Below are 113,772 nucleotides of genomic sequence, written 5' to 3'. Positions count from 1 at the left end.
GACTCCCGTCGTGGCTCCTGTCGCCGCGACGGCGCGGGCGATGGCCAGGGCCTCAGGCTCGTTCGGCAGGAGCACGTCGGTGACGGGGAGGACGTCCTCCAGGCCCGCCCAGCGGCCCGCCGGGTCGTCGTTGGTGTCGAGCGAGGTGGACGCGCCCGCGGCCCTGGCCAGCCCGAACAGCCCGCCGAGCCCGGCCGCCAGCAGCGGCTGCAGGAAGTACGACGACACGTGGACGTGCGCGGCCCGCTCCAGCAGCCCCGGCGGTACGTCGGCCGCGCCGAGCCGATCCAGGCAGCCGGGAGCGGTGAGGATGGCCCGGTCGTCGCCGTCCACCAGCGCCACCGTCATGGCGGTGGGCACCGCGGGGTCGACGACGCAGGCGGACACGTCCACACCGCCGGCGCGCAGGGCGTCCAGGACGAAGGCCCCCGCGGGATCGTCTCCCACTCGCCCGACGAACGCGGTGCGCAGACCGAGCCTGGCGGCGCCGTACGCGGTGATGGCGCCGGAGCCGCCGAGCACCAGGCCGGCGGCGGGGACGAGCTGCTCACGCTGGCCGAACTCGGGGTGGCGAGGCGAACCCGACACGATCACGTCCGGGTTGGCGTCGCCGACGACAAGAAGGTCGAAGGTCGTTCTGGACACCACGGCACGGTCCCAGGAGTTGTGAAACCTTGTCAAGCCTTGCGCTTTTTCGAAGGTATTGACAAGACTTCGAAAGTAACCATGATTGGCTCCAACATTCCGGGAGGAGCATCCACAGTGCGAAGAAGAACCGCGGTGGCCCTGGTCACGGCGATCATCCTGGCGGCCGCCGGCTGCGGGGGGTCGCCCCAGGAGGGCGCCAAGACGGTGGACCCGCAGGCGAAGGTGAAGCTCACCTGGTGGACGGGCCAGACAGCCGACGCAGAGAAGATCCTGGAGGGTCTGGCGGCGGAGTTCACCAAGAAGCACCCCAACGTGACCATCGACGTCTCCTCGGGGGCGTCCACCACCGACGAGCTGCTGCAGAAGCTGTCCGCCGGTTTCGCCAGCGGCGTCTATCCCGATATTTCGTACTCGTTCGGGAACTGGGCGTCGCAGCTCCAGGAGTCGGGCAAGACCCTGGACCTGACGGAGAAGGTGAAGGACCCGGCGGTCAAGTGGGACGAGTTCGCCGCCTCCGCCCGTGCCACCGCGACGCCGAACGGCCAGGTCATCGGCTTCCCCGCGCTCGTGGACAACCTCTCGCTGCTCTACAACAAGAAGCTCTTCGACGCCAAGAACGTGCCGTACCCGACCGACGAGTGGACGTGGGACGACTTCAGGGCGGCGGCCAAGAAGCTCACCGACCCGGCGGCGAAGATCTACGGGACCGCGTACTCGGTGAGCGGCTCGGAGGACACCACCTGGCACTTCTGGCCACTGCTGTGGCAGCGCGGCGGCGCCATCCTGTCGCAGGACCAGAAGCAGGCCGCGTTCAACGGCCAGGCCGGGGTGGACGCGCTGGAGTTCCTGCGGGCGATGGCGGTGGACGACAAGAGCGTCTACCTCGACCAGACCGACGAGCGCTACGCGCCGCTGTTCGGTGACGGCCGGATCGGGATGATCATCAACGGGCCGTGGACGTTGTTCGACCTGAAGCAGAAGAAGACCGACTACGGCGTGGCCTTCCTGCCCGGCACGAACGGTGACCATCAGACGGTCTCGGGCCCCGACCTGTGGACGCTGTTCGACAACGGTGACGCCAACCGGGCCTACTGGTCGTTCGAGCTGATCAAGTGGCTCACCTCGGCCGAGGGCGACTCCCAGTGGAACCTGGTCCAGGGCAACCTGCCGCTGCGTACCTCCGAGACGTCGCTGCCCGCGTACCAGGACTACGTCAAGGAGTACCCGGGCGTGGAGAAGATGGTCGCGAACATGGCCAACGCGAAGCAGGCCCGGCCCACGGTCAGCGGATACGTGGAAATGTCGCGACATGTCGGGGAGGCCATCGCCAAGGTGCTGCAGGGCGCGTCCGCACCGAAGGCGGCGCTGGACGAGGCCGCGACCAAGTCGGCCCAGGCGCTGGCCGGAGGCTGACCATGTCGCTGCTGTTCGCCGGGCGGCGCCAGAGCGCCGCCCACCGCGCGGCGATCCCGTCCGGCAGGGTGCGGTGGCTGCACCGCACCCTGGTCGGCTGGGGGTTCGCGGGCCCCGCCACCGCGCTGGTGGTGGGCCTGTCGATCTTCCCCGCGGCGTGGGCGTTCCTCATCTCGCTGCAGAAGTGGAACGGCATCGCCCCGGCCAAGCCCATCGGCCTGCTCAACTACCAGTTCATGGCCCAGGACCCCGATCTGCTCGCGGCGGTCCAGCACACGCTGGTGTTCACCGTGCTGTTCGTGCCGTCGTCGATCTTCCTCGGGATGCTCGTCGCCGTCGCGCTCAACCGGCCGATCAAGCTGGTCGGCTTCTACCGTACGTGCATCTTCATCCCCTTCGTCGCCTCGGCGGCGGCGACCGGCATCCTGGCCAGCTTCGTCTTCAACCCCCAGTACGGCGCCGCCAACAGCGTCCTGCGCGTGCTCGGCCTGCCGCAGCAGCAGTTCCTGGAGAGCCAGTCGCAGGCGCTGGCCGTGATCTGCCTGATCGCGCTGTGGGGGCAGGTCGGTTTCACGGTGGTCGTCTACCTGGCCGCGCTGCAGGACATCCCCAAGGACGTGGTCGAGGCGGCCCGCATGGACGGCGCCAACCGCTGGCAGGTCTTCCGGCACGTCACGCTGCCCGCGCTCGGGCCGGTCACGGTGTTCACCTCCATCTGGCAGACGATCACCGCGCTGCAGCTCTTCGACCTGGTCTTCACCACGACCAGGGGCGGTCCGCTGGGGGCGACGCAGACGATCGTGTACTACGTCTACACCCAGGCGTTCAAGCTCACGAAGTTCGGCTACGGCTCGGCCGTCGCCTACGGGCTGTTCGCCGTGACCATGCTGATCACCGTCGGGATGATCCTCTACTCCCGGCGCAGCAAGATCGAGGCCTTCTGATGAGACGCCTGCCGTTCAGCCCCTGGCATCTGCTGCTGATGCCGCTGGCCCTGCTGTTCGCGCTGCCGCTGGTGCAGATGGTGCTGACCGCGTTCATGCCGGACGGCGACATCAACCGCTTCCCGCCCCGCTTCATCCCGAGCCGGCTGCAGCTCGACGGCTTCATCGGCCTGTTCAGCCAGTCGCAGGCGCTGCGCTGGCTGCTCAACACCGTCATCGTGTCCACCATCGCCGTGGTCGCGCATCTCGCGCTCTGCTCGATGGCCGGCTACGGCTTCGCCCGGCTGAAGTTCTTCGGCAAGAACGCCGGGTTCCTGATGATCCTGGCCACCATCATGATCCCGGCCCAGCTGCTGATGATCCCGACGTACGTGATGTTCACCCGGCTCGGCCTGATCGACACCCTGGCGGCGGCGTTCGTGCCGTGGCTGGCGTCGGCCTTCGGGATCTTCCTCATGCGGCAGTTCTTCCTGTCGCTGCCCGCCGAACTGGAGGACGCGGCCCGCATCGACGGCTGCACCACGTTCGGGGTGTTCTGGCGGGTGGTGCTGCCGCTGGCCAAGCCGGCCCTGGCCACGCTCACCGTGTTCACCCTGCTGGGCTCGTGGAACGACCTGATCTGGCCGCTGGTCGCGATCAGCGACGAGAGCATCTACACGATCCAGCTGGGCCTGGCCAACTTCCAGGGCACCCGGCACACGCAGTGGTCGCTGCTCATGGCCGGCAATGTGGTGGCGACGATGCCGCTCATCATCGCCTTCATCGTGGCGCAGCGGCAGTTCGTGGCCACGATGACGTTCAGCGGCCTGAAGGGGTGAGGCGGGCCGGGTTCAGCGGACCAGCCGGAAGAACGCGCGGACGTCGGCGACCAGCAGGTCCGGCGCCTCCATGGCGGCGAAGTGGCCGCCCCGGCCGAACTCCGACCAGTGGATCACGTTGTGCTCGCGCTCGGCGACGCGGCGGATCCCGGCGTCCCCGGGAAAGACCGCCACCCCGGTGGGGACGTCGGACTTGTCCACGGGCTGCCCCCAGTCGGTCGCGCCCTCCTTGTACAGGCGGGCCGACGACCCCGCGGTACCGGTGAACCAGTAGATGGAGACGTCGGTGAGCAGCTGGTCGCGGTCCACGGCGTCTTCGGGCAGGTCGCGGGCGGGGTCGGTCCACTCCTTGAACTTCTCGGCGATCCAGGCCAGCTGACCCGCGGGAGAGTCGTGCAGGCCGAAGGCCAGCGTCTGCGGGCGGGTCGACTGGATCATGGCGTAACCCGAGCGGTCGTGGTCGGTGTAGAGGGCCAGCCGGGCCCGCTCCGCCTCCGTCAGCCCCTCCGTCTCGCCGGGCTCGAACGACGGGAAGCCCAGGGCGCCGTTGACGTGGACGCCGGCGACGTTGCCCGGCGCGACCCGGCCGAGCTCGGGAGAGACCAGCGCGCCGGTGTCGCCGCCCTGGGCGCCGTAACGGTCGTAGCCGAGGCGGTGCATCAGCTCGGCCCAGGCGCGGGCCACCCGGCGCAGGTTCCAGCCGGTCTCGCGGGTGGGGCCGGAGAACCCGAAGCCCGGCAGGGAGGGCGCCACCAGGTGGAAGGCGTCGGCCGGGTCGCCGCCGTGGGCGCGCGGGTCGGTGAGCGGGCCGATGATCTGCATGAATTCGGCGATCGAACCGGGCCAGCCGTGCGTGAGGACCAGCGGGAGCGCGTCCGGCTCGGGTGAGCGCACGTGCATGAAATGCACTGTCTGACGGTCGATCTCGGTGGTGAACTGCGGGTAGGCGTTGAGCGCCGCCTCGTGCGCGCGCCAGTCGTACGTGGTCCGCCAGTACTCGGCCAGTTCCCTCGCGTACGAGGTCGGGACCCCGTAGGACCAGCCGGTGCCGGGCAGCTCGTCCGGCCAGCGGGTGCGGCCCAGCCGGTCGCGGAGGTCGTCCAGGTCGGCCTGGGGAATGTCGATGCGGAACGGGTCGATGGTCGTCATGCCTCAGACGTTAGAAGCCACCTAGGACGAATTCGGTCCTAGCTCGGAGGCAGAATGGGACCATGTTGGAGACCTCGGCCCGGCTGCTCAGACTGCTGTCCCTGCTGCAGACCCATCGTGACTGGTCCGGCGCGGAGCTGGCGGAGCGGCTGGGCGTCACCACGCGCACCGTGCGCCGCGATGTGGACCGGCTGCGCGAGCTGGGCTATCCCGTGCACGCCACGCCCGGCGCGCCGGGCTACCGGCTGGGCGCCGGGTCCGACCTGCCCCCGCTGCTGCTCGACGACGACGAGGCGGTCGCGATCGCGGTGGGGCTGCGCACGGCCGCCGGTGGCACGGTCGCCGGGATCGAGGAGACGTCCGTGCGGGCGCTGGCCAAGCTCGAACGCGTGCTGCCCGCGCGGCTGCGGCGGCGCGTGCACGCGCTCCAGTCGATGACGGTGCCCATGACGGGAGCCGCGGCGCCGGTCGACGCCGACGTGCTGACCGCCATCGCCACGGCCTGCCGGGATCACGAGGGACTGCGGTTCGACTACCGCTCGCACGACGGCAGGGACAGCGTTCGTTCGGCCGAGCCCCACCGGCTCGTGCACTCGGGGCGGCGGTGGTATCTCGTCGGCTGGGACGTCGACCGTCGCGGCTGGCGCACGTACCGGGTCGACCGGCTGCGGCTGCGGACGCCGAACGGGCCGCGTTTCGTCCCCCGCGACCCGCCCGACGACGACCTCGCCGCCTACCTGTCCCGCGCGATCTCCAGCGCTCCGTACCGGTACCGGGCGCGCGTCACCATGCACGCGCCGGCCGAGGTCGTGGCCGAGCACATGCCGCCGACGATGGGGACGGTGGAGGCCCTCGACGACCGCACCTGCCTCCTGCTGTGCGGCGCGAACACCCTCGACGAGATCGTCGTGTGGATCGCCCTGATGGACATCGGGTTCGAGGTGCGCGATCCGCCCGAGCTGGTCGAGCGGGTCGGCGCGCTGGCCGACCGCCTCCGGGCGGCGTCCCGGTGAGGCCGGCTCCGTTCGGCGGTGGCCTTGTTGAGCTCGCTGCGGAGTTCGCGTTGCAGGAGCTTCGGCATCTCCAGGAGATCGCCGCTCTTGAACACGTTGTTTAAAACAATGAGTTGACAACATCATGTGTCGTACCGCATGGTTGGACGCATGTCGTCTTCCTCTGACCCCTTCGCCGCGCCGCAGCCCGAGCAGGCGCGGGCCCATCGGGTCTACGCGTCCCTGCACCGCATCTCCGAGCGGCATGCCGCCACCGACGAGCAGCGCGGCAGGCAGGTGCACCCCTCGGCCCTGGGCGCCCACGAGGCCGTCAGGCTCGTGTCGTTCCTGCTCAGCGGGGCCGCCCAGGTGCAGGACGGCGAGCCGGAGGTGGATCACGCCGACATCACCGCGGCGCTGAGCCTCGTTCCGCTGATGCGCGCGGAGATGGACGCGCTGGAGGCCGGGCTGCTGGAGATGGCCAGGGGGCGGGGCATGACCTGGCAGGACATCGCGTTCGGCCTGGGCCTGCGGACCGCGCAGGCGGCCAGGCAGCGTCACGAAAGACTGGCCGGCCGTACGACGGCCGACGAGGACATGGTGGGGTCGGAGTAGAGACCGCCCAGGCCCCGATGTCCCGACCGGCCCCGCCCCGGCACCGGCTCCCCGGCTCACGTCAGGTGGCGCGGTGCCGGCCGGGCGGCACCGCGCCGGAGTCGTCAGCCGGCCGTGGCCGAGTTGCCCAGCGCCACCGGGGCGGGGCGTTCGCAGGTGCTCTCGACGTCCACCGATCGCCCGGACTCGGCCGAGGCGAGCAGCGATTCCATGATGTCGAGCACGTGGATGCCGAGCGTGCCGCCCGCCCTGGGCTCGCGGCCGAAGGCGAAGTCGATCAGGCCCACGCCGCGCCCGGCCTCCTCGTACCCGGCCGACACCGGAAGGGGACTGGCCTCCTGCTCCCCCAGCCGCGTCAGCAGCACGGTGCCGTCGAAGCGGTTGGGGTCGGGGACCACCAGCGAGCCTAGGTCCCCGTGCACCTCGATGTTGGGCGCCTTGGTCGCCACCGCGTCGAAGCTCATGACCAGCGTGGACAGCGCACCGGACTCGTGCACGAGCACGCCGGTGACGTGGGTGTCCACCAGGACCGGGATCTCCTCGCCCTGGCGCGGGCCCTTGCCGATCGTGCGCTTGGACCGCGTACGGCTGGCCGCCCCGATGACCGTGGCCACCGGGCCGAGCATGGTCACCAGGCTGGAGATGTAGTACGGGCCCATGTCGAGGAGCGGCCCGCCGCCCGGCACGTAGTAGAAGTCGGGATGGGGATGCCAGCGCTCGTGGCCGGGCGTCAGCATCGTCGCCGTCGCCGCCACCGGCCGGCCGATCAGCCCGTCGTCGATCGCCACGCGGGCCGTCTGCGTGCCCGTGCCGAGCACCGTGTCGGGCGCGCACCCGACCCGTACCCCGGCCTCGGCTGCGGCCTCCAGCACGCGCCGCGCGTCCGCGCCGGTCGCGGCGAGGGGCTTCTCGCAGTAGACGTGCTTGCCCGCCGCGATGGCCTGGAGCGCGATCTCGGCGTGGGCGGCCGGGATGGTGAGGTTGAGCACGGTGTCGATGCGCGCGTCCGCCATCAGGTCCGGCACGCTCAAGACCTCGACGCCCGCGTACGGCCGCACCGCCTCCCGCGCCCGGTCGAGGTCCAGGTCGGCCACCGCCACCAGGTTCACCTGCGGCAGCCGATCGATGGTCTGGAGGTACTGGGCCGAGATGGCCCCGACGCCCACGATGCCGAGGTTCACCGGCTGGCCCACAACATGCCCCTTTCGATGATCGTGCGCACGCTGTCGTTCTCCAGGACGTCGAGGCTGTGCCCGGGGGTGGCGACGAAGATCTTCCCGTTGCCCCATCGCCGGGTCCAGATCGCCGGCGAGGTCACCTCCCGGTGCCATGGGTCCCACGGGCGCACCTTCTGGGTCGTGGTGGCCAGCACGTCGATGTAGGCGTCGCTCAGCACCCAGTACTGCTCGGTGACGAGGTCGAAGTCGGCGATCCCCTGGGTGATGGGGTGGTCGGCCGCCTCGGGGAGCATGTTGACGGTGTAGGGGACGAAGTTGTGCCGTTCCGTGCCCGCGTCCTCGCCGTCGGGGTGCTTGCCGGGGTGGCAGGCGAACTGGCCGCCGATGAGGTGCAGGTAGTCGGAGGAGTTACGGTAGGAGTCGGCGATCCCGCCGTGCCAGCCCGCCATCCCCGTGCCCGCCTCGATCACGGCCCGCAGGCCCTTGAGCTCGGCCGGCTCGATCTTGCCCATGGTGTAGCACTGGACGATGAGGTCTACTCCGGACATGTACGCGGGGTCCGCGTAGGGCGCCGGGCTGTCGGACAGCCGTACCTCGAAACCGTTCTTCTCAAGGAAGGGTACGAAGAGGTCGGTGGCCGCCACCGGGGCGTGCCCTTCCCAGCCGCCCCGCACCACGAGGACCGTGCGCGTGTTCTCGCCCGCCATGCATTCGCCAATCGCTCGATGAACCATAAATCGGCCGTGGGCCGCCAAAGACATAGAAGCGGCACACTTCGCCAATTGTGTCTGAGTCTGGCGGAAAACTCCCGTTGATATTGCCGCCGATGACGCCGGGATTGTCGGGATTGCGGCACGACGCACAACGAGCTGGTCAGCGAGGTGATCGGCGGGGCGGGTGGTCGGGTGCAGTGGATGTGCGGGGCGGGCTCGGCGCAGGGTGGCCGGCTCTGGACAGGGTGGTGGCTGTTACGCCGGGCGGGCGGCGAGATCGGGCACCGCCTCGGTGGCGGCGGGCAGGCGGGGTACGGCGGCGACCAGGTCGCGGGTGTAGGGGTGGCGGGGGCGGGAGAACACCTCGTCCACGTCTCCCTCCTCCACCACCCTGCCGTCCTTCATGACCAGCACACGGTGGGCGAGGTGGTGGACGACGCCCAGGTCGTGCGAGATGAACAGCAGCGCCGTACCGTCCTCGGCCTGAAGGTCGGCGAGCAGGTCGAGCACCTGCGCCTGGATCGAGACGTCGAGCGCGGAGACGGGTTCGTCGCACACGAGCACGTCGGGGCGCGGGGCAAGGGCGCGGGCGATGGCGACGCGCTGGCGCTGCCCGCCGGACAGCTCCCTGGGGTGGCGGGCGGCCGTCTCGGGCGGCAGGCCAACGCGGGTCAGCAGCTCCAGTACGCGGGCACGCCGCTCGGCCCGCCCGCCCGTTCGCAGCGGCTCGGCGATCAGGCGTCCGGTGGTGTGGCGGGGGTCGAAGGAGTCGAGGGGGTTCTGCGAGATGAGCTGGATCCTGGGCCGGAACGGGCGCCGCCGGCGTTCCGGCAGGGCACTCCACGGCTGCTGGTGCAGGGTGACATCGCCTTCATCGGGAGTCAGCAGGCCGAGAGCCAGGCGGGCGAGCGTGGTCTTGCCCGAGCCCGACTCACCGACGATTCCCAGGGTCTCGGCGCGATGCAGGGTGAAGGAGACGTCGTCGACGACGCGGCGAGGACCGTACGAACGGGACAACCCGGTCGCCGCCAGCACCGGCGCGGGACCCGGACCTGGCGCCTGGACGGCGGACTCCGGCGTGGGAACGACGCGGCCCCTTTCGGTGGCGCGGGTGCGCTCGGTGCGGCCGGTGACGCCGGCCCTCTCAGCTACGCCGGACCCCTCGGCGACGTGACCTCCGGTCGCGCGGCGGGTGCCGGTGGTGAGGCGGGTGCCTCGGGAGGAGGCGGACGGGACGGCTGCCAGCAACGAGCGGGTGTAGGCGTGTGCCGGTGCCGCCAGCACGTCGCGGGCCGGGCCCTGTTCGACGACCTGGCCGTCCCGCATGACCAGGATGCGATCGGCGATCGACGCCACCACGGCCAGGTCGTGGCTGATCAGCAGCAACGCCGTGCCCGCCGCCTTCCGCCCGGCCAGCAGGCGCAGGATCCCGGCCTGTACGGTGACGTCGAGCGCGGTGGTGGGCTCGTCGGCGATGATCAGCGCGGGAGCGGCCGCGATGGCGGAGGCGATGAGCACCCGCTGCCGCAGCCCGCCCGACAGCTCGTGGGGACGCTGTCCCGCCCGCAGCGCCGGCTCCGGTACGCGTACCGACTCCAGCAGTTCCAGCACCCGCTCCGCCCGGTGCGCCCGGGGCACCACGTCGTGGGTGGTCAGCACTTCGGCGATCTCCGCGCCCACCGTCCTGAGGGGGTCGAGAGAGACCAGCGCGTCCTGGAGGACCAGCCCGGCGAAGCCGCCGCGCAGCCGCCGCCAGTCCCCCGGCCGGAAGCGGAGCGCGTCCCTGCCCGAGATCGTGAACGCGGACGCCCGCACGCGGGATCCCGGACCCGCCAGGCCCAGCAGGCTGCGGGCGGTGACGCTCTTTCCTGAGCCCGACTCCCCCACGATCGCCACGCACTCGCCTGGGGCGATCGAGAGTGACACGCCCCGCACCACCTCGGTCGCCCCGAAGCTCACCCGAAGGTCCTCGACGGCCACGAGCGGGGACGACGAGACGAGCGCGCTCGTGGAGGCGGGCGTCTCCCCCGCCGTCGGCGCGGCGGGGGACTCCACCTCCGGTGGGAGCGCGCGAGTGGGATGCGCTCCGGTGCCGGCGGCCCGGGCGTTCGCGTTGTGGGTGGTGGTCATGCGGGCGGGGTCCTTCCTTCGAAGCGGCGCTGGAGACGGCGGCCGGCGACCGTGAGGCAGGCGACGGTCAGCGTGATCGCCAGGCCAGGGAACAGCGCCTCCCACCAGGCCACCCGCAGGTAGTTGCGGGCCTCCGAGAGCATCGCGCCCCACTCGGCGGCCGGGGGCTGCGGGCCCATCCCGAGGAAGCTCAGCCCCGAGCTGGCGATGACGGCCCCGCCGAGCCCGATCGTGGCCAGTACGGGGATCGGCCCGAGCACGTTGGGCAGCACGTGCCCGGCGGTGATCGCCAGGCGGGAGCGGCCGAAGGTGAGGGCCTGTTCGACGTAGCCGGAGCGGCGGACGACGAAGGTCTGCGCGCGGATCACGCGGGCGTAGTTCGGGATCTGGGCGACGGCGATGGCGAAGATGACGTTCCCGGTACCGGGGCCGATGATCGCCACGATGAGCAGGGCCAGCAGCAGCTCGGGCAGGGTGGACAGGACGTCGAACGAGCGGGCCAGGGCCTCGTCCAGCCACTTGGGGGACAGCCCGGCGGCCAGGCCGAGCAGCACACCGGCGGTGACGGCCAGGACCGTGGCCGCCACGCCGATGCTGATGGAGTGCCGGGCTCCGTACACGACCCTGGACAGCACGTCGCGGCCGAGGTGGTCGCTGCCGAACCAGTGCTCACCGCCCGGAGGCGCGAGAGCGCGCAGCGGGTCGGCGGCCAGGGGGTCCGCGGAGGCGAGCAGGCCCGGCGCCGCCACGGCGACGGCGAGCAGCACGAGGACGGCGACCGGGAGCAGCACGCCCAGCGACGGGACCACCCCGCCCGGCCACCGCCCCTCCCCCAGCGGCAGCCGCCGGGCCGCTTCTGGTCCGTGGGTCGAGGTGGGTGCGGTCATGGGGTCAGCCTCGGATTCGGGGGTCGATGGCGCGGTAGGCCAGGTCCAGAAGGGTGCTGATGGCCACGTACACGACCGCCGACAGCAACACCACCGCCATCACCACCGGCATGTCCCGCCCGGTGACCGCGTCCATCGCCACCCGCCCGAGCCCCGGCCGCCCGAACAGCACCTCGGTGATCACCGCGCCCCCGAGCAGGGTGCCGGTGAACCAGCCGGCCAGCGTGACGGCGGGGATCAGCGCGTGCCGGAGCGCGTGCCGGGCCACGAGCGCGCGTTCGGTGAGCCCGCGCGCCCTGGCGGTGACCGCGAACGGCTGCTCCAGCGCCCGTTCGAGACCACCCCGCAGCACCTGGCCGAGCACCCCGGCGATGGGCAGCCCGAGTGCGAGCGCCGGCAGCACGAGCGCCCGCGGCCCCGCGGCTCCTGAGACGGGGAACCAGCCGAGCGTGAACGAGAACACCGACAGCAGCACGATCCCGATGAGGAACGGCGGCACCGACACCGCCACCAGCTCGGTCGCCGAGGCCGCGCCACGCGCCGCCCGCCCCTTACCGGCGGTGAGGAGGGCGATGAGGCCGGCCAGCGTCACGCCGGTTCCGGCGGCGGCGAGGGTGAGTTGCGCGGTGGGCCCGACCTGGGTGGCCAGGATCTCGCCGACGCCCCGCTGCAGTTGGTACGACCGCCCGAGGTCCCCCTGGACGAGCCGCCACAGGTAGGACAGGTACTGGACGATCTCGGGCCGGTCGAGCCCCCATTCGCGGACGATGGCGGCCCTGATCTCGGGCGTGTCGGCCCCGTCGCCGACCAGGATGTCCACGGTGTCGCCCGGCGCGAGCAGCAGGGCCACGTACGAGGCGGTGGCGGCGGCCCACAGGACGGCCAGCCCGGTGCCGAGCCGTTTGATCACGTCTCGATCCGCACGTCGTACGCGGACGCGGGGGTGCCGGAGGCGGGGTCGAACCCGAGCCCGCGCACGCTCTTCCTGGCCGCGATCTGGTCGGCGGGCACGTAGATCGGGAAGACGATCGCCTTGTCCCGCACCACGACCCGCTGCACCTCGGCGTAGAGCTTCGCCCGCCGCGCCTGGTCGGAGCTGGAGCCGGCCTCGGCGATGGCCTTCTCCACCCCCGCGTCCGAGTAGTGGGTGCGGTTGAGCGCGCCCTTGCCCGGCAGGAGGAGGTTGAGCGCGGCGCCGGCGTCGGAGTCGCCGCGGGAGTTCTCGAAGATCTCGTACGCGTCGTCCTCGACCGCCTTCTGCGCCGTCCCGGTATCGACGATCTTGACCTGGAAGTCGATGCCGGCGTTCTGCTTGACCTGGGCCTGGATGGCCTGGGCAAGGACGTCGCGCCGGTCGCGTACGTAGGCGGAGGCGGCGACCGTGCGCACGCTCAGCCGCCGGCCGTCCTTGACCCGGTAGCCCTCGGCGTCGCGCTGCCGCCAGCCGGCCTGGTCGAGCAGCGTGTTGGCCTTGGCCACGTCGCCGCCGAACGAGCCTTCGAGCCCGGCGTCGTAGAAGGGGCCGGCCTTGCCGATGACGCTCCAGGCCCTGGTGGCGGTGTCCTGGTAGACCGATTTCAGTACCGCGTCCACGTCCACGGCCTCGCGGAACGCCTCTCGTACGCGCTGGTCGTCGAACGGGGGATGCGAGGTGTTGAAGTAGTAGGTGAAGGCGGTGCCGGAGTTGAGCGCGGTCTGCAGGGTGAGGTCGGGGTCGCTCTTGATCAGCCCGGCCTCGGTGGCGGGGACGCCCTCGATGACCTGCACCTGGCCGGAGGTGAGCGCGCCGACCCGCACGGCCGCCTCGGGCAGGAACCGGTAGGTGACTTCCGCCAGGTGGGCGGGGCCCTGGTGGGCGGCGCCGGCGGGCGGCCACTTGTAGGCGGGGTTGCGGCGGTAGTGGATCTCCTGGCCGGGCACGTAGCGGTCCAGGATGAACGGCCCGGTGCCGACCAGGTCGGGCCCGCCGAACTTCAGGTCCTTGGCGCCTTTCAGCGACTTCGGGGAGATCTGCCCGGCGTAGGGCGAGGCGAGGAAGTCGAGGAAGAGGCCGTCCGGCTCCTTGAGGGTGATCCGCAGCGTGGTCGGCGAGACCACCTCGGCCTCCTCGAACGCCCGTAGCTGGATGGTGGCCACGGCGGCGTTGTAGCCCTCGACCTTGAACTGGTCGAGGTTGGCCTTCACCGCGGCGGCGTCGAACCTGGTGCCGTCGTGGAAGGTCACGTCGTCCCGTAATTCGAGGGTGTAGGTCAGCTCGTCGTCCGACACCTGCCACGACTTGGCCAGCCATGGCTGGAAGGAGCCGTCCTTGGCCCGTGACAGCAACGCGTCGAACTGGTTGAAGACGAGCAGCCTGACCTTGTTCTGCGACCACTGCTGGGGGTTGAGCGTGATCGGCTGGGTCTCGACGGCCCAGGTCAGGCCGGTGGGCGCGGCTTCCTCGGCGGCCGGCGCCGAGCCGCAGGCGGCCAGCGTCACGGACGCGAGGAGCAGGGCGGTGGTCAGGCGCTTCACGGGCGGTCCCAGGCTTCGGCGAGCAGCTCGTACGAGCGCACCCGATCGTCGTGGTCGTGGGTGATGGTGGTGACGAGCAGTTCGTCGGCCCCGGTCACGCGGCGCAGCGTGCGCAGTCGCTGCACGACCTGGCTGGGGGTGCCGGTGAACTGGGTGTCGACGCGGTCCTTGACCAGCTCGACGTCCTCCCGGCTCCACTCGTGGGCGGCGGCCTCGGCCGGGGAGGGGAAGGGCATGGCGCCGGCGCCGGTCCTGATGCTGCGCACCCACAGGGCGTAGGGAGAGGCCAGTTCGCGGGCCTTGGCCTCGGTCTCGGCGACGACGGCGTCGGCGGAGACGATGACGTACGGCTCCGCCAGGTCGTCCGACGGCTTGAACGCCTCCCGGTACGCCTCGACGGCCTCCAGCACACTGGACGGGCTGACGTGGTAGTTGGCCGCGAACGGCAGTCCGTGCTCCCCCGCCACCTGCGCGCTCTGGCCGCCGCTGCTGCCGAGGATCCACACCTCGACGTCGGCGCCCTCGCCGGGGACGGCGTGCGCCTCGTGCGTGCCGGCCAGGAAGGCGAGCACGTCGTCGATCTGCCCGGCGAAGTCGGGCGTCTGCGCGCCCGGCTGCTGGAGCAGGGTGGCGTAGTGGGCGAGGTGCGGGTGCTTGGCCAGCCGGGAGAAGTCGAACGGGGGCGGGATGAGCAGCCCGTCCACCGTCCGCGCCTGGGGTGGCTCCGCAGGAGGGGTCGCGGCGGCGAGTTCGGCGCGGCGCTGGCCCGAGCGGCCGATCCCCAGGTCGATCCGCCCCGGGTGCAGCGCGTCGATGAGGCCGAACTGCTCGACCACCGACAGCGGCGTCTGGTGCCCGAGCTGCACGGCCCCCGACCCGACCCGGATCGTCGAGGTGGCGGCCGCGATGAGCGCGATGAGCACGGCGGGCGCCGAGCTGGCGACGCCGGGCGCGAAGTGGTGCTCGGCCAGCCAGTAGCGGCGGTAACCTGCCGCCTCGGCGCGCCGGGCCAGATCGATGGAGTTGCGCAGCGCGTCGGCGGCGCTCTTCCCCGAGGAGATGGGGGCGAGGTCGAGGATGGACAGCGTCATGAGGCTCCTCGGGCTTCGGGGAACGGCCGGCTCGGGATCTCGGCGCGCAGCACGGGCGCGATCTCGGCCTGGAACAGCTCCAGCGTGGCTCGGTGCTGGGCGGGGGTGAGCCCGTCGGCGTCGGCGTGCAGGTGCATGACCTCGTGCCCGAACCGCTTGTGGTAGCGCAGGACCTTGTCGATGATCTGCTGCGGGCTGCCGACGAGGATCGAGCTGCGCTCGATCGCGTCCTCCAGGGTGGGGAAGACGATCGGCAGGCCCAGCCTGCGCTGCAGCGCCACGCGGGCGTCGAAGATCGGCCGGTACGTGGCCACGGCCTCCTGCGAGGTCGGGGCCGCGTAGAAGCCGGCGGATCCGGCGCCGACCAGCGCATCGGCCGGGTCGTGGCCGTAGTAGGCCCAGCGTTCGCGGTAGTGCTCGATCAGCTCGGCGTACGGTTCGATCGGGTTGGTGACGTTGGCGGAGAACAGCGGGTCGCCGTAGCGGGCGGCCAGGTCGACGGACTCCTTGCTGGTGGCGCTGCCGTGCCAGACGCGGATGGGGCGTTGCAGGGGGCGCGGCCAGGTCTCGGCGTCGGTGAGCGAGGGCCGGAACCGGCCGCTCCAGGTGACCTTGTCCTCCCGCCACAGGCGGCGGAACAGCTCGTACGACTCCCGGTTGCGCTCCCACTGGTCCTCGGCGGTGACGTGGAACAACTGGGCCTGGGCCGCGCCGTTGCCCTTGCCGATGATGAGGTCGAGCCGCCCATCCGACAGGTGGTCGAGGGTGGCGTAGTCCTCGTAGGCGCGGACCGGGTCGAGCAGGCTCAGCGTGGTCACGGCGGTGAACAGGCGGATCGTGGACGTCTTGGCCGCGATGTGGCTGAGCACGACGGGCGGCGAGGAGGAGATGAAGGGGCGCTCGTGCCGCTCCCCCACGCCGTAGCCGTCGAAGCCCAGCTCCTCGGCCAGCACCGCGTTCTGGACGACCTCGCGGAAGCGTTCGGTGGCAGAGCGTTCGCCGGTGTGCGTGATCAGGGTGATGAGCAGGAACTTCATCGTGCCTCCGCGTAACGGCCGGCCGGGCGGGGCAGGCCGAGCAGCCCGCGCAGCGTGCCGGCCTCGTACCGGCTCCTGAACGCCCCCCGCTCGCGCAGTTCGGCGGTCAGGCCGGAGGCGATCTGCCACAGGTCGTACGGCACCGCCCCCGGCCGCAGCCGGAAGCCCTCGATGCCGGCCCGCCGCCACTCCAGCAGTTGATCGGCCAGTTTCCGCACGGTGCCGGTGAAGATCGCGGCGTCGGAGACGAACTCGGCCCCGTCCAGCTCGTCGAGGCGGGCCTTGCGGGCGGCCGCGTCGTCGCCGAGGAAGACGACGAGGTCGGCGAAGATCTTCAGCTCGCCGGACAGCCCCCTGACCTCGTCCACGATGGCGCGGGCGTGCTCGGCCGAGTGCGGGGTGACGAAGACGACGTCCGCGCTGGAGGCGGCGAACTCGTACGGCAGCCGCGCGTGCGCGAGCGCGGTCACCACTGGCTGTCCCTGCGGCGACCTGGGCGTGATGGAGGGCCCTCGGACCGAGAAGAACGGCCCGTCGAAGTCGATGTGGTGGAGTTTGTCCCGGTCGATGAAGCGGCCGGTGGGCACGTCCCTGATCTCGGCGTCGTCCTCCCAGCTGTCCCAGAGCCGCCGGGCCACCTCGACCGCGTCGGCGGCCTCGGCGAACAGGGCGCGCACGTGCGGGTCGGCGGACAGGTCCGCACCGCCGGGCCGGTTCAGCACCTGGTCGAGCGGCGGGAACTCCCTGCGGCCGAAGTGGCGGGCGTCGGAGGCGCGCACGGAGACCTGCGGGCGCCATCCGGCCCGCCCGCCGCTGACGTGGTCGAGGGTGGCGATGCCGATGGCGACGTGGAACGGCTCGGTGTGCGTGGTGGTGGCGGTCGGCACCAGGCCGATCCCCCGGGTGAGCGGGGCCAGGCGGGCGGCGAGCAGCACGGCGTCGAAGCGCCCGCGTACCTGGTCGGTGCGGTCGTCGTCGCCGTCGGGCAGGCTCGACTGGAGGCCGAGCGCGTCCTCGATCGTGACGAAGTCGAGCAGCCCGCGCTCGGCCTCGGCGACGAGTCCGGCCCAGTAGCGGGCCGAGAACAGCGCGCGCGGCGCGGCGCTCGCCTCGCGCCAGGCGGCCGGGTGCCAGCCCGCGCCGTCCAGGGCGGCGGCCAGGTGCAACGTCATGCCAGCTCCAGGTGTTCGCGCAGGGTGGTGCCGGTGTAGTCGGAACGGAACGAGCCGCGCTCCTGCAGCAGCGGCACGACGCGGTCGACGAAGTCGTCGAGGCCGCCCGGCGTCAGGTGGGGGACGAGGATGAACCCGTCGGCGGCGTCCCCCTGCACGTGCTCGTCGATCTGCCGGGCCACGGACTCGGGGGTGCCGATGAACGTCTGGCGGCCGGTCACCTCGATGACCAGCTCGCGGATGCTCAGCCCCTTCTCCTCGGCCAGCGCCCGCCACTTGGCGGCCACGGCCGCGCGGTCCTTGATCGGCACCCGTCCCTGGGAGACGCCCTCGTCCAGGTCGGGCTCGATGTCCGGCAGCGGGCCTTCCGGGTCGAAGGCGGACATGTCGCGGCCCCACACCTGCTCCAGGAAGGCGATCGCGGTCTGCGGCCCGACCTGCTGCCGCCGGATCGTGGCGGCGTTCTCGGCGGCCTCCGCCTCGGTGTCGCCGAGCGCGTACGTGACGCCGGGCATGATCTTGAGCTGGTGCGGCTCGCGGCCGTGCCCGGCCAGGCGGCCCTTGACGTCGGCGTAGAAACGTTTGCCCTCCTCCAGCGTGCCGTGCCTGGAGAAGATCACGTCGGCGGTGGCGGCGGCGAACTCCCTGCCCTCGTCGGAGTCGCCGGCCTGGATGATGACCGGGTGGCCCTGCGGGGCGCGGGGCAGGGTGAAGCGGCCCTCGATCGAGAAGTGCTCGCCCTCGTGCTGGACCGTGCCGACGGCGCCCTCCCGGACGAACCGCCCCGCGGCCTGGTCGGCGAGCACGGCGTCCGGCCGCCAGGAGTCCCACAGCTCGCGCGACAGGCGCACGAACTCCGCGGCCCGGGTGTAGCGGTCGGCGCGGTCGAGGTAGCCGCCGCGGCGGAAGTTCTCGCCGGTGAAGGCGTCGGAGGTGGTCACCACGTTCCAGGCGGCCCGGCCGCCGCTCAGGTGGTCGAGCGTGGCCAGGCGCCGGGCCAGCTCGTACGGCTCGTTGAAGGTGGCGTTGACCGTGCCGGCCAGGCCGAGCCGGCCGGTGACGGCGGCCAGGGCGCTGAGCAGGGTGAGCGACTCGGGCCGCCCGACCACGTCCAGGTCGTGGATGCGGCCCTTGAGCTCGCGCAGCCGCAGCCCCTCGGCCAGGAAGAAGAAGTCGAACTTGCCCCGCTCGGCCGTCCTGGCCAGGTGGGCGAAGGAGGCGAAGTCGATCTGGCTGCCGGAGCGAGGGTCGGCCCAGACGGTGGTGTTGTTCACGCCGGGGAAGTGGGCGGCCAGATGGATCTGCTTGCGGCTCATCGCGGCCGCTCCATGGGTCGGGTCACGCTTGGCTCCGGGGTGCTCAGTCTTCTGGATGCGGGAGGAACCGGCCGAAGCGGCCCTGGTGGTAGAGCAGCGGACGGCCTGGGTTGTGCGTGGTCACCTCGGCGACCAGCCCGACCACGAGGATGTGGTCGCCGACCTCGGCCGTCTCGTACGGCAGGCAGACCAGGTGCGCGGAGACGTCCTGGAGCAGGGGCGCGCCGAGCGGCCCCGGCCGCCAGCGGGTGGGCGGCGCGAACCTGTCGATGTTCTTGCGCGCGAACCGGGAGGCCACCTCGGCCTGGTCGCTGGCCAGGATGTTGACCGCGAAGTGGTCGGCGGTGCGCAGCCAGGGCCAGGTGGAGGAGGACTGGTCGACGTAGAAGGAGACCAGCGGGGGTTCGAGGCTGACCGAGGAGAAGGAGGTGGCGGTCAGCCCGACGGGGACGCCGTCGTTCTGGGCGGTGATGACCACGACGCCGCTGGCGTGCACGGCCAGCGCCCTCCTGAAGTGCTCGGCTTCGACGGCGCGGTCGGGCAGGGTGTCCGTCATGCCCGGCCCCTCCTCTCGGATGCGTGGCGGGCGGCCATGAACCTGGTTGAGATCACGGAGTCTGTTCCTCACGAAGAAGTGCGCGCTCAAGCGGCGCTGCGCGAGCGCGGGCGAGCGCGGGCGGAAGGGTTCGTCAGCGGAGCGTGGACGGCGTCGGCCACGCCGGAGCACGAGGGTGAAGGGCGGGCGGGGGCCGCGCCGCCGGCTACTGGTCCGTGATCAACGACACTGGGCGCTGGCGACGTGGCAGCAGTCCACGTGCGGGCGTCCGGTCAGGAGGAATCCCTGGCTCATGTCAACGACGCTAAGCCGCGATCCTCGATAAGTCAATATTTCCTACTGGTTTTGAGGGAAATCACAGAGGGAGTCCGGCGTACACCCTCGTCGCGTTGCCCGCGAGCACGGCGGCGGCCACCTCATCCGGCAGCAGCCCGGCCACCGCGCGGGCGTTGGCGGCGGTGCCGGGGACGCCCGGCCAGTCGGTGCCGAAGACGCACTTCCTGGCCAGCCGGGCCAGGTCGAAGCGGGCGTAGTACTCGGGCAGCCGCTTGGGCGGCAGGCCGGACAGCTCCAGCCAGACCGTTTCGTTGGACAGGGCCAGGAAGGCGGCCGCGTCGTACCACCAGCCGCGCCCGCCGTGGGCGAGCACCACGTTGAGCCCGGGGAAGTCGCGCACGACCGGGATGAGGAAGGCCGGATCGGCGTTCTCGTTGGCCGAGCCGGGGAAGGTGCTGGTGCCGCAGTGCACGACCAGCGGCACGCCCTGCTCCTCCAGCACGCGGTAGGCCGGGTAGAGCGCCGCGTCGTCGCAGCGGAAGCCGCCGTGGACGGGATGCAGTTTCAGCGCGGCGGCGCCGAGGGCGAGCTGCTTGCCTGCGCACCTCGGCGGCGAGCGGGAAGTGCAGGTGCGGGTTGACGTTCGCGACCGGGCGGAACCGGGACGGGTTGTGCTCGACGATCGGCAGCAGATCCTCGAACGCCTGCGTGCCGGTGGCCTTCGGGCTGTATTCGCACAGCAGCAGCGCCACGTCCACGCCCTCGGCGGCGAACAGCTCGTCCAGGCGGGCCGGACGGGGGCGGCCCTCGGCGTCCCAGACGTCCTCGATCAAGCCCTCGGGGCCGAAGTCGCGGGCCCAGCGCAGCCAGGCGGGCTTGAGGGTGCCGAGCACCGGCACGTGGACGTGGGCGTCGATGAGCGGCGTGCCGTCGAGCATGCCCCGTACATTACGCTCTACACAGCCGCCATGGACCGGCGGTGGTTTGTAGCACGTGAACGGAGCCCACATGACCCAGGGCGAGACGCGGGACAGAGCGTCGGCGGGAGCGCGTTCGCTGCTGCTGACCGTGCTCGGCGAGTTCGTCCTGCCGCGCGGCGGCGAGGTCTGGACGGGCACCCTGGTCACCGCGCTGGGCGCGCTCGGCGTCGAGGAGAAGTCCGCCCGCCAGGCCCTGTCGCGCACGGCCGCCGAAGGGCTGCTCGGCTCCGCCCGCCACGGCCGCAGGGTGCGCTGGAGCCTGACCCCGGCCGGCGACCGGCTGCTGCGCGAGGGCACCGAGCGCATCTACGGCTTCATGCGCGGGCCGCACGACTGGGACGGCCGCTGGCTCGTGCTCACCGCCGGCGTGCCGGAGTCGCAGCGGCGGCTGCGTCACCGCCTGCGCACCCGGCTCACCTGGCTCGGGCTCGGCTCCCCCTCCCCCGGCCTGTGGGTGATCCCCGACGCCTCCAAGGAGGCCGCCGTCCGCGAGGTCGTGCGCGAACTCGACCTAGGCGACCGCGTCTTCGCCTGGACGGGCCCGTCGGCCGGGATCGGCGACCCGGCCAGGCTGATCACGGCCGCGTGGGACCTCGGCGACGTGGAGAAACGCTACCTGGCCTTCATCGAGCGCTTCGCGGGCGTCACGGCGGCCACCGGCCGGGAGGCGTTCGTCAACCAGGTGCGCATCGTCCAGGAGTGGCGCCGCTTCCCGTTCCTCGACCCCGACCTGCCCGCCGAGCTGCTGGAGCACGACTGGCCGGGGCCGAGGGCCGCGGCCGTCTTCCACGACCTGCGCAACCGCTGGCACCGCAGGGCGCAGGCGGAGTGGGACACCATGGACGGCGAGGCGGGCGCGCGCCCGTAGGACACTCTACGGCTACTCGACGCCGCGCCGGCCGTCTGTCGCCGGTCCTCAGGACCGCTTCTCAGTTCTTGATGCCGGTGAGCGTGACCCCCTCGATGAAGTAGCGCTGCAGGAAGAAGAACAGGGCGATGATGGGCGCGATCACGGCGGCGGAGGCGGCCATCAGGTATCCCCACTGGGTGAGGTACGTGCTCTGGAAGGAGGCCAGGCCGAGGGAGAGCGTGTACTTCTCCTCGTCGTTGAGATAGAGCAGCGGCCCGAGGAAGTCGTTCCACGTGCCGATGAAGGTGAAGATCGTCACCACCACGATCGCGGGCTTCGACAGCGGCATGACGATCGTCCAGAAGACCCGCCACGGCGAGGCCCCGTCGATGTAGGCGGCCTCGTCCAGCTCGAACGGGATCGTCAGGAAGAACTGCCGCAGCAGGAACACGTTGAACACCCCGCCGCCCGCGCCGGCGAACCAGCTCGGCACCGTGAGCGGGACGAACGTGTCGAGCGCGCCCAGCTCCTGCCACATCACGAACGTCGGGATGAGCGTCACCGCGTACGGCAGCATGACCCCGCTCAGCAGCACCGCGAACGCCACGTTCCGGCCCCGCCAGCGCAGCCGGGAGAAGCTGAAGGCGGCCACCGAGCAGGTCAGCACCGTGCCCAGCACGCTGATCACCGCGATGATCACCGTGTTGACGAAGTACAGCCAGAACGGCTGCGCCGTGAGCGCCTCGGTGAAGTTGTCCCACTGGAACGGCGACGGGATCCACTCGGGCGGCGCGATGAACATCTGCGCGTCCTGCATGAGCGCGCTGCGCACCAGCCACACGAACGGCAGCAGTGTGGGCACGGCCCCGGCCACGAGCGCCACGTACAGCAGCGGCTTGCCGAACCTGCGCGGCCGGCGCGGGCCGGCGACCGGGGCGACCCGCGCGGTGCGCGGCGGCGTTTCCAGCGCGGTCATCGGGCTCCCGCCATCTCGTAGTAGACCCAGCGGCGGGCGTTTCTGAACAGCAGGAACGTGATCACCACGATGATCATGAACAGGACCCAGGCGAGCGCACTGGCGTAACCCATCTCGCTCTCCTTGAACGCCATCCTGAACAGGTAGTAGACGTAGAACAGCGTGGCGTTGTTGGGGCCACCCTCGGTCATCACGTACGCCTGGTTGAACACCTGGAAGGTGCCGACCACGCCCACCACGAGGTTGTAGAAGATGGTGGGCGTCATCATCGGCAGCGTCACGTGCCAGAAGCGCCGCCAGGGGCCGCCGCCGTCGATCGAGACCGCCTCGTACAGGTGCCGCGGCACCCCTTGCAGGCCGGCCAGGAAGATGACCATCGTGTTGCCGAAGCCCCAGGTGCTCATCACGATCAGCGACGGGATCGCCATCGCCTCGTCGTAGATCCACTGCCCGGCCGGCAGCCCGGCCTGGCGCAGCAGCGAGTTGAGCAGCCCGAAGTCCGGGTTGAAGATCCAGATCCAGAGGACCACGTTGGCGATGGCGGGCACGAGCGTGGGCAGGTAGAAGATGGTCCGCCAGATCGGCAGCCCGCGTACCTTCTGGTTGAGCAGCATGGCGACGGCGAAGGAGACGATCAGGACGAGCGGGACCGCGCCGAGCGTGTAGTACGTGGTCGCGCTCAGCGACGTCCAGAACAGCTCGTCGTCCACCAGCTCGGTGTAGTTGCCGAGCCCGATGAACGACGGCGAGCCGCCCACCTGCCAGTCCGTGAGGCTGAACACGAGCGAGGCCACCATCGGGCCCGCCGTGAAGATCACGAACCCGAGGATCGCCGGGAGCGCCATGAGCAGCCCCCAGCGCCGCTCCATGCGGCGCTGACCTGACAGGCGCTTGTTCGGCGGGCGTTCGTTCGGCGGGCGCGGGCCCGAGGGGCTCCGCTGGGTGTCCGGCATGTCACGGCTCCTGGACGTGCTGCCAGCCCTGCAGCATGCCGGTGATCTTCGGGCTGACCGCCTTGAGCACCTCCGCCGCGGGCCGCTTGCCCGACTCGATCTCCTGCAGCGCGGGGGTGAGCACGTCGCTGGAGATGGCGGACAGGTTCTTGACCCGGTTGCGCAGGTCGGGCACGCCGTGGTCGCGGGCGTAGTCGACGACCGCCGTGCGGAACTCCGGCGGGTGGCCGTCGTTCTTGGTCCAGGAGTCGATGGCGGCCTGGTCCTCGTAGTACTTCTTCTCCTGGGGCATCCACAGGCCCTGCTCGTACAGGTCCACATACTGCGGGTCGATGTGGAAGGCGAACAGCTCGACCGCCTCCTCCACGTGCTTGGTCGTGCTGAACACCGAGGAGGCGCCGGCGACCTGGGAGGTGGTGAACGGCTCGGCGTACTTGGGCAGCACGCCGATGCCGTAGTCGACCTTGCTCTCGTTCATGTCGAGCAGGCTCCAGTGGCCGTCCACCACCATCGCCACCCGCTTGGTCTTGAGCAGGATGTTCGTGCCCGGCACGTCGTCGCCGGTGGCCGCGAGCTGGCCGGGGCCGGGGGCGACGCGGTGCTTGTAGACGAGGTCCTGGAGGTTCTGGAAGACCTGGATCGCCTCGGGGGTGTCCAGCAGGCACTTCTTGCCGGCCTCGTCGGCGAAGTCGGCGCCGTTACTGCGCAGGAAGCCGTACCAGGCGGCGGCGTAGGTGAGGCTGATGGAGATGCCGAACTGCCTGACCTGCTTGGGGTCGAAGCCGGACTCGTCCGGGTGCTTGCCGTTCTGGTCCACGGTGAGCTTGTAGGCGTTCTCCACCAGCTGGTCCCACGTCCAGGCCGAGGAGGCCACGGCGGGCGGGGTGGCGGCGCCGGCCGCCGCGATGGCCGACTTGCTGTACCAGAGCAGCTCGATCTCGTTGGCGGTGGCCACGCCGTGCAGCTTGTCCTGGCCGTACCAGAGGTAGGCGTCCGGCAGGTAGCCGGCCAGCTGCGGATATTTCTGCAGGTACGGGAACAGGTTGACCAGGTTGCCCTGCTCGGCCAGGCGGAACGACATCGACATGGGCACGTACCCGAGGTCCGGGGTGTTGCCGCCGGCGACCAGGCTGTTGAGCTTGACGTCGTACTCGTCGGGGGTGAAGACCGGCTTGACCTTGATGTCCTGGTTCTTCTGCTCGAAGGACTTGAGCATCTTCTCGACGGCGGCCTTCTCGAACGTCGAGCCCCAGTACATGAACTGCAGCTGCGTCGATCCGGCCGCGCCCGTCCCTCCGCCCGAGCCGCAGGCGCTCACGCCGGCCGCTCCCAGGGCGGCCAGGGAGCCCATTCTGAACAGGTCTCTTCTCTTCATGCGTGCGTGTCCTTACGCGAGGGGTGTCCAGACCCGCATGACGCCGCCGTCGCGGTTGTCCCACTGGTAGTAGGGGACGGCCACGGCGGTGGTGGGGGCCGGGAGGCTTTCCGGGGGTGCGGTGCCGTACGGCAGGCCGTCCGGCGGGGCGGGAGGCAGGCGGACGGCGTCCGCCTCGATGAGCACGGTCCTGCCGACGCCGGGCAGCTCGCGCTCGACGGCGCGCAGCCGGGAGTCCGGGGTGAGCGCCAGGTCGTCGAGCTCGCCGTCCTGGTCGATCTGCTCGAAGCAGTAGACGAGCGGGCCGCGCTCGATCGCGGCGCAGCCGCGCAGCGCGTCGATCTTGCGGTGCGGCAGCACGAGCCTGGGCGTCATGTCCAGGTCGAGGGTGAAGGTGTCGCCGGTACGCCAGTCGCGCCGGATCTCGGCGTAACCGTCGGCGTTGGGGGTGAGCTCGCCCGGGGCGCTCCAGGCGGGGACGCGCAGCTTGAGCGTCCACTCCCCGCCCGGCGTGTCGCGGACGGTGAAGCGGACCCGGCCGTCCCAGGGGTAGTCGGTCTCGACGGCGAGGGTGATGCCGCCGGCCCGGATGGTGCCGGGCACGTACTGGTGCACCGACAGGCCGTCGTCGTCGGTGGTGGCGACGTAGTGGCCGAGTGAGGCGACCAGGCGCATGATGTTCGGCGGGCAGCAGGCGCAGGCGAACCACTCCCTGCGCCGGCCCAGGTAGGCGTCCTCGAACAGGTCGGCGCGGCGCTGCAGCGGGTTGACGTAGAAGAAGCGCACGCCGTCGGCGGAGGTGGAGGCGGCGAAGGCGTTGTAGAGGGTGCGCTCGATGAGGTCGGCGTAGCGGCCGTGGCCGGTGGCCAGCAGCAGCCGCCAGTTCCAGTGGATGCTGGCGATGGCGGCGCAGCTCTCGTTGTAGGCGCGGTCGGGCGGCAGCTCGTAGCGCTCGCCGAACGCCTCTCCGTCGTGGCGCGAGCCGTGGCCGCCGGTGATGGCGGTCTTGGTGGCGACCAGGTCCTCCCAGCGCCGCACCGAGCAGGCCAGCAGCGTCTCGTCGCCGGTCTCGACGGCCACGTCCACCACGCCGGCCTCCAGGTAGAGCTGGCGTACGGCGTGCCCGACGGCGGTGTCCGCCTCGCGTACGGGCAGGTGGTCCTGGGCGTAGAGCGGCCCGAGGCCGGTCTCGGCGATCAGGCCCCGGCCGCGGTTGTCGATCAGCTTGCGCGCCAGCTCCAGGTAGGAGCGCTCCCCGGTGTGCCGGTACAGCTCGACCAGGGCCGTCTCCACCTCGGCGTGCCCGTCGATGGCGTCGTCGCCGTCCACCAGGAAGCGCTGGACGAGCAGGTCGGCGAAGCGGCGGGCGACCGCCATGAGCTCCTCGCCGAGGCCGGCCCGCGCCGCGGCGACCGCGGCCTGGATGAGGTGGCCGGCGCAGTACATCTCGTGGCTGTACTCCAGCTCGGTCCAGATCTTGTCCGGTTTGACCATCTGGTAGTGCGAGTTGAGGTAGCCGTCGGGGCGCTGGGCGCGGGCGAGCAGCGCGGCCGTCTCCGAGACGAAGGCGCGGTAGCCGTCGCCGGGCAGCCGGCCGTGCTCCCAGGCGACCGCTTCGAGCTGCTTGTACAGGTCGGAGTCCTGGAAGCGGAAGCCCTGGAAGGAGCCGGCGCTCTCGCCCGCGGCCAGCCGCAGGTTGGGCACGGCCCCCGACTTCTCCATCTGCTCCAGGCCGAGCGGGATGCCGGCCTCCCTGTTGATCCGCTGCCAGCGCCCGAACGGGCCTCCTTCGATCTCGACGTCGTCGATGCCCAGCGGTCGCTGTACGCCGGTGGAAGGTGCCAGCGGGCCGCGGACGCGGTCCGTGCGGTCAGACATCGCGCTCCCTGTGACTGGGAAGAGGTTTTCTCGCCGAAATGTAGGATGTGATACAGCACTAGTCAATAGTCCCAGCGTGTGCGGCGTATCTCGGTCGGCAAACGATTGCCTTTCCTTGCCCCCGTCGTCCGCCCGCCGGCGAGCGTCCCGATGCCCGAAAACCTTTTCCCAATAGTGCTAATTGCCGTTTGCTGCAACATCGCAGGACGGCCTTGACAGACGCCTCCTCCTGGGTTTTGCTTCCGAAAACCTTTCAGTTTTTTCGCCCAGAGGACCCGGAGAAAGGCTCCCCATGAGACGACTGGCCACCGTGGCCGCGTTACTCGCGTCCTTCCTCGTCGCCGGCACCCCGCCGCCCGCCCACGCCGCTCCCACCGCGCAGGTCGTCGACCTGTTCGGCCGGACGGTCAACTCCTACGGCGTCAAGCTGGTGGACTGGCAGGGCTACCTGGCCAACCCGTACGTCGAGCTCACCGTCAGGCCGCCCGCCGACGTGCGCTTCCCCGTCACGATCGACCTCAAGGCCGAGGGCACCTCCCGGCTGATGATGGACCTGCCCAGCCGGCTCACCGCCACCGGCGCGACCAAGACGCTGACGTTCGCGAACGCCGCGGAGTCCAGGATCTTCCGCCTGGCCATCCACTCCAAGCGCGGCCCAGGCGCCGACGAGCAGCACACGCTGCGGCTGGCGACCAGGGACGCGGGCGGGGCGACGTACGAGCAGTCGATGCCCATCCACGTGCAGCAGGACGAGAAGACGGCGCTGCAGCCGTCACTGCCTCTCGCCTTCGACTATCGCCACGACACCATCACCGGCTACTTCGGCGACGCCGCCGTGCGCACGGCCGCCGAGGAGGCGGTCAAGGACTGGTTCCGCTTCTTCGACATGGAGCCCTTCGACACCGTCGCGGCCGGCGCCGAGCCGAACCACCTGCCGGGCAACGACTGGCAGAACACCGTCAACGTCACCAACGCCTCCGCCTACAACGGCATGTACGTGCACTTCCGGGGGATCCAGACGCCGTACTCGACCGGTTACCCGGCCGCCAACGGCCGCTACAGCACGCGCGGCGGCAGGCAGGTCGCGGGCCCGCTGCACCGCTCGACGGCGATGATCCTGGAGTACGACGAGGCGAACAAGCAGCTGTTCACCTCCCTGGCCGACGAGGACTGGTACAAGACCGACATCCAGGGCTCGGTTCTCGATGTGCACGGGCTCGTCATGCACGAGTACGGCCACGCGGTCGCCTTCCACAGCGACTGGGCCGGGATGCGCTCGTACGTGGCCGGCGGCGGCAACGATCCCGACGTGGTGGCGTACCAGGGCCGGGCCGTGCCGCTCGACGGCAGCTACCACATCCCCGGCGACCAGCCCTACTGGGACCGGCTGAGCGGGCAGAGCGGCGGCTGGAACCACCTGTTCCCCACCCGCAGGTGGATGCTGACCAAGCTGGCCTTGCTGGTGGCGGAGAACGCGGGCTGGACGCTCAACCGCGACCTCACCCCGTTCCTCGAACCGTCGATCACCACCACCTCACTCCCCCAGGCCACGCCCGGCTCCGCCTACCGGCAGACGCTGGCCGCCAGGGGCGGCGTCCCGTTCTACGACTGGCAGGTCACCGGCGGCTCGCTGCCCGCCGGGCTCTCCCTCGACCGGTTCACCGGCGCGATCACCGGCACCCCCACGGCGGCGGGCGCCTTCACCTTCACCGTCCAGCTCAGGGACTACGACCGGCTGAGCACCCCGGTGAGCAGGACCTTCACGCTCACGGTCGGAGCCGGCGGCGCGACGAACCTGGCCGCGTCCGCCACTCCGTCGGCCTCCCACACCTCCGCCTGGGAGAGCGTGGCGGCGCTGAACGACGGCATCGACCCGCCCTCGTCGAACGACACGGTCAACCGCCGCTGGGGCACCTGGCCGCAGACCGGCACGCAGTGGGCCGAGCTGACCTGGCCGTCGGCGCGCACGCTGCGCTCGGCCGAGGTGTACTTCTTCGACGACGGCCAGGGGGTGCGGCTGCCCGCGTCGTGGAAGCTGCAGTACTGGAACGGCAGCACGTACGCCGACGTGCCCGGCACGTATCCGATCGCGCTCGACCGCTACAACCGGGTGACGTTCGAGGCCGTGAGCACCACCAGGCTCAGGGTGGTGCTGCAGAGCGGCGCGGCGTCGGTCGGGCTGCTGGAGGTGAAGGCGTACGCTTGACGACCGCCCGCGTCGGCGAGTGCGTGCGCCTGACGGTCGCCGGCGTCGGCGAATGCGTGCGCCTCAGAGCGCCTGACGCCGGGACGGCCGCCCGCCGGAGTGTCTGAGCGCGGCCGGGTCAGGCCCCTGAGGAGATCAGACCTGAGGAGATCAGACCCGAGGGGATCAAGCTGATGAGGGGGCCAGGCCCGCGCCGCCGAGCAGGTCGAGCTCGATCATCTCGGCCGACTTGACCAGCCGGAACGCCTCGGCGGCCTCCGAGCTGCCCCTGACCTGCGTGAGCGCGGCGTCGAGGTCGGCCTGGCTGCGCCACACCTCGGTCACCCAGACGGTGTCGGGCGCGTCGGTCTGCCGGTTGACCAGGTACAGCTCACAACCGGCCTCGCCTTCCAGGCGGGTGGCGGCGGTCAGGAGGAGGTCGGCGAGCTCCTGGCCCCGGCCGTCCTGGGCGATGAACTTTCCGTAACGGGCTTGTCGGGTCACGGCGCCGAGCCTATCGGGCGCCGGTCAGTCGCCCGCGAACAGGGAGGACGGGAGCGGGATGGCGGGGAACGGGTTGTCGGGCAGCAGGACGACCCGGCGCGGGTGCTCCGCCTGGCCGGCCGCGTCGAGGTGCAGCAGGGCCGTGCCGATGCCGGCCGCGCCGACCATGTAGCCGGTGTCGGCCGTCACCTCACCGGGCCGGAGCCGCCGGTACGCCTGGTACCAGCGGTAGCCCTGCCCGTTGTGGTCGGTGGCCCGGCCGATCAGGTCGGCGGCGAGCGTGCGGGCGTATTCGAGGTGGCGCTCCTCGCCGGTCGCGGCCCACAGCCCGGCGAACAGCTCGATCACGCCGGCCGTGCCGCAACACTGGCAGGCGACGTTCCAGTAGCCCTCGGTACGGCGTCGCGGCACCCCGCTGCTCACGATGCCGTGCGCCAGCCGTCCCGCCCACTCCAGGTCGCCGGGGTCGCCCGCCACCCGGTAGAGCTCGTAGAACATCCTGGCCACGCCCGCCGAGCCGGAGCAGAACCCGAGGTAGTGCAGGTCGCGGGCCTGCGGCACGTGGTGCGGGACGACCGCGCAGGCGCCGGTCACGTGGCTGACCTCGCGCACGAAGGCGGCGCCGCTGCGCGCGGCGTGCAGGAAGCGGTCCTCGCCTGTTACGCCGTACAGGCGGGCGAGCAGGAACGCGGTGCCGGACGTGCCGGCCAGGAAGCCCGGCGTGACGGCGTCGACGGGCAGGTCGGCGCAGTCGCCGAAGCGGTGGCCGGGGACGGGCAGCCGGGCGATGCGCCGCCCGGCCTCGACCGCCGCCTCCTCGTACGCGGGCACGCCGAGGTGGGTGGCGGCGCGGAGGAGCCCGAGGATGATGCCGCCCTCGCCGCGCTGCGCCGGGTCCCGCGACCACTGCACCCCGTCGCCCGAGCTCTGCTCCACGCCCCGGCGGACGATGAGGTCGGCGATGGCCGCCGCCTCCGCCTCGAACTCGGCCTCGCCGAGCGTCCAGCCGGCCTCCATGAGGGCGATCATGACGCCGGTCAGGCCGTGGTAGAGGGTGAGGTCGTCCTGCTCGCGCCAGGTGGCGGCGAGCCGGCGGGCGCCGGCCCTGGCATCCTCCAGGTAGGCCTCGTGTCCGGTGGCGGTGGCGAGTTCGAGGAAGAACAGCACGATGCCGGCCGCGCCCGAGTAGAGAGACCAGGGCTCGGAGGTGACCGCCGAGGCGCCGCGCGCGTCGGGGTTGGCCAGCCAGCGCCGGCCGTGCTCGTCGTCGATCGCGGCCGACCTGATCCACCTGCCGGCCATGATGGCGGCGGTCAGCGGGGAATCGGCGCGGGCGCTCGACGCGCGCATCTCCTCGAGACTCATGCCCTTATTTTCCCATAGGTTGAGTAGGAATACTGGGAATTCTGGGATTTCGTGCAGTCACCCGGCGGCTTCGGCGGACCGTACCAGTATGGCGGCATCCCACCGCTCCGCCGATCCCGCCGCCGCCATCGTCTCGTCACCGTGACCCGTCACGATCATCCTCCATCGCGATCCGCCTCCTTCCGTCCGTACGGCCAGCCACTACGGGTTGCCATCTCACGACATCTACCGCCACAACGTCCGTTCTCACACACTGACCCGCCGTCATGGGCGGCCGTCTTCACGAACGGCCGCATCGCGGGCGGGTGCGTCGCGGTCGTCGCCTGTCACGCCCAAGGCTCGCAGCAGGACGGCTCTGAGCTCGGCGTGGCTCGCGCCGCCGTCGAGTCGCTGTTCGGTCGCGATCCTGCCGTCGTCCAGGACGAGCACGCGGTCGGCCAGGGCGATGGCCTCGTCCACGTCGTGGGTGACCAGGAGCACGGACGGGCGGTGCTGCTCGTACAGGCGGCGCAGCAGGGCGTGCATCTTGAGCCTGGTCAGCGCGTCGAGCGCACCGAAGGGCTCGTCGGCCAGGAGCAGGCGGGGCTCGCGTACCAGGGAGCGGGCCAGCGCGACGCGCTGCTGCTCGCCGCCGGACAGCTCGTTCGGCCAGGCGCGCTCACGGCCGGCCAGCCCTACCTCGGCCAGGCTCTCCCGTCCGCGCCGCTCGGCGCCCGGGGGCAGGCCGAGGACGACGTTCGGGAGCACCCGCTGCCAGGGCAGCAGCCTGGCGTCCTGGAACACCACCGACACCTGATCGGGCACCTCGACCGTGCCTCCGCTCACCCGGCTACCCGGCCGGACGCCTGTTCTGTCGTGTGCCCGGTCATCGGACCGCCCGCCCGAGCCGCTTCCCGAGCCGCTGTCCGACCGGCCGCCCGATCGGACACGTGTCCAGCCGCGTGCCCCACCGGTCCGGCCGCCTGTCCGGCTGCCCTGACGACGGCTCGAATGGCCGTCCGTCAGGTCGCCGTCCAGGCCGGCCAGGGCGCGCAGCAGGGTGCTCTTGCCGGAGCCGCTGCGGCCGAGCAGGGCGACGAACTCGCCGGGCGCCAGCTCCAGGTCCAGCCCGTCGAGCACCGCCCGCTCCCCGTAGACGCGGGTCAGGCCCTTGACGCGGGTCAGCTCGCCAGCGTGCGCCGCCATGACAACGCCCTCCTCTCCACGATCCGCACCGCGGCGTCGGAGAACAGGCCGAGCAGCCCGTACAGGACGAGGCCGACGAGGATGACGTCGGTCTGCCCGTACGTGCGCGCCAGATCCATCATGTAACCGATGCCGCTGGTGGAGTTGATGAGCTCGGCCACCACCAGGAACAGCCAGGCCGTCGTGACCGCGAAGCGCAGCCCGAGCAGGAAACCCGGCAGCGCCCCCGGCAGGACCACCTTCCCGATGAACGCGCCGCGCCCGAGATCGACGGTCTCGGCCAGCTCGACGTAACGGCTGTCGATGCCGCGCAGGCCGTTGTGCGTGTGGATGTAGATCGGCACGAGCACGCCGACGGCGATGACGGTGATCTTCATGCCCTCGCCGATGCCGAGCCACAGGATGAGCAGCGGCATCAGCGCCAGCGACGGGATCGCCCGCTTGATCTGCACGGGCCCGTCGATGACGGCCTCGCCCCAGCGGCTGAGCCCGGAGACGAGCGCGAGCACCAGCCCGAGCGGCACGCCGATGGCCAGGCCGAGCGCCACTCGGCCGACCGAGGCCAGCAGGTTGTCCTGGAGGCGGCCGGTCCCGGTCAGCTCGGCGGCGGTGCCGATCACGTCCCAAGGCGGGGACAGGAAGCGCGGGTCGAGCCAGCCGGTGGCCGAGGCGGCCGTCCAGAGGGCGAGCAGCAGGAACGGCCCCAGCAGGAACCCGAACCTGATCCGCCGCCCCGGCCGCAACCGGCGACGAGTTCGCGAGCGGGCGGGGGCCGCGGAACGGTCGTCGCGCCGGGAGTCGCCCCCAGGCTCGGCGGCACTCCCAGCGTCGGGGCCGGAGTCGCGGGGTGAGTCGAGGAGGGTCATCGGGCACCGCCGCCGATCGCCTCGGCGCCGACGGCCTGGTAGCGCAGGTCGTACAGGTCCTGGGCCTTCAGCGGCGGGTTGCCCGTCTCGGCGGCCAGGATGTCGATGGTCTCCTGGTGCCTGGCGATGGCCTGGGACCAGTCGGCCGGGATGTCGGGCTCGCCGGCCAGCTCGATGAGATACTGCCCGTCGGCGGCCGTGAGGCCCTGGTCCTTGACGTAGTAGCCCTCGATCCACTCCTTCGGGTGCTCGTAGACCCAGCGGGCGGCGCGGGCCCAGGCGGCGACGTATTCACGGATGGCGGCGGCCTTGGCCGGGTCCTGGAGGGTGGCCGTGCGGACGTAGAGGTGGCCGGGGTCGTCGCGCAGCCCGTGGGCGACGGTCGTGGCGCCGTCCCTGCCGAACTTGGCGGTGTAGCGCTTGATGTTGACGCCGCCGATCGGCGCCACGTCGACCTGCCTGGAGGCCAGCGCGTTGGGGTAGACGTCGCCGGTGCTCGGCAGCTCGACGAGGGTGACGTCGTTCTTGGTCAGTCCCGCGTGCTTGAGCACCTTGAGCACGAGCGCGCCCTGGGCCTGACCGGGGCTGTAGGCGATCTTCTTGCCGCGCAGGTCGGCCAGGGTCCGCACGTTCACGCCGGGGGCGATGCCGAGCTCGTACGTGGGGTGGGTGAGGGGGTCCTTGCGGAACCTAGAGGCGACGATCTTGACGGGCAGGCCGGTCCAGTTCGCGTGGATGGGCGGGATCTCCGCGACCGCGCCGACGTCGAGGGCGTCGGCCCTGAACGCCTCGCTGGTCTGGGGGCCGCCGCTGAGGTTGGCCCATTCGACGTCGAACGAGAACTTGTCGATCTCGCCGGACAACTGGAGCGCCACCTTGGTCGGAGGGTCGCCGATGATCAGCTTGGTGCCGGCGGGGACGGTGGCCGGCAGCGGCGCGTCGGCGGCGAGGGCCGCTTTCCCGCTCTCTGGGGCGGCGCAGGCGGTCACGAGGGCGATCAGGACGGTCGCGGCGAGCGCCGCCGGTCCTCTCGCGGCAGGTCTCTGGGAGGGGGCAGACATGTGGCTGGTCCTCTGGGGGTCGTCGCGGACAGGGGTGTTCGGCCCGTACGGGAGGGTGCGGGCGGATCGTTCCACTCTGTGATCAGCGACACTGCGCGCTGGTGACGTGACCGAAGTCCACGTGCGGGCGCCGGGTCAGGCGAAGGCCCTGGCTCATGACCATGAAGCTACGAGCCCCGAGCCACTAAGTCAACATTTCCTACCAGATATACATGATTTGATCGCGCAAGAACCGGCGCAGGCTTACCGACCGGCACGGACGTTCCCAGAGAGGATCGGGGTCGGTCCGCATGCGGGCCGGTCGGAGAAGCCGCTGGTCAGTCGGCGTGCAGGCGGTGGAGGTCGGCGAGGTTCTGGCGGTAGAAGGCGAGGTCGCTCTCCAGCTTGGCCCGGGTGAAGCGGCCGGGCGCTGCGTCGCGGGCCGAGCGGCCCATCTCCGTCCAGAAGGACTCGGGATCCGGCCCGTCAGCGCCCGCGTCGCCCTCGGGGACGAACTTGAGCGCCTCCGCGATGGCGTCGGCGGCGAAGGACCAGTCGGCGGCGACGGTGTCGAGCCCCTCCGGGTCGGACGGGTCCTCGGCGAGCAGAAGACCGCCTTCCAGAGCCCTGCTCGCGTACGTGGACGCGACCAGCACCCACTGGCCGGGGTCGAGCAGCGCGCTCAGCCCCGTGCCGAACGTCGCCTCCGCCTGCCTGGCCGTCTCCTCCGCCTCGTAGGGGACGAGAACCTCGACGCCGCCGGCGCGCACCAGCCAGCCCTCGCTCCCGTCGGCGACCGCCGCCTGCTCGGAGCCGCCCGGCGCCACCAGGTCGAGATAGACGTACGCCTCCACGAGGCTCCGCGCCGGCCCCGGCCCGTCAGCACCGTGTTCCAGATCGTCGATAAGGCGGGGGTCCGGGCCGTCTCCCAGGCGGGGGTCCGGCCCCTGGTCCGGGTCGCGGCCGGGGACTTGGCGCCGAGGGTCGGGCCCGGGGTGCTCGGGGTCGTGATCAGGCATGCCGGGCCGCCAGATCGCGATAGGAGTCGCGGACGATCAGCAGCCGGTCGAGCCGGAACCTGCCGGGCTCGGCCGCGCGCACCTCCCGCCCTCGCGGCGACCAGAACCCGTCGTCGGGCACCGCCTCCGCTCCCGGCGGGATGAACTTGACGACCTCCTCCACCGCCGCGGCGGCCACCGCCAGCGTGCGTCTGGCCTCGGCCTCGTCGTCCACCGGCACGTTGCCCGCGGTCAGATCGGCCACCCACATCCACTCCCCCGCGTCGAGCAGCTGCGACCGCTCCTGGCCCCCGAAGGTCGGGTAGCCCGCCGGCATCACGGGGCGCTCGGGCAGGCCGAAGACGAACTCCCTGTCCCTGCCGCACTCCCCGCAGACGCCGCTGTAGCGGTTGGCCGGCCCGTCGGCGGCGCCGACGATCCCGCTCTCCCAGGTCGTGTCCACCGAACCGCAGGTGCATGGGTGCAGGTCGAGGTAGAGGTGGGCCTCATCCCTCGTCCGCGCTACCGCGAAGGTCATCTCCGTCTTCTCTCCTCGGGGTGTGGTCGGGGTTCCCATCATGCCCGTACCCGGCCGGTCCACGCCCGCAGGCCGCACCCGCAGGGGCCGTCCGCGGGGCAGCGGCACTCCTCCTCCGGTGGCAGGAGGCCGGTGCCGTCGTTGAGGCGGCGCATCCGCTCCCAGTACGCGTGCCGCGCCGCGGGGCGGCGGCTCGTCTCCAGCAGCGTGGTCAGGTGCGCGGCCATGGGAGCGGGCACGAGGTGGAACGGGACGGTGGCGGCCAGGTCGCGCAGGACGCCCAGCCGTCCGGGGCGCTGGGCGGCGGTGGCGGTGCGGACCTGGCGCGCGGCCTCGTACACCTCGGCCAGCTTGGCGTGATCCGCGGCATTCAGGCCCATGGCCCGTGCCACGGCGGCGGCCGCCGTGGCGGCGGCGGCGCGCTCGTTCGCGCCGATCGTGCGGTGATCGTCCACCTGGAACGTCAGCACGCCCACGTCCTGAGCGGGCCCGTTCTGCGCGGCTCCATGCTGAGCAGGGCCCCCTTGGGCAGGAACTCCTTGGGCAGGCACCCCCTGGGCAGGCCCGCCCTGAGCGGCGGCGTCGGGGGGCGTTGCGCGGCCGGCGGGCTGGATCTCGACGGCGATGGGCGGGTGGCCTGGCACCTGGATGTCCAGCAGGCCGGGGCCGTGCGTGCGGACGCGGGCGCCCAGGAGGGCGGCGCCGCGTTCGAACGCCTTGGCGGTGGCTATCTCGGGCAGCGCCACGGGACCGCGGATCGCCGCGATCTGCTCCGGGGTCAGCTCGCCCGCCCGCGCCAGGAAGATCGTCCTGGCCGCCGCGCCCGGCTGGTCCTCCGCCAGGCCCGCCCTGCGTACCTCGGAGCGGAGTTCGGCCGCGGTCGTCCTGGCGTCTGTCTCCGTGCCGCCCAGCAGGGACGCCAGGGAGCGGCCACGGCCGGGCGCGGGCTCCTGCCGCGTGACGGCGTCGATCAGGCCGCGGAGCCGGGCCAGCGGGCCTTCCTGTCCGTCGCGCGCCGGCCGGTGCGGGCCCGTGCCCCAGGGCGGGGGCGGCGGGGTGTGGCCGCGGCGCTCGATGTCGGCGGCGAGGGCGCCGATCGCCTCCGCCAGCCGCGACCGCGCGGCCGGGTCCTCCTCCGCCCGCCACTTGCGTGACAGGTGGGCGTGCTCGTCCAGGCGCGGCACCAGGCAGTGGTCCGTGCCCTCCGCCACGTCGTGCGACAGCGACGGCCGGACGACTCCCTGCCGGGCTCCGGCCGCCGTCGCGGCGCTCGCCTGGGCGGCGTGCGAGATCTCGTGCACCAGCACCGAGGACACGACCTGCGGGTCCACCCTCGGCCCGATCCGCATGACGTGCGGGTCGGCGGCGGTGCCGGCCCGCAGGTCCGTACGGCCGAGCAGTCCGGCGCCCGGGTCCTCGACCAGCACCTGGACGTGCTGGTCTGGCGAGCCGGTGAACTGCAGGACGACCCGGTCGCCGCCGGCCCAGCGCGCGTTCGCCACCGCCCCGCCGAAGTCGGCGGCCGAGAGGGGCTGGGCGCGCACCTCGGTGAGGGTCAGGTCCGGGGTTCCTTCCGGCCTGGCCGCGGCGTCGAAGGGGGTTCCGGCGATCGCCTGGTCCGTGGCCGCGTGCGCGGGCCCCGAGCTCGCCGACCCGCCGGTGAGCCCCTGGGCGACGCTGCCTCCGGCCGACGCGTGCGACGGCCCTGTGGCGGCGGGCCAGGCGGGCGCGGCGGGCGCGGGCGGGAGGGCGCCGCGGTCGCGGAGCGCGGCGGTCAGCTGGTCGGCGAACGTGCCCTCCACTTCCGAGGTCAGGAAGACCTGCCGCAGGTCCAGCCGGGGGTTGCGGAGCTGGTCCGCGGCCTCCAGCAGGCCGGGCGGAAGGGTGGAGAACGCCTCGGCGAAGCCTCCGTCGGGGGTGCGGCTGGTGATCCTGCCGTCGGGGTAGGCGACGTAGCGGTGCAGGCCGTCCGGCTCACGTACCGCGACGACCGCCGCCGCCCCGCGTTCCCTGGCGGCCAGGCGGGCGTCGCCGAGCACCTGGATGAGCCCTTGGCGTCCGGAGGCGGGCACGAACGGGAAAGTGTGCGACACGTCGGACTCGGGCCCGATGCGCACGCCCGACTCCATCCGATCGAGCAGCTCCTCGAGTTCCTCGGCGAAGAGGGTCACGTCCACCTCGCCGCCGCTCGCGCCCGGCATGCGGACCGCGTCGCCGACGGGCCGTACGTCGCCGTTGCGCAGCCGGGCCACGTGCTGGAAGACGAGGTCGTAGTCGACCCGCATCCGCACGGTGTAGACCTTGCCACGCACGAACCTGCTGCGTTCGCGCCGCGCCCCGTGGTGGTCGTTCACGGTCTCCGACGACTGCTCGCCGGCCCTGGTGCCGTAGTCGATGCCCAGTCCGGTCTTCATGGAGACGTTCCCGGCCACGGGCAGGACGCGGCTGCGCGACACGCTGATGTTCTGGGCGTCGGCCTTCCTGTCCACGTCGCCCTTCTCGGCGTCGAACGGCCCGGCCACGACGGTGAGGTCGGACAGGCGAGCGCTGATCGTGACATCGGCGCCCTGGTCCTTGAACTTCTGCCTGGCCATCCGGACGACGGTGTCGCCGCCCGGCCCGGCCATCCGCTCGAAGCCGCTGATCAGCGCGGACGGGTCGAGCCTGGCGACGAGCTCGGCCCGGCGTTCTGCGACCGTGTTGCGGCCCAGCATCTTGCCCAGCTGGGCGGTGACGACCTCGAGGAGGGTGGGCCTGGCGGGGTCCTGCCGCAGCGTCTCGACGAAGTGGCCGGAGTGCAGCTCGACCCGCCGGGGGTCGGTCACGGTGACGAGCGGACCGGGGTCCTCGTTCGCGGGCCTGACCATGCCGGTGGGCAGGCGGCGGACGAGCTTGGCGTCGTACCGGACGGGGAGCACCTTGGGACGGCGGCGGACCCGCTCGGCCGCGGCCTTGATCGCGGCGGCGGCGCGGGCCCTGCGGGTCGCGCCCGGCGCGGTCCTGACCCGGGCCGGCTTGCGCTCGACCTCGATGACCAGGACCATGTCCTGCTCCACGCGGTCGAGGCCGTTGAACAGGCCGATGCGCTGCAGCCGCGTTCCCTGCTCGTTGCTGGTGCTGGAGAAGGAGCGGCCGCGATCGGTGGACAGGCCGAAGCCGCCCCCGTCCCCGTCGTCGGTGCTGGAGGTGTCGGCGCCGGCGGAGTAGGAGCCGTTGTACCCCGCTACGTGCGACAGGTCGGTGTAGCGGTAACGCTGGATGATGATGCCGGAGTCGGAGGTGTGGCCGAGGAATCTGCCCTTGCGGGGGTCGGCTCCTTCCGCGGGCTCCAGCCGCACCCGTACGGTGACCGCCTCGGCTCCGTCCGCCGGCCGCCCGCTCTGTACGTGGTACGTCTTCTCGAAGCCGTTGTCCGACCACATGGACGGGATGCGGATCTGCGCCCGGTCGCCGGCGAAGTCGACGCTCGCCTCCCTGCGCAGGGTCGGCGTGTTCTCCTCGGCCCCGGGCATCGCCTCGTTCACGGCGTGCAGGACCGCGTCCAGCAGGTTGACGTCCTCGTCCTGGTCGTTGGTCAGGTCGAACGACTCCACGACGCTCAGGCCCATGCCGTTCTCGTACTGGGGCCCGAACACGACCTCCTCGCTGCGCCGGATCAGCTCCTGGGCCTCGTTCAGCACCTCGTCGAGCCGGGTCTCCTCCTCACCCTTCTTGACCCGCGTGGTCTCGGGGGCGAGTCCTGTGACCTTTCTGAGCGGCTTCAGCAGCTGCTTGGCGCTGTGCCTCTCGGCGAGCGGCGGGACCTCGCCGCGGGTGCGCGCCTCGGCCAGGGCCTTGACGTAGGTGTGGATGAGCGGCACGGCGAGGGTGCGGTCCAGGGTGAGGCTGCCGTTGCGGAAGCGTTCGACGGCGTCGGCGACCAGGTGCAGCGGGAGTGCGAGGTCTCCGTCGGCGTACATGCGCAGCGCGTCGTACTCGGGGATGGAGAACAGGACGGCGCCCTTGGTGGCGGTGGTCCCCGGCTTGCCTGCGGGGATGCGTCCCTCCTCCGTGGGCAGCGCGTTCGGGCGGCTCTCCTGGCCACTGAGGGTGACGTCCATGTCGGCGCGGAGCATGTACTGGCGGCCGAACTCGATCGTCAGCTCCTCGGTGCCCCAGATGTCCAGGATGGAGGTGGAGTTCGAGGTGCCTCCCGAGCGCGAGGGCAGCGTGAGCGAGCCGCCGTCGCTCTGCGTGCCGCCGCCGTCCAGGTCGCTGAGGCCGGTCGAAGCGCCGACCGACAGGCCGGTCGAGGCGCCCCACGACACTCCGGCGCTGCCCAGCCCGAACAGGATCTTGCCGACCACGTGGTCGACGACGCCGATCACCTCGGCCTCGCCGAGCTCGCCCTGCACGGACACTGACGACTGGGTGGGCGCGACTCCCTGCGGCCGGGTCGCCGTGTCGCTGTTGACCGGCCTCTCCAGCAGCTCGGGGTGCGAGACGAGGTTGCGCGTGTTGAGGAAGGCCGCGATGTGGTGGTAGGCGGGCGAGTCCTCCCGCATCCCGGCGGGCAGCACCCGCCGCGCCGCGGCCATCGCGTCGCGCACGTCCATGGCCAGGAGCGTGGCATGGCTCATCAGCGCGCGGGTCGGCTTGCCCACCGAGGCGTTCTGGGCGGGGCCGTCCACCGGGAGGAGGTCGACGGGTATCGCGATCCTCGCCTTGCCGTCGCGGGAGAGCAGCAGTTCCGCCTCGCCGTCGTGCACGAGTTCCACGACCAGCTTGTGCTTGACGTCCATGAACGCCACGGCGCCCTTGGTCTCCCCGAGCGTCACCACGTTGACGGTGCCGCCGGTGCTGGAGCCGGCCGTGTGGGTGACGTTGCCGCCGCCGTTCACCCCGACCTCGTGCTTCAGCCCGTCGTGGCCCTCCGCCGGGCCGTCGCCCATGCTCGCGGACGGACCGCCGCTGTAGGTCCTGGACCGGCTGATGGCCCGCGCGGAGGTGTCGGTGCCGATGTCGAGGTCGACGTTCGTGTCCTCCTCGCTCAGGCCGACGTACGTGCCGCGGTCGCTGAAGTCCTGTTTCAGCGACACGCGCACGGTGTAGTGGTCGGGTGCGCTGTTGAGCCCGTGCGCGACCAGGTCGATGAGGAGGCCGTCCTGTGCCGCCTGGCTGTAGCCGGTGCGCAGGCGCCGCTCGGACAGCTGCTGGAGGACCTCCTGGAGGTTGAGCGCCTGGCTGGCGCGGACGAGCTCGTTGGAGTCGTACTGCGGGATGCCATCCACGATCCTGGGCACCAGACCGGTGTCGGCGAGCTGGCCGAGCACGTCCTCGGCGACGTCGTCCATCTCGAAGATCTCGTGCACGATACCGGGGCCCGCGCCGCGGACCTGCCCGGGCCCGTCGCCCATGATCTCCGGCAGCTCGGTCTTGCGGCCCTTGATCGGCACCGGCATGGGGTCGCCGCGCAGCACGTCGTTGCCGTCGGCATCGGTGAGTACCTTGCCGTTCACGTGGATCCGCGCCGCGGCGTCCACGGGCAGGCCGAACCGGTAGGCGAGGCGCTCCTGCATGCGCACGAGCGCGTCGCCGCGCATCGGCGGCAGCGTGACCGGCGGCTCGCCGATCTTCTCCACGGTGAACGTGTGCCGCAGCTCCAGCCGGTAGCCCTGGGTGGGCCGGGTGAACCTGAGCACGGTCGGATGGATGGCCTGGCCGTTGGCCGTCGCCGAGTACGTCTGCGACGCCGACCGCGCTCCCTTCAGCCGGGGCCCGATCGCCGGGTCGTACCCCGCCATGATGTCGACCTGCTGCAGCCCGGGGATGTTCAGCCCGGCGGAGGAGTTGGCCTCCAGCGACCCGCCGGAGGAGGCCCCGCCGGGCGAGGCCGCGAAGTCGACGAGCACCTCCTCCTCCCACTCCTGGTTGCTCGGCCCGCCGACCGGGCGGCTCGCGACCAGGACGACCTCGGTCTTGACCTTGATGCGGACCTGGGGCTTGCCGTCCACGTCGATGACCCGGTCGATGCCCTTGTCCGTCGCCTCCCGCAGCCGGCTCGGCAGCTCCTCGGTGATGAACTTGCGCAGGTTGGAGCGGGAGTTCGTGCCGATCTGGGCGAAATCGCCGCCGAGCCGGCCGGCGAGCGCGTCGAGGGCCTCCTCCAGGCCGGTCATGCCGGTGACGACGTGGTTGGGCAGCGAGCGGGTGCGGCGCGCGTCGTCGACCCAGACCAGCTTGCGCGGCGGCTGGTCGGTGTAGGAGTGCGACACCCACAGGCGCTGGGCGGGGCTGTCGCCGGGCAGGCCCGAAGTGACCGTGGTGGTGTCGCGCCAGGCCTCGTCGCGTCCGGTGCGGATCTCGACCGTCCACGTGGCGGCCGCGTCGAGCAGCAGGGACTCGCTGCGGTTGTCGGAGACCGAGCCGCCCTGGGCGTACATGCCCGCCCCGCCCGACGCCGACCAGCTCCGCCCGGCGCTCGCGCCCAGGCCGAGGCCGACCAGCTCGCCCACCATGCGCGTCCACTGGCCCTCGGGCAGCATCTGGGCGAGCCCGCTGGTGTTGAGGTTGCCGAACACGCCGGCGCTGCCCGACTCGGTCGCGGTGACCGTCCGGCCGGCCTGGAAGAAGATGCCGACCATCATCTCGGACGCCTTCACGGCCGGGTCGATCACCTCGACCAGGTCGGAGAGCGTGAGCCGGATGCGCAGCTCGGAGGCCGACTTTCCGTGGCCGGTGCGCAGCACGACTCCTTCCTGTGTGACGACCTTGTGGAAGTCCGCCCTGATGGCCCGCCCGAGCTCTTCGGGGGTGTACTGCTTGGCGATCCCCTCGCGTTCGAGCATGGTGTTGACCGTGCTGGTGAGCGCGCCGAGGTGCGCCAGCCGGCCCGCGGGCAGCGAGGCCGACAGGGCGACCTCCTGCGGCAGCGCGGCGGCCAGCGCGTCGAGGTAGCGCTGGTGCTGCTCCGCGGCCTGCCTGGCCAGGCGCGCGGCGATGTCGGCCATGCTGACCTCGCCCGGTGCCGGGGGCGTCGAGGCGAAGCGCAGCGCGCCTGCCAGTTGCTCGTACACCTGCCTGGCGCGGGTGGCCTCCGCCAGCGCGGCCTCGTAGGCGTCGGCGATCCTGGTGTGCCTGGCCTGCGTGTTGCGGTGACCGCGGGCCTCCCGCTTGGACTGGCGGGCACGTTCGTAGCGGCCGGAGTCGTGGTGGTTCAGCGTCCTGCGCGCCGAACGCCTGGCCTTCTTCGCCTCCTGGCGGGCGTTCTCCGCGCTCGCCCGCTTCGAGGCGATCTGCTGCTGGAGTGCCCGTTCCGCGCCTTCCAGCGCCGTGACGACCGCCGCCACGTCGGCGGTGAGCGGATCGCCGGGTACGGACGGCGCGTGGGCCGGGCGGCCGTCGTTGCTCGGGGCCCAGGGCGGGGCGGGCGGGGTGTCCCCGTGCTCCTGCAGCTCGCGCATGACGCCGTCGATGTCCACGGCCAGGCGGCGCTTCTCGGGCAGCGTGCGGGCCCGCCGCCACTGCTCGGTCAGGTAGGCCAGCTCGTTGCGCCGGGCGGGCACGCACTCGTCGCGGGAGGGCCGGTTGCCGGGCAGCACCCGTCGCAGGACCCCCTGGCTCGAGCTCTGCCGGGTGGCCTGCAGCCGCTGGAGGGTGTCGGTGATCTCGTGCAGCCATAGCCTGGGCAGCTGGTCGGAGGCGACGCGGGGGTTGAAGTGGACGACGTGCGGGTCGTCGATGCCCTGCTTCAGCTCCGTCTGGCCCATCAGACGGGAGTCGAGGCCGCCCACGACCGGGTGGAAGCGGTGCGTCTGGCCGTCGCCGGTGGTGACCATCAGGGTCGTGCCGTCCGGGGACCAGGCCAGCGCCTGGACGTCCTCGTCGCCGAAGTGGTCGGGTCGCAGGTCCGCGATGGCGTCGCGGGCCTCGTCGGTGGTCAGGTCGGGGCCGGTGCGGGTGCCGGGGACGTAGCCGGTGCCGGGCACCGGCTGGGAGGTCACGGTCCCGGGGGCGCTCGCCAGCATGGGAGCCGCCGCGCTGCCCTGAGGTTGTGCGGTGTCCGGGGACTGGGCGGCGTCCGGGGCGCCGCGCGGGGCCGTGTCGGGGCCGGTGCGGGGCGCCGTGTCGTGGACGCCTTGCTGGGACGTGTCAGGGCCGGTGCGCGGGGACGTGTTCTGGCCCCCGTTCAGGCCGCTGTCCGGGCCCGTGTCCGGGCCGCCTTCCGGGGCCGCTGAGGAGAATCGGTCGTCGGCCTGGGCGACCAGGAGCAGCGAGGCCGCCTCCACCTCCAGGTCCGCCTGATTCTGCACCTCGGTGGCGCGGGCGTGGAGCAGGGCGCCGATGCGGCTCAGTGTGGCGGCCGGGAGGACCCGGGTCCCGCCGGGGACCGGGACGATGAGGTCGCCCGCGGGGCCCATCACCGCGTTCGGGAAGTTCGTGCCGATCGCGTCCACGAGCGCCGTCCGCGCCCGGCCCGCCGGCGTCAGCTGGGCCGCGGCGGGCACCGCGGCGCCCTGGGTCCGGTCGCGGCCGTCGCCGGGCTCCCCCACCGGCGTGGCGTCCGCTTGACGCGGCTCGCCTCGGGACGCCGGTCCGTTCTGTGCGGACCCATCATGAGCCGGGCCATTCTGAGCGGCACCATCATGATTCGGACCGCTCTGAGCGGACCCATCCTGGTTCTGGCCGTTTTGAGCGGGCCCGTTCTGTGCGGCGCTGTCCGGCTGGGAGGCCGTGTCACCGACGGCGGGCGCGCCGCCGTCCTGTGCCGTCGCGCCTCGGACGGGCGCCTCGGGGTCGGCCTGGGCGGGGGTGTCGGCGGTGGCCAGGGGCGACGGCTCGTGGTCGGCCGTGCCGGGCCGGCGGCCGGCGCCCTGGCCCGCTCCCTGGTCTGCGGCTGGGTCCCCAGTCGAGTTCGCGGTCGGGTTCGCGGCCGGGTCCGCGTTCATGACCGGCTCCGGACTCGGCTCCGGTTCTGGGGTCGCCTCCGGGTCCGGGGCCGGTCGGGGGGCCGGGTCCGGTGTCGTGTCGGGGGTGGACGGGGCGCGGCGGGGCGCGGACGGGTCGGCGTCGGGCATCGACGGCCGGCCGCCCTGCGGTGCGGAAGACGAGGCGGTGCGCTGGGCGGGCACGCCGGCCTGGTCGGGGATCCGGGTGGCCGCCTGGTTGCCGGCCCGGCCGCCCGAGGCGGGACCCCCGGCCCCGGGACCGGTCGGCGCCTGGGGGCCGTCCGGGGAGTTCGGGCCACCGGGGCCGGTGCCCGGGCCGGGACCGGTCCCGGGACCTGCGCCCGGGCCGGCGTCCGCGCGGGCCGCGTCGGTCCTGGCGGCGGCGGAGTGCGCGGCGGCGAGCGTGCTCAGCGGGTGGGCCAGGGCGGAGGCGACGTCCGGGTTGAACGGGCTGATGCTGCCGGTCCGCCCCGCGCCGCCGAGGAAGCCGCCCGCCAGCGAGTCGGCGGTGAACGGGTTCTGCAACTGCCCGTACACGACGCCGTTGGCGATGAAGCTGCCCACCGGGGAGGCGATCGTGTTCGTCAGGCCGGTGGTGAGGGCGCGGCCGGTGAAGCCTGGGACGCTGCTGGTGAGGCGGGAGACGGGCCCGGACAGGCGGGTGCCGATGACGGCGCCGGTGCCCGCTCCGACGATCGAGGCGGCGGACTTCTGCCAGTCCCACTCCTGGCGGGTGCCCATCTTGATCTGCTGGTACTGGGCCGCCGCGTCGATGAAGAACTCCTCGCCGATCTCCTCGATGAGTTCCCTGCCGATCGGCGAGGCCAGCAGCCGGACGATGGCGCCGCGCCCGGTGGCGCCGCTGAGCACGGCCACCCGGGCCAGCCTGGTGGCGCCGACCTCGCGGCCGGCCACGGTCGCGAGCCGGACGAGGATGCGGCTCAGCGCGGCGCGGGCGCCGGCCGCGTACGGGCCGATGAGCGCGGTGGAGGCCCCGGCGCTGAAGAAGGAGACGATGATGGCGATGCCGATGGCGATGACCGTGATCCAGAACGCCACGTTGATGGAGAGCTTGGAGTACTGCGTCTCCACGGCGAAGTCGTTGGCCTGCTGCGCGTAGGCCCGCGCGTTGCGGTCGACGCCGGAGATGCCGTCGTCGCCGTACAGGGTCTTGATCCTCGTGACGAAGTTGGCGGTGGCGGGCGAGGCCCAGCCGGTGACGACGGTGCGCGCGGCGGAGCCCGCGGGCCCGGCCGAGCCGGAGGCCCCGTCGGCCAGCGCCTCGTACGCCCGCGCCAGCTGCGACAGCCCGCTCTCGGTCGCCTCGGGCCATTTCTGGCCGGCGGACAGCATGGGGATCAGCCAGTAGACCACCCAGCCGGGTAACGCCTCGGTCTCCCAGACGGGGCGGATGTCGCTGTCGATGGTGACGGCGCGCCCCCGGCTCGGCCGGTCCCCCGTGTCCTGGACGTCGATTCCGCCCGTGTGCGTCATGCCCGGGTGCCTCAGACCTCTCGCTGCCGCGCGAGGGCCGTGAGGTCATGCTTGATGTCGGCGTCCGTCTGGAGGGTGTTGTCGATGGCCGTCCTGAGCCGGTCGCCCGCGTCCGTGATCTCCTTGGCGAGCCGGCCGCACTGGTTGAGCAGCTCGCCGGGCCCGCCGTCGCGGAAGTGCGTACGGATGAAGGCCTCGCCCTCCATCCCGCCGCCCCAGGGCGCGCCGGCGATGCGCGCCTCGACGTCGGAGACGAGCTTGGGCAGGCTCCGTTCGACCTCCTCGGCCATCACGGACCACGCGGAGATGCCCCGGTCGACGATCGGCTTGGCGATGGCCGCGCCTTCCCAATCCTTCACTCGGCACCTCCGGCAAGCTGGGACAGGACCGCCTCGACGTCTCCGTCGAGGTGCGCCTGGAACTGCTCGGGCGGGATCACGGGCGCGAAGATCTCCACGATGCGCTCGCGGGCGGTGGCGGCGGCCCGTTGCGCGGTGGTCACGATCGTGTCGGCCAGTCCGCGCGCGTCGGGGCGCCGGTAGATGCGCGGGTCCAGGTCGATCCGGATGAGCTCGCCGCGCGATCCGACGGTCACCGACACGAGGCCGTCGGGCGAGGTCTCCGTCACCTGGACCGCTCTGGCCCTGGTGTGCAGTTCGAGGCCCTGGTCCTGTAGCCGGGTGAACATCTCACGCAGTTCGTCGGCGTAGGCCCGCACTCCCGCCACGTCTGGCCGCTCCAGTGATCCCATGACCCTCTCATGACGCTCTCGCCTGTTACGACGCATGTTCCTGAGGAGTAAGTTTCCGTCACATGAACACCAACAAACAAGAGTCTGTCGCAAAAGTGAGGATTCCGGAGAGCTTTCCCAGTGAGTTCAGGGTGTGATGAGTACGGCCTCCTCGCGTATTTCGTCCACTTCGTCATGATTTGCCCAGCATCGGTAGACGCCGCGCTCGATCCGGTCGAGCCCCAGGCGGCGCGCCGTGAGCACCGATCCGCCGAGGTATTCGAGCAGCAGCCGCCCGTCCCGCTCCTCGTGCACCTGGAACGGCTCGCCGCGCCAGCGGCACACCACGGTCACGAAGTGCAGCGACTCGCACTCCCCGACGGGGACCGTGCGCACGTGGCAGCCCGGCTCGACCTCCTCGAACCCGTCGGCCGGGTCGGTCCTGCGCAGGCGTACCCACAGCTCCAGGGCGTGCGGCTCGGGGCTGGCGGCGTAGTCGGCGCCCCGCCAGCGGGCCCGGTAGGAGTGCCAGGCGGTCACGCCGCCCTCCCGATCAGCAGCCAGCGGCGCAGGTCACCGTGGTAGACGGCCCTGCGGTGCTCGGTCCCCGCGATGGTCAGCTCCCAGATCTCGGCGCCGTGGGGCAGGCCCACGCCGTACACCTTGTACTCGCGGATGATGTTGTCGGGGCTGGGCACCAGCCCCATGCCGGCGAACGGCGGCTCCTCGACCACCCAGCCCGCCACCGCCTCCCGGCCCTCCTCGTCGGTCCCCCCGTACGGCGTGCGGTAGAGGCCGAGCCCGACCGGACGCCAGCGCAGGATGTTCAGCGAGCCGCTCGCGCTGAGCAGGTCAGGCCGGCCCAGCGCCGCCGCGAGGACCGCGGGCGTGGCGATGTGAGAGACGTCGAGCGCGTGGTGGCAGTAGCCCGACACCCTCGGCTCGCTCGTGGCCAGCAGGTCGGGCAGGTCGGCCGTGGCGATCAGCTTCTGCACCACGGGCACGCCCGACTCCGGGTCGAGCAGGAGGTCCTGGGTCATCGTGGGCACCGCGAGCCGCGCCACCGTCCCCGGTTCCAGCGGGAACGAGACCGCCAGCCCCGGGTTGACCGCCAGCCCCCATCGCGGGTCGGGCCAGCCGGCCGCCAGCTCCGTCATGGAGGTGACCCGGCAGTGCGTGGCGGTCCCGCCGGTGGCCAGCAGCATCGCCTCGACCGAGGTGTAGGCGAGCAGCCACGTCCGCCCGGGGCCCGAGGCGGTCGCCCAGGCGGGCGCCTCCTCGCCCGCCGCCGCGGCGGCGGTGATCGGCAGCGCCAGGTCCGCACTGCGCAGCAGGCTGAGGCACAGCGCCATGTGCCCGTCCCGGTGCGCGGCCCACAGCTGCTCCTCGAACGGGCTCACCGGCAGATGATCATCTTCGGCCATCCGCCCATTGTGCCGGGTACGCGTGCCGCGCACCGACACCGGCGGCCGGCTGCTCCGCGCCCCCGGTGCGGTGCCCGGTATCGCCGGACCGCCCAGGGCGGTCGGCTCCCGTCGTGCGACAGCGCCCCCTGCGCGCGTCAGGAGGCCGGACTGTGCGTGGCCGCTACCTTCGCCGCGCCGCGCCCGCCCACGCGCGCGTCAGGAGGCCGGCGCCGACGCGCCGATCGGTTCCGGCGCGGGGACGATGCGTTCTGTGCCTTCGTCCCAGCGCCACGGCACGTCGTGCCCGTGCAGGTGCACCCCGCCGATCCAGCGGTCGAGGCCGTTGAGCGCCACGTGGTCCGCCGCCCCGGCCAGCACCCGTTCCCCCGCCTTGGTGAGCCGCAGCTCGGTGCCGCGATCGACCGGGCGGCCCGCCGGCTCGGCGTCCAGGAGCGGGACGGGCGCGCGCGCCAGCCGTTCCATCATCGCGTAGCACCAGGAGTCGCCGAGGTACGGGCGCGTCTCGCGCGCGGCGGCGCGGACGAACGCCGTCCCGGCCTCGGTGGCGCCGCCGGCGACGGCGGCCAGCACGCGCCGCTCGGTCAGCGACAGCCCGTCGCGGGTCGAGGGGTATTCGCGGCTGAGCCGGTCGAACGCCTCCCCCAGGAAGCGCAGCTCGGCCGAGCGGTGGGCGGCGACGGCGCCCAGGCCGTCGGGGGCCGGGGCGCGGAAGGCCGCCCATGCCCGGGTGGCCAGGTCGAGTGCGGCGGGGGTGAGCCGGATGCGGGCGTTCGTGCCGGGCAGCGCGCGCAGTTGTGCGGCCGTGAGCTCGCCGAGGCCGCCGAACCGGGCGATGCCGGGGTGCTCGCCGATGCAGATCAGTGTGATCCGCTCCGCCGGCACTCCGAGGCCGGCCAGGCGGGACAGGATCTCGATGATCTGGAGCTGGTCGTACAGGTCCGCCTCGAACCACAGGACGTACTCGCCGTCGCGGTTGCCGGCCAGCGTCCGGTCCCGTTCGGCGAACATGCGCGCGCCCTCCGCGCGGTCGTCCGCGTCCGCCCCGGTCAGGAACGCCGCCCTGATCCGGCGCAGCTCCTCCGGCTCCACGTCGGGCACGGGGCCCTCGTGCAGGACGTCGCGCCAGTAGATGAGGCGGGGCGCGAGCCCGGTGCCGGGCAGGTCGGTGGCATCGCCGTTGCTCACGTGCAGCGCCGCCGTCAGGGACGCGCCCCTGCGGGCGCGCTTGAAGCCGGACAGTCTGGTCATCGTCGTCTCCCGCGCCCCGCAGCGGATGGGGCCGCAGATGGGGCCGCGGACCGCATTTTACCTGGTACGACTGGCGTTCACGAGGTGATCAGCTGGATCGGCAGCAGCAACGCGTTCGCCAGGCCGCCGCCCAGGATCAGGCCGGAGCCGACGGTGGCGGCGAAGGCGCCCTCGTCCCGCCTGCGGCGTTGCGAGACCAGCTTGGCCAGGCTGCCGAGCAGGATGGCGGCGGAGGTGGCGGCGGGCAGCAGCACGCCCAGGCCCAGCAGGGTAGGCAGGACCGGCGTCCAGGCCAGGGCCAGCCCGGCCAGCGCCGCCGGGACGAGGAAGAGCACGGCCGAGTGCGCGTACTCCGGCGACCCCCGGAGCAGGGCGTTCAGGAAGTCCAGGGCGCTCGACGTGGGCGCGGGGAAGGCGGCGCTGCCGACGGCGCCCAGCTCGCCGATCAGGAAGAGCACCGTGATGCCCGTTCCGACGCCGGCGACGCTGCCGATCGCCTGGCAGGCGAGCAGTTGGCGGGTGCGCGGCGCGTCCCGTGCTGTGGAGGCCACCTTGGCCGCCTCGATGTAGTACGCCGACGCCAGTGCCGAGCCGCAGACGAGGCCGACGAGCAGGTACGCCGTCCCCTGCGGCACGTGTGCCAGCGCGAGGACGACCAGGGCGAGGAACTGGAGCACGCCCGTGGGCGCCATCCCGGTGGCGGCGTTGACCCGGTTCAGGATGACGGCGAACAGCGGGGCGAGGACGACGAGGGCGACGGCGATCGTCAGGTACGGCGGCGGCAGCGCGACAAAAGCCGCCACCACGGCGGAAATGCCCGCCACCGCGAGCCACCGGTGGCCGCCTCTCCCCCGCATCGCCCCGGCGACGGCCCGGCCCGGCCCGGCCGCCAGCCTGACCACGAAACCGCAGGCGTAGCCGAGCAGCAGGCCCACGCCCACGGCGAGGATCCAGGGCGAGCCGAGGTGCTCGGCGTAGGCGGGCGCGGGCCGCGGTGATGTGCGCAGCGCGGTGGCGTACCAGACGACGAGGGAGTACGCCGCTCCGAGGCCGATCCAGACCGTGGAGGCGCCCGGCAGGCGCAGGCCGAGTCCGAAGAGCATCGGCGACAACGACAGGGCGAGGTATGGCGGCAGGCCGGGGGCGGGCGGCAGGGAGTCCCGGCCGGCGAGCGCGGCCGCGAACGACAGCACGGCCGCGACGACGGCGGCCACGACGATGAGCCGCTGCCTCTCCGCACCCGCCTCGCGGTCGCCGGAGCCGGTCAGGGTGTGCATGAGGTCGATGACCGGCCACAAGGCCGGATATTTCAGGCCGGGGTCGCCGATGATTGTAGGGGCCAGGACCACCCCCAGGACGAGGCCGAGGAGGTTCGCCAGGAGCGCGAGGCCGGCGAGTGAGATCCAGGACGGCATGGGGTCGCCGCTCAGCAGGCCGGCGCCGATGCTGGTGTCGATCGCGGAGACCGCCAGGGTGCCTCCTGAGGCGGTCGCATAGGTGACGAACAGGGTCCGCCAGTTCAGCTTCCGCAGCAGTCGCAGGGCGGCGCCGCCGAGCAGCACGGTGATGATCGCGCCGCCGGATCCGGTGCCCGCCTTGAAGGCCAGGATGACGTTGAGCACGCTGAGGCAGCCGCCGAGGAGCACGCCGAGCGCGATGGGCGCGAGTGTGAGGTGGCGGGGTGGCGGTGGGTGTTCCTCGCTCGGGCCCGACGGCATGAGCCGGCCTACGCCCGCTCGTGGAGCAGGCGTAAACCGGCGGCTCTCCGGAGACGGTGACTACCCCTGGTCTCCACCGAAGATCCTCCTCACGACCGCGCGCGTCGAGAAGACCACGCACAGCACGCGCTCATCGCGCCCGGCCGCTGCGCGCACGCCCAGCGAGCACGCGCACGCCGTCCCGACCGCTCACCGGTCGAGACGACGTCCCGGCCCCGCTGATCCCGAACCCTCAGGATCCGACACGGGCTCACCCGATGTCGAGCACGGAACGGACGCCAAGCAGGGCCCGGCACAAACGGGCCTACGCCGAGCGCGGCCGATGCCAAACGGACCTGCGCCGAGCGGGGCGGGCAACCCTGGGGTGGGTCAGGCCGGTTGGGTGGCCAGTTGCCGTAGGCGGGGTTCGCCGATCATGGTGAGCATGTCGGTGTGCGTCGGGGTCCAGCCGAGCTCGCTCCGCGTGCGGGGTGCGCGGCAGCGGCTTCGTCGGTGCGGGCCAGGCCGGTGACCGTGTGGCCCTGGGCCGCGAGGTGGCGGGCGACGGCTCCGCCGACGAAGCCGGTGGCGCCGATGACCAGGACGTTCACTGCGGCAGGGTGCTGCGCTCGCCGCCGTTGGCGACGATGACGGTGCCGTTGATGTAGCTGCTGTCGGCGTGGATGAGGAACTGGACGATCGAGGCGATCTCCTCGGGCTCGCCGATCCGCTCGCGGATGTTGACCTTGCCCATCAGCTCGATGTTCTCGCCGAGCATGGCGGTGGTGCCCGCGGTGCGGACCGGGCCGGGCGAGACGCCGTTGATCCGGACGCCGCTGGAGCCGAACTCCGTGGCCCAGGAGCGGGTCAGCAGTTCGATGGCGGCCTTCGATGCCCCGTACGCGCCGCCGATCGGCGCGGGCGACGTCGCCGCGGTCGAGGTGATGTTGACGATGAAGCCGTGCCCGCGCTCGGCCATCCCCGGCGCGAGCGCGCCGACGAGGAGGAACGGGGCCCGGGTGTTGATGGCGAGCTGCTCGTCGAAGCTCTCGGCGCTGGTGCCGGGCGTGCTGGTGAAGGTGTAAATGCCGGCGTTGTTGACCAGGATGTCCACCTCGCCGGCCGCGGCGGCCAGGGCCTTGACCTCGTCGGCGTTCGCCAGGTCGGCCGTGACGAAGCGGGCGGTGCCGCCTTCGGCGGTGATCTCCTTGACGAGCTGGGCGCCGCGTTCCGGGTCGCGGCCGTGGGCGATGACGTGGATGCCGTCGGCGGCCAGCCGCAGCGCGACGGCGCGGCCGATGCCGGCGGTCGCGCCGGTCACAAGGGCGGTGAGGGTGCGTGCGGGAGCGATGGTCATGGTGGTGGACTCACTTTCTGGGTTGATCTGTCCAAAAACGTAGGGGCATTTTCTGGATTGCGCAACCCAATCCGGTAGGCTCTGCGACGTGGCCGAAGCAACCAAGCCCCGCCGCCTGACCCCGAAGGGCCAGGCCACCAAAAACCGCATCATCGAGGCGGCGACCGCGCTCATCGCCCAGCGCGGCGTGGCCGGCACCGGCATCGAGGACGTCCGCGCCGCCGCGGGTGTCAGCGGCTCGCAGCTCTACCACTACTTCGACAGCAAGCAGGCCCTGATCAGGGCGGTCATCACCCGCCAGGCCGACTCCGCGCTCGATCCAGGGCTACCGCGAATAACGGCTCTCGACAGCTTCGAGGCCCTGCGCGCCTGGGCCGACGCGGCGATCGAGCGCCAGCGAGAGAACGGCTGCCGCGGCGGCTGCGACCTCGGCACCCTGGCCGGCGAGCTGAGCGGCACAGACGAGGAGTCCAGGACCGACCTGGCCAACGGCTTCCTGCGCTGGAAGGACCTGATCCTCAACGGGCTGCGGGCCATGCGCGAGCGCGACGAGCTGCGCGCCGACGCCGACCTCGACGAGCTCGCCTTCGCGCTGCTCTCCGCCCACCAGGGCGGCACCCTGCTGTCCCAGACGGTGCTCGACGTGCAGCCGCTGGAGGCGTCGATGAACGCGACGCTGGCCTACATCCGCTCGTTCGCCACGGATCAGCAGCCCGTACGGTAAGGGCGGTTTTCTCCCTTATGCCCCCGTCCACCTATAGTGAGGTTTACCTACCCGATATACATAAAAGCGGCCGTCCCCGTCCCGCGTGCCGGCCGCTGTGCTCAGGAGTCACCTTGATCAGGAAGTTCGCCGGCGTCGGGGTCGCTTTGGCCCTCGCTCTCGCCGCATGCGGATCGGACCCGGCGGCCGCACCTCAGGAGGGCGCCGGCAGCGGCGCCGCCACGATCGAGATCGGCTCCCTGTACGAGCCGCAGAACCTCGACAACACGGCCGGCGGCGGCCAGGGCGTGACGGAGACGTTCAACGGCAACGTCTACGAGGGCCTGTACCGGCTCACCGACGCGGGCAAGGTGGAGAACCTGCTGGCCGAGAGCCAGGAGGTGTCGGACGACGGCCTCACCTACACCTTCAAGCTGCGCCAGGGCGTGACGTTCCACTCGGGCAAGGCGCTGACGTCCGCGGACGTGAAGCAGAGCATCGAGCGGGTGAGCGCGGCGGACTCGCAGTCGGCGCGCAAGAGCCAGCTCGAGGTGATCAAGTCCGTGACCGCGCCCGACGAGGGCACCGTGGTCATCAAGCTGTCCAGCAGGTCGATCTCCCTGCTCTACAACCTGAGCTACGTGTGGATCGTCAACGCCGAGGCCAAGGACCTGACGACCGGTGAGGACGGTACGGGGCCGTACAAGCTGGGGTCCTGGAAGCGCGGCTCGACGCTCAGCCTCGAACCCTTCCCCGGCTACTGGGGCCCGAAGCCGGCCAACGGCGGCGTCGTGTTCCACTACTTCACCGAGGCCACCGCGCTCAACAACGCGCTGCTCACCGGTGCCGTGGACGTCGTCACCAGCGAGCAGAGCCCCGACGCGCTGGCCCAGTTCACCGGCAACCCCGACTACAAGGTGGCCGAGGGTCACTCCACGACCAAGCTGCTGCTCGCCTTCAACGACAGGAAGGCGCCGTTCGACAAGCCGCTGGTGCGCAAGGCCGTCTCCTCCGCGATCGACGACGCCAAACTGCTGGAGTCGATCTGGGCCGGGCACGGCAGCCTGATCGGCTCGATGGTGCCGCCCACCGACCCGTGGTACGAGGACCTGACGAAGGTCAACCCGTACGACATCGAGCTGGCCAAGAAGCAGCTCGCCGAGGCCGGCTACGCGGGCGGTTTCCGCTTCACCCTGGACACGCCCAACTACGACCCGCATCCGACGGTGGCCACGTTCGTCAAGAGCGAGCTGGCCAAGGTCGGCATCACCGTCGACATCAACGTGATCACCGCCGACGAGTGGTACAGCAAGGTGTTCAAGAAGCGCGACTTCGCCGCCACCCTTCAGGAGCACGTCAACGACCGCGACGTGGTCTGGTACGGCAACCCCGACTTCTACTGGGGCTACGACAACAAGCAGGTCACCGGCTGGGTCGAGGAGGCCGAGCGGGCCAAGACCGCCGAGGAGCAGACCGAGCTGCTGAAGAAGGCCAACCGGCAGATCGCCGAGGACGCCGCCAGCGACTGGCTCTACCTCTACCCGCAGATCGTCGTGGCCTCCTCCAAGCTGTCGGGCTATCCGGTCAACGGCCTGAACTCGCAGTTCTACGCGTACGGGATCAAGAAGGGCTGATGGCGCGTTACCTGCTGCGCCGCACGGCCTTCCTGCTGGGCTCGCTGCTGCTGGCGGCCTCGCTGCTGTTCGTGCTGCTGCGGCTGCTGCCCGGCGATCCGGCCAACGCCCTGCTGTCCATCGGCGCGACCCCCGAGCAGATCGCGGCGGCACGCCGCCAGACCGGCTCGGACCTGCCGCTGCTGGAGCAGTTCGCCGCCTGGCTGGGCGGCCTGGCCCGGCTCGACCTCGGCACGTCCTACGTCAGCAAGCTGCCGGTCGGCGGCGAGATCGCGGCCCGGCTGGTGGTCACCGTGCCGCTGACGCTGCTGGCGTTCGCGCTGGCGGTGGTGGTGGCGGTGCCGGTCGGCTTCCTGGCCGCCCACCGGGCTCAGCGCTGGTACGGGCCGCTGCTCAGCGGTTTCGCGCAGCTCGGGATCGCGGTGCCGGTGTTCTGGATCGGCATGCTGCTGGTGACGGTGTTCGCGCTGCGCCTGCGGCTGCTGCCGGCCGGCGGGTTCCCGCGCGAGGACTGGGCCGAGCCGGGACGGGCGCTGACGGCGCTGGTCCTGCCGGTCGTCACCATCGCGCTGGTCATGTCGGCCTCGCTGATCCGCTACGTCCGCGCGGCCACGCTGGACGTGCTGGGCAGCGACCACCTGCGCACCGCGCGGGCGCTGGGCGAGTCGTTCGCCGGCGCCATGTGGCGGCACGGCCTGCGCAACGCGGCCGGGCCGGTCATCGCGGTGCTCGGGATCGAGCTGGCCACGACGTTCCTCGGCGCGGTGGTGGTGGAGAGCGTGTTCGCGCTGCCCGGCCTGGGGACCCTGCTGATCGAGGGCATCTCCGAGCACGACTATCCGGTCATTCAGGGCGTGCTCGCGGTCAGCACGTTCGCGGTGCTGGTGATCGGGTTCGCCGCCGACGTGGCGCAGCGCCTGGTCGATCCGCGGCTGCGGACCCGCCTGGGGCGCTCGTGAAGGGGCCCCAGAGCAAGAGGACTGGGCGCAAGAGGCCAGGGAGCAAGGGGCTCGCCGCCGGGTGCGTGCTGGTCGGTGTGGTGCTCGCGGTGGCCGTCGTGTCGCTGGTGTGGCTTCCGTACGATCCGGCCGACACCTCGGGCGGCCGGCTGGTCCCGCCGGGCGGCGAGCATCTGCTGGGCACCGACAAGCTGGGCCGCGACCTGCTCACCCAGCTCATGATCGGCGCCCGCATCGCGCTGGTGGCCGGCGGCGGGTCGGTGCTGCTCGGCGGCGCGCTCGGGGTGCTGGCCGGGCTGGCCGCCGGGTTCGCGACGCGGTGGCTCGACGACGCGCTGGCCGCCGCCCTGGACGCTTTGATCGCCTTCCCGACGTTGCTGCTGGCCATGCTGGTGGTCGCGGTGCGGCAGGCCTCGCTCGGCTCGGCGGTGCTGGCGATCGGGCTGGCCATGTCGGCGGTGGTCGCGCGGCTGACCAGGATCCTGGTCAAGCGGGTGCTCGCGCAGGACTACATCACGGCGGCGCGTACGTCGGGCAGCTCGTGGCCGCGGATCATCGCCGAGCACGTGCTGCCGAACATCTGGCCGACGCTGCTGGTCAACCTGGCCCTCCAGCTCGGCCTGGCCGTGCTGGCGGAGGCGTCGCTGTCGTACCTCGGCCTCGGCCCGCCACCGCCGAACGCGTCCTGGGGACGGCTGCTGCACGAGGCGCAGGCCACCGTGCTCACCGCGCCGGTGGGCGCGATCGCGCCTGGCGTGCTGCTGGTCGTGCTCGTCGTCGGCGTGAACCTGGTCGCCGACGGGCTGCGCGACCTCGCCCCGGGGAGGAGCCGATGACCGGCGAGGAGCCGATGGTCCCGGAGCCGCCGACCCCGGCCGAGCAGGTGAGCCGGGACGTGTCGCCGCTGCTGGACGTGAACGGGCTGTCGGTGCGCCAAGCGGGCGGCGGTGAGCTGCTGCACGGCGTGTCGTTCACGCTGGCGCCTGGTGAGCGGCTGGGACTGATCGGCGAGTCCGGGTCGGGGAAGTCGCTGACCGCGCTGGCCGTCCTCGGCCTGCTGCCCGCCGGGCTGAGCGCGCACGGCAGCGTGCTGCTGGCCGGCACGCAGATCGTCGGCGCGCGGGACCGGCGGCTGGACCGCGTCCGCGGGCGGACGGTGAGCGCGGTGTTCCAGGAGCCGCTCACGGCGCTGGACCCGCTGATGCGCATCGGCAGGCAGCTCGCCGGGCCGATCCGGCGCCGGCGCGGGCTGCGTGGCGGGGCGCTGCGGGCCGCCGTCTCGACCGCGCTGGACGAGGTCCGCCTGCCGGAACGGGTCGCGGGCGCGTACCCGCACGAGATCTCCGGCGGCCAGCGGCAGCGCGCGGCCCTCGCCATGGCGCTGGCCTGCGAGCCCGACCTGCTGATCGCCGACGAGCCGACCACGGCGCTCGACGTGACCGTGCAGGCCGAGGTGCTCGCGCTGCTCAACGGGCTGGTCTCGGGCCGGTCAATGGCGCTGCTGCTCATCGGCCACGACCTGGCCGTGGTCGCGGGCGTGACGGACCGGCTGGCCGTGCTCGAACGCGGCTCGCTGGTGGAGTCGGGAAGGGCGGAGGACATCGTGCGCGCACCGCGGCACCCCTACACGCGTGCGCTGGTGGAGAGCGCGGAGGCGTTCGAGGCCGAGTTCGATCGGCTGGCGCCATGACGTTGCTGGAGGCCAGGGAGGTCGGGTTCGCGTACCGGGGCGGGGCGCCCGTGCTCTCCGGCGTGTCCGTCGCGGTGACGGCGGGGCGCAACCTCGCGCTGGTCGGCGAGTCGGGGGCGGGCAAGAGCACGCTGCTGCGGCTGCTGCTCGGCCTGGCCCGGCCCAGCACGGGTGAGGTGCTGTTCGACGGCCGGCCGCTGCGGCCAGGGCGCGACCAGGAGTTCCGGCGCAGTGTCCAGCCGGTGTTTCAGGACCCGTACTCGTCGCTCGATCCCCGCCAGCGGGTGGACCGCATCGTGTCGGAGCCGCTGCGGGCGATGCGGATGGGCGCCCGCGACGAGATCGGCGACCGGGTGGCGGAGACGCTGCGCGCCGTCGGCCTGCCGGCGGACGCCGCGCGCCGCTATCCGCACGAGTTCTCCGGCGGGCAGCGGCAGCGCATCGCGATCGCCAGGGCCATCGTGTGCGAGCCGCGGATCCTGCTGGCCGACGAGCCGGTCAGCGCGCTCGACGTGACCACGCGCGTGCGGCTGGTCGAGTTGCTGCGGGAGCTGAAGGCGACCAGGGAGCTGACGCTGGTGATGGTCTCGCACGACCTGGCCGTGGTGAGCGCCCTGTGCGACGAGATCGCCGTGCTGGACGGGGGCCGGATCGTGGAGCAGGGGGCGAGCGCGGCCGTGCTCGGCTCGCCCACCCATCCGCACACGCGCCGCCTCGTCGCCAGCGTCCCCCGCCTGCGCCGCGACACCGGCCCGACAGCGTCCTGACCGGCCCGCGCCCTGACGGCCTCTCCCCTTATCCGCCCTTCGGCGCGTCCTGATCAGGGCGAGGGGCCGGGGTCGCCGTCCTTGGGCGCGGTTCGCGCCTGTTCCGGGCGTGGCTCGGCCTCGGGTTCCGCCGCCGCCGGGCTCTCGCCGTTCTCCTCCAGGTACGCCTCCGGCACGTCCGGCATGACCGGCATCAGCTCCTTGCGGGACACGAACGTGTCCAGCAACGACAGCAGCATGGCCAGCACCGGCACCGCCAGCAGCGCCCCCACCGCCCCGAAGAGCTGCGCCCCCAGCAGCACGCCCGCGAACGCGACCCCCGGATGCATGTTCACCGCCCGCCCGCTGATCCGCGGCTCCAGCGTCAGGTTCTCCACCTGCTGGTAGAGGATCCCCCAGGCCAGGGCCGCCAGCCCGATCCAGGGCCGGGGCGACACCAGGCCCACCACGGTGGGCAGCGCGATCGCGATGTACGTGCCGATCGTGGGCACGAGCTGGGCCACCATCCCGGTCCACACCCCCAGCGCCAGCCATGAGGGCATGCCGAGCAGCAGGAACACGACGGCCGAGCTGGTGCCGTTGATCGCGGCCAGGATGAGCCGGGCGGAGACGTACCCGCCGGTCTTGACCAGCGACACGTCCCACACCGTGAGGAAGACCTGCTGGACGCGGCCCGGCAGCAGCTGGGCGAGCCAGCGCCGCAGCCGGGGGCCGTCGGCCGAGAAGTAGAAGGTGAACAGCAGCAGGGCGAAGGTGTTGAACACCGCCAAGGTGATCGTGCCGAGCAGGCCGAGCACGCCGCCGAGCAGGTCCTGGGCGTAGGTGGCGGCCTGCTGCGGGGTCAGGTTGATGGAGCTGAGGATGGTGGAAATATCGTACTTCGTACCGAATCGGGTGTTGATCCACTCGATGGCGCCGGTGACGACCTCGGGCAGCGCGCGTACGAGTAAAGCGGCCTGTTCGACGAACAGGTTGCCGAACAGGAGGAGGAAGACCGCGGTGAGCAGCGCGATCCCGATCATCACGAGGACGGCCGCGGCGCCCCTGCGCATGTGCCGGGCCAGCCGGCCGACCGCGGGCTCCATCGCCAGCGACAGGAACCAGGCCATCACCACGACGACGATCAGCGAACCGGCGTCGGTGAGGACGAAGCGGATGAGGTACACCACGACGACGACCGCGACGACGGCGAACCCCACCCGCCACACGTTGGCCGGCGAGAGCAGCACCTGGATCCGCTGTGTGGGCGCGGGACGGGGCTCCCGGGGGTCGAACGGCTTCATGGCACCCTCCTGACCGGGGCACGCGGCGATATGCCTCACCGGCATCTCTTCCCCGTCCGGAGTGGATCGTGCACGGCGGCCCCCGGCACCTGAGCGGACGCCGAGGGCGCCGGACGATCACGGGCACGCGGCCACGGCACCGGGACCGGTCGCGGGCGCGTGGTCACGGTGCCGCGGTCGACGCCGGGCGGTCACGGGCGGGTGGCCGCGGCCACGAAGAGCGGCAGGGCGAGGAAGAGCCGGTCGCGGCGCCCCCGTTCGCGCTGCTCGGCGAGCCACGACTCGGCCTGCGCGTCGCTGATCGCCCCGGCCGAGCGGGCCCGCTCCGCGAGGTCGGCCAGCACGGGCAGCGCCCTCTCGTCCGCGAGGACCCAGGTGTGGACCTCGACGGTGACGTCGGTGAAGCCGGCGTCGAGGAGGAGGTTGCGGTGCCGGCGGGCGACGCGCGGGCCGGTGACCAGGTCGGCGCGGGCGTGCACGATCGTACGCGTGAGCGCGGCGTCGTCGGAGTCGACGACGTAGGTGTCCCAGTCCTGGCCGATCAGCACGATGCGCCCGCCGGGAGCGAGCACGCGCCGCGCCTCCAAGAGCGCGCGGCCGGGGTCGTCCAGGATGTGGTAGAGCTTCTCGGCTCGGTAGCCGCGCAGCTCGCCGTCGGCGAACGGCAGTGCGTAGGCGCCCGCCACGCAGAAGTCCCCCGCGGGCCAGCGCCCGCCCGCCACCTCGATCATCCGCTCGTCGAGGTCCACGCCGATCGCCCGCGCACCCCGTCCGGCCAGCTCCCCGACCGCGCGCCCGGCCCCGCACCCGACGTCGGCGACCGCCGCGCCCGGCGCGAGGCTGAGGAGTTCGTAGGAGCGGGCGCGCAGCTCGGCCGCCCCGGGGAGGCCGTCGGCGAGGTCGAGCAGGGTGATGAACGCGTCGGTCTGTTCGCTGGTGCGGCCCGTGCCCGACGTTCTATCCGGGTTCGTGTTCGTCTTCATGGGGGCGATCCTGCGACTTCAAGTCGGCTTGAAGTCAAGCGGACGTCCGCCCGCCGGGTGGCCGCCCCATGACGGTCACCCGGCGAGCGGCCGTCGTCAGGCTCTCGCGGTGCAGGCGCCCGGCCTGGGGGCCCTGGCCGTGATCAGGTAACGGTCGATCTGCCGCTCCAGGCAGGTGGACCCGCCGGCGTAGGCGGTGTGGCCGTCGCCGTTCTTCGTCAGCAGCACGCCCTTCGACAGCTGCGCCGCCAGCGCCTTGGCCAGCGCGTACGGCGTCGCCGGGTCGCGGGTCGTGCCCACCACCACGATCGGCGGCGAGCCGTGGGCCCGCACCTTCTTGGTGAACGCCTTGCCCTTGACCGGCCAGTACGGGCAGCGCAGCTCGGGCCGGTCGAGGCAGTGGATGGCCCGGAACGCCTCCAGCGTGTTGGCGTACGTGCCGTCGGCCCGGCGCCCGTTGTAGAGGTCGGCGAGCCGCAGCAGCAGCGAGCCGTCGCCCCTGAACCCCTGGGCCAGCGCCAGGCGCAGCGTCGGCCAGTACGCCACCCCGTACAGCGCCTGCTGGACACCGGTGCGCACGACCGCCTCGCTCACCTGGCGGCCGTCGTAGGTGTTGCGCAGCGGCGCGCGATCGGCCCGCTTGTAGAGCGCGTCGATCCGCTTCACCGCCGCGCGTACCGAGTGCTTCTTGAACGGGCAGCCCTTGGCCTTGAAGCAGTCGCGCACGAACGACTCCAGCGCCGTCTGGAAGCCCGTGACCTGGCTCTGGGCGAACTCGCCGCCCGACTGGCCGGGGTCTTCCGCGCCGTCCAGCACCATGGCGCGGATCCGCCTCGGGAACAGGTCGGCGTACCGGGCGCCCAGGTAGGTGCCGTACGACCAGCCGAGGTAGGTCAGGCGGGAGTCGCCCAGCGCCGAGCGCATCACGTCCATGTCGCGGGCGGCCTCGCCCGTGCTGACGTGGGCGAGCAGGTCCTTGCCCGCGTTGGCCGCGCAGGCCTTCGCGAACGTCTTCGACCACATCCTGGCCTGCTTGATCTCGGCCTTGGTGTCGGGCGTCGGGTCGGTGGAGTAGAAGGCGTCCAGGCCCAGCGTGCCCAGGCAGCGTACGGGGGCCGATCCGCCGACGCCGCGCGGGTCGAAGCTCACGACGTCGAACCGCCTGCGGAGCGATGCCGACACGGCCGCCTTGCTCGCCTTCAAGCTCTCCACTCCCGAGACTCCGGGGCCGCCGAAGTTGAGCACCAGGGAGCCGATCTTCTTTCCGGTCGCAGGAAGCCGGATCAGGCTGATCTTAATCCGTTTCCCGCCCGGCTTCGAATAGTCGAGTGGAACCTTTAATTTGGCGCACTGGAAGCCGCTGCCACACGATGACCAGGCAAGACGCTGGCCGTAATAGTCGGAGACCCGGCCGGGCGCCGTGGCGTTCGCCGTACCGGCCAGGCCGGTCATGGCGATCACGGCGACGATCACGGGTGTAATGATGGTGATGAGACGTCGCATAAGGAAAAAGTGACCGCTTAACCTTGCGGACCCCTTTAAAGGCGCTGGAATAGATCCCTTGCAAGAATGCCCGCGCCCGGGCCCGCGCCGCGCGCGCCGCCGCCATTGCGCGGCCCCCTCTGCGCCGCGCGCCGCCGTCACACGTATGGACCGGCCGCCGTCAGGGCGCGGACCGCTCCGGGGCGCGCAGCCCGGCGATGATGCGGTCGAGGGCGGCCAGGTCCGCGGGGTCCAGGGCGAGCAGGGAGCGCGGCGGGCGGGCCAGGATGCGCTCGGCCTCCTCGGCGACCGCCGTCCCGGCCGGCGTCAGCGTGACGATCCGGCTCCGGCGGTCGCTCGGGGCGACGCTGCGGGTCACGTAGCCGCGCCGCTCCAGGTCGTCCACCATCAGCGTGGTGTACGGCTTGTCGGTGGACAGCTCGGCGGTCAGCTCCCGCATCGTCATCGGCCCGGCCAGCAGGCGGCGCAGCGCCTTGACGCGGAAGAAGCTGATGCCGAGTGTCTCGGCCACCTCCTTGCGGCGATCCTCCTGGCGCAGGACGAGGTCGTACATGCCGGACCAGACGCGGGCCACCGCCTCCTGGTCGGGGGTCTGGCTCATGAGGTCTACGCCGTTCCTTCCGCGACAGGGTCGAGCCGTTCGGCGGTGCGGGCGGCGCTGTCACGGGCCCAGCCGGTGGTGGTCAGGATACCGAGGAGGGCGATCACCAGGCCGCTGCCGGCGATGATCCACCAGCCGATGTGGGTGGCGGCGGGAAAGCCGGTGGCGAACGGGCCGGCGACCGCCGAGGTGACCAGCGAGCCGATGACCGCGACGCCGAGCACCTGCCCGATCTGGCGGCTGGTGGAGGCCACCGCCGCGGCCATCCCGGCCCGGGCGCGCGGCATGCCGGACACGGCGGTGTTGGTGATCGGCGCGTTCACCATGCCGAAGCCCAGCCCGAACAGCACGTACGCGGTCATGAGCCGCCAAATCGGCATGTCCGCCGTCAGCCCCGTCAGGATCAGGCCGCTGAGCGCCATGGTGACCCCGGCCACGACCAGCGGCACGCGCGGCCCGGCGCTCGCCACGATCCGGCCGGACAGGGGCGCGCAGACCGCGGTCAGCCCGGCGATGGGCAGCGTGTAGAGGCCGGCGTGCAGGGCGGACAGGCCCAGCACGTCCTGGAGGTAGAGGGTGTTGAGGAACAGGAACCCGCCCAGCGCGGCCAGGGCGCACACGGCGGTGACGGTGGCTCCCGCGAACGGGGCGCTGCGGAAGAAGCGCAGGTCGATCAGGGGTTCGGCGTGGCGCAGCTCGTACGGGACCAGGCAGGCCAGCGCCAGCGCGGCGACCGCGAAGCAGGCCAGCGTCCCCGGCGAACCCCAGCCGGCCGCCGGCGCCTCGATGAACCCGTACGTCACGGTGGCCAGCACCACGATGATCAGCACCTGGCCGACGGGGTCGATCCGGCGGGCGCGCGGCGCGCGCGACTCCGGCACGAACAGCGCGCACAGCACGAACGCGGCCACGCCCACCGGGATGTTGATCCAGAAGATCGCCTGCCAGCCGGCCGTCCCCACCAGCGTGCCGCCGACCAGCGGGCCGAGCGCCATGCTGAGGCCGATCATGCCGCCCCACACGCCGATGGCCCTGGCCCGCTCGCGCGGCTCGGTGAAGGTGTTCGTGATGATCGACATGGCGACCGGGTTGAGCATGGAGCCGCCGACGGCCTGCAGCGCCCGCGCGGCGACGAGCCAGCCGAGGCTGGGCGCGAGCGAGCACATGAGCGAGCCGAGCGTGAACAGCGTCAGCCCCGTCTGGAACGTGCGGCGGCGGCCGACCCGGTCCCCGGTCGAGCCGGACAGCATGAGCAGGCTGGCCAGCACCAGCGTGTACGCGTCGATGATCCACTGCAGGCCGGAGACGGAGGCGTTCAGGTCGCGGCGGATGGCGGGCAGCGCGATGTTCACGATCGTGTTGTCCAGCCCGACGATGAACAGGCTCATGCAGCAGATGCCGAGGACGAGCATGCGCCGGCGGGGGCTGAGCACGGGGGTCGCGTCGGGCGGGGCGGAGACCCGCTTGGTTATAGACATAGAACGATTATATTCGCATAACTAAGTACCTCCACTGGCGGGTACCCCGGCAGGTGGCGGGACGCCAGGACCGGCCCTACACGGGCGGACCGAACCCGATGCCGTCGCCGTTGTCCTCCTCACGCTCCAGCAGCCCCTCGATGCCGCCTTCGAGGAACCGGGCCGCGTCCGCGGCCCGGGACAGCATGGTCTTCTCGTACGTACGCACGGCGTCGCCGACCGTGGCGGAGCCGGCCAGCGCGAGCGCGAGTTCGCAGGCGTCCAGCACGGCCAGGTTGGCGCCGACGCCCAGCGGGGGCATGAGGTGGGCGGCGTCGCCGAGCAGGGTCACGGCCGGGTTGTGCTCCCAGGCGTGCGGGGCGGCCAGGGCGAACAGCGGGCGGTCGACGTACGGGCCGTCGTTGTCGGTGATCATCCGGAGCATGGACGGCGACCAGCCGGAGAAGCCGTCCAGCAGCCGGGCGCGGATGCCCGCGGTGTCGCCGGCGTCCAGGCCGCTCGCGGCGATCCAGTCCTGGGGCAGGCGCTGGACGATGTAGACCCGGATGTGGTCGCCGCCGTTGCGCTGGGCGAACAGGGCGCGGTCGCCGTCGGCGGCGAGGGCGCCACCCTGCCCGACGAGCGCGGCCAGGTCGGGGTGCGCGTTCTCGACGTCGTGGAACCAGGCCTCCAGGAAGCCGGCGCCGATGTATCGCGGCACGGCCGCCGACACCGCCGGGCGGACCCGGGAGAACGCACCGTCGGCCCCGATGACCAGATCGGCCTCGACGACCGTACCGCCGCGAAACCGCAGCAGCCTCGGACCGCCTTCCGCGCCGCCTCCCGAGCCGCCAACCGACCCACGGCCTGAGCCACCGTCCGGGCCGCCGACCAGACTCTCGGCGGGACCGCTGACCACTTCAAGAGCATGACCCCACCGCACGGTCCCCGGCTCCAGCGAGTCGAGCAGCAGCTTCCGCAGCACGCCCCGATCGATCTCCGGCCTGGACAATTCGCCCTCGTCCGGAAGATGACGGCGCACGATCCGGCCCGCCGGATCGAGCCGGCGCATCTCCTGCCCCTCCGGTCGGGCCAGCCGGAAGAAGTCCTCGATCAGCCCGGCCTCGCGCAGCGCGATCTGCCCGTCGTCGGCGTGCAGGTCGAGCGTGCCGCCCTGGTCGCGCGCCCGAGGGTGCGGGTCGCGGTCGTAGACCGTCACGGGGATGCCGTGTTTCTGCAGGATGCGGGCACAGGTGAGCCCGCCGGGACCCGCTCCGACGATGGCGATCCTGGCGGTGGCAGGTGCAGGTGAACGCATGACGTGTCCTCTCGTTCGAGACCTCCGCGGAGCCGCGGCGGCTCCGTGGAACGAGCTCCAGAAAAGCAGACCCGATTAAAAAGTGCAACAAGTCAACTTTTTAACCGTGACCACTTTTGCTAGGCTGGACGCATGGACAAGCCACCCGTCGTCGGCCGCCGCGAGCGCAAGAAGGCCGCCACCCGTCAGGCGATCGCCGACGCCGCCCTGCGGCTGTTCCTGGAGCGCGGCTACGACGGGGTGAGCATCAGAGACATCGCCGACGCCGCCGACGTGTCGACCACGACGCTGTTCAAGCACTTCCCCGGCAAGGAGGCCCTGGTCTTCGACCAGGATGAAAACCTGGAGGCGGAGCTGACCGCCGCCGTACGTCAGCGCCCCGCCGGTCAGAGCGTCGTCGACGCGCTGCGCGAGCACGCGCTCAAGTCCTGGCTCCCCGTCGCGACCCACCCGCGCTGGCCCGAGTTCAGCCGGCTCCTCGACTCCACACCGGTGCTGCGCGAATACGCCAAGCGCATGTGGACCCGCCACGCCGACGCCCTCAGCGCCGCCATCGCCGACGACGCGGGAGTGAGCCACGACAACCTCGCCTGTCAGGCCCTGGCCCGGTTCGTCCTGGAGATCCCGGCACTCACCCGAGGCCGCCCGGACCATCGGGCCGCCGTCGAAGAGCTCTTCGACCTGCTCACCCACGGCTGGCGCCCGCCCACGCCCTCGGAGCCTCAGGCCCGGCTTCCCGCTCCCCAGTAGAACGGGCCGGAGGTGGGGTGGACCTCGATGCGCCACCCGACCCGGGCCAGCCGCCGTTCGAGCTCCCGCGGGGGGTGCGGGACCTTGACGATCCGGTACGCGGTCCCGTCCAGGAGCCGCCGCCGGATGGTCGAGGACCCCTCGCCTTCGATGAGCTCGTCGGCGGTCCGGTAGGCGTCGTCGACGAAGAGGACCCGTCCCTCCGGTTCGAGGCAGTCGGCCGCCAGCGACCAGAAGGCCGGGAAACGTTCGGCCGGGACGTGCGACAGCCAGAACCCGAAGAAGACGACGTCGTACCGGCGCTCCGGCCGCCAGCCGAACAGATGTGCTTGCAGGTTCGTGCCGTCAGCCGATGTCATGAGACGACTATCACAAACGTTCGCCGGACTGCGACACCTCTCGGGCCGGCCCCGGGGTGAGGCGGGCGTTCTCGTGGGGAGGACACGACCATGGGCGACACGGTCTCCGCACGGCGCGATGGAGGCGAGGAGCGCGGCACCGCGATCCTCGACGTGAGCGGGCTGCGGTGGGCCTCGGAGCAGAACGTGATCGTGGCCGTGCTCGGCCGGCGTCCAGGGGTGCTGCACGTCGAGGCCAACGCGGTGGCGCAGACGGCGACGGTGCGCTTCGACCCGCGCCGTACGTCCGTCGCCGAGTTGCGTACGTGGGTCATCGAGTGCGGCTACCACTGCGCCGGGCAGTCCGTGCCCACCCACATGTGTGACCCGATGGCCGAGCCCCGCCGGTCAGTCGATCACGCGGCGGGTGCCGAGGCCGCACACCACGAGACAACGGATCACGGCGGCGAGACGATCGCGCCCCATGAGATGGCGGGTCACGGCGGCGAGACGACGACCACGCCACACGAGATGGCGGGCCATGGCGGGATGTCGATGGCGGCGATGGTCGCCGACATGCGCAACCGCTTCCTGGTGGCCGCGCTCTTCTCCATCCCGATCGTGCTCTGGTCCCCGATCGGCACGGACGTGTTCGGGCTGGAGCTGCCCGTGCCGTTCGGGTTGCGGCAGGACGTCTGGGCGTTGCTGCTCAGCCTCCCGGTGATCTTCTACTCGTGCTGGATCTTCTTCGCCGGAGCCGTACGCGCGCTCAGAGCCCGTACGCTCGACATGATGGTGCTCGTCGCGGTCGCGGTGGGCGCCGGCTGGCTCTACTCCCTGATCGTCACCCTCACCGGCGGCGGCGGTGAGGTGTTCTACGAGGCCGCCACCGTCCTGGCCGCGTTCGTGCTGCTCGGCCACTGGTTCGAGATGCGGGCCAGAGGCGGCGCGAACGACGCCGTCCGCGCCCTGCTCGACCTGGCCCCGCCCATGGCGACGGTCCTGCGCGACGGCCGCCCGGTGGAGGTCCCGACCGCCGAGGTGGTGGCCGGTGACCTGCTGCTGGTACGCCCAGGCGCGAAGATCCCGGTCGACGGCGTGGTCGAGGACGGCCAGAGCGAGGTGGACGAGGCGATGGTCACCGGCGAGAGCCTGCCGGTGCACAAGGAGCCGGGCTCGGCCGTCATCGGCGCCACCATCAACCGCGACGGCACGCTGCGCGTACGCGCGACCAAGGTCGGCGCCGACACCGCTTTGGCGCAGATCGTCCGGCTGGTCCAGGAGGCGCAGAACTCCAAGGCGCCGGGGCAGCGGCTGGCCGACCGGGCGGCGTTCTGGCTCGTCCTGGTGGCGCTGGTCGGCGGCGCGCTCACCTTCCTGGTCTGGCTGCTGGCGGCGGGGCAGCCGCTCGGCGTCGCGACGCTGTTCGCGATCACGGTCGTGGTCATCACCTGCCCGGACGCGCTCGGCCTGGCCACCCCGACCGCCATCATGGTCGGCACGGGGCTGGGCGCCGAGCGTGGCGTGCTGTTCAAGAACGCGATGGCGCTGGAGACCTCGGCTCGCGTCGACGTCGTCGTGATGGACAAGACCGGCACCCTGACCAAGGGCGAGCCGGAGGTCACCGATGTGGTGACCGTCGGCGCGCTGCCGGAGGAGGAGTTCCTGCGCCTGGTCGCGGCGCCGGGTCGTGGTGGGCAACCGGCGGCTGCTGGAGCGCGAAGCGGTGGAGCCGGAGACGCTGGCGAGCAGGCGGCAGGAGCTGGCCGAGGGCGGCAGGACCGCGGTCATGATGGCCGTGGACGGCATCGCGGCCGGGGTGATCGGCATCGCGGACGCGGTCAGGGACACCTCGTCCGCGGCCGTGGCCGAGCTGCACGAGCTCGGTGTCGAGGTGGTGATGCTCACGGGCGACAACGCGGCCACCGCGGAGCGGATCGCGCGGCGGCTCGGCATCGACACCGTGGTCGCCGAAGTGCTGCCGGAGGAGAAGGCGGCCAAGATCGCCGAGCTGCGGGCCGCCGGCCGCAGGGTGGCCATGGTCGGCGACGGCGTCAACGACGCCCCGGCGCTGGCCCAGGCCGACCTGGGCATCGCCATCGGGGCCGGCACGGACGTGGCCATCGAGACCGCCGACGTCGTGCTCATGCGCTCCGACCCGCTCGACGTTCCGACCGCCCTGCGGATCGGCCGGGGCACGTTGCGCAAGATGCGGCAGAACCTGGGCTGGGCGATCGGCTACAACACCCTCGCACTGCCGATCGCCGCCGGGGTGTTCGAGCCGGCGTTCGGGCTCGTGCTCCGGCCCGAGATCGCCGCGCTGTCCATGTCGGGTTCGAGCCTGATCGTGGCGGTCAACGCCCTCGCGCTCAAACGGCTGCGCCTGCCCTCCCCCGGCGCTTCGTGACGCTGGATCTCCGGCCCTCTGCCGCTGTTCATCCGGCGTCGTTCATCGGGCGTCGTTCATCGGGCGTCATTCATCGGGCGTCGCACAGAGCCCGGCTGACCAGCCGGTCGACGGCGGCCTCAAGCTGGAGAACGCGCCTGGCCGAATCGAAGCGCTCGGTGGAGACGGAGACCACGATGCTGCGCTTGCCGTCGTCGGTGACTCCCGTCCGGGTGGAGAAGCCGAGAATGTCCCCGCCGTGCCCCGCGTAGGTGCCGCCGCACGGCAGCGGACGCCGCATCAGGCCGAGTCCGTAGCGGGCGCCGGGCCAGATCTGCCGCAGTTCCTTGGCGACGGGAACGGTCTTGCGCATCTCGGCGAGCTGGGCGGGCCGCAGGAGTTCGCCGCCGAGCAGGGCGGTGAAGAAGCGGTCGAGGTCCGCGGTGGTGGAGATGAGCCCGCCCGAGGCGTCCGCGTCGCGGTGCCGGGTGGTGTCGACGAATCCCTCGCCGGTCTTGAACACGCTGTATCCGCGCGCGTGGGGGCGCGGCAGCTCGGCCGATCGTCCGGGCCAACGGGTGTGCTTGAGGCCCAGTGGCTTGATGACGCGTCGTTCCACCTCGGCGTACCAGGGGCGGCCGGTCACCTTCTCGATGATCAGGCCGAGTACGGCGTACCCGGTGTTGGCGTACGACCAGCCCTTGCCTGGGGCGAAGGCCGGCTTGTGGCGCATCGCCCTGGAGATGACCTGGCGCGCGGTGTAGGTGTCGAAGCGGTGGCGGCGGTATTCGCGGGAGGAGGCGATGGCCGTCGGGAACGGGTAGTCGTCGACGATCCCGCTGGCGTGCTGGAGGAGGTGGCGAACGGTGATCTTCCGGCCGTCGTTGCCGTGCCCCTTGATCAGCCCGGGAAGCCACTTGTCCGCGGTGTCGTCGAGTGACAGCTTCCCCTCGCCGGCCAGTTGCAGCACCATGGTGGCGACGAAGGCCTTGTTGCTGGAGCCGATCCGGAAATATCCGTTCGGCGGCACCGGGCTCTTCGTCCGGACGTCGGCGACGCCGGCGGTCACGACCGTGCTCCCGCCCTCGCCGGTGACGCGCACCTGCACCCCCGTGGCTCCGCCGGCGACGATCCGCTCGGCGTCGCGCCGCAGGTCCGACCGGCTGTACCCGGGCGCGGCGGTGATGGTGGTGGCCAGCAGGGCGGCGGCCACCCCTAAGTGTGTGACGAACATGATTTTTCCGCTTTCATCGGCATACGTGATCGAGCGCGTTCCACTCTCGTGGCAGGCACTCAGGCCGGCATCGGTCGTTCGGCTGATCTTGATCGACCGAACGACCAATCAAGATCAGAGACGCCGAACGGCTCCACACCCGCAGGTGTGGAGCCGTCGGTCTTGTTCGGGATCGTCGGCGGCGTCAGCGGAAGCGGCGCAGCCGGAGGCTGTTGCTGACCACGAAGACGCTGGAGAACGCCATCGCCGCGCCCGCGATCATCGGGTTGAGCAGCCCCATCGCCGCCAGCGGCAGCGCGGCCACGTTGTAGGCGAAGGCCCAGAACAAGTTGCCCTTGATCGTGGACAGCGTCCGGCGTGACAGCCGGATGGCGTCGGCCGCCACCCGCAGGTCACCGCGTACCAAGGTCAGGTCCGATGCCTCGATGGCGGCGTCGGTGCCCGTGCCCATGGCCAGGCCCAGGTCCGCCTGGGCCAGCGCGGCGGCGTCGTTGACGCCGTCGCCCACCATGGCCACGACCTTGCCCTCGGACTGCAGCTTCTTGACCACGTCCACCTTGTCGGCGGGCAGCACCTCGGCGATCACCTCGTCGATGCCCACCTCGGCGGCGACCGCCTTGGCCACGGCCTCGTTGTCGCCGGTCAGCAGGACCGGCGTGAGGCCGAAGGCGCGGAGCCTGGCGATGGCCTCCTCGCTGGTCGGCTTGACCACGTCGGCCACGACGAGCACGGCGCGGGCCCGGCCGTCCCAGCCGACCGCGACTGCGGTGCGGCCGGCGGCCTGGGCCTCGTGCAGCTCCCGTTCGAGGTCGGCGGGCAGGTGCTGCGACCACTCGGCCAGCAGCCGGGGGCGGCCGACCAGGACGGCGTGCCCGTCCACGATGCCCTGCACGCCGAGGCCCTCGACGTTCGCGAAGTCCTCAGGCGCGGGCAGCGCGCCGACGCGGGCGGCGGCGCCCTTGGCGACGGCCTGGGCGATCGGGTGCTCGGAAGCGTGCTCCAGCGCGCCGGCCAGGCGCAGCACCTCCTCCTCGCTCTCCCCCTCGGCCACGTGCACGGCCGTGAGCGTCATCCTGCCCTCGGTGACCGTGCCGGTCTTGTCCAGCACGACCGTGTCGATGCCGCGGGTGGACTCCAGCGCCTCGGGGCCCTTGATCAGGATGCCGAGCTGAGCGCCACGCCCGGTGCCGACCAGCAGGGCGGTCGGGGTGGCCAGGCCGAGGGCGCACGGGCAGGCGATGATCAGCACCGCGACCGCGGCGGTGAAGGCCGCTCCCGCGCCGGCGCCCGTACCGAGCCAGAAGCCGAGCGTGCCGAGGGCGAGCGCGATCACGATGGGCACGAAGATGCCGGAGATGCGGTCGGCGAGCCGCTGCACCTGCGCCTTGCCGGTCTGGGCCTCCTCGACCAGCTTGGCCATCTGGGCGAGCTGGGTGTCGGCGCCGACCCGGGTGGCGCGCACGACCAGCCGGCCGCCCGCGTTCACCGTGGCGCCGGTGACGGCGTCGCCCGTCCCGACCTCGACCGGCACGGACTCGCCCGTCAGCATCGAGGTGTCCACGGCCGAGGAGCCCTCCTCGACCACGCCGTCCGTGGCGATCTTGTCGCCGGGCCGGACCACGAAGCGGTCGCCGGCCTTGAGCTGCTCGACCGGCACGCGCCGGCCGTCGGCCAGCTCCACCTCCTTGGCGCCCAGCTCCAGCAGCGCCCGCAGCGCGGCGCCCGCCCGGCGCTTGGAGCGGGCCTCGAAGTAGCGCCCGGCCAGGATGAACGCGGTGACGCCCGCCGCCGCCTCCAGGTAGATGTTGCCGGAGCCGTCGGTGCGCTCGATGGTGAACACGAACGGGTGCGTCATGCCGGGCACGCCCGCCGTGCCGAAGAACAGCGCCCACAGCGACCAGCCCAGCGCCGCGATCGTGCCGATCGAGATCAGCGTGTCCATCGTCGCGGCGCCGTGGCGCAGGTTGGTCCAGGCCGCCTTGTGGAACGGCCATCCGGCGTAGACCACCACGGGGGCGGCCAGCACCAGCGACAGCCACTGCCAGTTGGTGAACTGCAGCAGCGGGATCATCGCCATCGCGACCACCGGCACCGCCAGCACCACGGAGGTGATGAGGCGCTGGCGCAGGGGCCGGAGCTCGTCCTGCGGCTCCTCCTCCCCCGTCTCGGCCTTGGGAGGCGCGGGCAGGGCCGCCGTGTAGCCGGCCTTCTCCACCTCCTCGACGAGCAGCCGCGGATCGACGCCCTCGGGGAAGGTGACCTTCGCCTTCTCGGTGGCGTAGTTGACGGTCGCGGTCACGCCGTCCATCTTGTTCAGCTTGCGCTCGATGCGGTTGGCGCACGAGGCGCAGGTCATGCCGCCGATCGAGAGTTCGACCGCGTTGTGCCGGTCATCGGTGAGTTGTGACATCACCGTTCTCCTTCCTCTCGCTCAGTGGCCGTGGCCGTCGTCATCGTGCCCGGTCGCGCTCGGCGTCGGCTCGGCCGTGGCCGGCCGCTCCCCCGCCGCTGCCGTGAAGGCGGCGGTACGGACCTCGTCCCCGTGCTGGAAGTCGAGGAAGAGGCGGTAGTCGCCGGTGCTGGGCACCTCGGCGTAGAAGACGATCTCGGGACCGGCCGCCGTCCTGCCGTCACCGGGCTCGCCGTCGGGGTGGACGTGCAGGTAGGCCAGGTCCCTGGCGCGCAGGGCCACCAGGTGGCCGTAGGCGCCGAGGTAGGGCTGCAGGTCGGTGACGGGCTCGCCGTCCCTGCTCACCTTGAGAGTGAGCTTACTGGACCGTCCGGGCGTCAGCTCGCCGTCGAGGGTGACCTCGTATCCGTCGACCTTGGCCGTACGGGACTGCTCGGGCAGCTTGCCCGGCTTGTAGTCACCGGCCACGGTCAGGTCGGCCCCCAGCGTCAGGCCGCTGCCGCCGGCCGGCACGAAGTCGGCGAAGGCGCGGTACGGCCCGGCTTCCGGCAGCGTCAGCCTGACCGACCAGACGCCGTCGGATCCCAGCTCGGGGTGGACGTGCTGGAAGTTCCTCAGGTCGCGGGAGGCGACGATGAGGTGCAGCTTCTTGTCGTGCTCGACCTCGTAGCCGGTGACCGGCCTGCCGTCGGGCCCGGTCACCGCGAACCGGAAGTCCGCCGGCTCGCCCGGCTCGAACGTCGCCGTCAGTGGTTCGAACGTGTAGCCCTTCTCGGACACCTGGAGCCCCCCGGGGGTATCTTGCTTCGCCTGTCCAGTGTCGTGCCCGTCGTCATGCCCGGCGCTCGTGGCGGGCGCGGGGGTGGCGGCGGGCGCCGTCATGCCGGCGTGATCCGCCGCCTGAGGCGCCCCTGAGCTGGTCGTTCCCGACCCGATCGGGCCGACCACCTTGCCCGCGCCCAAGGCGCCGCCGAAGACGACGGCCAGCCCCAGCACGTACGCGCCGAGCTTCGTCGCGGCGTTCACTGGTTCACCACTTCATAGCCGGCCTCGTCGACCGCGGCCGCGATCCGCGCCGCGTCGACGGGGCCGTCACTGTCGACGGTCAGCAGGCCGGTCGCCAGGTCCACCTCGACGTTGGTGACACCGGCCACTCCGCCGACCTCTTCCTTGACCGAGCTGACGCAGTGGCCGCAGGTCATGCCCTTGACGGTGTAGGTGGCGGTGCTCATATCGATCTCTCCTTCAATCCGGGTCAGGAACGTACGAGTCGTGCGATGGCGTCGGAGGCCTCCTTGACCTTGGCCTCCGCCTCGGGCCCGCCCTTCCGCGTGGCCTCGGCCACACAGTGGGCCAGGTGCTCTTCGAGCAGCGACAGGGAGAACGACTTCAGCGCGCTGCTCGCGGCCGACACCTGCGTCAGGATGTCGATGCAGTACTTGTCCTCTTCGACCATCCGCTGCAGGCCGCGGACCTGCCCTTCGATCCGGCGCAGGCGCGTCGCATGATCCTGCTTGCTGCCGCTGTATCCGGCCATGTCCACTCCTTCCCTCGGTCAGCTGCTCCATCAACACCATACCCCCCTATGGTATTTCCGGCAACGAGCCGCCGGAGCACATCCGTTCTTTTCGGCTTTTTTCGTCTTTCTTTGGCTTTCTTTGGACGGAGATGTCGAATCGCGTCGAGCCCGTTCGTAGCAGGGGTGAGAGGCCGGCAACGGACCGGTCACCACTCACCGGAGGTTCATCATGTCCGTCATCACCACCGCCGCTCCCGCCAGGTCCCTGATCCTCAGCGGCCTGACCGCCACGGCCGTCGCCGGTGCGGCGACCGCCGCCGTCGCCGCGGCGGGTGAGCTCGCCGGAATCAGCCTGGTCGTCAACGGCGCGCCGATCCCGGTGTCCGGTTTCGCCACGCTGACCGTCATCTTCTCCCTCGTGGGCCTGGTGCTGGCCGCCGTACTGGCTCGCCGGGCCCGGCACGCGCGCACGACGTTCGTCCGCACCACGCTTGTGCTCACGGCGCTGTCTCTGGTACCGGATGTGCTCGTCGGCGCGTCGGTGGCGACGAAGGCGCTGCTGATGGTGACGCACGTCGTCGCCGCCGCGATCGTCATCCCGGCCATCGCCCGCCGTCTGTCCGCCTGATCCCCTGGTCGAAGGAGTTCGCCCGTGAAGAAGTACCTGCTCGCCGTCCAGTACGACGAGAGCACGCCGTGGCCGTCCGAGGCCGACCTGAACGAGCAGCAGGCCAGGACCACCAAGGTCACCACCGACATGCAGGCGGCCGGTTGCTGGGTGTTCGTCGGCGGCCTGGTGGGCTCGCACGCCACCACCGTCGTACGTCCCGGCGACGGCACGACCACGATGACCGACGGGCCGTTCGCCGAGACCAAGGAACAGCTCGGCGGGTTCTGGGTGATCCAGTGCGACGACCTGGACCAGGCGCTGGCCTGGGGCGAAAGGTGCGCACTGGCCTGCGGGTCCCCGATCGAGGTGCGCCCGTTCGAAGACGCGCAGTGGACGTGAGCGGGCGGTGAGCCCGGTGGATCTGGACGGCGATCCACCGGGCCGAATACGGCAGGTGCGTGATCACCCTGACGCGCTTGCTCGGGGACATCGGCCTGGCCGAGGTCTTCGTGCAGAACGCGTGCGCGGTGGCCGTCCAGAAGCAGACGCAGGGCCTGGCCGAGGACCTCGGGCAGAACACATTGACCGTGGCGTCCAGAAGCAGACACAGAGGCCCGACCGAGGACCTCGGGCAGAACACGTTCACCGTGACCGCCCAGAAGCAGACACAGGAGCCGCCGCCCAATCCGGGCGTGTGGATCGTCACCACCGCCCGCAACCGGGCGATCGACCGCCTGCGCCGCGAATCCACCCGACGTACACCCGCCAGGCCCGCCACACCCAGGCGCTGCTGCTGCACCAACCCGACGAACCCGAGCAGGTGGGACCGGTGCGCGACGACCAGCTCCGCATGATCTTCACCTACTGCCACCCGGCGCTTTCCCCGCCCGCCCGCACCGCGCTCACCCTGCGCCTGCTCGGCGGGCTGGAGGTGGCCGAGATCGCCCGGGCCTACCTGGTGCCGGAGTCGACCGTCTTCCAGCGAATCGTCCGCGCGAAGAAGAAGATCCGCGACGCCGACATTTCGTACCGCGTGCCCGGCGCCGCCGAACTGCCCGACCGGCTCACCTCCGTGCTGACCGTCCTCTACCTGATCTTCAACGAGGGGTACGCGTCCACGTCAGGAGAGCTGCTGCGGACGGATCTGTGCCTGGAGGCGGTCCGCCTGGCCAGGGAACTCGCCGAGCTGATGCCCGACGAGCCCGAGGCCCTCGGGCCGCTGGCACTGCTCCTGCTCACCGAGGCCCGCCGGCCCGCCCGGGTGGGACCGGCGGGCGAACTGGTGGTACTCGCCGACCAGGACCGATCCCTGTGGAATCACCGGCTGATCGCCGAGGGGCACGAGCTGGTACGCCGCTGCCTGCGCCGTGACCGGCCGGGTCCGTACCAACTGCAGGCCGCGATCAACGCCGTACAACCGACGGCCCGGCCACCGACTGGGCCCAGGTGCTCGCCCTGTACGACCAACTGCTGCGGCACGCCCCCACCCCGATCGTCGCGCTGAACCGCGCGGTCGCCGTCGCCGAGGTCCACGGCCCCGGGCCGGCCCTGACCGCCACCGAGGACCTGAACGTGCCCGGCTACCACCTGCTCTCAGCCACCCGCGCCAACCTACTGACCCGCCTCGGCCGCACCAGCGAAGCCGCCACCGCCTACGTCCAGGCCATCACCCTGGCCACCAACGACACCGACCGCACCTTCTTGCGGGATCGGCGGGCCCGCCTGACCCCGGACGTGTGACCGCGCCGCACCTGGCCGATGTGCTCGGTCGCGTGCAACCAGACCGACCACTTGGACCCACGATCATGAAACTAACGACCACCACGCAGGTCTCCGTCGGACGGGATAATTCAGGACAACGACCCCTCAAACCAGAAACGCCTGAGCGGATTCGAGCGCGACGGGGTAGGCCGATCGACCAGCGCGCGCGTGCCAGCCGCAGCACGCGGAACACGCGATCCTGGCAGGAACCCGGCGCTTAGCGACCGTAAAGGAACAGGTAGATTGACCAGCTCCTGCCACTTACGGCGCTCGGAACGTGCGATCACGGTAGAGAACCCGGCCCTCAGCGGCCGCATCGGGGCGGCAAAACAACCAGCGCCCACCACCCGCAGCGCTCAGAACCTGCACTCACCACGGCAGGGGACCCGGCGCCCAGCAACCGTACCGAGGCAGGTAAAACGGTCAGCGTCCGCCACCCACAGCACTCGGATCCTACATACACCACGGCTGGAGACCGGCGCTCAGCGACGATCGTCCGTGACGGTGATGAGCCCGCCCTCGTATGCGGCGACGACAAGCTGAGCCCGATCGCGGGCATGCAGCTTGGCCAGCAACCGGCTGATATGGGTCTTGACCGTCCCGACGGTGAGATGCAGGTGCTCGGCCAGCTCGGCATTGGACATCCCTCTGCCGATGAGGGTGAGCACCTCGCGCTCGCGCTGGGTGATGTCACTGAGATCCCGGACGGCAGGGGCGGGTTGAGCGCCGCGCAGGAAGTCGGCGATGAGCCGGCGGGTCACGGTGGGCGCGAGCAGCGCCTCGCCGGAGGCGACGACCCGGATGGCGGCCAGGAGCTCGGTCGCCGTGGCGCTCTTGATGAGAAATCCGCTGGCACCGGCCCTGAGCGAGGCGTACACGTAATCGTCCTGGTCGAACGTGGTGAGGATCAGCACGCGGGTCCCGGCGTTGCCGGGGTCGGCGCAGATCCGCCTGGTCGCCTCGATCCCGTCCATGTCAGGCATCCGTACATCCATGAGGACGACATCCGGCCGCTGAAGGCGAGCCAGCCGCACAGCCTCGGCACCCGTACCGGCCTCCCCCACCGCGGTCATCCCCGGCGTGGCGTTGATCAGCACTTTGAGGCTGTCACGCACCAGAACCTGATCCTCGGCCAGCACCACCCGAATCCGCGCCGACGACGGCACGTCGTCCGGGACGGCATCCCCACTCACCTCGCCACTGCTCACACCCACACCGCCCTCGTCACCCTTCGCGGTGCCAGCCTCCCAACGCCAGCGCCCCCAACCTGAGCACCGTCAACGTCAGCACCCTCAGTCTGAGCGCCGCCGACGTGAGCGCCCTCGACGCGAGCGCTGCCAATGTCTGCCCCGCCCATGAGCTCACCGATCACACCGACGCCGCCCAAGTCACCATCTCCCCAGATCGGCACCGCCGACGTCTGCGCGACCATATCAACGCCGCCTCCTCAACCGAGCACCCGTCATCAGCGCCGCCCAGGTCAGCACCACTCCCACCGGCACCGCCCGCGCCAGACCACCCACGTCAGGACCACCTTCGCCAGCGCCACCCGTGCCGGGACCACAACGCCAGCACCACCCACCTCAGCACCACTCACTCCAGCACCCCAGCACCACCCACCTCAGCACTTCCCATGGCAACACCTCCCCCACCGGCAGCGGTCACGGCAGGGCGTCGGTCTGATCGTCGTAGGGTAAGCGGGCCGTGACGCGGAAGCCGCCTTCGGGGCGGAAATCGGCGTCGAACGTGCCGCCGTACATCTTGACCCGTTCGCGCATGCCGATCAGGCCGTGTCCTCCGCCTCGGCCAGCTCGCGGGGGCCGCCCGCGGCGGGGGCCGTCGTCGGTGACCTCGATGGCGGCGGCCCGCCCGTCGATGGCGACGGTGACCGAGCAGCGGGTGGGACCGGCGTGGGTGATGACGTTGGTCAGCGCCTGCTGCACGATCCGGTAGACCGACACCGCGACCGCGGGCGGGAGCGCGGCCTCCTCATGGACGGTCAGCTCCACCTCCACCCCGGCCGAGCGGGCGTGGTCGGCCAGCTCGGGCAGGTCGGCCACGCCGGGGACGGGTACGTGGGTCTCCGCGAGGTCGCCGTCGGAGCGCAGGAGACCGAGCACCCGCTGGATCTCGGTGAGCGCGCCGCGGCTGGTCCGTTCGATGACGGCCAGGGCGGCGCGCACCTCCTGCGGGCGTTCGTCGGCGACGTGGTTGGCCACGGTGGCCTTGACGGCGATCAGGCTCATGCTGTGGCCGATCACGTCGTGCAGCTCCCGGGCGATGCGCCGCCGTTCATCGGCCACCGCGGCCTCGGAGAGGTGGCGGACGAGGCGGGCGGTCGTCTCCCGTTTCCACTTGACGACGCTTCCCACGCCCCAGCCGGCGACCAGGAACACGCAGACAGCGCCGATCTCCACCGGCCAGTATGGTGGCAGCTCGCTGGGGGTCGCCGGGGGCGGCAGGCCGGGGAGCACCTGATCGTAGAAGAGCAGGATCGCGCCCGTCGCGGCGAGCGCGCAGGCCACGAGGCCGCTCACCGACCAGGTGGCGGAGGCGGTGGCCGCCACCAGGTAGAGCGCCAGGACGGTCGGCACGAACGTCAGCCAGATCATGCCCGCCGCGACCGCGCCGGACAGGGTCGCCGCGGTGGCCGTGGCGCACGCGAGGACGAGCATGGCCCGGGGCCGGCGCCGCCGGAAGGCGATCGGGAGGCTCACGATCGCCGCCACCGGCCAGGCCGACCAGGCGGGCCACGGCGACGAAGGGCCGGGCGGATCGACGATGGCGTAGCCGATGGTCAGCGCCACGACGACCGCCGCCGCCGCGTCGGCGACGCCGTTCGTTCCGATCCGCCGGGCCCAGGTCATCAACAGCCTCTCCGAGGAAGCCCCCGCTGTCAGGCGGGGGAGGTTGTCACGACGAGAACGTACCGTCACGGCGGATCATCTGGCATCTGACCAGGGTCGTACTTTCGGCGTCTGTCTGAGGTTGTACGGCGGCTCGTGCCGGCCGTTCAAGATGCGACCTGAGCCAGACGCGCGGACCGGGCGTCGTCCAGCACGCTGCTGGTGCGCCCCGGCGTTCCGGCCGGGGCGTTCGGACACGGACGGACGGGCGGCAGAGCATGGACATCGACCTTCGCGGGCGCATCACCCGGTGGCGGCAGGCCGACGCGGCGCGGCGGGCCGCCAACGCCGAGGCCAACCTGGGCCGCCGGCCTCCCTTTCCCGGCCGCTGGGTGAGCGCCGTCTCGCTCATCGGCGGCCCCACGCTGATCATGGTGGGGACTCTCCTGCGCTCCCCGTTCTACTTCTTCGTCCCTTACCAGCTCGTCGCCTACACCCGCCATCCCGCCCTCATCACCGCCGCGTATGTCTGTTTCGCGGCCGGGTTCGTGCTGCTCTGGCCGGCGATCATGGCGCTGGCGCACCGGATCGCCGTCACCCATCCGCTGTGGGGCATATGGGGCGGTTGCCTGGTGATCGTCGGCCTGTTCACCCGGACCTTCCAGTACGGCACCGACCACCTGGCCTTCCACCTGACCGACACCCTCGGCCTGCCGACCATGCTCACGGGCATCGACGGCTACTACCTGGCCTGGCGCGACTCCGTCTGGCACCCGTTCAGGTCCATGTCGGGGCCGGCCTTCTTCGGCTGGGTGGTGCTGGCCATCGGCGCCTACCGGTCTGGCGCCCTGGGGTTAGGCCGGTCGATCGCGCTCGGGCTGATGTCGGCACTCGCCCTCGGCACCCTCAAGGGCACCGAACCCCAGTCCTTCGTCGCCGTCGGCGGTCTGTGCCTCGCCCTCATCCCCATGGGCATCTCGCTGCTACGCGAAGGCCCTCCGCCGACCAGGCGCGCCATGCTCTGGATCGTCGCCCTCTCCGCGGTGCATGTAATCATGACGGCTTTCGGACCGAGAGGGTGATGAGCGGATGTGCGGCGGCCTGGACGCCACCTCCCCCGGTCCGGGCCGGGCCGCGCCGGGCTGGGTCGGACCGGGTCGGACCGGGGCCGGGCTGGGTCGGGGCCGGGTCGCTAACCGTTCCCGCCGTCCGCGGCCAGGACGATTCGGGGTGGGAGCCACTTACCGCCCACGAGCCGCACATTTCGGGGTGCGAACCACCCACCGCACGCTGGGTGAACGTTGCCGGGGACGAGCCGCCTGCCACCCGTGGCCTGGACGTTTCAGTGTGCAAGCTGCCCGCCGCCTGGATGTTTCCGGGTGGCGAGCCGCCTGCGGCCCGGACGGTGCCGGGTGTGAGCCAACCACCGCCGGTGGCTCGGCACCCCGCTGAGCAGCCGCCCGCCGACTTACGCCTGCCGCAGGTCGGGTCAATCGACGGCCTGGACGGTCACCTGTCCGAGCCGGGGCGGGAAGGCGGGGGGCCGGGCAGGCCGCGAACGGTTCCCACCGTCTGCGACCTGGACGTTTCGCGGGACGCGAGCCACCTGCCGCCCGCGCCCGGATGGTGCAGGACGCGAGCCGCCCGCCGCCCGCGAAGCGAACCTTTCCGGAGACGAGCCACCCGCCGCCCGCAGCCTGGACGTTCAAACTGCGGGCGGCCCGCCGACCCGCCGAGTGTCCGCCCGCCTCCTTACGCCTGCCGCAGGTCGCGTCGGTCGACGGCCTGGATGGTCACCTGGCTGGGCCAAGGCGGGCGGGTCGCGAACGGTTTCCCACCGTCTGCGGCCTGGACGTTTCGGGGCGCGAGCCACCCTCGGCGCGCTAGGCGAACGTTCCGGGGGCGAGCCGTCCGCCGGCGCGGGCTGGACGTTCGTGCTGCGGGCGACCTGCCGACCTCTTTCGCCGTCTGTCTTCTGGCGTCTGCTGCCGGTGTGTCAGTCGATGGCGCCCGAGCGGGTGAGGAGGTTTTCGTACCAGGTTTCGTACGGGTGGTTGGTCGCGGGGTATGTGGCCAGGGGGTCGGTGGCTTGGGCGGCCGAGTCGATGTCCCAGCCGCGGACGAGGCGTCCCGCCTGGCGTGCCGCCGTGATGAAGGAGGACTCTCCGGCGGGCGCCGCGTAGAACAGCGCGTCCTGCTGCAGCTCCGCGCTGTCGCCCTTCTGGAACTCGACGAACGCGCGCTGCGGGTAGCGGATGCGGTCGCCGGTGTGCCGGTCGGTGTCCACGCGCAGGGTCTGCGCCGGGGTCGGGCCGTCGGCTCCGTTCCAGACGCGCACGCGCGACGTGCCGCTGACCGAGGTGGTCTTGTCGTAGCGGGCGTCGGAGGTCTTGGCGTTGCCGCTCCATGTGACGGTGGCGGCGCCGGCGTCGAGCGCGCCGTCCCAGGTCCAGTTCTGGCTGTTGCTCTGGCTACGGTGGATCTCGCGGATCCGGGTGCCTGCCGGGTCGGTGAATTTGACCGTGGGCAGGACGCCGTCGTCGTAGCGGCTGCTGGACGACCAGGTGATCTCGCCCTGGGTGTCGAGGCGGCCGACGCGGTACCAGAGCGTGGTGGCATTCTGGGATTGGTGCACCTCGACCACGTCCCCCGCGTCGTTCAGGGCGACGGCCGGCGTGACGCCACTGTCGTAGCGGCCGTGGCGGTGCCAGGTCACGCGGCCGTCGGCGCCGTACGAGCCGGTCCAGTACCACAGCTCGCCCGAGCCGGAGTCGTGCACCTCCACGACCTGCCCGCGTCCATTGATCGCGATGGCCGGGCTGTTGCCCGCGTCGCGTTTGTAGGCGGCGCGGGTCTTGCCGTTGCCGGAGATCACCGTCAGGACCCGGCCGCGCAGCGCGTCCACCGACGGCGGGCTCGCCGGATAGTTCCGGGCCTCGAACAGCCGTGCGCCGAAGACGGAGGTGAGCTCCTGGTTGAGCGCGGCCAGGTTGCCGGCGGCGTACGAGGTGTTGTCCGTCAGGTCGTCCTTGACGTCGAGCGCGACGACGACGGGTGCGGCGGCAGAGTGCTGCGCGGACCAAGTGTTGATCACGGTGAGCCAGTCGCGCAGGAGGTTCGACGCCGGGTTGCCCGAGTGGTCGACCTGGTTTCCCGGGGAGTCGTGGCCGATGGAGTAGTCCTTCGAGGTGGCGTACCCGTTGTCGTGGATGTCCAGCTCGATGAAGCGGACGCCGCTGTCGAGCTGGCGGACGATCGAGTCTCTGCCACCGTTGATGTCGCCCGAGTAGCTGTTGTGCGTGGCACGGAAGATCGCAGCGGATAACGGTGTGTCCACCGCCGCCTCGGCGGGCGGGGCGACCAGCAGCGCGGACGCGGTGACGGCGAGGACGGACAGAACGGTTCCATTTCGGGGCATGAATTGATCTTGATGCCTGGGAGGGTCCCGGACAAGGCGATCACACTTTTTCGCTCGTGTTGTCGCACAAATGCGAATACGAATGGGAGTACGAATACGCAGGGCTGGTCATGCGTATACGACGGGCTGGTCGTGCGAGGGGCCAGTCGTGCGAGGGGCTGGTTGCGCGAGGGGCTGGTTGCGCGAGGGGCTGGTTGCGCGAGGCGCACGTGCGCCGGGCTCGTGGCGGTGCAGGCGCGAAAGGCTCGTGGCGGTGCATACGTGGAGGGTGGCGGGGGTGGCACCGGGTGTCGGTGGTGTGTCGGAGGGTGGGCGGATGGGGGTTAGGGCCCAGGTCGGGTGGGTGCTGCGGCGGTTCTCCGGGCGGTGATCACGCTCCTAGCGTTGCTGTCACAACGCTTTCCGACGCAGGCAGCACACAGAAGCAGGAGGTGGTCGATCGTGGGCCAGGTCACGCGCCGAGGATTCGTGGGTGGGGCGGCGGTGCTCGGTGGGACGGTGGCGGTGGGTCTGGGCGGGCCGTCCGGGGCACAGGCTCGGGAGCTGGGGCCCGTCCGGGTGACGTCAGGTGATCCGCGCTACGAGGATCTCGCCGTACGCCGGACGAACCAGCGCTTCTCGCCCAGGCCGGAGTACTTCCACGTGGTCGGCTCGACCGAGCAGGTGGTCAAGGCCGTGGAGGACGCGGTCAGGGCCGGCAAGCGGATCACGGTACGCAGCGGCGGGCACTGCTACGAGAACTTCGTCGGCGAAGGCGCGCAGGTCGTGATCGACATGTGCGAGATGTCGCGGGTGTACTTCGACGACCGGCGCGGCGCGTTCGCGATCGAGGCGGGGGCGACGCTGATGCAGGTGTATCGGAGCCTGTACCTGGGCTGGGGGGTGACCATTCCCGGAGGCCAGTGCGGTGGGGTGGCGGCCGGCGGTCACATCGCCGGGGGCGGTTACGGCCAGCACTCCCGCCGTCTGGGCTCGGTGGTCGACTACCTGCACGCGGTGGAGGTCGTGGTGGTGGACCGTTCGGGACGGGCACGCGCAGTGATCGCCACGAGAAACCCGTCCGACCCCCACCATGACCTGTGGTGGGCGCACACGGGAGGCGGGGGCGGGAACTTCGGCGTCGTGACGCGCTACTGGATGCGCGACCCGAAGGCCACGGGGAAGGACCCGGCCCGGCTGCTGCCCAAGCCGCCGCCGGCCCTGCTGGTCTGCCGTCCGGCCTGGTCGTGGGCCGACATGACCAGGGAGTCGTTCAGCACCCTGCTGCGCAACCACGGCGAGTGGCACGAGCGCAACAGCGAGGCCGGCACGCCGTACGCGGGGCTCTGGAGCGCGCTGATGGTCCAGAGCCGGGTCCAGGGCGCGGACCCCGGCGGCATGATCCTGCCCACCCTGATGGAGTCCTCGGTGCCGGACGCGGAGCGCCTGCTCTCCGCCTACTTCGCGGCGGTGACGCGGGGTGTGGGCGCGCGGGCGCACATCCCGCCGGTCGTGCGGATGCCGTGGTACCAGGCGGTCAGCACGCAGGCGCTGGGCGGTGACGAGGGGACGGGGAGGTTCAAGGCCAAGTCGGCCCATCTGCGCCGGCGCTTCACCGATCGGCAGATCGGTGTCGCCTATGACCATCTCGGCGTGCCCGGTCCCGGCTCCGCGGGTGGCACGCTGGTGCTGGCGTCGTACGGCGGGCGGATCAACGCCGTGTCCCCGGGCGCGACCGCCGTGGCCGAGCGCGCCTCGGTCCTTAAGGCGCTGTTCGTGAACACGTGGGAGGAGGGGAACGGCGCCGAGCACATCGCGTGGGTGCGGCGCTTCTACCGGACGATGTACGCCGACACGGGCGGCGTGCCGGTGCCGGGCGGTGCCAACGGGGGCGCCTACATCAACTATCCCGACATCGACCTGGCTGATCCGGCCTGGAACACCTCCGGCGTGCCGTGGTCCACGCTCTACTACGGGGACAACTACGGCCGACTGCAGCGGGTGAAGGCCCGGTGGGACCCGCGCGGGGTGTTCCGGCACGCCCTGTCCATCCGCCCCGCCCGTTGACGACCCGCCCGGTCCCTTGACGGCCAAGGGAGGCAAGGTCGGCGTGCGTGCTCGGGGCCTCATCGCGGCCGAGTGGCGCCGGCGCGGGCGATTGGGGGTGGCGCGGGCGGTTGGGGGCGGCCGAGTGACGTCGGCGCGGCACGATCGGGCCTGTCGAGTGACGTCGGCGTGCGCGAGTGCGGCCACATTGCGGGTGAGCCGGGGGCGCGGGCGATTCGGACGTGGTCAGGTGCGGTTGAGGAAGGCCAGGACGGCGAGAACCCTGCGGTTGGTGTCGTCGGCGGCGTCCAGGCCGAGCTTGGCGAAGATGGCGGCGATGTGCTTCCCGACCGTCCCCTCGCTGATGTAAAGCCGCCCCGCGATGGCCACGTTCGACCGCCCCTGCGCCATGAGCTGCAGCACCTCGCGTTCACGTGGGGTCAGCGAGGCGACGGGATGCAGGGGCGAGGTGCCCCCGAGCAGTTTCGCGATCACCTCCGGATCCATGGCGGTGCCGCCGGAGGCGACCCGGCGCAGCGCGTCCACGAAGTGGCCCGTGTCGAACACGCGGTCCTTGAGCAGGTACCCGACGCCGCCGGCACCATCGGCCAGCAGTTCGCGGGCATAGATCTGCTCGACGTACTGCGACAGGACCAGCACGGGGAAGCCGGGCCGGCGGGTGCGGGCCTCGATGGCGGCCCGGACCCCCTCGTCGGTGAAGCCGGGCGGCAACCGTACGTCCACGATCGCGGCGTCCGGCCGGTGCCGGGCCACGGCGTCGAGCAGGTCCTCGCCGGTGTCGACGGCGGCCACGACCTCGATGTCGTGGGCTCTCAGGAGGTGGGTGAGCCCTTCCCTGAGGAGGTAGACGTCTTCGGCGAGGACAACACGCATGGGATCTCCAGGGTGGCGGCGGTCGGTCCGCCGGGCGGGCTGGACAGGGTGAGGACTCCGTCGAACCCGTCGAGGCGGCGCCGGATGCCGTGCAGCCCGCCGCCGTGGCCGGCCACGGCGCCGCCCCGCCCGTCGTCGGTGACGGTGGCTCTGAGCAGGCCGTTCTCGTACGTCAGCGCCACCGACACCCGCGACGCGGCGGCGTGCTTGGCGACGTTGGCCAGCAGTTCGGACACGGCGAAGTAGACCGCCGCCTCGATCGGTGCGGCCGCCCGGCCGGGCAGGTCGGCGCGGACCTCGGCGTCCAGCGGGGCGTCCATCGCCAGGGTGCGTACGGCGTCGGCGAGCCCGCGGTCGGCGAGCACCGGCGGATGGATGCCGCGGATGAGCTCGCGCAGCTCGCCGAGCGCGGCCACGGACATCTCCTTGGCGCCGGCGATCACGGCCTTGGCGGCCTCGGGATCGCGGTCGATGAGCTCCTCGGCCGCCCCCAGCGTCATGCCCACGGCGACCCACCTGGCCTGGGCGCCGTCGTGCAGGTCGCGTTCGATGCGGCGCAGCTCGGCGGCCTGGGCGTCGCTGATCCGAGCGCGGCTGCTGGTCAGCGTGTCGACCCGGTTCGCCAGTACGGCGGCTCTGGTCGGGGCGAGCAGGGCCCGGCTGAGCAGGGCGTGGCAGCGCAGCAGCGCAGGGGCGGCCGCGATGCCGAGGGCGGCGGCGGCCAGGCCGGCGACGGGGGCGGGCAGGCCGGCCGACGCCGGTACGGCGGCGTGCAGCACGTCGCCGGGTGACCAGGTCAGCCCGCTGATCAAGCTGAGGGCCTCGGTCCACGCCCACAGCCAGCACAGCAGGATCAGCCCGCCGGCGATCAGCAGGGCCGGTACGGCGAACAGCACGGCGGCGACGGGCACCTCGAGGAGCAGCCAAGCCAGGTCCCGCCAGGATGCCGGATCGCGTACCGTCCACTCGAACCGCCGGGCGCGCACGGCGGCCGCCCGCGTCCGGTAGACCGTGCCGACGGGGCCCCAGCCGAGCCGGTAGGTGCCGTCCGGCTCGGGCTGCGGCAGCGGCGGCTCGGGCCGATAGGGCTCGGCGATCCGTACGCCCGTCCACGCACCGATCTTCGCCCGGCGCCAGGAGACGAAGCGGCGCGAGCCCAGGACGGTCTCCGGCCACAGCCGTACCGGCATCAGCGCGATCGCCAGCAGCTGGGCCAGCGCGAACACCGCCGCCACCCCCGGCAGCACGGCGCTCGCGCAGACGCGGGCCCCTGCGGCGGCGCTGCGCCCGATCGCGCTCATGACGCGGCCCGGCGCACGTCGGGCCCGCGGGGCGAGCAGCACCCGGGTCCAGCGGGTGTGCACGCGCAGCAGCGCGGGCCCGAGCGCGATGCCGAGCAGCGCCGCCGCGCCGCCGAGGGCGAGCCCGCCGGGGCGGAGCCAGGCGGTCGCGAGCCCGCCGGCGATCAGCGTCGGCGCGAGTGCGGCGAGCGGGCCGCCGATCAGCGGGTTGAGCGCCATCCAGGCCAGGTCGCGCACGGTCGCGGGGTCGCGGGCGATCCAGCGCAGCCGCGCCAGGTAGGCGGGCGGGAACGCCGAGCGGAACAGGGCGCCGCCGTCGCGGTACCAGCCGTCGGGATCGCGCGCGGGCGGCGGCGGAGCCGGCCGGTACGGCGAGGGGAGGTCCGCGCCGCCCCACCGGGCGGCCAGCCGGCGGGCCAGCGCGGGCAGCCGGCGGCTCTGCTCGACGAAGAACGCCGGGGACGGCAGGCCCGCGTGCGAGCCCACGAAGATCACGATCAGCAGCGGCGGTCCCAGCAGCGCGAGCCCCGCCAGTGCCAGACCGCGCACGGGCGCGCGCGCGTACGCGACGACCCTCTCGCCTCGCCCCACGGTACGCCTCCACGTGCGTCACGACCCGGGGCCTGGGCCGTGCGTCGATCACGACCCGGCTCCCCGTTCCGGCTCCTTGATTCTGCGTCGCCGTGCCGGCGACTCGCGCACGATGAAAGCACGTGAACGGGGGTGGCGGCATGGGTGCCAGCCCCCATGCGGACCGGCGAACGCGGGCCGAATCCCCTCACATCCCTTATATCGCAAAAGTTACTAGTTGTCACTTATATGATCATTAATGTAGATATTCGCCATGACACAACGCGAGCGACGTACCGGCGATCCCGAACTCGACCGGATCATGACCGAGTTCCGGGCGAACTCCCAGAACTACGCCGGCGTCATGACCGGCATCGGCGACGTCGTCGGGCAGGCGGCGAGCCGGGACGACAAGATCAGGGTCCGGGTGTCGGCCTCGGGCCAGCTGCTGGGGCTGCACCTCGACCCCCGCGTGATGCGGCTGGCCTCGCATGAGCTGACAGAGACGATCATGGAGCTGTCGCGGCAGGCGACCGAGGACGCGGCTCGCCGGGTCATGGAGCTGACCCGGCCCTACCTGGAGACGGACAGCCGGTAGGGGCGCCCGTCAGAGCCGGGGGATGAGGCTGCGGGTGCCGTGGACGATGAACTTCTGGTACATGTCCTGCTCGGTCAGCCCGTGCTCGGTGCCGGGCAGCGGGTTGTCGCCGTGCTGCACGTCCAGGGTCATCGAGTACGCGGTCGAGGCCGTCAGGCGGGGCAGGGCGTTCCCGGTGTTGAGGACCGTGCCGTTCGGCAGCGTGACGTTGGTGGCGACCGTGCGCAGGCCCGGCACCTTGGCCATGAGCGCCGCGCTGCCGTCGATGACGCCGTCGAAGACCATGTTGGCGACGAAGTTCTCCCGGAACACCTTCAGGTTGTGCCCAACCGAGCGCACGTCGTTGCCTTGAAGATCGGTCTTGATGCCGCCCGCGACGTTCAGCCCGAGGGGCAGCAGCACCTCGCCGGTGGCGTACGCGGCGCTGTCGGCGACGTAGTACGTGAACATGGGCAGCAACATCCTGACGAAGCGGTTCGCGGTGAACCTGAGCAGCAGCGCCTGCCGCTTCATGATCGCCTGTAGCAGCTTCCAGGTGAACACCTGGTACCCGATGGTGTACATCATGTCCACCGTCATGATCCAGCACAGTATCCGCAGCGCGTGGTTGATCTTCTCGATGACGTCGGCATAGGCGCGGCAGGCGTTCGCCGCCCTGCGGTGCTTGAGCGAGACGGCGAGGACGGCCGGGCCGTACCTCTGCGTCCAGAACTTCTTGAACTCCTCGACGGCCGGGCCGGAGCTCTTGGTCCAGACGATCTCGGCGGCCGTGTTCGCCTCGCGGAAGTGTTTGTCGACGGCGTCGGCGATCTCGTCCAGAACGTCGGCCGCCTCGCGGATCTTGTCCGGGTCGCCTTCCAGGTACGAGATGCCGAACAGGAACTCGGGCGCCAGCAGCCCGGCCGCGCCGGCGCCCGCCATACCGCCCAGGGCGACCTTGCCCGCAAGCCCGATGGGCACGTCCTTCTCCTCAGGCTCGCTCGACCGGCGTGGTCGGCACGGCGATCTCGTCGTTCTTGCGTTCGGCGAACTCGAAGAGGTCCTGTACGAACGCGTTCTTGTCGATCATGCTGGCCAGGTCGGCCGCCTTGACGTTCTTGCTCATCGACACCACCGCGGAGCCGATGACCTTGTACGCCTCGCCCAGGTTGGTCAGGGCCTTGCTCAGGTCCTCGTACGCCTGGTCGAAGCCGGCCTGGCCCTCCTCGCCCTGGCGGAAGAGGCGCGCCGCCTCGTCGCTGGACGGGTTGCCGAAGTAGGGGATGAACTGCTCGACCTGGGTGCTGAGCCGCTTCACGGTCCGCAGGAACTCCCCTCCTTCGAGGTGGACTGCCCGGCCGGCCGTCTCCATGCTCGTGTGGTCGATGTCCATGGTGATCACCTTCATGATGTCCGCTGAGTGGCCAGTCTCCGTCCTGCCGATTACCGGAAGATGATCAGGATGTTGCCATCATGCGTGCCGCCCAAGTCATCGGTGTGCCGGCGCGCCCAGACCCGCGCGCTCTGGTCTGCATGCTCAGATCGCCTTGCTCAGGTCGGCGTGCTCAGATCGTCTTGCCCAGATCGGCGCCGGCGATCCAGTCGCTGATCGAGTGGTGGCGAGGGCGCCAGCCGAGCTGTTCGCGGGCGCGTACGGCGCGGACCCGGCTGTTGGAGCCGAGGGCGTGCCTGGCGAACTCCGGGTGCCAGACATCATCGGCGGAGCCGGGCTCCCAGGGACGGGGGCCGGGCAGGCCGAGGCGGCGGGCGATGGCCCCGGTGATCGCGGCGAACGACGCCTCGCCGTTCTCGACGAAGCAGAACAGGCCGGGCGACGCCTTGTCCAGGGCGAGGAGGTACAGGTCGGCGACGTCGTCGAGGTGCACGGTGGACCAGACGTTGGCCCCGGTGCCGACGTGCCTGACCACCCCGCCGGCCTGCGCCTGACGTACGAGTGCGGCGATCAGGACGCTGTCGCGGGGCAGGCCGCGCGCGTCTCCGTAGATGAGGCTGTGGCACAGGACCGTGGAACGTACCCCCTGGTCCGCGGCGGCCAGGACGAGGCGGTCGAGGGCGACGCGCGCCCGGCGTACGGGATGCTCGGGCTCCCAGGCGGAGCCCGGGTCGAGCAGGTCCTCGCCAAAGGTCGTTTCGTCGGCTTCGCCGCTGGTGCCGATGCCGACGATGCTGGTGCCGCTGGTGTGGACGAGCGGCTTGCCCGATCCGGCCAGCGCGGCGACGAGCGCCTCCGCGGCTCCGCGGTGGTCGCTGTCGGCCGCGTTGACGACCGCGTCGGCGCGTCGGGCCTGCTCGGCCAGCGTGCCGGCGTCGTCCAGGTCGCCCACCACCGGCTGGACGCCCAGCCGGGCGAGGGCGTCCGCGGTGGCCGCGTCCCTGGTCAGGCCGGTGACGGTGTGTTTTGCCTGGAGCAGGCGGACGGCGACGGCGCCGCCGATGTAGCCACTCGCGCCGGTGACGAAGACGTGCATGGGGGTCCTGCTTTCTCGCGTGGTACGCCGGTCGTCCGGCCCGGGCCATCGTCGTCACCCACGTGCCGATGGCTCAACTCTCGTTGCTGGAACAGCAAAACGCGCGGGTCCGGCCCTGACCAAGCGAGGTCCCGGGCGGAAAGGCGTCGGGCAGACCGGCGCTGGTCTGGCGGGCCGGCGTCGGGGCGGTGCTAACAGTCGCAGCTGCAGCCGTCACAGCCACAGCCGTCGCCGCAGCACCCGTCCTCCCCGCAGCAAGAGCAACAGTCGCAGCAGTTGCTGCAGGCGTCGCATCCGGAGCAGTCCAGGCGCCCGCAGCAGGAGCTTTCGTGCTCCTCGTCCCAGGCGGGCCGGTACAGGCCGCACGTGCAGCAGCTCAGCGTGGTGCACGCCAGCGACAGCAGCCCTCCGGGATCCCGCTTCCCCGGTGGCCGCTGATCCGGCGGCGCATCGGGGTCACCGGCCGGGCGGCCGTCGCCGTACATCCCGGCAACGATCATGCGGCCATCGGCGAGCGCCCCGCCGGCGTGGGGGTGGCCGGCGGCGAGCGTTCCAGCGGCGTGAGGGTGGCCTGCGGGGTGCGCGCCGGCGGCGCTGGGACGGCTCTCGCCGGGCGCGCCGGCGGCGGCAAAAGCACGCGAAACGGCATTGCCGGTCTCCCGTACCAGCAGGGCGCGCGTCAGGGCGGGGCGGGCCAGGTCCAGTGCGTCCACGGCGGCGCGCAGCTCGGCATGCGCGGCGTCGCAGCGGCGGCGTGCCTCGCCCAGGCCGGTGCCGGTGGCGAGCAGGGGGTTGTACGCCCCGGACGCCCGGTCGTCGGCCAGGTCCTCGACCGCGTCGATCAGGTGCGCCAGCCGCCCGAAGCCGCGCCCGGCCGCCTCCAGGGCCTCCCGGTTGTGCGGCCTGCCCGCGAGCACCGCCGTGTGCGCGAACGCGGCGGCCACGGCGTCCTCGGCGGGCCCCGTCAGCTCAGGTAACCCGGGCGCCCGGCCGCCCTGAGCAGGCGCCTGGACGGAGGCACGTTCCAGGACCGCCTGACGCCCGGCCGCCGCCGTCAGCGGGGCGGGGTCGAACCCCAGCGTGCCCGCCATGGCCGTGCCGGCCGAGGACCAGCGGCCCGCCAGCCGGGTGGCGCCGGCGGCCACCGGGCGGCGGGCGTACACGCCGTCTCCGTCGGCCACGTGGTCGCTCATCTTGCCGGCCGCCAGGAGCAGCGACACCGAGGCCGCCAGCCGTACCCCTTCCGACTCCGCGACGTCGGCGCCCTTGAAGCCGCGCAGCGCGCACGGGCCGACCTTGCGGCGGGACGTGGACGCGGGCGACTGGGCCTCGGCGAGGACGGACACGAGCAGCCCGTCGTAGTTGGTCACCAGCCGCGACAGGTGTCCGTGCTCGTCACGAAGTGCCAGGCAGAGCCCGCACAGGTGGCCCATCCAGTCCGCGTAGAGCCCTTTGCACAGGACGTGCCGACACGGGCGGACAATGCCGAACATACGTCCCCTTATGCGTACGGTGGGAGCCCACCGTAGCACCGGCCCGCCCCCGTACGCCGTCGAAGCCCGTCCACCGAAAGGGCGCCGCGCGGACTCACCGGGCTCCGGGCACGGTGGCGCCCAGAACGGGACGGCGAAGGTGCCGCAGCTCCACCGTCACGCCGGTGATGCGGCCGGCCAGCGCCAGGGCCGCGGGGACGGGGTTGTCGACGCTGTCCGCGGCGGCCGGATCGATGCCCAGCTCCCGCAGGTGCCGATTGAGCCGGTCGGGATCCTCTCCGTCCCTGGTCAAGGGGAACCCCAGGTTGACGGTGGTGATGAGCCGGCCGTCGGCGGCGTACCTCACCTCGTGCTGGGCGTAGTCGTGCCGGAGCACCGCCACGGCTTCTCCGCCGTCGCGCGACAGGGCGCCCAGCACCTGCGGCTCATGGCCGCGCCAGCCGCGGTCCTCGACCGCGACCGTCCAGGCCCCGATCCGCCTCACGGTGATGATCTGAGGTCCTTCCGGGCCGGTGAAGTCCCCGTCGTCGATCATCCGGATGTCCTCGTCCGCGGCGCCGAGTCGGCGCAGCACCTCGCGCTCGTCGAGCCCGCGGACGAAGAGCATCGTGTAGATGTCGCCAGGCGGGCCGTTCTTCTGCCACTGGTAGTCCTCCGGCGACGGGCCGGGGGTTCGCGCGGTGGCGCGGACCATCTCGAACGTCCTCGCCCGCTCAAGGATCTCGGGATGGGTGGCGAAGAACGCTTCGGTGATCTCCCGAGCCAGCCGGCCGCGCTCGCTGACCAGGTAGCCGTTCGCTCTCGCCCAGTCGTGGATCTGCGTGCGGCCGAGCTCGGGCGACCGGTAGGTGATGCGGAGGGGGTGAGGTCGGCGTCGGACATGATCGGAGACTATTCGGCGGCACCGACAGGATCGGGGTTGCCGCCTCGGGGCATCAGGCAGACGGTGAGCAGGGCGGACAGGAGGGTGAGCGCGCAGGCGGCGTTGAGCGCCGGCGCGAGGCCGGTCCAGGCGCTCATCACGGGTGCGGCGAGGGCTCCGGCCATGTTCGCCGCCGCTTCGACAGTGAGGAAGGCCGCGCTGACGCGGCCGAGGAGCGGCTTCGGGGTGGCTCGTTGCAGCCAGGTGTGGGTGGCGACCATCACGGTGACAGCGGGCATGCCGAGGAGGACCGCGGCCGTCAGCGCGACCGGGAGTGACGTGGCGTTGAACATGAGGAAGAACGCGCCCGCGACGAGCGCCTGGCCGACGGCGAGGGTCGTTCTGGCGGGGAACCGGTCGATGAGCGGCCTGCTGACCGGCGCTCCCAGGAGGAAGCCGAGGCCCAGCGCCGACAGCAGGTAGCCGACCTGGACGCTGCCCCCGAAGCGGGTCACGGCGAAGGGGACGAGCAGCGCGGTGAGCCCGGCGTTCGCGAGCAGGAAGGCGCTGTTCGTGACCAGCAGCGCCCGGGTCGTCGGGGCGCGCCGGAGGTGGCGCAGGCCGTGGACGAGGTCGGCGAGCACGTTCCGGTCCAGGTCAGGGGCGCGTGACCGGGTCGTGGTCCTGGCGATGGCGGCCGCGGAGAGGAGGCTCGCGCTGACGGCGGCGCAGATGACGACGTCGATGCCGTCGGTGGCGAACAGCAGGCCGCCGATCGGTGGTGCGCTCAGGCCCGCCACTCCGGTGGAGACGGCGCCGAGCGCGTTCGCGCCGCTGAGCAGGGGGCCGGTGCCCACGACGGCGGGGGTGTGCGCCTGGGCGGCCGGGCGGAAGATCACCGCGGCGGCGCCCTGACCGAGCATCGCCGCGTAGACGAGCCAGATCGTGTCGGGCGTTCGGGCCAGGAGGACCGCGGAGATCGCCGTCGCGTGCACGAGATCGGTGGTGATCATGATGCGGGGACGGTCCCACCGGTCGGCCATGACCCCGGCGAACGGCCCGATGAGCAGCGCGGGCAGAAATCTGCAGGCCAGGCTGACGCCGGTGGCCAGCGCCGAGCCGGTGACGGCGTAGAGGTGGGCGGGGACCGCGACGTCGAGCAGGCCCGTGCCGAGGGCGGCGATCGAGCGGGCGATCCAGAGCAGCCGGAAGTCCCGCACGCGCAGGGCTTTAAGCATTCTGCCTCCCGAAGTATTCCCTCAAGAGACAAGCGTGCTCCTAATTATTCTGTCAAGATAGTTCCATGGATCACGTCGAACTGGGCCGGCGGTTGCGCGCCCGCCGTGCCGCCCTCGGCAGGACGGTCGCCTCGGTGGCCACGGAGGCGGGGGTGTCGGTGCCTTATGTGGCGAATCTGGAGAACGGTCGGGGCAATCCGACGGTCGCGGTCCTCGACCGGCTCGCCGGCGCGCTGGGGACCCGCCTGGTGATCGAACTCGCCGATCCGGCCGCGGATCCGGCGGTCACGGCCCTGCCGCCGTCGCTGGTGGACTTCTCCCAGAGCCAGCGCTTCCGGCGGGAGGTGGGCCGGCTCGCCTCCATGCTCGGGGAGGAGCCGCGGACGATCCGCGCCACGCTCGTCGACGCCCTGGCGGCGGCCGGCGCTGCCCTCCGGCGCGACCTGCGCGAACCCGACTGGCAGCGACTGCTCGACGCGATGGTCCTGATCCTGGGCCACCCCCCGGAGTGACGGACGACCGGCACGGCGGGCCTGGTCAAGCCGGCACCCCGAACAGCGTCGGGGCCTCAGAGCCGAAAGCCGACGCGGTCGGCCACGAGCTCGGCGCGAACCAGTTCGAGCAGCCGGCCCATCCAGTTGCGACCGGCGGAGCCGCGAGTGTCCCAGAACGGCGAGTTCGCGGAGCCGTAGTGAATGCGTCCGTCGCCTGTGGCCAGCAGCACTTCAGCCAGGTCGGGGTGCTGGCGGAACTTCGCGCGCAGCAGTTCGGTCATGACCGCGAGGCGCACATCCTGCCAATGCGGCCGCCGTTCGGCTCCGGCCGCGATGTCGCGCGCCACCTCGGGGCCCGATGCCGTACGGATGTGCTCACGCGTTGCCGGATGCATGGGACGGCCGTAGTTGAGGTGCACGGTCGGCGACTGGGCCTCGGCGGGCCCGTCGGCTTCCCGCCGCGCGACTGAGGCCGGATGCGGCCGCCGCCAGTGCGCGAAGTAGCGGAACGCCCCTTGGCGGCCTTCTTCGGTGACGACGCCGTCCTCGGTCAACGCCTCGCCGCCGTCGTCGAACTCGAAGAGTATGTACGCGTCCCACGTCTCACCCGCTTCCGAGCTGAGCAAGCGCAGCGGGATGTCGCGGGCGTCCATGTCGCCGAGTGCGTAGATCCGGTGATGCGCCGGGATCGCCTCGTAGGCGGCGCGGAGCGCGATCCGGTCGGTTTCCGTACGTGAGTCGACGTAGCGCAGTGCCGCCGTTTCCCCGTCATCTGAGTCATCGTAGGCCTGGAATCACCCGCCGGCTTCCGCTCGCCTTGGGGCTGCGTTCATGGAGCGGCTGGCGCCGGCACGACACTCGACCAGCACCTTGCACTCGTGGTAGATCGCGACGATCCACCTTCGGGATGAATCTCAGGCGGCGGACGCCTGGCCGTCCACGATCTGGTCGCGCAGCGGGGCGAGGGCGCCGGCGATCATGGTGATGGTCTCCTGCGGCACCCCGCAGTGCGTCAGCGCGCCGGCCAGGTGCCCGACCACCGCGTCGAACGCCTCGCCGGTGATGGCCAGGCCGGTGTGGGCCTCCCCCATCGTCCGGCCTCGGTACTCCTGCGGCCCGCCGAGGGCGGCCGCCACGAAGCTGCGCTGGTGGGCCTTGAGTTTGTCCAGGTCGGTGCCGGTGAAGTAGCCGGCGAGCCCGGGGTCGGCCACGACCCGCCGGTAGAACTCGTCGACCACCGCGGAGACCGCGCTCGCGCCGCCGATCTGGTCGAAGATGGACGCCATGGTGACCTTCCCTTCCAGTCGCTTGGAAGGAGCGTCACAGCGGGCCGTTCCATCGCGGTGACACGGCGGCAATGTGCCCGCACCAAGGTGCTCACCACCGTGACACCGGCGTAACGCGCCCGGCGCTCGGCACCGCACGGGCTTGCGCTCATCCCTTCGGCGGCCCGGCCCCCCGCCGCTCACGGCCGCGGTGACGGTGCGGACGGTTCAGCCGGTCCCCGGTCGCTCACGGCCGCGGCGGCGGGCGGTGGTGAGGCGGTCGAGGATCTCAGTGAGGTTGGGGGTGCTGGTCGCGAAGTTGAGCCGGGCGAACGCGCTGGTGTCGACCGTCGTGTGCTGGGAGAACTCGGCCCCCTCGCTGAGCTTGACCCGCGCCAGGCGTTCCAGCCGCGCCGCGGGCTCGTCGCCCCCGACGGGGCTCGCGGTGAAGTCGAGCCAGCTCAGGTACGTGCCCTGCGGCGAGTGGTAACCCGGGTCCCACGGCAGGGAAGCCGCCCACTCCTCGATCAGCCGCCGGTTGCGTTCCAGGGTGCGCATGAGCTCCACCAGCCAATCCTCCGACCGCTGCCAGGCGGCCAGGGTGGCGACCCGGCTGAGGATGCTCGGCGTGCCGAAGAAGTCGAGCGGCGCTCTGGCCAGCGCGTCGTGCAGCCGGTCAGGGCCGACGTGCGCGACGGCGCAGCGCAGGCCCGCGATGTTGAACGCCTTGGTCGCCGACGTGGTCGTGACCGTGCGCGCGGCGGCCGTGCCGACCAAGGCGAACGGCACGTGCCGGTGCGGAGCGAACACCAGGTCGGCGTGGATCTCGTCGGCCAGCACCACCAGGTCCAGCTCCTCGGCGGCTGCCGCGTACGCGCTCAGCTCGCCGGGCGTCAGGACGCGGCCGGTCGGGTTCTGCGGGTTGACCAGCACCAGCAGGCGGCAGCCCTGTTCGCGCAGGTGCCCGGCCAGGTCGCCGGTCGGGGGATGCCAGCCGTTCTCGTCCCGGCTCATGGGCAGCGGCACGATCCGCCGTCCCGCCCGTTCGATGCTGGCCAGGAACGGCGGGTAAGCGGGCACGTGGATCGCGACGCCGTCGCCCGGCGCGGTGGCGTACTCGATGACGACCTGGAGCACCTGCAGCAGGTCGGTGAAGACGCGGGTCCGGCCGGGGCTCGGGCGCCAGCCGTGGCGGACGGCCATGCGTTCCTCGAACGCCGCCACCACCGGGTCCTCGCCCTGCCAGTACGGGTAGCCGAAGTCGGCGCGCCCGGTGACGTGCAGGATGCTCTCGCTCACGGCGGGCGGGACGCCGAAGTCCATGTCGGCCACCCACGCCCCGATGGTGCCCCGTGGCAGTGAGCCCCACTTGACGCCGTGGCCCGAGCGCAGCCGTTCGACGTCGATGGCCTCGAAGGGGCCGGTCGGCAGGCCGGTCACGGCGTCGCCTCGGCGAGGATGGCGTCGCGCAGGATCTCCATCTGGCCGTGGTGCTGGGCGAGCTCCTCGTACACGTGCAGCAGCGCCGCGCCCTGGGTCAGCCGGCGGTCGGGGCCGAGGAAGCTCGCGGGCGGCGTGCCACGCAGCCCGGCGGCGGGGACGGCGGCGCGCACGTCCTCGGCGAGCCTGGCCCGCACCGCCGTCACGTCCTCCAGCAGCGGTCCGACGGGGCCGGCGCTGGCGAACTCGCCGTCGCGGTCGCGGGCGACCTCGCGTCCCGCCACGAGCGCTCCGGCCCAGTACGAGGTCACCCCGAGGCAGTGGGTGAGCAGCGCGTACGGCGAGTTGGCGCCCGGCAGCGGCGGCCTGGTGTTGGCCAGCCGATCGCCGAGACCGGCGACGATGGCGGCCATGCCGTCCAGGGCGCGATCGACGTAATAGAGGTAGTCGTCTTCGGTGATCAACCTGAGTCTCCCGCATGTAACCGGCTTAGATGGTGTACGGCAACCTTGCGGCATCCGGCTGTAACCCGTCAAGATGGTGTCGTGACTTTCGTCTTCGTCAGCGGCAACCTGGCCCTCGACTTCGCCGGCACCCTCAAGTGGCGCCGCAGTGAGCCGGAAGAGCTGCTCGCCACCCCTGCCGACCTGGGCCGATGGGCCGTCGAGGCCGGGGTGACGAGCCAGGCGCCGGCGGTCGGCGACGCCGACCTGCGGCGGTTGCGCACGTTGCGCGAGTCCGTCTATCGGCTCGTCATCCACGGCATGAACGGTCTCCCCTGGCCGGACGGCGACCTGCGCGCCGTCAACTGGGAGGCGGCCGAGGCGCCTCCGGGGGTGCGGCTGACCGCCGCGGGGATCGTCCGAACGGGAGACGCCGGCGCGCTGGCCGCCGCCGTGGCCCGCTCGGCGGCCGAACTGCTCGGCGAGCTGAGTGAGCTGCGTGTGCGGGAGTGTGCCCTGGTGGAGTGCACCCGCCTGTTCATCGACCGCTCCCGGGGCGGCAACCGGCAGTGGTGCGGGATGGAGGAGTGCGGCAACCGCGTCAAGGTGGCCAACTACCGCTCACGCAAGAATGCGACCGCCGGGACGCCGACCCCATGACGAGGCCCGGCCGGCGCGCGAGCCGCACGGGACCGGGGCCCGGCCGCACAGGAGCTCGCGTGGGGCACTCAGCCGAAGATCACGTGCCGTGGGCGCGGGAGGCATCCCGCTCGTCGCCGCGAGCGGCGGCGAAGAGAAGTTCGGGCTCGGTGATCGCGCCGTGCCACCGGCTGAGCGCGGCGGCGGCCTCGGTGATGTCGTCGGCGTTCATCCTCCAGCACAGGGCCGTTCCTCCCTGCTCCTGAAACGCGGCGCAGTTGTCCGCTAGATCATCGATGAGCAGCGCGTCCGCAAAGGTCAGTCCGTGCCGGCTCAGCCAGGGCCCGAAGAACCCGACAGGGCCTTCGCTCTTGAGCACGGCGACATCACTGGAACAGATCAGGTCGTCCCACACGAAAGCCCACTCGGCGAACGTCTCCGAACGAGGCCCCGCCGGGCGCCGGTTCCCGCGCACCCGCCGGAACGTGTCGGCGAAGCAGTCCATGTTGTCGGTGGACACGACGATCGAGGCATGTGCCTTGACCTCCCGGAGCATCCTGATCAACGGAACGTTGACCTTCATCCGGGCACAGTCGGCCAGCAACCGGCGCTGGAGGAAGTCGTCGCGGAACCGGCGGTCCAGCCGGATGCCCATGCCCGCGATGACCTGAGCGGCCGACACCTCGCCCTTCATCCAGGCGTGCGCCCCGTCACCGGCGAAGATCCGAGCGAGGCTCGCCACCAGTTGCGAGTGCAGCGGATGCCGGGCGTCGTCCCTGATGGACGCCCAGAAGGGGTCGCGGGAAAGCACGCCGTGCCAGTCGACGAACACCACCCGGCCGGAACGTGGCACCTGCTTCCTCCTTCGCATAGGCGGCATCAGCTCAAAGCCTCGGTGGCGATGCCGCCGACGGTCAGGTCCGCCAGTGCCGTGATGGCCGCGGCAACGGTGGTACGCCCCCGATTCAGCTCCGCGGCGATCGACTCGGCCGCGCCCAGCACGCCGACGCAGCACAGCCGCAGGGCGTCCGGCGTGAGCCCTGAGTAGGGCCGCAGGACGGTGACCATGAGGTCCGTGTAGCCGTCGAGCAGCTCGCGCTCGATCGCCTCCATCTCCTGGCTGCCCTTGAGCGCGGCCGAGACGGCGGTCCACTCCGGCATGTCGGTGGCGCAGGCGAAATAGGCGGCGCTCAGGACGCGGGCGATCTCGCGGGGGACAGCCGGGGCGTCGCGCAGAGCCTGCTCCGAGGCGGCCCGGTGCCGTTCTTCGAGCCGCCGGTAGAGCGCGATCAGCAGGCCGGAGCGGGTGCCGAAGTGGTCGTAGACGATCGGCCTGCTCACGCCGGCGGCCTCGGCGAGGCTGAGCAGGGTCAGGCTGTCGGTGCCGTGGGCGCGCACGATCGCCATGGCGGTGTCGAGTAGCTGCTCCCGCCTGGCCGGCTTGGACAGGCGGGTCGATCCGGTGGCCAATCGTCCTCCCTTGCGTCGCCTGTCATCCTAAGCTACAAAATGTAAGTTACAGAATGTAGGTTAGCGAGAGGATATCACGTGGAGCACTCCGTACTGATCATGGGCGGATCCGGCCAGGCGGGCGCGGCGACCGCGGCCCTCCTGCGCCGCTGGCACCCGGAGCTGCCGCTGACCATCGCGGGCCGCGATCTCGGCCGCGCCCGGCGGGTCGCCGGCGAACTGGGCGGCGCGACCGCCGCGACCATCGATCTGCGGCGCGGCGACCTCGGCCTCCAGGAGACCGGCGGCCACTCGGCGGTCGTGGCGTCGGTGCGGGACAACCATCTGAACGGACTGCGGTACGCGCAGGACCGCGGCCTGCCGTACGTCAGCATCTCCAGCGGCCTGGTCGACATCGGACCCGAGGTGGTCGCGGCCGGCCTGCGAGCCGGCGCGGCGCCGATCCTGCTGGCCAGCCACTGGTACGCGGGGCTCGTCGTGCTCGCGGTGCTCGGCCTCGCCGGGGAGTTCGGCCGGCTCGACACCATCGAGGTCAGCGGCGTACTGGACGAACAGGACAGCGGCGGCCCCGCGGCCGTGGCGGACCTGGAACGCCTGCTGGCCGCCACCTCAGCGGGGCACGTCCGCCGCGACGGCGTCTTCCACTGGGTGAGCGGCCCCGACGCGGAGGTGGAGGTCACCGGCGTGGACGGCGCCGTGCTGCCCGGCCAGATCGTCCCCATCCTCGACGTGCCGAGCCTGGCCCTCGCGACGGGCGCGCCCAACGTGCGCTTCGCGTTCGCGATCGGCGAATCGGCGGGCAGGCGGCGCGGTGGGCCCCCGTCCACGGAGGTCAGGATCGACCTCGAAGGCGTGGACCGCGCGGGCGCACCGCTCAGGACGAGCCGCCACCTCCTCCACCCCGAGGGGCAGCGACCTCTGACGGCGCTCGGGGTCGCCCTCGGCGTCGAACGGCTGCTCGGCCTGCGCGGCGGCGCCCCCGTGCCGCCCGGCCTGCACACCCCCGAGGCGTTGATCGACCCCGCGTACGCGGCCGAGCGGATGGCGGAGATCGGCGTCACCTTCGCGGACGTCGCGGGCGCGCCACCCGCACGGTGATCGCCGGTGGCGGGGTGGCCGGTCAGTGAAGCTGATGGGTGATCGTCGGGTCGGTGATCGCCGTGTCGTCCGCCAGGAGGAACGCCTTCGACAGGATCACCGACAGCGTCCCCCCGTCGTCCTCGAACGGCAGGAACACCGACCCGGCCGCGCCCCCGGTCGCCGGGACGATGCACAGGTACGTGTCGTTGGGCTCCATCAGGATGTTCGCCGACCCTAGATGGATCTTGTACGTCCGCAGATCACCCCGGACGAGCAGAAACCGGTCGGTCAGCTCTGTTCGCGAGGCGATCCGCAGTTTCGGCAGCAGCCGCGCCAGCACCTCGCGCCGGGTCCTGGCCGTCTCCGTCAGCTCGCCGAAGCCGTGGGAGCGCCAATAACGTTCGTGGCCTGCCGTCGCCTGGTCGTCGCGGGCGACCGAGGCCACGCCCACGGCGAGATCGACGTCGCGGAGGATCTCGGAGAGCACCAGCGTCGGCAGCTCGGCGACCGACGCCGGTCGCCCGTCGCGGTGGAAGGTGATGCTCTCGGTGGCACACAGCATGGGCTCGATCCCGTAGGCGGAGACGATGTGCATCGCCCAGCGGGCCTGCCAGCCCGCCAGGTCGCGCATCACCTCGCCCTGGCCGCCGCCGTTCACGGAGTCCCAGTGGCCGATCGACCTGCCGGTCCAGCCGCGCTGGCCCAGCAGGGTCCTGGCCTGGCCGTAGCGCAGCACGTGACCGGCGAAACGACGGGAGAAGGTGCCGGTTCGTTCCTCGGCGGGGGTCAGCGGGTAGAGCTCGCGGAAGACCTGCTTGAACGGCTGGCGTACCCCGCTTTCGAGCAGGCGGTCGCGCCACGCGGCCACTTCGCCGGCGCTCGCGTGAATCGGGTGCCACAGACCTGCCACGGCGTCGGGGTCGGGGCGGTGGCCGGCCAGTTCCCAGCCGCCGGCCGTCCTGACCGGCAGGTCCGCGGGGCCGCCGGCGATCCGCCAGACCAGGGCGCGGGCGTACGGGCCGGTGACGGGGTGGTCGAGGAAGTACTCGCTCACCTCGCGCCAGCGCCACGTCCGTTCATGGACGATCGCCTGTTCCAGGCGGAACCGTTCGGCCGCCTGCGCCAGCTTGAGCTCCTTCAGCACGGCCCGCAGATCGGACAGCTCCGCGCGCAGCTCCTTCGGCAGCGACCTGACGGTCTTGCCGGCGGCGTTCACGTAGCGCAGGGCGGGCACGTCGGCGTACAACCGGACCCGGTAGTCGCCGATCTTCTCCTCGCGGACGCCGTCGGCGTCCAGGCCGAAGGTGGGAACCGCCCGGTCGAGCAGCTGCTCGCGGCTCAGCCCGTTCTCGGCGGCCACCGCGTCGAGGGCGAGGCTCAGATTCCGCTGTACGGACCTCGCCCGCACCTTCGCCTGGATCCTGGACAGCGGGACGATCACGTCGAGCCCGCCCCTGCGGGCCAGGACGCCGACGGCGGCGTTGGTGACGGGCTCGCAGCGGCACGTGGAGCCCATGCCGTTGCTGCCGGTGCCGCAGGTCATCGCGACGTCGGTGACGAGCGAGGTCACCCAGCGCTCGTCGACGACCTGACAGGTCCACAGGATGCCGCGCACCACGACGATGGTGTCCTCCCTGAGGAAGACCTTGTCCTGCCACTCCCCCTCGCCATGGCGGACGACCCACTCTCCGCCCCGGTAGGCCACCAGCCGGGTGAGCAGCTCACGGACCAGGGCGACCGCGCCGGGGGTGAGCATCCGCTCGGCGTTCCTGAGCCAGCGGGCGCTCGGCCTGGTCGAGCGGGCGGTGTTCCAGTGGCGTAACAGGGGCCGCAGCTCGGCCAGGCGCGGGCCGTACTCCTCGGCCAGCATGCGGGCGAAGTGGTCGGTGTCTCCGATTTCAGTGCGGACCACCCCGGCCGGGCCGTTCGCGGCGGGTTCGGTGAGCAGGTCGCTCACCTGCTCGGCCAGGAGCGCCCGCGCCTCCTTCAGCCCCGGCCCGGCCGTCAACCAGCGCAGCAGCTCGCGGCGGCGCTGGTGGTCGAACCGGCGGGCGGCCGCGAGCGGGATCCGGAACAGCTCCTCGTAGCGGGTGTGACCCTGCCGCCCCGCCCAGTAGCACGCCCGCTCCATGAGGTGATGCGCTTGCCGGTAGGTGAAGTCGATGTCGCGCTCGGCCACCGACCTGACCACGCGCAGCACCCGCTCGTCGTAGTCGTGGCCGCCTTCCGGCCCCAGCCAGAGTTTCATGTGGGCGTAAGTCCCGTAGGTCCCCCAGTCGACGCCGGGTTCGGGATCGGATCCCTGCTCGGTGAGCTCGTCGAACCGCTGGTAGACGGCGCTCATCTCCGGGCCCAGGTGGTCCCATTTGCCCGCTGACGTCATCACACGACTCTCCTCACGATCGGAAGATCATGAATACCAGCCAGGACCGACACTCCAGGGCGGGCTGACGAGGCGTCTAGAGGTTGAAGCCGCCCGAGATCTCGATGTTCTGGGCGGTGACCCAGCGGCTCTCGTCGGAGACCAGGGTGGCGATCATCGCGCCGATGTCGTCGGGCTCGCCGAGCCGGCCGAGCGCGGTCCTCGCCGCGAGGGCCGGGATGACCTCGGGGAAGCGGGTGAAGGCGTCGCCGCCGAGCCGGGTGCGGGTCGGTCCGGGTGAGACGGAGTTGACGCGGATGCCCCTCGTGCTGAACTCCTTGGCCATGTACCGGGTCAGCACGTCGATGCCGCCCTTCATCGACGCATAGACCAAGTAGCCCGGCTCCAGGCCCGCCGTCGCCGCCGAGCTGCTGCTCGTGTTGACGATGGCGCCGCCGTCCGCCATCAGGGGCAGCAGCCGCTGGGTGAGGAAGTACGGCCCCTTGAGCAGGACCCGCATGAGCTTGTCGAACGTCTCCTCGCTCGTGTCCACGATCAGCGACGCCTCGCTGGAACCGGCGTTGTTCACCAGGTAGTCGAAGGTGTCGCGCTGCCAGGTGTCGCGCAGCGCGCCGGCCACCGCGTCCCTGAAGGCCGCGAAGCCGGCGACGTCGCCGAGGTCCAGGTGGAGGGCGACGGCTTTACCGCCGTCCTTCTCGATGGCGGCGGCCGTGTCCAGCCCAGCTCGCTCGTTGCCGCCGTAGGTCAGGATGACTCCGGTTCCGCGCTTGGCGATCTCGATGGCGGCGCTCTGCCCGATGCCGGAGCTGGCGCCCGTGACGACGGCGACCTTCATGATGGATATTCCTCCTGCGAACGTGTCCGCTCTTTGCGATACCTCCATTAAACTGGCTTGACCTGCGGGAACCCTAGAACGTTCCTCGCCCGTACTTGCATATTCCTCTCGGATACGAGAACCGAGGCGGGCCGCTCACTATGCGGCTTCCAGAACGAAGAACAAGAAGCACAGGAACCTCGTGCGCGTGGGCTCGAACTCGCGCAGCTCCTCGGGGAACCGTTCGCGGGCTTCGGGCACGAACGGCGGCTCGCTGATGACGCTGATCCGAAAGCCCGCCGCCGTGAAGGACTCGGTCATCGCGTGCAGCGGCCGGTCCCAGAACCTCATCTTCGTGCTCTGCCCGCCCATGGTCCATTCGTCGGTCCTGCTACGGGTTTCGAAGTATCTGGGCTTCTCCCCGGCCAGGTGCTGGAAGAGAGTGACGCTGAAAGGATGGTCGACCGAGACGAGGAGCCTGCCACCCGGCTTCAGCACGCGTCGCAGCTCGGCCAGCGTCGGCGCCCAGTCTTCCAGGTAGTGCAGCACCAGGGACGCGACGACGTCGTCGAACGCCTCGTCGGGGAAGGGCAGCGGGGCGGCCAGGTCGGCGACCCGCAGATCGGCGTCGGCGCCCAGCCGCTTTCTGGCCAGCTCCAGCATCCCGGCGCTCGCGTCGACGCCGGTCACGACGGCGCCTCGGTCGCGCAACTCGGCGAACAGCGGGCCCGCGCCGCAGCCGGCGTCGAGGATCCGCCATCAGCGCCAGTACCGCCTTCTTCTTGGACACCGACAGGTCGTAGACGAGGATGCCGTGGATCGTGCTCGACCCGCCTTCGTCGAAGTACCCCGAGCCTCGCAGGCCCGGCCCGCTGTACTTGTGGTAGATGCGGTCGGCCTTGAAGGAGAGGGTCAGCCTGGTGATGCCGAAGCTGGGGTCGACCGGGAACGAGACCTTCTTGGTGATGGTGATCTTGCAGTTGCCGTCGTAGCAGGCACGCAGGTTGGGCTTGGCGGCGGCGAAGGCGGCGGGAGCGACGGCGGGGACGAGAGCGAGGGACGCGGCCACCGCCAGGGCGGCGGTCCTGATCGTGGCGGACATGATCCTCCTTGAGTTCCGCTGGCGGATGGAATGGAATGTCCTGAGCGCGCCCAATATCAGCCCATTCCTCGGGGACCGGTCCCGGAGTGGTGGGCGCGGTGAGCGCTGCTCCTCTTCGCGCTGGACTCAGCAGACCTTGGGGGCCGGCGGGGGGACATCGACGCCCGGACCCTGCGCTCCGGCCTCCACGCACTCCTCGCGCCCGGGACCTGACCCGAGCCGGCTCTGCCCCCGTGGGGTTGACGGGACAAATGAACGCTTTTTTAATTCGCTCAACGACGTGTCCCACAACAGACGGGAAACGAGAGCCCATGAAGGTACAGATCGACTCCGGACGATGCCATGGTCACGGGCGCTGCTACGACCTGGCGCCCGGGCTGTTCGGCGAGGACGACGAGGGCTACGGCACGGTGCTCGGCGGTGGCCCCGTACCGCCGGAGCAGGAGGAAGGGGCGCGCCTGGCCTCGTCCAACTGCCCGGAACGCGCGATCGAGGTGCTGGACGGAGCACTGCGATGACGGCCGGCGAGCGCTTCGGCGAGGAGCTGGAGGAGCAGCGCAAGAGCCGCCCGATCGGCACCGTCACGGAGATCGTCACCGACCCGGTCTCGGACTGGGCGACCGACTTCTCCCATGTCGATCCCGTATGGGCGGCCGATCCTTATCCGATCCAGGACGACCTGCGGCAGCGCTGCCCGATCGCGCACACCGAGCGGTTCGGCGGGGTGTGGCTGCCCACCAAGTACGAGGACGTCGCCGCGGTCGCGTACGACACCGAGCGCTTCACCTCCCGGGCCATCATCGTGAGCAACGTGCGCCCGCCGAAGGAGCTGGCCCCGGTGGGGGCCGTGCCGCCGATCTCCTCCGATCCGCCCTTCCACCACGACGCCAGGAAGCTGCTGCTGCCGGCGTTCACCAAGTCGGCGGTGGCCAAGCGGGAGGAGGCGACCAGGGCGTTCTGCCACGCGCTGATCGACCGGATGGAGGGCCGGGAGGTCGTGGACGCCGCCCGCGAGTACGCCCAGCACATCCCGATGCGGGTGATCTCCGACATGCTCGGCTTCCCGCCGGAGGACGGCCCGCGCTTCGCCCGGTTCGTCGAGATCGCGCTGGAGAGCATCAACCGGCCGCAGGACGAGCGGCTGCAGGGCTTCGACCAGCTCACGGACTACCTGGTGGCGCAGATTCAGGATCACGTCGCCAACCCGCGTGACGACCTGACGACGTACCTCATCAACGCCGAGCTCTACGGCCGCAAGCTGGACCCCTTGCACGTCGTCGGCACGATGACGCTGCTGCTCATCGCGGGGATCGACACGACGTGGAGCGCGATCGGCGCGTCCCTGTGGCACCTGGCCAAGACGCCGGCCGACCGCGAACGGCTGGTGGCGGAGCCGGGGCTGCTGCCGACCGCGATGGAGGAGTTCCTGCGCGCCTACGCGCCGGTCACCATGGCCCGCCTGGTCAGAGAGGACATGAACTGGAACGGCGTGGACATGAAGGCCGACGACTGGATCCTGCTCTCCTTCCCCGCCGCCAACCGCGATCCGGCCCAGTTCGAGCGGGCCGGCGAGGTGGTCATCGACCGTGAGGTGAACCGGCACGCCGCCTTCGGGCTGGGCATCCACCGCTGCGTGGGCTCCCACCTGGCCCGGATGGAGCTGCGGGTGGCGCTGGAGGTCTGGCTGGAGCGTGTCCCGGTGTTCGAGCTGGCCGATCCGGCGTCGGTGACGTGGGCCGCCAGCCAGGTGCGCGGGCCTCGTGCGCTCCCCCTGCGCATCGGCTGATCCGGCGGGCATGGCCCACGCCCTGGACGGCGGGATGGAGTGAAACTAGAATCCAAATCTAGAATCTAGCTCCCATACCTGAGGTGGGCCATGCCACATCGGATCTATGTCGACGGCGAGTGGGTTCCGGCCGGCGGCGGCGCGGCGATACCGGTGGTGAACCCCACCACCGAGGAGGCCTTCGAGGAGGTGCCGCGCGGCGACGCCAAGGACGTGGCCAGAGCCGTGGAGGCGGCGGCCGCCGCGCTGCCCGCGTGGTCGGCCCGGCCCGCCGCCGAGCGTGCGGCGCTGTGCGCGGCCGTGGCGGAGGCGTTGCGGGAACGCACGGACGAGCTGGCCGAGATGATCGTGGACGAGCTGGGCATGCCGCTGCGGCTGACCCGGGCCATCCAGGTGGGCGCGCCGGTCCGTACGTTCGCCTCCATGCCCGACATCGCGGCGGGCCTGGAGTTCGAGGAGCGGCTCGGCGACTCGGTGGTCTACCGGGACCCGATCGGCGTGGTCGGCGCGATCACCCCGTGGAACTATCCGCTGCACCAGATCGCCGCCAAGGTCGCCCCCGCGCTCACCGCGGGCTGCACGGTGGTGCTCAAGCCGAGCGAGGTGACGCCGCTCAACGCGTTCGTGCTGGCCGACGTGATGCACGAGGCGGGGTTCCCGCCGGGCGTGTTCAACCTGGTCTCGGGCACCGGGCCGGAGGCCGGGGAGGCGCTGGCCGCGCATCCGCTGGTGGACATGATCTCCTTCACCGGCTCCACCAGGGCCGGGCGGCGGGTCGCCGAGCTGGCCGCCGCCGGGGTCAAGCGCACCGCGCTGGAGCTGGGCGGCAAGTCGCCGAACGTGCTGCTCGACGACCTCGGCGACGCCGCGTTCGAGGACGCGGTACGCAAGGGCGTCGGCGCCTGCTACCTCAACTCGGGTCAGACCTGCTCGGCGCTGACCCGGCTGCTCGTCCCGCGCGAGCGGCTGGCCCGGGCGGAGACGATCGCGGCCGAGGAGGCGCTGACGTACACGATCGGCGATCCCCGCGACCCGGCCACGCGGCTCGGTCCGCTGGTGTCGGCGGTGCAGCGGGAGCGCGTACGCGATCATCTGCGGGCGGCGGCCGAGGACGGCGCGACGATCCTGACCGGCGGGCCCGAGGCCCCCGACGGGCTGGAGCGCGGCTACTACGTGCGCCCGACCGTGCTGAGCGGGGTCACGCCCGAGTCGCGGATCGCCCAGGAGGAGATCTTCGGGCCGGTGCTGGTCGTGCTGCCCTACGACGGGGAGGACGACGCGGTGCGCATCGCCAACGGGACCGCGTACGGGCTGGCGGCCGGCGTGCGCTCCGCCGACCCCGGGCGCGCCCGACGGGTGGCCAGGCGGCTGCGGGCCGGGCAGATCCGCGTCAACGACGGCGCGCACAACGGCCTGGCGCCCTTCGGCGGCTTCAAGCAGTCGGGGTACGGCCGCGAGTACGGCCGCTTCGGGCTGGAGGAGTTCCTCACCACCACGTCCGTTCAGCTCTGACCCTCCGGATGGTCAGACTGGCCGGCGTCGTCACCGCCCTCGGCAGCAGTTCGGCCGCCTGCGGAGTGCGCGATGACCGTTCCACCTGATACGTCTCCTCCTGACACGCGGCGGGACGTGCGCCCTGGATGGGTGCGGGTCGACTGCCACGTGCACACCGTCGCGTCCGGCGACGCCGTCACCACGCTCGGCCAGCTGGCCGAGCGGGTCGCGGCCCACCGGATCGACGTCGTCTGCCTCACCGAGCACAACCTGCTGGCGGGGACGGCGGAGCGGCTGTCGAGGGAGATCGGGGCCCGGGTGGTGCCCGGCGAGGAGATCCGCACCGGCTCGGGCGAGCTGATCGGGCTGTTCCTGACCGAGCGGGTCCCGTACGTGCTGGCGGCCCGGGAGGTGGTGCGGCGGATCCGCGCGCAGGGCGGGATCGTGTGCGCGCCGCACCCGTACGACCCGCTGCGCTCGGGCGTCGGGGCCGAGCTCGGCGCGATGTGCGCGGCCGGGCTGATCGACGCGGTGGAGGTGTTCAACGCCAAGGCCGCCGACCAGGAGCACAATCGGGCCGCGCTGCGGACGGCGCTGGCGTACGGGCTGCCCGGCACGGTGGGCTCGGACGCGCACGATCCGGACGGGGTCGGGGCGGCGTATCTGGAGATGCCCGACTTCGACGGCCCCGGCTCCTTCCTGGACGCCCTGCGCGAGGCGGAGCGATATGGCGAGTACCGCCCGCACGCGCCCCGCTACCCGCCCAGGCCCCGGCCGGGAACACGCTGATCGGGCCGCCGCACACCACCGGCCGACGTACCGAGAGCCTCGGTGAGGCCGGTGATGGCCGTGACCAGGTCGGCGCCCAGCCGCCGCCAGGCCGCGGCGGCCACCGCAGCGGGCGGCTGCTCCCGGGCCAGCTCCGTCTCCAGCTCGGCCGACATGTGCACGATGAGCTGCCGGGTCATGTCCTTCGACCGGCCGACGCCGGAGCCGTGGGAGTCGTGCAGGCGGCGCAGGGAGGCCGTGTTCAGGTGCGCCCGCACGGCGTACTCGCGCAGCGCCGGCTCGACCGTGACCTGCGCGAGGAAGCGGCCGTACCAGGAGGGTGTGCCCAGCTCTATGTGGTGCTCGATGCGGGGCAGCACGATGTGGCGGACCCGGTCGCGCGGGCCGGGCTCGCCCTGGCGGGCCGCCAGGGCGAGCCGGTGCCGTTCGATCGCCTCGGCGTGCTCGGCCAGGATCGCCTTGATCAGGTCGTCGCGGCCGGAGAAGTGATACTGCACCGCCGACTTGTTGCGCTGCCCCGCCGCCTCCCCGATCTGCCGCAGGGACACCTCGGCCAGGCCGTGGGTGGCGTACAGGCGCTCGGCCGTACGCATGATCACGGTCCTGGCCAGGACGGCACGAGCCGACGCCGGGGCGGTTGTCACCAGGTGACCCAGACGTCCTCGAGCCCGCCGGACAGCAGCCCCTTGCGCAGCCGCAGGCCGTCCACGCCGTCGCGCAGCCGCAGCGTCGGCAGCCTGCGGACGAGCGTGCCGAGCACCACCTGCAGCTCCAGGCGGGCCAGCGGCTGGCCGAGGCAGTAGTGGGAGCCCGCGCCGAAGCTCAGGTGCTGGGCGGCGTTGGCGCGGCGCGGGTCGAACCGCTCGGGCTCGTCGAACCTGCGCGGGTCGCGGTTGGCGGCGGGCCGGCACGGGATGACGGTCGCTCCGGCCGGCACCACGGATCCGTCCAGGTCGGATTCCTCGGTGGCGACGCGGGGGAAGCCGATGACGCTGAGCGTGGTGTCCAGCCGCAGGACCTCCTCCACGGTGCCCTGGATGAGCTCCGGGTCGTCGATGACCGCCTGGTAGCGCTCGCGCTCCGACAGGAGCATGGCCGCCATGATGGCGATCATGTTGGAGGTGGTCTCGTGGCCGGCCAGCAGCAGCGCGCGTACGGTGGCGATGAGCTCCTGGTGGCTGAGCCGCCCGTCCTCGCTGTCGGAGATCTGGGTGAGCTCGCTGAGCAGGTCGTCGCCCGGGTCGGCGCGCCTTTCGTCGACGAGAACGGAGACGTAGGCGTCGAAGTCCCGGTAGGCCTCCTCCACCTCCGCCTGGCTGTAGCGGGTCAGCGTGAGCATGACCTGCGACCAGTGGGCGAACTTGTCCTGGTCCTTGCTCGGCGCGCCGACGAGCGCGCAGATGACCCGTACCGGCAGGGGCAGCCCGAGCCCGGCCGACAGGTTGGCCGGGGAGCCCCACTTGACCATCTCGTCCACGAGCTCGTCGGCCATGGCCTGCACGCGGGGCCGCCACGCCTCCATCCGCTTGATGGTGAAGGAGCGGCTCAGCAGCCGCCGCCAGCGCATGTGCCCCTCCCCCTCCCTCAGGTCCGTGCCCTCACTGGCCCGCGCGAAGATGCCGCCGTCCTTCGTGGTGGACACGCGCGCGGCGTCGCCGCCGCCCCGGCGGAAGCGTGAGTCGGTGAGCACGGTGCGCACGTCGTCGTAGCGGGTGAGCAGGCGGGCGGTGTCGCCGCTGGGCAGCCGCACGTGCGCCACCGGGCAGCCGGCCTGCAGCTCGGCCCACTCCTGCGGCGGCTCCAGCGTGGCGGATCGGTCGAACGGGTAGTTCGGCAGGCTGTCGCTCATCGGCCCTCCATCGTTGACATGTCGATCAACTTTAAGGCGCTCGCCTTAGTTAAACCAGAGCCCGGAGGATTCGGGCATCCGGCGACAGGCGGGGTACGAGTCCCCCGATGTGTGCATGAAACACTCGATGTGTAGAGTGCACACCGCTCTCACGTCGATCACAGAAGGGGGAATCGCGTGGCCGAGCCCGGTTCCGGGGGCCGCCCCCATGGCATCGTCACCGTGATGGCGGTGGCCGGTATCGTCGCCTCTCTCACCCAGACCCTGGTCGTGCCGCTCATCGGCGAGCTGCCGGTGCTGCTCGGCACCTCGGCGTCGAACGCCTCCTGGGTGGTCACGGCCACGCTGCTGGCCGGAGCGGTGACGACGCCGGTGATGGGACGGCTGGGCGACCTGTACGGCAAGCGCCGGATGATGCTCGTCTGCACGGTCCCCCTCGTCCTCGGCTGCGTCGTCTGCGCGCTCGCCGGCTCCCTCGCCCCGATGGTCATCGGCCGCGGGCTGCAGGGCATGGGCATGGGGGTGATCCCGCTGGGCATCAGCGCGCTGCGCGACGTGCTGCCGCCCGACCGGCTGGGCCCGGCCATCGCGCTGATGAGCTCGTCCATGGGCATCGGCGGCGCGCTCGGCCTGCCGGTGGCCGCCGGGGTCGCCGAGTACGCCAGCTGGCGGGCGCTGTTCTGGGCCGCGGCCGTGCTGAGCCTGGCGGTCGGCGTCCTCATCCGGCTGCTGGTGCCGCCCACGCCCGCCGCGGCACGGGGCCGCATCGACCTGGTGGGCGCGCTGGGGCTCGGCGCGGGCCTGGTCTGCCTGCTGCTCGGCGTCTCGAAGGGCGCCGACTGGGGCTGGACCAGCGGCACCACGCTCGGGCTGCTGGCCGCGGCGGCGGTCGTCCTGCCGCTGTGGGGCTGGTGGGAGTTGCGCGTCCGCGACCCTCTGGTCGACCTGCGGGTCACCGCTCGGCCTCAAGTGCTGCTGACCAACGTGGCCTCGATCGTGGTCGGCTTCTCGATGTTCGCCCAGTCGCTCATCGTGATCCAGATCCTGCAGCTGCCCGAGGCCACCGGCTACGGCCTGGGCCAGTCGATGCTGGCCGCCGGTCTGTGGATGGCGCCGTCGGGGCTGATGATGATGGTCATCTCGCCGGTCGGCGCCCGCCTGTCGGCCGCCCGGGGCCCCAAGGTGACGCTGATGGTCGGCAGCCTGGTCATGGCCCTGGGGTACGGCTCCTCCATGTTCCTGCTCGGCAGCCCGTTCGGACTGCTGATCGTCACCTGCCTGTGCGCCGTCGGCATCGGGTTCGCCTACGGCTCGATGCCCGCGCTCATCATGGGTGCGGTGCCCCGCTCGGAGACCGGCGCCGCCAACAGCTTCAACACCCTCATGCGCTCGATCGGCACCACGGTGTCGGCGGCGGTGGTCGGGGTGGTCCTGTCGCAGCTGACCATCGACTTCGGCGGCCGGGCGCTGCCGTCGGAGGCGGGGTTCCGTACCGGCATGCTGATCGGATGCGGGGCCGCGCTGGCCGCCGCGGCGATCACCCTGGCGCTGCCGGGGCGGCGCGACCCCGAGCCGGTGGCCGTGCCCGCCGCCGCCGTCGAGCAGCACTGACCGCGCGGAGCCACCCCGAGCGCGCGGGCACCATCATGCCGCCTTGACCAGCGCGGACGGCGGCCCGACGCGGTCAAGATTCCTTGAACGTCATGACGCGGGGTGGTTCGTGGCGCCGCCGCCTCCCCTGGCTTAGCGTGCCGCTGCAGATCTCTTCTGCGGTTGTACCAAAGGGGGTAATTCATGCTGCGTCATTCCCTGGCCGGCGGTCTCGTCCTGGCCGCCGCCAGCTGTTTCCTGGCCGCCGGATCCGTCGCGCACGCCGACATCTACGCGCCGTACGCGAGGGCCGGCGCGATCGTCGACGCCGACGGGGCACTGAACAACTACAAGAACGTCATCTCCTCCGAGCGGGTCGACACCGGCCGCTACTGCGTGGAGTTCTCCCACAAGGTGGACGTCACCGGCGCCCTGATCCAGATCACCCCGCGTGACCCACGGCGCCTGCCGCACATCGCCTACCGGAACCCGTCCTCGACGTGCGAGGGCCACAACACGCTCGCCATCCACGTCTACAACACCAGCACGGGGCACCTGGCGGACGGCGGCTTCGACGTCACCATCTCCTGACCGGGACAGAAAGGCACAAAGACATGAACACCATCAAGCGCCTGGCCGCGACGGCTCTCACCGCCGCCGCGGTCCTTGCCCCGGTCGCTCCCGCCCTGGCCGACACGCCGTACGCCCAGGCGTCGATCGTGATCGGCAAGGACGGCTCGCCGGTGGGCGACAGCAAGAACGTCGTGCACGCCTGGCAGGTGCGCGAGGGGCTCTACTGCATCATCCTCAGCCATGAGGTCGACCTGGGCGGCCCGGTGGCGGTGCACGCCACGTCGGTGGGCCTGTGGGGCGATCCGCGCTGGCTGAGCGTGACCGTGAAGTCCCCGTGGTGCCACGCGGGCCACCACGGCGTCTCCGTGCGCAGCACCGACGCCGAGGGTCACCCGAGCGACGCCTCGTTCGTCCTGACCGTCTCCTGACGGACCCGAACGGGGGCCCGCCACCATCGTGGCGGGCCCCCGCCGGTTTCTCGGGACTTTCGTCCCTACGCTCGCGGCCACGCCCGCTGTAGCGTCGGAGGCATGATTCGGGTGTTCCTGCTGGACGACCATGAGGTCGTCCGGCGTGGCGTGGCGGCGTTGCTGGAGTCCGAGGACGACATCGAAGTGATCGGCGAGGCGGGCACGGCCGAGTCGGCGATAGCGCGCATTCCCGCGCTCGTGCCGGACGTGGCGGTGCTGGACGTACGGCTGCCGGACGGCAACGGGGTGGACGTGTGCCGCGAGGTGCGCTCCCGGGTGCCGGGGCTGGCGTGCCTGATGCTGACGTCCTTCGCCGACGACGACGCCCTGTTCGACGCGGTCATGGCGGGGGCATCCGGCTACGTGCTCAAGCAGATCCACGGCTCCGACCTGGTCGGCGCGGTCCGCACGGTCGCCTCCGGGCAGTCGCTGCTCGACCCCCAGACCACC

102 protein-coding genes and 3 pseudogenes (1 of these 105 only partly in view) are annotated in these 113,772 nt (G+C 71.9%); 36 read left to right on the top strand and 69 right to left on the bottom strand.

The features are described from left to right. On the bottom strand, positions 1–645 hold the 5' portion of the coding sequence (locus AB0C28_RS31915; protein ID WP_358079698.1) for a carbohydrate kinase family protein. 336 nt of this gene lie to the left of the window's left edge; 645 of the gene's 981 nt are visible here — the first part of the coding sequence; it begins with the start codon at positions 643–645; its stop codon lies beyond the left edge, outside the window. Positions 646–762: 117 nt separating this feature from the next. On the opposite strand from AB0C28_RS31915, the gene AB0C28_RS31910 reads away from it, so the two are divergent. Genes AB0C28_RS31910 through AB0C28_RS31900 form a run of 3 tightly spaced genes read left to right on the top strand, consistent with a single transcriptional unit; the run spans position 763 to position 3,823 of the window. Next, on the top strand, positions 763–2,061 hold the full coding sequence (locus tag AB0C28_RS31910) for an ABC transporter substrate-binding protein (RefSeq protein WP_358079696.1): 1,299 nt from the start codon (positions 763–765) through the stop codon (positions 2,059–2,061). A 2-nt stretch (positions 2,062–2,063) separates the two neighbouring features. Then, positions 2,064–3,005, top strand: a complete 942-nt coding sequence (locus AB0C28_RS31905) for a sugar ABC transporter permease (protein ID WP_357858972.1) — start codon at positions 2,064–2,066, stop codon at positions 3,003–3,005. Then, complete coding sequence (locus tag AB0C28_RS31900; RefSeq protein ID WP_357858969.1) at positions 3,005–3,823, top strand: carbohydrate ABC transporter permease; 819 nt, start codon at positions 3,005–3,007, stop codon at positions 3,821–3,823. Before AB0C28_RS31905 ends, AB0C28_RS31900 begins: the two co-directional genes overlap by 1 nt. Before the next feature lie 12 nt (positions 3,824–3,835). Here AB0C28_RS31900 and AB0C28_RS31895 read toward each other — a convergent pair whose 3' ends face one another. Further along, positions 3,836–4,972 carry an epoxide hydrolase family protein gene (locus tag AB0C28_RS31895; protein ID WP_358079694.1) on the bottom strand — a complete coding sequence of 379 codons (1,137 nt, stop codon included), beginning with the start codon at positions 4,970–4,972 and terminating at the stop codon, positions 3,836–3,838. A gap of 62 nt (positions 4,973–5,034) precedes the next feature. On the opposite strand from AB0C28_RS31895, the gene AB0C28_RS31890 reads away from it, so the two are divergent. Both AB0C28_RS31890 and AB0C28_RS31885 read left to right on the top strand, forming a co-directional pair. Further along, entirely contained in the window at positions 5,035–5,985 is a 951-nt protein-coding gene (locus AB0C28_RS31890) for a transcriptional regulator (RefSeq protein ID WP_357858963.1), read from the top strand. Positions 5,986–6,135: 150 nt separating this feature from the next. Then, complete coding sequence (locus tag AB0C28_RS31885) at positions 6,136–6,579, top strand: DNA-binding protein (RefSeq protein WP_358079692.1); 444 nt, start codon at positions 6,136–6,138, stop codon at positions 6,577–6,579. Positions 6,580–6,683: 104 nt separating this feature from the next. On the opposite strand, the gene AB0C28_RS31880 is transcribed toward AB0C28_RS31885, so the two are convergent. From AB0C28_RS31880 to AB0C28_RS31825, 12 genes are all read right to left on the bottom strand, one after another. Beyond that, complete coding sequence (locus AB0C28_RS31880) at positions 6,684–7,772, bottom strand: Gfo/Idh/MocA family oxidoreductase (protein WP_357858952.1); 1,089 nt, start codon at positions 7,770–7,772, stop codon at positions 6,684–6,686. After that, positions 7,757–8,464 carry a ThuA domain-containing protein gene (locus AB0C28_RS31875; RefSeq protein WP_358079690.1) on the bottom strand — a complete coding sequence of 236 codons (708 nt, stop codon included), beginning with the start codon at positions 8,462–8,464 and terminating at the stop codon, positions 7,757–7,759. The genes AB0C28_RS31880 and AB0C28_RS31875 overlap by 16 nt, the downstream gene beginning before the upstream one ends. Before the next feature lie 261 nt (positions 8,465–8,725). Further along, entirely contained in the window at positions 8,726–10,600 is a 1,875-nt protein-coding gene (locus tag AB0C28_RS31870; protein WP_358079688.1) for an ABC transporter ATP-binding protein, read from the bottom strand. Beyond that, positions 10,597–11,487, bottom strand: coding sequence for an ABC transporter permease (locus AB0C28_RS31865; RefSeq protein ID WP_358079686.1), 891 nt, complete (start codon positions 11,485–11,487; stop codon positions 10,597–10,599). Before AB0C28_RS31865 ends, AB0C28_RS31870 begins: the two co-directional genes overlap by 4 nt. A gap of 4 nt (positions 11,488–11,491) precedes the next feature. Continuing rightward, positions 11,492–12,397 carry an ABC transporter permease gene (locus AB0C28_RS31860; RefSeq protein WP_358079684.1) on the bottom strand — a complete coding sequence of 302 codons (906 nt, stop codon included), beginning with the start codon at positions 12,395–12,397 and terminating at the stop codon, positions 11,492–11,494. Next, on the bottom strand, positions 12,394–14,001 hold the full coding sequence (locus AB0C28_RS31855) for an ABC transporter substrate-binding protein (RefSeq protein ID WP_358079682.1): 1,608 nt from the start codon (positions 13,999–14,001) through the stop codon (positions 12,394–12,396). Before AB0C28_RS31855 ends, AB0C28_RS31860 begins: the two co-directional genes overlap by 4 nt. Beyond that, positions 13,998–15,092: an LLM class flavin-dependent oxidoreductase gene (locus AB0C28_RS31850; RefSeq protein WP_358079680.1), complete on the bottom strand. Its 1,095-nt coding sequence runs from the start codon at positions 15,090–15,092 to the stop codon at positions 13,998–14,000. The genes AB0C28_RS31855 and AB0C28_RS31850 overlap by 4 nt, the downstream gene beginning before the upstream one ends. Next, positions 15,089–16,129 (bottom strand): LLM class flavin-dependent oxidoreductase, encoded by a 1,041-nt coding sequence (locus AB0C28_RS31845; RefSeq protein ID WP_358079678.1) that lies wholly within the window; start codon positions 16,127–16,129, stop codon positions 15,089–15,091. Before AB0C28_RS31845 ends, AB0C28_RS31850 begins: the two co-directional genes overlap by 4 nt. Beyond that, complete coding sequence (locus AB0C28_RS31840) at positions 16,126–17,301, bottom strand: LLM class flavin-dependent oxidoreductase (RefSeq protein ID WP_357858933.1); 1,176 nt, start codon at positions 17,299–17,301, stop codon at positions 16,126–16,128. Before AB0C28_RS31840 ends, AB0C28_RS31845 begins: the two co-directional genes overlap by 4 nt. After that, positions 17,298–18,617, bottom strand: a complete 1,320-nt coding sequence (locus tag AB0C28_RS31835; protein WP_358079676.1) for an NtaA/DmoA family FMN-dependent monooxygenase — start codon at positions 18,615–18,617, stop codon at positions 17,298–17,300. The genes AB0C28_RS31840 and AB0C28_RS31835 overlap by 4 nt, the downstream gene beginning before the upstream one ends. Positions 18,618–18,660: 43 nt before the next feature. Then, positions 18,661–19,173 carry a flavin reductase family protein gene (locus AB0C28_RS31830; protein WP_346111894.1) on the bottom strand — a complete coding sequence of 171 codons (513 nt, stop codon included), beginning with the start codon at positions 19,171–19,173 and terminating at the stop codon, positions 18,661–18,663. Between the two features lie 355 nt (positions 19,174–19,528). Next, a complete protein-coding gene (locus tag AB0C28_RS31825) occupies positions 19,529–20,143 on the bottom strand; it encodes an amidohydrolase family protein (protein WP_358079901.1) in 615 nt (204 codons plus the stop codon). 314 nt (positions 20,144–20,457) lie between these two features. Between AB0C28_RS31825 and AB0C28_RS31820 the strand changes: the two genes are divergently transcribed. Further along, positions 20,458–21,297: a PaaX family transcriptional regulator C-terminal domain-containing protein gene (locus AB0C28_RS31820; protein WP_357858923.1), complete on the top strand. Its 840-nt coding sequence runs from the start codon at positions 20,458–20,460 to the stop codon at positions 21,295–21,297. Positions 21,298–21,358: 61 nt separating this feature from the next. Here AB0C28_RS31820 and AB0C28_RS31815 read toward each other — a convergent pair whose 3' ends face one another. From AB0C28_RS31815 to AB0C28_RS31800, 4 genes are read right to left on the bottom strand one after another with little or no spacing between them, the layout of a single operon-like run. Next, positions 21,359–22,255, bottom strand: coding sequence for a carbohydrate ABC transporter permease (locus tag AB0C28_RS31815; RefSeq protein WP_357858920.1), 897 nt, complete (start codon positions 22,253–22,255; stop codon positions 21,359–21,361). Beyond that, positions 22,252–23,208, bottom strand: a complete 957-nt coding sequence (locus tag AB0C28_RS31810) for a sugar ABC transporter permease (RefSeq protein WP_357858917.1) — start codon at positions 23,206–23,208, stop codon at positions 22,252–22,254. The genes AB0C28_RS31815 and AB0C28_RS31810 overlap by 4 nt, the downstream gene beginning before the upstream one ends. 1 nt (position 23,209) lies before the next feature. Beyond that, positions 23,210–24,583 (bottom strand): extracellular solute-binding protein, encoded by a 1,374-nt coding sequence (locus tag AB0C28_RS31805; RefSeq protein ID WP_357858914.1) that lies wholly within the window; start codon positions 24,581–24,583, stop codon positions 23,210–23,212. A 12-nt stretch (positions 24,584–24,595) separates the two neighbouring features. Further along, a complete protein-coding gene (locus tag AB0C28_RS31800; protein ID WP_358079674.1) occupies positions 24,596–26,461 on the bottom strand; it encodes a beta-L-arabinofuranosidase domain-containing protein in 1,866 nt (621 codons plus the stop codon). Between the two features lie 292 nt (positions 26,462–26,753). Here AB0C28_RS31800 and AB0C28_RS31795 point away from each other — a divergent pair, with 292 nt between their 5' ends. Further along, positions 26,754–28,667: an Ig domain-containing protein gene (locus AB0C28_RS31795; protein ID WP_358079672.1), complete on the top strand. Its 1,914-nt coding sequence runs from the start codon at positions 26,754–26,756 to the stop codon at positions 28,665–28,667. Between the two features lie 165 nt (positions 28,668–28,832). On the opposite strand, the gene AB0C28_RS31790 is transcribed toward AB0C28_RS31795, so the two are convergent. The 16 genes from AB0C28_RS31790 to AB0C28_RS31715 form a co-directional block, all read right to left on the bottom strand. Beyond that, a complete protein-coding gene (locus AB0C28_RS31790) occupies positions 28,833–29,150 on the bottom strand; it encodes an antibiotic biosynthesis monooxygenase family protein (protein ID WP_357858907.1) in 318 nt (105 codons plus the stop codon). A 24-nt stretch (positions 29,151–29,174) separates the two neighbouring features. Next, positions 29,175–30,515, bottom strand: coding sequence for a lanthionine synthetase LanC family protein (locus AB0C28_RS31785; RefSeq protein WP_358079670.1), 1,341 nt, complete (start codon positions 30,513–30,515; stop codon positions 29,175–29,177). 264 nt (positions 30,516–30,779) lie between these two features. Beyond that, positions 30,780–31,700, bottom strand: coding sequence for an ABC transporter ATP-binding protein (locus tag AB0C28_RS31780; RefSeq protein ID WP_358079668.1), 921 nt, complete (start codon positions 31,698–31,700; stop codon positions 30,780–30,782). Beyond that, a complete protein-coding gene (locus tag AB0C28_RS31775; RefSeq protein WP_358079666.1) occupies positions 31,676–32,566 on the bottom strand; it encodes an ABC transporter permease in 891 nt (296 codons plus the stop codon). The genes AB0C28_RS31780 and AB0C28_RS31775 overlap by 25 nt, the downstream gene beginning before the upstream one ends. After that, on the bottom strand, positions 32,563–33,627 hold the full coding sequence (locus tag AB0C28_RS31770; protein ID WP_358079664.1) for an ABC transporter substrate-binding protein: 1,065 nt from the start codon (positions 33,625–33,627) through the stop codon (positions 32,563–32,565). Before AB0C28_RS31770 ends, AB0C28_RS31775 begins: the two co-directional genes overlap by 4 nt. A gap of 317 nt (positions 33,628–33,944) precedes the next feature. Then, positions 33,945–34,625 (bottom strand): hypothetical protein, encoded by a 681-nt coding sequence (locus AB0C28_RS31765; RefSeq protein ID WP_358079662.1) that lies wholly within the window; start codon positions 34,623–34,625, stop codon positions 33,945–33,947. Next, positions 34,618–35,142 carry a hypothetical protein gene (locus tag AB0C28_RS31760; RefSeq protein ID WP_357858889.1) on the bottom strand — a complete coding sequence of 175 codons (525 nt, stop codon included), beginning with the start codon at positions 35,140–35,142 and terminating at the stop codon, positions 34,618–34,620. Before AB0C28_RS31760 ends, AB0C28_RS31765 begins: the two co-directional genes overlap by 8 nt. Positions 35,143–35,180: 38 nt before the next feature. Further along, entirely contained in the window at positions 35,181–45,563 is a 10,383-nt protein-coding gene (locus tag AB0C28_RS31755; protein ID WP_358079660.1) for a hypothetical protein, read from the bottom strand. 11 nt (positions 45,564–45,574) lie between these two features. Beyond that, positions 45,575–45,922 carry a hypothetical protein gene (locus AB0C28_RS31750; protein ID WP_357858883.1) on the bottom strand — a complete coding sequence of 116 codons (348 nt, stop codon included), beginning with the start codon at positions 45,920–45,922 and terminating at the stop codon, positions 45,575–45,577. Further along, complete coding sequence (locus AB0C28_RS31745; protein WP_358079658.1) at positions 45,919–46,314, bottom strand: YbaB/EbfC family nucleoid-associated protein; 396 nt, start codon at positions 46,312–46,314, stop codon at positions 45,919–45,921. The genes AB0C28_RS31750 and AB0C28_RS31745 overlap by 4 nt, the downstream gene beginning before the upstream one ends. 126 nt (positions 46,315–46,440) lie before the next feature. Then, positions 46,441–46,833, bottom strand: a complete 393-nt coding sequence (locus AB0C28_RS31740; protein ID WP_358079656.1) for a hypothetical protein — start codon at positions 46,831–46,833, stop codon at positions 46,441–46,443. Next, positions 46,830–47,717, bottom strand: a complete 888-nt coding sequence (locus tag AB0C28_RS31735; RefSeq protein ID WP_358079654.1) for an SseB family protein — start codon at positions 47,715–47,717, stop codon at positions 46,830–46,832. The genes AB0C28_RS31740 and AB0C28_RS31735 overlap by 4 nt, the downstream gene beginning before the upstream one ends. Positions 47,718–47,915: 198 nt before the next feature. Beyond that, the gene (locus AB0C28_RS31730; RefSeq protein WP_358079652.1) at positions 47,916–48,968 is read right to left on the bottom strand and encodes a hypothetical protein; all 1,053 of its coding nucleotides are present in this window, start codon (positions 48,966–48,968) and stop codon (positions 47,916–47,918) included. Positions 48,969–49,045: 77 nt separating this feature from the next. Then, complete coding sequence (locus AB0C28_RS31725) at positions 49,046–50,686, bottom strand: OPT/YSL family transporter (RefSeq protein ID WP_358079650.1); 1,641 nt, start codon at positions 50,684–50,686, stop codon at positions 49,046–49,048. 413 nt (positions 50,687–51,099) lie between these two features. Beyond that, positions 51,100–51,276: an NAD-dependent epimerase/dehydratase family protein gene (locus tag AB0C28_RS31720; RefSeq protein WP_357858866.1), complete on the bottom strand. Its 177-nt coding sequence runs from the start codon at positions 51,274–51,276 to the stop codon at positions 51,100–51,102. Next, entirely contained in the window at positions 51,273–52,022 is a 750-nt protein-coding gene (locus tag AB0C28_RS31715) for an SDR family oxidoreductase (protein WP_357858864.1), read from the bottom strand. Before AB0C28_RS31715 ends, AB0C28_RS31720 begins: the two co-directional genes overlap by 4 nt. A gap of 88 nt (positions 52,023–52,110) precedes the next feature. On the opposite strand from AB0C28_RS31715, the gene AB0C28_RS31710 reads away from it, so the two are divergent. From AB0C28_RS31710 to AB0C28_RS31685, 6 genes are all read left to right on the top strand, one after another. Beyond that, a complete protein-coding gene (locus AB0C28_RS31710) occupies positions 52,111–52,746 on the top strand; it encodes a TetR family transcriptional regulator (RefSeq protein ID WP_346112852.1) in 636 nt (211 codons plus the stop codon). 113 nt (positions 52,747–52,859) lie between these two features. Beyond that, the gene (locus AB0C28_RS31705) at positions 52,860–54,359 is read left to right on the top strand and encodes an ABC transporter substrate-binding protein (RefSeq protein WP_358079648.1); all 1,500 of its coding nucleotides are present in this window, start codon (positions 52,860–52,862) and stop codon (positions 54,357–54,359) included. Beyond that, positions 54,359–55,318, top strand: coding sequence for an ABC transporter permease (locus AB0C28_RS31700; RefSeq protein ID WP_357858857.1), 960 nt, complete (start codon positions 54,359–54,361; stop codon positions 55,316–55,318). The genes AB0C28_RS31705 and AB0C28_RS31700 overlap by 1 nt, the downstream gene beginning before the upstream one ends. After that, a complete protein-coding gene (locus AB0C28_RS31695; RefSeq protein ID WP_357858854.1) occupies positions 55,315–56,154 on the top strand; it encodes an ABC transporter permease in 840 nt (279 codons plus the stop codon). The genes AB0C28_RS31700 and AB0C28_RS31695 overlap by 4 nt, the downstream gene beginning before the upstream one ends. Then, entirely contained in the window at positions 56,151–57,008 is an 858-nt protein-coding gene (locus AB0C28_RS31690; protein ID WP_357858851.1) for an ABC transporter ATP-binding protein, read from the top strand. Before AB0C28_RS31695 ends, AB0C28_RS31690 begins: the two co-directional genes overlap by 4 nt. Next, positions 57,005–57,775 (top strand): ABC transporter ATP-binding protein, encoded by a 771-nt coding sequence (locus AB0C28_RS31685; protein WP_357858848.1) that lies wholly within the window; start codon positions 57,005–57,007, stop codon positions 57,773–57,775. The genes AB0C28_RS31690 and AB0C28_RS31685 overlap by 4 nt, the downstream gene beginning before the upstream one ends. Positions 57,776–57,828: 53 nt before the next feature. On the opposite strand, the gene AB0C28_RS31680 is transcribed toward AB0C28_RS31685, so the two are convergent. From AB0C28_RS31680 to AB0C28_RS31655, 6 genes are all read right to left on the bottom strand, one after another. Beyond that, the gene (locus AB0C28_RS31680; RefSeq protein ID WP_358079646.1) at positions 57,829–59,058 is read right to left on the bottom strand and encodes an AI-2E family transporter; all 1,230 of its coding nucleotides are present in this window, start codon (positions 59,056–59,058) and stop codon (positions 57,829–57,831) included. A 191-nt stretch (positions 59,059–59,249) separates the two neighbouring features. Further along, positions 59,250–60,041: a methyltransferase domain-containing protein gene (locus tag AB0C28_RS31675; protein ID WP_357858842.1), complete on the bottom strand. Its 792-nt coding sequence runs from the start codon at positions 60,039–60,041 to the stop codon at positions 59,250–59,252. Positions 60,042–60,137: 96 nt separating this feature from the next. Then, on the bottom strand, positions 60,138–61,514 hold the full coding sequence (locus tag AB0C28_RS31670; RefSeq protein WP_358079644.1) for an alpha/beta hydrolase: 1,377 nt from the start codon (positions 61,512–61,514) through the stop codon (positions 60,138–60,140). Positions 61,515–61,704: 190 nt separating this feature from the next. Then, the gene (locus AB0C28_RS31665) at positions 61,705–62,145 is read right to left on the bottom strand and encodes a MarR family transcriptional regulator (RefSeq protein WP_346112842.1); all 441 of its coding nucleotides are present in this window, start codon (positions 62,143–62,145) and stop codon (positions 61,705–61,707) included. 5 nt (positions 62,146–62,150) lie between these two features. Continuing rightward, positions 62,151–63,623, bottom strand: a complete 1,473-nt coding sequence (locus AB0C28_RS31660; protein ID WP_358079642.1) for an MFS transporter — start codon at positions 63,621–63,623, stop codon at positions 62,151–62,153. A gap of 76 nt (positions 63,624–63,699) precedes the next feature. Next, on the bottom strand, positions 63,700–64,920 hold the full coding sequence (locus tag AB0C28_RS31655; protein ID WP_358079641.1) for an NAD(P)/FAD-dependent oxidoreductase: 1,221 nt from the start codon (positions 64,918–64,920) through the stop codon (positions 63,700–63,702). Positions 64,921–65,052: 132 nt separating this feature from the next. Here AB0C28_RS31655 and AB0C28_RS31650 point away from each other — a divergent pair, with 132 nt between their 5' ends. Continuing rightward, on the top strand, positions 65,053–65,670 hold the full coding sequence (locus AB0C28_RS31650; protein ID WP_358079639.1) for a TetR/AcrR family transcriptional regulator: 618 nt from the start codon (positions 65,053–65,055) through the stop codon (positions 65,668–65,670). Here AB0C28_RS31650 and AB0C28_RS31645 read toward each other — a convergent pair. Continuing rightward, positions 65,643–66,029: a hypothetical protein gene (locus AB0C28_RS31645; RefSeq protein WP_357858826.1), complete on the bottom strand. Its 387-nt coding sequence runs from the start codon at positions 66,027–66,029 to the stop codon at positions 65,643–65,645. The two genes, AB0C28_RS31650 and AB0C28_RS31645, sit on opposite strands and share 28 nt — an antisense overlap. 90 nt (positions 66,030–66,119) lie before the next feature. Between AB0C28_RS31645 and AB0C28_RS31640 the strand changes: the two are divergent. Beyond that, positions 66,120–66,299 (top strand): annotated as a pseudogene (locus AB0C28_RS31640) (heavy-metal-associated domain-containing protein); the annotation flags it as partial. 206 nt (positions 66,300–66,505) lie between these two features. On the opposite strand, the gene AB0C28_RS31635 reads toward AB0C28_RS31640, so the two are convergent. Continuing rightward, a complete protein-coding gene (locus tag AB0C28_RS31635) occupies positions 66,506–66,652 on the bottom strand; it encodes a hypothetical protein (protein ID WP_358079637.1) in 147 nt (48 codons plus the stop codon). Between AB0C28_RS31635 and AB0C28_RS31630 the strand changes: the two are divergent. Both AB0C28_RS31630 and AB0C28_RS31625 read left to right on the top strand, forming a co-directional pair. Further along, positions 66,585–67,592: pseudogene (locus tag AB0C28_RS31630) on the top strand (HAD-IC family P-type ATPase); the annotation flags it as partial. The gene AB0C28_RS31635 and the pseudogene AB0C28_RS31630 sit on opposite strands and share 68 nt — an antisense overlap. 106 nt (positions 67,593–67,698) lie before the next feature. Continuing rightward, positions 67,699–68,415, top strand: a complete 717-nt coding sequence (locus AB0C28_RS31625; RefSeq protein WP_358079635.1) for an HAD-IC family P-type ATPase — start codon at positions 67,699–67,701, stop codon at positions 68,413–68,415. A 70-nt stretch (positions 68,416–68,485) separates the two neighbouring features. On the opposite strand, the gene AB0C28_RS31620 is transcribed toward AB0C28_RS31625, so the two are convergent. The 5 genes from AB0C28_RS31620 to AB0C28_RS31600 form a co-directional block, all read right to left on the bottom strand. Next, positions 68,486–69,628, bottom strand: a complete 1,143-nt coding sequence (locus tag AB0C28_RS31620; RefSeq protein ID WP_358079633.1) for a serine hydrolase domain-containing protein — start codon at positions 69,626–69,628, stop codon at positions 68,486–68,488. 184 nt (positions 69,629–69,812) lie between these two features. After that, complete coding sequence (locus tag AB0C28_RS31615; RefSeq protein WP_358079631.1) at positions 69,813–72,038, bottom strand: heavy metal translocating P-type ATPase; 2,226 nt, start codon at positions 72,036–72,038, stop codon at positions 69,813–69,815. Positions 72,039–72,059: 21 nt separating this feature from the next. Beyond that, positions 72,060–73,064, bottom strand: a complete 1,005-nt coding sequence (locus AB0C28_RS31610) for a hypothetical protein (protein ID WP_358079629.1) — start codon at positions 73,062–73,064, stop codon at positions 72,060–72,062. Then, positions 73,061–73,270 carry a heavy-metal-associated domain-containing protein gene (locus tag AB0C28_RS31605; RefSeq protein ID WP_346112835.1) on the bottom strand — a complete coding sequence of 70 codons (210 nt, stop codon included), beginning with the start codon at positions 73,268–73,270 and terminating at the stop codon, positions 73,061–73,063. Before AB0C28_RS31605 ends, AB0C28_RS31610 begins: the two co-directional genes overlap by 4 nt. Before the next feature lie 23 nt (positions 73,271–73,293). Next, complete coding sequence (locus tag AB0C28_RS31600) at positions 73,294–73,575, bottom strand: metal-sensitive transcriptional regulator (protein ID WP_358079627.1); 282 nt, start codon at positions 73,573–73,575, stop codon at positions 73,294–73,296. A gap of 211 nt (positions 73,576–73,786) precedes the next feature. Between AB0C28_RS31600 and AB0C28_RS31595 the strand changes: the two genes are divergently transcribed. Genes AB0C28_RS31595 through AB0C28_RS31575 form a run of 5 tightly spaced genes read left to right on the top strand, consistent with a single transcriptional unit; the run spans position 73,787 to position 75,907 of the window. Beyond that, positions 73,787–74,185, top strand: a complete 399-nt coding sequence (locus tag AB0C28_RS31595) for a DUF6069 family protein (protein WP_357858808.1) — start codon at positions 73,787–73,789, stop codon at positions 74,183–74,185. 24 nt (positions 74,186–74,209) lie between these two features. Further along, positions 74,210–74,566 (top strand): YciI family protein, encoded by a 357-nt coding sequence (locus AB0C28_RS31590; RefSeq protein ID WP_357858805.1) that lies wholly within the window; start codon positions 74,210–74,212, stop codon positions 74,564–74,566. Between the two features lie 59 nt (positions 74,567–74,625). Then, on the top strand, positions 74,626–75,021 hold the full coding sequence (locus AB0C28_RS31585) for a sigma factor (RefSeq protein WP_358079625.1): 396 nt from the start codon (positions 74,626–74,628) through the stop codon (positions 75,019–75,021). Next, positions 74,997–75,671 carry a DUF6596 domain-containing protein gene (locus AB0C28_RS31580; protein WP_358079623.1) on the top strand — a complete coding sequence of 225 codons (675 nt, stop codon included), beginning with the start codon at positions 74,997–74,999 and terminating at the stop codon, positions 75,669–75,671. Before AB0C28_RS31585 ends, AB0C28_RS31580 begins: the two co-directional genes overlap by 25 nt. Next, the gene (locus tag AB0C28_RS31575; RefSeq protein ID WP_358079621.1) at positions 75,614–75,907 is read left to right on the top strand and encodes a hypothetical protein; all 294 of its coding nucleotides are present in this window, start codon (positions 75,614–75,616) and stop codon (positions 75,905–75,907) included. The genes AB0C28_RS31580 and AB0C28_RS31575 overlap by 58 nt, the downstream gene beginning before the upstream one ends. A gap of 503 nt (positions 75,908–76,410) precedes the next feature. On the opposite strand, the gene AB0C28_RS31570 is transcribed toward AB0C28_RS31575, so the two are convergent. Next, positions 76,411–77,136 carry a response regulator transcription factor gene (locus AB0C28_RS31570; RefSeq protein ID WP_357858793.1) on the bottom strand — a complete coding sequence of 242 codons (726 nt, stop codon included), beginning with the start codon at positions 77,134–77,136 and terminating at the stop codon, positions 76,411–76,413. Between the two features lie 453 nt (positions 77,137–77,589). Continuing rightward, entirely contained in the window at positions 77,590–78,795 is a 1,206-nt protein-coding gene (locus AB0C28_RS31565; RefSeq protein ID WP_358079619.1) for a histidine kinase, read from the bottom strand. Positions 78,796–79,052: 257 nt separating this feature from the next. Between AB0C28_RS31565 and AB0C28_RS31560 the strand changes: the two genes are divergently transcribed. Continuing rightward, complete coding sequence (locus tag AB0C28_RS31560; protein ID WP_358079617.1) at positions 79,053–79,856, top strand: hypothetical protein; 804 nt, start codon at positions 79,053–79,055, stop codon at positions 79,854–79,856. A gap of 914 nt (positions 79,857–80,770) precedes the next feature. Here the strand turns inward: AB0C28_RS31560 and AB0C28_RS31555 are convergent. After that, positions 80,771–82,192, bottom strand: a complete 1,422-nt coding sequence (locus AB0C28_RS31555) for a phosphatidylinositol-specific phospholipase C domain-containing protein (RefSeq protein ID WP_358079615.1) — start codon at positions 82,190–82,192, stop codon at positions 80,771–80,773. A gap of 441 nt (positions 82,193–82,633) precedes the next feature. On the opposite strand from AB0C28_RS31555, the gene AB0C28_RS31550 reads away from it, so the two are divergent. Next, a complete protein-coding gene (locus AB0C28_RS31550; protein WP_358079613.1) occupies positions 82,634–84,238 on the top strand; it encodes a BBE domain-containing protein in 1,605 nt (534 codons plus the stop codon). A 225-nt stretch (positions 84,239–84,463) separates the two neighbouring features. Here the strand turns inward: AB0C28_RS31550 and AB0C28_RS31545 are convergent, their stop codons facing one another. Together AB0C28_RS31545 and AB0C28_RS31540 are read right to left on the bottom strand one after the other, a co-directional pair. Beyond that, positions 84,464–85,111: a response regulator transcription factor gene (locus AB0C28_RS31545; RefSeq protein ID WP_358079611.1), complete on the bottom strand. Its 648-nt coding sequence runs from the start codon at positions 85,109–85,111 to the stop codon at positions 84,464–84,466. Then, entirely contained in the window at positions 85,051–87,003 is a 1,953-nt protein-coding gene (locus AB0C28_RS31540) for a sensor domain-containing protein (RefSeq protein ID WP_358079609.1), read from the bottom strand. The genes AB0C28_RS31545 and AB0C28_RS31540 overlap by 61 nt, the downstream gene beginning before the upstream one ends. 253 nt (positions 87,004–87,256) lie before the next feature. On the opposite strand from AB0C28_RS31540, the gene AB0C28_RS31535 reads away from it, so the two are divergent. Continuing rightward, a complete protein-coding gene (locus AB0C28_RS31535; RefSeq protein ID WP_357858773.1) occupies positions 87,257–87,580 on the top strand; it encodes a YbaB/EbfC family nucleoid-associated protein in 324 nt (107 codons plus the stop codon). Positions 87,581–87,589: 9 nt separating this feature from the next. Here the strand turns inward: AB0C28_RS31535 and AB0C28_RS31530 are convergent, their stop codons facing one another. The 6 genes from AB0C28_RS31530 to AB0C28_RS31505 form a co-directional block, all read right to left on the bottom strand. Next, positions 87,590–88,540, bottom strand: coding sequence for a hypothetical protein (locus tag AB0C28_RS31530; RefSeq protein ID WP_357858770.1), 951 nt, complete (start codon positions 88,538–88,540; stop codon positions 87,590–87,592). Positions 88,541–88,550: 10 nt separating this feature from the next. Next, positions 88,551–88,952, bottom strand: a complete 402-nt coding sequence (locus AB0C28_RS31525; protein ID WP_357858767.1) for a hypothetical protein — start codon at positions 88,950–88,952, stop codon at positions 88,551–88,553. Between the two features lie 172 nt (positions 88,953–89,124). Beyond that, on the bottom strand, positions 89,125–90,048 hold the full coding sequence (locus AB0C28_RS31520) for an NAD-dependent epimerase/dehydratase family protein (protein ID WP_358079607.1): 924 nt from the start codon (positions 90,046–90,048) through the stop codon (positions 89,125–89,127). A gap of 191 nt (positions 90,049–90,239) precedes the next feature. Next, complete coding sequence (locus tag AB0C28_RS31515) at positions 90,240–91,541, bottom strand: DUF5685 family protein (protein WP_358079605.1); 1,302 nt, start codon at positions 91,539–91,541, stop codon at positions 90,240–90,242. A 94-nt stretch (positions 91,542–91,635) separates the two neighbouring features. Further along, on the bottom strand, positions 91,636–92,235 hold the full coding sequence (locus AB0C28_RS31510) for a DUF6461 domain-containing protein (protein WP_358079603.1): 600 nt from the start codon (positions 92,233–92,235) through the stop codon (positions 91,636–91,638). Between the two features lie 197 nt (positions 92,236–92,432). After that, a complete protein-coding gene (locus tag AB0C28_RS31505) occupies positions 92,433–93,641 on the bottom strand; it encodes an MFS transporter (protein WP_358079601.1) in 1,209 nt (402 codons plus the stop codon). Between the two features lie 65 nt (positions 93,642–93,706). Between AB0C28_RS31505 and AB0C28_RS31500 the strand changes: the two genes are divergently transcribed. Next, the gene (locus tag AB0C28_RS31500; protein ID WP_357858752.1) at positions 93,707–94,153 is read left to right on the top strand and encodes a helix-turn-helix domain-containing protein; all 447 of its coding nucleotides are present in this window, start codon (positions 93,707–93,709) and stop codon (positions 94,151–94,153) included. A 56-nt stretch (positions 94,154–94,209) separates the two neighbouring features. Here the strand turns inward: AB0C28_RS31500 and AB0C28_RS31495 are convergent, their stop codons facing one another. The 4 genes from AB0C28_RS31495 to AB0C28_RS31480 form a co-directional block, all read right to left on the bottom strand. Next, complete coding sequence (locus AB0C28_RS31495; RefSeq protein WP_358079599.1) at positions 94,210–94,788, bottom strand: NADAR family protein; 579 nt, start codon at positions 94,786–94,788, stop codon at positions 94,210–94,212. Positions 94,789–95,049: 261 nt separating this feature from the next. Further along, the gene (locus tag AB0C28_RS31490) at positions 95,050–95,421 is read right to left on the bottom strand and encodes a group 1 truncated hemoglobin (protein WP_357858743.1); all 372 of its coding nucleotides are present in this window, start codon (positions 95,419–95,421) and stop codon (positions 95,050–95,052) included. Between the two features lie 207 nt (positions 95,422–95,628). After that, a complete protein-coding gene (locus AB0C28_RS31485; protein ID WP_358079597.1) occupies positions 95,629–96,840 on the bottom strand; it encodes an aminotransferase class I/II-fold pyridoxal phosphate-dependent enzyme in 1,212 nt (403 codons plus the stop codon). After that, positions 96,837–97,304, bottom strand: coding sequence for a DUF664 domain-containing protein (locus AB0C28_RS31480; protein ID WP_357858737.1), 468 nt, complete (start codon positions 97,302–97,304; stop codon positions 96,837–96,839). The genes AB0C28_RS31485 and AB0C28_RS31480 overlap by 4 nt, the downstream gene beginning before the upstream one ends. Before the next feature lie 81 nt (positions 97,305–97,385). Between AB0C28_RS31480 and AB0C28_RS31475 the strand changes: the two genes are divergently transcribed. Next, positions 97,386–97,943 (top strand): CGNR zinc finger domain-containing protein, encoded by a 558-nt coding sequence (locus AB0C28_RS31475; RefSeq protein WP_358079595.1) that lies wholly within the window; start codon positions 97,386–97,388, stop codon positions 97,941–97,943. Positions 97,944–98,022: 79 nt separating this feature from the next. Here the strand turns inward: AB0C28_RS31475 and AB0C28_RS31470 are convergent, their stop codons facing one another. Together AB0C28_RS31470 and AB0C28_RS31465 are read right to left on the bottom strand one after the other, a co-directional pair. Beyond that, positions 98,023–98,775: a hypothetical protein gene (locus AB0C28_RS31470; protein WP_358079593.1), complete on the bottom strand. Its 753-nt coding sequence runs from the start codon at positions 98,773–98,775 to the stop codon at positions 98,023–98,025. Between the two features lie 26 nt (positions 98,776–98,801). Further along, complete coding sequence (locus AB0C28_RS31465; protein ID WP_357858728.1) at positions 98,802–99,392, bottom strand: TetR/AcrR family transcriptional regulator; 591 nt, start codon at positions 99,390–99,392, stop codon at positions 98,802–98,804. 78 nt (positions 99,393–99,470) lie between these two features. On the opposite strand from AB0C28_RS31465, the gene AB0C28_RS31460 reads away from it, so the two are divergent. Beyond that, entirely contained in the window at positions 99,471–100,490 is a 1,020-nt protein-coding gene (locus tag AB0C28_RS31460; protein WP_358079591.1) for a hypothetical protein, read from the top strand. A gap of 22 nt (positions 100,491–100,512) precedes the next feature. Here the strand turns inward: AB0C28_RS31460 and AB0C28_RS31455 are convergent, their stop codons facing one another. From AB0C28_RS31455 to AB0C28_RS31445, 3 genes and pseudogenes are all read right to left on the bottom strand, one after another. Further along, on the bottom strand, positions 100,513–102,855 hold the full coding sequence (locus AB0C28_RS31455; protein ID WP_358079900.1) for a DUF4132 domain-containing protein: 2,343 nt from the start codon (positions 102,853–102,855) through the stop codon (positions 100,513–100,515). Positions 102,856–102,931: 76 nt separating this feature from the next. Further along, complete coding sequence (locus AB0C28_RS31450; protein WP_358079589.1) at positions 102,932–103,690, bottom strand: SDR family oxidoreductase; 759 nt, start codon at positions 103,688–103,690, stop codon at positions 102,932–102,934. 138 nt (positions 103,691–103,828) lie between these two features. Then, positions 103,829–104,425: pseudogene (locus tag AB0C28_RS31445) on the bottom strand (class I SAM-dependent methyltransferase); the annotation flags it as partial. A gap of 657 nt (positions 104,426–105,082) precedes the next feature. Between AB0C28_RS31445 and AB0C28_RS31440 the strand changes: the two are divergent. From AB0C28_RS31440 to AB0C28_RS31425, 4 genes are all read left to right on the top strand, one after another. Next, positions 105,083–105,289, top strand: coding sequence for a ferredoxin (locus AB0C28_RS31440; RefSeq protein ID WP_346114296.1), 207 nt, complete (start codon positions 105,083–105,085; stop codon positions 105,287–105,289). Then, positions 105,286–106,557 carry a cytochrome P450 gene (locus AB0C28_RS31435; protein ID WP_357858718.1) on the top strand — a complete coding sequence of 424 codons (1,272 nt, stop codon included), beginning with the start codon at positions 105,286–105,288 and terminating at the stop codon, positions 106,555–106,557. The genes AB0C28_RS31440 and AB0C28_RS31435 overlap by 4 nt, the downstream gene beginning before the upstream one ends. 90 nt (positions 106,558–106,647) lie before the next feature. Further along, on the top strand, positions 106,648–108,069 hold the full coding sequence (locus AB0C28_RS31430; RefSeq protein ID WP_357858715.1) for an aldehyde dehydrogenase family protein: 1,422 nt from the start codon (positions 106,648–106,650) through the stop codon (positions 108,067–108,069). Between the two features lie 117 nt (positions 108,070–108,186). Further along, positions 108,187–108,840: a PHP domain-containing protein gene (locus AB0C28_RS31425; RefSeq protein ID WP_358079587.1), complete on the top strand. Its 654-nt coding sequence runs from the start codon at positions 108,187–108,189 to the stop codon at positions 108,838–108,840. Here the strand turns inward: AB0C28_RS31425 and AB0C28_RS31420 are convergent. Together AB0C28_RS31420 and AB0C28_RS31415 are read right to left on the bottom strand one after the other, a co-directional pair. Further along, the gene (locus tag AB0C28_RS31420) at positions 108,807–109,484 is read right to left on the bottom strand and encodes a TetR family transcriptional regulator (protein ID WP_357858709.1); all 678 of its coding nucleotides are present in this window, start codon (positions 109,482–109,484) and stop codon (positions 108,807–108,809) included. The two genes, AB0C28_RS31425 and AB0C28_RS31420, sit on opposite strands and share 34 nt — an antisense overlap. Beyond that, positions 109,481–110,689: a cytochrome P450 gene (locus AB0C28_RS31415; RefSeq protein ID WP_358079585.1), complete on the bottom strand. Its 1,209-nt coding sequence runs from the start codon at positions 110,687–110,689 to the stop codon at positions 109,481–109,483. Before AB0C28_RS31415 ends, AB0C28_RS31420 begins: the two co-directional genes overlap by 4 nt. 177 nt (positions 110,690–110,866) lie before the next feature. Here AB0C28_RS31415 and AB0C28_RS31410 point away from each other — a divergent pair, with 177 nt between their 5' ends. The 4 genes from AB0C28_RS31410 to AB0C28_RS31395 form a co-directional block, all read left to right on the top strand. Next, positions 110,867–112,300 carry an MFS transporter gene (locus AB0C28_RS31410; protein ID WP_358079583.1) on the top strand — a complete coding sequence of 478 codons (1,434 nt, stop codon included), beginning with the start codon at positions 110,867–110,869 and terminating at the stop codon, positions 112,298–112,300. Positions 112,301–112,483: 183 nt separating this feature from the next. Then, positions 112,484–112,870 (top strand): hypothetical protein, encoded by a 387-nt coding sequence (locus AB0C28_RS31405; RefSeq protein WP_357858701.1) that lies wholly within the window; start codon positions 112,484–112,486, stop codon positions 112,868–112,870. A gap of 23 nt (positions 112,871–112,893) precedes the next feature. Beyond that, entirely contained in the window at positions 112,894–113,280 is a 387-nt protein-coding gene (locus tag AB0C28_RS31400) for a hypothetical protein (protein WP_358079581.1), read from the top strand. Between the two features lie 102 nt (positions 113,281–113,382). Further along, on the top strand, positions 113,383–113,772 hold a 390-nt coding region (locus tag AB0C28_RS31395; protein ID WP_358079579.1), incomplete at its 3' end, for a response regulator transcription factor.

This window comes from Nonomuraea sp. NPDC048892, assembly GCF_040649735.1.
GTDB classification, from domain to species: domain Bacteria; phylum Actinomycetota; class Actinomycetes; order Streptosporangiales; family Streptosporangiaceae; genus Nonomuraea; species Nonomuraea maheshkhaliensis.
The sequence above is the reverse complement of the archived record's forward strand: the minus strand, read 5'-3'. Positions and strand labels throughout refer to the sequence as shown.

Bases quoted from the DNA above. Each gene is read 5' to 3' on its own strand.
- AB0C28_RS31805 (WP_357858914.1), bottom strand. From the start codon at position 24,583: ATGAAGAGAAGAGACCTGTTCAGAATGGGCTCCCTGGCCGCCCTGGGA.
- AB0C28_RS31400 (WP_358079581.1), top strand. From the start codon at position 112,894: ATGAACACCATCAAGCGCCTGGCCGCGACGGCTCTCACCGCCGCCGCG.
- AB0C28_RS31505 (WP_358079601.1), bottom strand. From the start codon at position 93,641: ATGCTTAAAGCCCTGCGCGTGCGGGACTTCCGGCTGCTCTGGATCGCC.
- AB0C28_RS31715 (WP_357858864.1), bottom strand. From the start codon at position 52,022: ATGACCATCGCTCCCGCACGCACCCTCACCGCCCTTGTGACCGGCGCG.
- AB0C28_RS31435 (WP_357858718.1), top strand. From the start codon at position 105,286: ATGACGGCCGGCGAGCGCTTCGGCGAGGAGCTGGAGGAGCAGCGCAAG.
- AB0C28_RS31660 (WP_358079642.1), bottom strand. From the start codon at position 63,623: ATGTCTATAACCAAGCGGGTCTCCGCCCCGCCCGACGCGACCCCCGTG.
- AB0C28_RS31645 (WP_357858826.1), bottom strand. From the start codon at position 66,029: ATGACATCGGCTGACGGCACGAACCTGCAAGCACATCTGTTCGGCTGG.
- AB0C28_RS31520 (WP_358079607.1), bottom strand. From the start codon at position 90,048: ATGCACGTCTTCGTCACCGGCGCGAGTGGCTACATCGGCGGCGCCGTC.
- AB0C28_RS31450 (WP_358079589.1), bottom strand. From the start codon at position 103,690: ATGAAGGTCGCCGTCGTCACGGGCGCCAGCTCCGGCATCGGGCAGAGC.
- AB0C28_RS31690 (WP_357858851.1), top strand. From the start codon at position 56,151: ATGACCGGCGAGGAGCCGATGGTCCCGGAGCCGCCGACCCCGGCCGAG.
- AB0C28_RS31675 (WP_357858842.1), bottom strand. From the start codon at position 60,041: ATGAAGACGAACACGAACCCGGATAGAACGTCGGGCACGGGCCGCACC.
- AB0C28_RS31500 (WP_357858752.1), top strand. From the start codon at position 93,707: ATGGATCACGTCGAACTGGGCCGGCGGTTGCGCGCCCGCCGTGCCGCC.
- AB0C28_RS31735 (WP_358079654.1), bottom strand. From the start codon at position 47,717: ATGGCCGAAGATGATCATCTGCCGGTGAGCCCGTTCGAGGAGCAGCTG.
- AB0C28_RS31650 (WP_358079639.1), top strand. From the start codon at position 65,053: ATGGACAAGCCACCCGTCGTCGGCCGCCGCGAGCGCAAGAAGGCCGCC.
- AB0C28_RS31685 (WP_357858848.1), top strand. From the start codon at position 57,005: ATGACGTTGCTGGAGGCCAGGGAGGTCGGGTTCGCGTACCGGGGCGGG.
- AB0C28_RS31770 (WP_358079664.1), bottom strand. From the start codon at position 33,627: ATGTCTGCCCCCTCCCAGAGACCTGCCGCGAGAGGACCGGCGGCGCTC.
- AB0C28_RS31615 (WP_358079631.1), bottom strand. From the start codon at position 72,038: ATGTCACAACTCACCGATGACCGGCACAACGCGGTCGAACTCTCGATC.
- AB0C28_RS31800 (WP_358079674.1), bottom strand. From the start codon at position 26,461: ATGTCTGACCGCACGGACCGCGTCCGCGGCCCGCTGGCACCTTCCACC.
- AB0C28_RS31440 (WP_346114296.1), top strand. From the start codon at position 105,083: ATGAAGGTACAGATCGACTCCGGACGATGCCATGGTCACGGGCGCTGC.
- AB0C28_RS31775 (WP_358079666.1), bottom strand. From the start codon at position 32,566: ATGACCCTCCTCGACTCACCCCGCGACTCCGGCCCCGACGCTGGGAGT.
- AB0C28_RS31725 (WP_358079650.1), bottom strand. From the start codon at position 50,686: ATGCCGTCGGGCCCGAGCGAGGAACACCCACCGCCACCCCGCCACCTC.
- AB0C28_RS31815 (WP_357858920.1), bottom strand. From the start codon at position 22,255: ATGACCGCGCTGGAAACGCCGCCGCGCACCGCGCGGGTCGCCCCGGTC.
- AB0C28_RS31905 (WP_357858972.1), top strand. From the start codon at position 2,064: ATGTCGCTGCTGTTCGCCGGGCGGCGCCAGAGCGCCGCCCACCGCGCG.
- AB0C28_RS31545 (WP_358079611.1), bottom strand. From the start codon at position 85,111: ATGCGTGTTGTCCTCGCCGAAGACGTCTACCTCCTCAGGGAAGGGCTC.
- AB0C28_RS31755 (WP_358079660.1), bottom strand. From the start codon at position 45,563: ATGACGCACACGGGCGGAATCGACGTCCAGGACACGGGGGACCGGCCG.
- AB0C28_RS31850 (WP_358079680.1), bottom strand. From the start codon at position 15,092: ATGACGCTGTCCATCCTCGACCTCGCCCCCATCTCCTCGGGGAAGAGC.
- AB0C28_RS31795 (WP_358079672.1), top strand. From the start codon at position 26,754: ATGAGACGACTGGCCACCGTGGCCGCGTTACTCGCGTCCTTCCTCGTC.
- AB0C28_RS31565 (WP_358079619.1), bottom strand. From the start codon at position 78,795: ATGACCTGGGCCCGGCGGATCGGAACGAACGGCGTCGCCGACGCGGCG.
- AB0C28_RS31830 (WP_346111894.1), bottom strand. From the start codon at position 19,173: ATGACGGACACCCTGCCCGACCGCGCCGTCGAAGCCGAGCACTTCAGG.
- AB0C28_RS31760 (WP_357858889.1), bottom strand. From the start codon at position 35,142: ATGACCTTCGCGGTAGCGCGGACGAGGGATGAGGCCCACCTCTACCTC.
- AB0C28_RS31875 (WP_358079690.1), bottom strand. From the start codon at position 8,464: ATGGCGGGCGAGAACACGCGCACGGTCCTCGTGGTGCGGGGCGGCTGG.
- AB0C28_RS31555 (WP_358079615.1), bottom strand. From the start codon at position 82,192: ATGCCCCGAAATGGAACCGTTCTGTCCGTCCTCGCCGTCACCGCGTCC.
- AB0C28_RS31560 (WP_358079617.1), top strand. From the start codon at position 79,053: ATGGACATCGACCTTCGCGGGCGCATCACCCGGTGGCGGCAGGCCGAC.
- AB0C28_RS31745 (WP_358079658.1), bottom strand. From the start codon at position 46,314: ATGGGATCACTGGAGCGGCCAGACGTGGCGGGAGTGCGGGCCTACGCC.
- AB0C28_RS31820 (WP_357858923.1), top strand. From the start codon at position 20,458: ATGACCCAGGGCGAGACGCGGGACAGAGCGTCGGCGGGAGCGCGTTCG.
- AB0C28_RS31490 (WP_357858743.1), bottom strand. From the start codon at position 95,421: ATGGCGTCCATCTTCGACCAGATCGGCGGCGCGAGCGCGGTCTCCGCG.
- AB0C28_RS31840 (WP_357858933.1), bottom strand. From the start codon at position 17,301: ATGACGTTGCACCTGGCCGCCGCCCTGGACGGCGCGGGCTGGCACCCG.
- AB0C28_RS31620 (WP_358079633.1), bottom strand. From the start codon at position 69,628: ATGTTCGTCACACACTTAGGGGTGGCCGCCGCCCTGCTGGCCACCACC.
- AB0C28_RS31700 (WP_357858857.1), top strand. From the start codon at position 54,359: ATGGCGCGTTACCTGCTGCGCCGCACGGCCTTCCTGCTGGGCTCGCTG.
- AB0C28_RS31835 (WP_358079676.1), bottom strand. From the start codon at position 18,617: ATGAGCCGCAAGCAGATCCATCTGGCCGCCCACTTCCCCGGCGTGAAC.
- AB0C28_RS31780 (WP_358079668.1), bottom strand. From the start codon at position 31,700: ATGGCGGCGCACGCTGGCGAGCTGACCCGCGTCAAGGGCCTGACCCGC.
- AB0C28_RS31730 (WP_358079652.1), bottom strand. From the start codon at position 48,968: ATGACCAGACTGTCCGGCTTCAAGCGCGCCCGCAGGGGCGCGTCCCTG.
- AB0C28_RS31885 (WP_358079692.1), top strand. From the start codon at position 6,136: ATGTCGTCTTCCTCTGACCCCTTCGCCGCGCCGCAGCCCGAGCAGGCG.
- AB0C28_RS31680 (WP_358079646.1), bottom strand. From the start codon at position 59,058: ATGAAGCCGTTCGACCCCCGGGAGCCCCGTCCCGCGCCCACACAGCGG.
- AB0C28_RS31765 (WP_358079662.1), bottom strand. From the start codon at position 34,625: ATGCCTGATCACGACCCCGAGCACCCCGGGCCCGACCCTCGGCGCCAA.
- AB0C28_RS31870 (WP_358079688.1), bottom strand. From the start codon at position 10,600: ATGACCACCACCCACAACGCGAACGCCCGGGCCGCCGGCACCGGAGCG.
- AB0C28_RS31900 (WP_357858969.1), top strand. From the start codon at position 3,005: ATGAGACGCCTGCCGTTCAGCCCCTGGCATCTGCTGCTGATGCCGCTG.
- AB0C28_RS31430 (WP_357858715.1), top strand. From the start codon at position 106,648: ATGCCACATCGGATCTATGTCGACGGCGAGTGGGTTCCGGCCGGCGGC.
- AB0C28_RS31535 (WP_357858773.1), top strand. From the start codon at position 87,257: ATGACACAACGCGAGCGACGTACCGGCGATCCCGAACTCGACCGGATC.
- AB0C28_RS31845 (WP_358079678.1), bottom strand. From the start codon at position 16,129: ATGAAGTTCCTGCTCATCACCCTGATCACGCACACCGGCGAACGCTCT.
- AB0C28_RS31455 (WP_358079900.1), bottom strand. From the start codon at position 102,855: ATGACGTCAGCGGGCAAATGGGACCACCTGGGCCCGGAGATGAGCGCC.
- AB0C28_RS31515 (WP_358079605.1), bottom strand. From the start codon at position 91,541: ATGTTCGGCATTGTCCGCCCGTGTCGGCACGTCCTGTGCAAAGGGCTC.
- AB0C28_RS31665 (WP_346112842.1), bottom strand. From the start codon at position 62,145: ATGAGCCAGACCCCCGACCAGGAGGCGGTGGCCCGCGTCTGGTCCGGC.
- AB0C28_RS31890 (WP_357858963.1), top strand. From the start codon at position 5,035: ATGTTGGAGACCTCGGCCCGGCTGCTCAGACTGCTGTCCCTGCTGCAG.
- AB0C28_RS31810 (WP_357858917.1), bottom strand. From the start codon at position 23,208: ATGCCGGACACCCAGCGGAGCCCCTCGGGCCCGCGCCCGCCGAACGAA.
- AB0C28_RS31510 (WP_358079603.1), bottom strand. From the start codon at position 92,235: ATGGTCCGCGCCACCGCGCGAACCCCCGGCCCGTCGCCGGAGGACTAC.
- AB0C28_RS31595 (WP_357858808.1), top strand. From the start codon at position 73,787: ATGTCCGTCATCACCACCGCCGCTCCCGCCAGGTCCCTGATCCTCAGC.
- AB0C28_RS31605 (WP_346112835.1), bottom strand. From the start codon at position 73,270: ATGAGCACCGCCACCTACACCGTCAAGGGCATGACCTGCGGCCACTGC.
- AB0C28_RS31785 (WP_358079670.1), bottom strand. From the start codon at position 30,515: ATGAGTCTCGAGGAGATGCGCGCGTCGAGCGCCCGCGCCGATTCCCCG.
- AB0C28_RS31525 (WP_357858767.1), bottom strand. From the start codon at position 88,952: ATGGACATCGACCACACGAGCATGGAGACGGCCGGCCGGGCAGTCCAC.
- AB0C28_RS31415 (WP_358079585.1), bottom strand. From the start codon at position 110,689: ATGAGCGACAGCCTGCCGAACTACCCGTTCGACCGATCCGCCACGCTG.
- AB0C28_RS31495 (WP_358079599.1), bottom strand. From the start codon at position 94,788: ATGGACGCCCGCGACATCCCGCTGCGCTTGCTCAGCTCGGAAGCGGGT.
- AB0C28_RS31865 (WP_358079686.1), bottom strand. From the start codon at position 11,487: ATGACCGCACCCACCTCGACCCACGGACCAGAAGCGGCCCGGCGGCTG.
- AB0C28_RS31405 (WP_357858701.1), top strand. From the start codon at position 112,484: ATGCTGCGTCATTCCCTGGCCGGCGGTCTCGTCCTGGCCGCCGCCAGC.
- AB0C28_RS31895 (WP_358079694.1), bottom strand. From the start codon at position 4,972: ATGACGACCATCGACCCGTTCCGCATCGACATTCCCCAGGCCGACCTG.
- AB0C28_RS31655 (WP_358079641.1), bottom strand. From the start codon at position 64,920: ATGCGTTCACCTGCACCTGCCACCGCCAGGATCGCCATCGTCGGAGCG.
- AB0C28_RS31600 (WP_358079627.1), bottom strand. From the start codon at position 73,575: ATGGCCGGATACAGCGGCAGCAAGCAGGATCATGCGACGCGCCTGCGC.